The sequence below is a fragment of the Klebsiella sp. P1954 genome, from assembly GCF_018199955.1.
Classification (GTDB): domain Bacteria; phylum Pseudomonadota; class Gammaproteobacteria; order Enterobacterales; family Enterobacteriaceae; genus Klebsiella; species Klebsiella pneumoniae.
The window spans coordinates 1-87,045 of record NZ_CP073375.1; the positions used below are offsets into that span (position 1 = coordinate 1).

General features: G+C 53.9%; 89 protein-coding genes and 7 pseudogenes. 69 read left to right on the forward strand and 27 right to left on the reverse strand.

Annotation, left to right across the window (positions count from 1 at the left end; genetic code table 11):
• On the forward strand, positions 1–1,494 hold the full coding sequence (locus tag KB890_RS26640) for an IS91-like element ISCR2 family transposase (RefSeq protein ID WP_001120888.1): 1,494 nt from the start codon (positions 1–3) through the stop codon (positions 1,492–1,494).
• Positions 1,495–1,729: 235 nt separating this feature from the next.
• Here the strand turns inward: KB890_RS26640 and glmM are convergent.
• Positions 1,730–1,972: pseudogene (glmM, locus tag KB890_RS26645) on the reverse strand (phosphoglucosamine mutase); the annotation flags it as partial.
• 86 nt (positions 1,973–2,058) lie between these two features.
• Positions 2,059–2,874: a sulfonamide-resistant dihydropteroate synthase Sul2 gene (sul2, locus tag KB890_RS26650; protein WP_001043260.1), complete on the reverse strand. Its 816-nt coding sequence runs from the start codon at positions 2,872–2,874 to the stop codon at positions 2,059–2,061.
• A gap of 329 nt (positions 2,875–3,203) precedes the next feature.
• On the opposite strand from sul2, the pseudogene KB890_RS27640 reads away from it, so the two are divergent.
• Positions 3,204–3,308 (forward strand): annotated as a pseudogene (locus tag KB890_RS27640) (Arm DNA-binding domain-containing protein); the annotation flags it as partial.
• Positions 3,309–3,561: 253 nt separating this feature from the next.
• Here KB890_RS27640 and KB890_RS26660 read toward each other — a convergent pair.
• The 4 genes and pseudogenes from KB890_RS26660 to dfrA14 all read right to left on the reverse strand — a co-directional run bounded on the left by KB890_RS26660 (position 3,562) and on the right by dfrA14 (position 7,837).
• The gene (locus KB890_RS26660) at positions 3,562–4,566 is read right to left on the reverse strand and encodes an IS110-like element IS5075 family transposase (protein ID WP_000427619.1); all 1,005 of its coding nucleotides are present in this window, start codon (positions 4,564–4,566) and stop codon (positions 3,562–3,564) included.
• 78 nt (positions 4,567–4,644) lie between these two features.
• Positions 4,645–6,360 (reverse strand): annotated as a pseudogene (locus KB890_RS26665) (Tn3 family transposase); the annotation flags it as partial.
• Between the two features lie 52 nt (positions 6,361–6,412).
• The gene (locus tag KB890_RS26670; RefSeq protein ID WP_001067855.1) at positions 6,413–7,117 is read right to left on the reverse strand and encodes an IS6-like element IS26 family transposase; all 705 of its coding nucleotides are present in this window, start codon (positions 7,115–7,117) and stop codon (positions 6,413–6,415) included.
• Positions 7,118–7,363: 246 nt separating this feature from the next.
• On the reverse strand, positions 7,364–7,837 hold the full coding sequence (dfrA14, locus tag KB890_RS26675) for a trimethoprim-resistant dihydrofolate reductase DfrA14 (RefSeq protein WP_004201280.1): 474 nt from the start codon (positions 7,835–7,837) through the stop codon (positions 7,364–7,366).
• A gap of 155 nt (positions 7,838–7,992) precedes the next feature.
• Here dfrA14 and intI1 point away from each other — a divergent pair, with 155 nt between their 5' ends.
• Both intI1 and KB890_RS26685 read left to right on the forward strand, forming a co-directional pair.
• Positions 7,993–9,006, forward strand: a complete 1,014-nt coding sequence (gene intI1 / locus KB890_RS26680; protein WP_000845048.1) for a class 1 integron integrase IntI1 — start codon at positions 7,993–7,995, stop codon at positions 9,004–9,006.
• 392 nt (positions 9,007–9,398) lie between these two features.
• Positions 9,399–9,923 (forward strand): recombinase family protein, encoded by a 525-nt coding sequence (locus KB890_RS26685; RefSeq protein WP_094818827.1) that lies wholly within the window; start codon positions 9,399–9,401, stop codon positions 9,921–9,923.
• Between the two features lie 33 nt (positions 9,924–9,956).
• Here the strand turns inward: KB890_RS26685 and KB890_RS26690 are convergent, their stop codons facing one another.
• Complete coding sequence (locus KB890_RS26690; protein ID WP_001067855.1) at positions 9,957–10,661, reverse strand: IS6-like element IS26 family transposase; 705 nt, start codon at positions 10,659–10,661, stop codon at positions 9,957–9,959.
• Between the two features lie 163 nt (positions 10,662–10,824).
• Between KB890_RS26690 and KB890_RS26695 the strand changes: the two genes are divergently transcribed.
• The gene (locus tag KB890_RS26695) at positions 10,825–11,241 is read left to right on the forward strand and encodes a hypothetical protein (RefSeq protein ID WP_223174629.1); all 417 of its coding nucleotides are present in this window, start codon (positions 10,825–10,827) and stop codon (positions 11,239–11,241) included.
• A gap of 149 nt (positions 11,242–11,390) precedes the next feature.
• Entirely contained in the window at positions 11,391–12,032 is a 642-nt protein-coding gene (locus KB890_RS26700) for a type A-2 chloramphenicol O-acetyltransferase CatII (protein WP_001011939.1), read from the forward strand.
• Positions 12,033–12,175: 143 nt separating this feature from the next.
• Here the strand turns inward: KB890_RS26700 and KB890_RS26705 are convergent, their stop codons facing one another.
• Both KB890_RS26705 and tetR(A) read right to left on the reverse strand, forming a co-directional pair.
• Entirely contained in the window at positions 12,176–12,880 is a 705-nt protein-coding gene (locus KB890_RS26705; protein WP_001067855.1) for an IS6-like element IS26 family transposase, read from the reverse strand.
• Between the two features lie 177 nt (positions 12,881–13,057).
• Positions 13,058–13,708: a tetracycline resistance transcriptional repressor TetR(A) gene (gene tetR(A), locus KB890_RS26710; protein WP_000164043.1), complete on the reverse strand. Its 651-nt coding sequence runs from the start codon at positions 13,706–13,708 to the stop codon at positions 13,058–13,060.
• 105 nt (positions 13,709–13,813) lie between these two features.
• Here tetR(A) and tet(A) point away from each other — a divergent pair, with 105 nt between their 5' ends.
• A complete protein-coding gene (gene tet(A), locus KB890_RS26715; protein ID WP_000804064.1) occupies positions 13,814–15,013 on the forward strand; it encodes a tetracycline efflux MFS transporter Tet(A) in 1,200 nt (399 codons plus the stop codon).
• Positions 15,014–15,044: 31 nt separating this feature from the next.
• Here tet(A) and KB890_RS26720 read toward each other — a convergent pair whose 3' ends face one another.
• Positions 15,045–15,929 carry a DMT family transporter gene (locus KB890_RS26720; protein ID WP_000058717.1) on the reverse strand — a complete coding sequence of 295 codons (885 nt, stop codon included), beginning with the start codon at positions 15,927–15,929 and terminating at the stop codon, positions 15,045–15,047.
• Positions 15,930–16,066: 137 nt separating this feature from the next.
• Positions 16,067–16,459, reverse strand: a complete 393-nt coding sequence (locus KB890_RS26725; RefSeq protein WP_001351729.1) for a cysteine hydrolase family protein — start codon at positions 16,457–16,459, stop codon at positions 16,067–16,069.
• A 3-nt stretch (positions 16,460–16,462) separates the two neighbouring features.
• On the opposite strand from KB890_RS26725, the pseudogene KB890_RS26730 reads away from it, so the two are divergent.
• From KB890_RS26730 to KB890_RS26740, 3 genes and pseudogenes are all read left to right on the forward strand, one after another.
• Positions 16,463–18,214 (forward strand): annotated as a pseudogene (locus tag KB890_RS26730) (Tn3-like element TnAs1 family transposase); the annotation flags it as partial.
• Positions 18,215–18,277: 63 nt separating this feature from the next.
• Positions 18,278–19,324, forward strand: a pseudogene (locus KB890_RS26735) (penicillin-binding transpeptidase domain-containing protein); the annotation flags it as partial.
• Positions 19,325–19,388: 64 nt separating this feature from the next.
• A complete protein-coding gene (locus KB890_RS26740; protein WP_012477595.1) occupies positions 19,389–20,246 on the forward strand; it encodes a class A beta-lactamase LAP-2 in 858 nt (285 codons plus the stop codon).
• 48 nt (positions 20,247–20,294) lie between these two features.
• On the opposite strand, the pseudogene KB890_RS26745 reads toward KB890_RS26740, so the two are convergent.
• Positions 20,295–21,448, reverse strand: a pseudogene (locus KB890_RS26745) (IS3 family transposase).
• A gap of 394 nt (positions 21,449–21,842) precedes the next feature.
• Here KB890_RS26745 and KB890_RS26750 point away from each other — a divergent pair.
• Positions 21,843–22,499: a quinolone resistance pentapeptide repeat protein QnrS1 gene (locus KB890_RS26750; protein ID WP_001516695.1), complete on the forward strand. Its 657-nt coding sequence runs from the start codon at positions 21,843–21,845 to the stop codon at positions 22,497–22,499.
• Positions 22,500–22,817: 318 nt separating this feature from the next.
• On the opposite strand, the pseudogene KB890_RS26755 reads toward KB890_RS26750, so the two are convergent.
• The 4 genes and pseudogenes from KB890_RS26755 to KB890_RS26770 all read right to left on the reverse strand — a co-directional run.
• A pseudogene (locus tag KB890_RS26755) lies at positions 22,818–23,246 on the reverse strand (recombinase family protein); the annotation flags it as partial.
• A 32-nt stretch (positions 23,247–23,278) separates the two neighbouring features.
• Entirely contained in the window at positions 23,279–24,670 is a 1,392-nt protein-coding gene (locus KB890_RS26760; protein WP_001493761.1) for an ISKra4-like element ISKpn19 family transposase, read from the reverse strand.
• Between the two features lie 36 nt (positions 24,671–24,706).
• Entirely contained in the window at positions 24,707–25,279 is a 573-nt protein-coding gene (locus tag KB890_RS26765) for a recombinase family protein (protein WP_001493762.1), read from the reverse strand.
• Positions 25,280–25,415: 136 nt separating this feature from the next.
• Positions 25,416–26,006, reverse strand: a complete 591-nt coding sequence (locus KB890_RS26770; protein ID WP_012477564.1) for a plasmid pRiA4b ORF-3 family protein — start codon at positions 26,004–26,006, stop codon at positions 25,416–25,418.
• Positions 26,007–26,155: 149 nt separating this feature from the next.
• Between KB890_RS26770 and KB890_RS26775 the strand changes: the two genes are divergently transcribed.
• Positions 26,156–26,632, forward strand: coding sequence for a DUF4113 domain-containing protein (locus KB890_RS26775; RefSeq protein WP_194164765.1), 477 nt, complete (start codon positions 26,156–26,158; stop codon positions 26,630–26,632).
• Between the two features lie 146 nt (positions 26,633–26,778).
• Here the strand turns inward: KB890_RS26775 and KB890_RS26780 are convergent, their stop codons facing one another.
• Entirely contained in the window at positions 26,779–27,060 is a 282-nt protein-coding gene (locus KB890_RS26780) for a helix-turn-helix domain-containing protein (RefSeq protein WP_000780222.1), read from the reverse strand.
• Entirely contained in the window at positions 27,041–27,370 is a 330-nt protein-coding gene (locus KB890_RS26785) for a type II toxin-antitoxin system RelE/ParE family toxin (protein WP_000493286.1), read from the reverse strand. The genes KB890_RS26780 and KB890_RS26785 overlap by 20 nt, the downstream gene beginning before the upstream one ends.
• A gap of 235 nt (positions 27,371–27,605) precedes the next feature.
• On the opposite strand from KB890_RS26785, the gene KB890_RS26790 reads away from it, so the two are divergent.
• Positions 27,606–28,247 carry a hypothetical protein gene (locus KB890_RS26790; protein ID WP_032440552.1) on the forward strand — a complete coding sequence of 214 codons (642 nt, stop codon included), beginning with the start codon at positions 27,606–27,608 and terminating at the stop codon, positions 28,245–28,247.
• Between the two features lie 139 nt (positions 28,248–28,386).
• Here the strand turns inward: KB890_RS26790 and KB890_RS26795 are convergent, their stop codons facing one another.
• From KB890_RS26795 to KB890_RS26805, 3 genes are all read right to left on the reverse strand, one after another.
• Positions 28,387–28,671: a hypothetical protein gene (locus tag KB890_RS26795; RefSeq protein WP_015344981.1), complete on the reverse strand. Its 285-nt coding sequence runs from the start codon at positions 28,669–28,671 to the stop codon at positions 28,387–28,389.
• A gap of 71 nt (positions 28,672–28,742) precedes the next feature.
• Positions 28,743–28,952: a DUF7706 family protein gene (locus tag KB890_RS26800; protein WP_032440553.1), complete on the reverse strand. Its 210-nt coding sequence runs from the start codon at positions 28,950–28,952 to the stop codon at positions 28,743–28,745.
• Entirely contained in the window at positions 28,945–30,003 is a 1,059-nt protein-coding gene (locus KB890_RS26805) for a FitA-like ribbon-helix-helix domain-containing protein (RefSeq protein WP_032440554.1), read from the reverse strand. Before KB890_RS26805 ends, KB890_RS26800 begins: the two co-directional genes overlap by 8 nt.
• Positions 30,004–30,787: 784 nt before the next feature.
• Between KB890_RS26805 and KB890_RS26810 the strand changes: the two genes are divergently transcribed.
• From KB890_RS26810 to KB890_RS26905, 20 genes are all read left to right on the forward strand, one after another.
• Positions 30,788–31,036, forward strand: coding sequence for a helix-turn-helix domain-containing protein (locus KB890_RS26810; protein ID WP_032440555.1), 249 nt, complete (start codon positions 30,788–30,790; stop codon positions 31,034–31,036).
• Positions 31,037–31,120: 84 nt separating this feature from the next.
• Entirely contained in the window at positions 31,121–31,606 is a 486-nt protein-coding gene (locus KB890_RS26815) for a hypothetical protein (protein WP_032440556.1), read from the forward strand.
• A gap of 66 nt (positions 31,607–31,672) precedes the next feature.
• The gene (locus tag KB890_RS26820; RefSeq protein ID WP_032440557.1) at positions 31,673–32,413 is read left to right on the forward strand and encodes a tyrosine-type recombinase/integrase; all 741 of its coding nucleotides are present in this window, start codon (positions 31,673–31,675) and stop codon (positions 32,411–32,413) included.
• 240 nt (positions 32,414–32,653) lie between these two features.
• The gene (locus tag KB890_RS26825; RefSeq protein WP_032440558.1) at positions 32,654–33,628 is read left to right on the forward strand and encodes a plasmid segregation protein ParM; all 975 of its coding nucleotides are present in this window, start codon (positions 32,654–32,656) and stop codon (positions 33,626–33,628) included.
• Positions 33,629–33,630: 2 nt separating this feature from the next.
• Positions 33,631–34,074, forward strand: coding sequence for a plasmid partitioning/stability family protein (locus tag KB890_RS26830; RefSeq protein ID WP_032440559.1), 444 nt, complete (start codon positions 33,631–33,633; stop codon positions 34,072–34,074).
• Between the two features lie 180 nt (positions 34,075–34,254).
• A complete protein-coding gene (locus KB890_RS27645; protein WP_223178614.1) occupies positions 34,255–34,761 on the forward strand; it encodes a hypothetical protein in 507 nt (168 codons plus the stop codon).
• Positions 34,754–35,251 (forward strand): helix-turn-helix domain-containing protein, encoded by a 498-nt coding sequence (locus tag KB890_RS26840; RefSeq protein ID WP_032440560.1) that lies wholly within the window; start codon positions 34,754–34,756, stop codon positions 35,249–35,251. Before KB890_RS27645 ends, KB890_RS26840 begins: the two co-directional genes overlap by 8 nt.
• 117 nt (positions 35,252–35,368) lie before the next feature.
• Positions 35,369–35,818, forward strand: coding sequence for a JAB domain-containing protein (locus KB890_RS26845; protein ID WP_032440561.1), 450 nt, complete (start codon positions 35,369–35,371; stop codon positions 35,816–35,818).
• A 44-nt stretch (positions 35,819–35,862) separates the two neighbouring features.
• Positions 35,863–36,129, forward strand: coding sequence for a helix-turn-helix domain-containing protein (locus KB890_RS26850; RefSeq protein ID WP_023285835.1), 267 nt, complete (start codon positions 35,863–35,865; stop codon positions 36,127–36,129).
• A gap of 642 nt (positions 36,130–36,771) precedes the next feature.
• The gene (locus KB890_RS26855) at positions 36,772–36,951 is read left to right on the forward strand and encodes a hypothetical protein (RefSeq protein WP_023285836.1); all 180 of its coding nucleotides are present in this window, start codon (positions 36,772–36,774) and stop codon (positions 36,949–36,951) included.
• 72 nt (positions 36,952–37,023) lie between these two features.
• Positions 37,024–37,884 (forward strand): DUF4942 domain-containing protein, encoded by an 861-nt coding sequence (locus tag KB890_RS26860; protein WP_032440562.1) that lies wholly within the window; start codon positions 37,024–37,026, stop codon positions 37,882–37,884.
• Positions 37,885–38,073: 189 nt separating this feature from the next.
• Positions 38,074–38,412, forward strand: coding sequence for a hypothetical protein (locus KB890_RS26865; RefSeq protein ID WP_004187354.1), 339 nt, complete (start codon positions 38,074–38,076; stop codon positions 38,410–38,412).
• A 97-nt stretch (positions 38,413–38,509) separates the two neighbouring features.
• Positions 38,510–38,740, forward strand: coding sequence for an Hha/YmoA family nucleoid-associated regulatory protein (locus tag KB890_RS26870; RefSeq protein WP_040213052.1), 231 nt, complete (start codon positions 38,510–38,512; stop codon positions 38,738–38,740).
• Positions 38,741–39,038: 298 nt separating this feature from the next.
• Positions 39,039–39,275 carry a hypothetical protein gene (locus tag KB890_RS26875; RefSeq protein WP_086556679.1) on the forward strand — a complete coding sequence of 79 codons (237 nt, stop codon included), beginning with the start codon at positions 39,039–39,041 and terminating at the stop codon, positions 39,273–39,275.
• A gap of 84 nt (positions 39,276–39,359) precedes the next feature.
• Positions 39,360–39,770 (forward strand): DUF1380 family protein, encoded by a 411-nt coding sequence (locus tag KB890_RS26880; protein WP_004187342.1) that lies wholly within the window; start codon positions 39,360–39,362, stop codon positions 39,768–39,770.
• Positions 39,771–39,831: 61 nt separating this feature from the next.
• Entirely contained in the window at positions 39,832–40,137 is a 306-nt protein-coding gene (locus tag KB890_RS26885) for a hypothetical protein (protein ID WP_023285840.1), read from the forward strand.
• A 199-nt stretch (positions 40,138–40,336) separates the two neighbouring features.
• On the forward strand, positions 40,337–40,777 hold the full coding sequence (locus KB890_RS26890; RefSeq protein WP_032440565.1) for an antirestriction protein: 441 nt from the start codon (positions 40,337–40,339) through the stop codon (positions 40,775–40,777).
• A 43-nt stretch (positions 40,778–40,820) separates the two neighbouring features.
• A complete protein-coding gene (locus KB890_RS26895; RefSeq protein ID WP_032440566.1) occupies positions 40,821–41,105 on the forward strand; it encodes a hypothetical protein in 285 nt (94 codons plus the stop codon).
• A 156-nt stretch (positions 41,106–41,261) separates the two neighbouring features.
• Positions 41,262–41,495, forward strand: a complete 234-nt coding sequence (locus tag KB890_RS26900; RefSeq protein ID WP_032440567.1) for a hypothetical protein — start codon at positions 41,262–41,264, stop codon at positions 41,493–41,495.
• A 53-nt stretch (positions 41,496–41,548) separates the two neighbouring features.
• On the forward strand, positions 41,549–41,869 hold the full coding sequence (locus KB890_RS26905) for a DUF5983 family protein (protein ID WP_032440568.1): 321 nt from the start codon (positions 41,549–41,551) through the stop codon (positions 41,867–41,869).
• A gap of 291 nt (positions 41,870–42,160) precedes the next feature.
• Here KB890_RS26905 and KB890_RS26910 read toward each other — a convergent pair whose 3' ends face one another.
• On the reverse strand, positions 42,161–42,580 hold the full coding sequence (locus KB890_RS26910) for a CBS domain-containing protein (RefSeq protein ID WP_058674280.1): 420 nt from the start codon (positions 42,578–42,580) through the stop codon (positions 42,161–42,163).
• A gap of 289 nt (positions 42,581–42,869) precedes the next feature.
• Here KB890_RS26910 and mobA point away from each other — a divergent pair, with 289 nt between their 5' ends.
• Together mobA and traI are read left to right on the forward strand one after the other, a co-directional pair.
• Positions 42,870–43,181 carry a plasmid mobilization protein MobA gene (gene mobA, locus KB890_RS26915; RefSeq protein WP_016162079.1) on the forward strand — a complete coding sequence of 104 codons (312 nt, stop codon included), beginning with the start codon at positions 42,870–42,872 and terminating at the stop codon, positions 43,179–43,181.
• A gap of 2 nt (positions 43,182–43,183) precedes the next feature.
• Positions 43,184–45,112: a TraI/MobA(P) family conjugative relaxase gene (gene traI, locus KB890_RS26920; RefSeq protein WP_032440569.1), complete on the forward strand. Its 1,929-nt coding sequence runs from the start codon at positions 43,184–43,186 to the stop codon at positions 45,110–45,112.
• A 280-nt stretch (positions 45,113–45,392) separates the two neighbouring features.
• On the opposite strand, the gene KB890_RS26925 is transcribed toward traI, so the two are convergent.
• The 4 genes from KB890_RS26925 to KB890_RS26940 are packed head-to-tail and all read right to left on the reverse strand — an operon-like array spanning position 45,393 to position 49,402.
• Positions 45,393–47,087, reverse strand: a complete 1,695-nt coding sequence (locus tag KB890_RS26925) for an ATP-binding response regulator (protein WP_032440570.1) — start codon at positions 47,085–47,087, stop codon at positions 45,393–45,395.
• Positions 47,084–47,578: a putative pterin-binding protein gene (locus tag KB890_RS26930; protein ID WP_032440571.1), complete on the reverse strand. Its 495-nt coding sequence runs from the start codon at positions 47,576–47,578 to the stop codon at positions 47,084–47,086. Before KB890_RS26930 ends, KB890_RS26925 begins: the two co-directional genes overlap by 4 nt.
• Positions 47,571–48,500, reverse strand: a complete 930-nt coding sequence (locus KB890_RS26935) for a glycosyltransferase family 9 protein (protein WP_032440581.1) — start codon at positions 48,498–48,500, stop codon at positions 47,571–47,573. Before KB890_RS26935 ends, KB890_RS26930 begins: the two co-directional genes overlap by 8 nt.
• A gap of 59 nt (positions 48,501–48,559) precedes the next feature.
• Positions 48,560–49,402, reverse strand: coding sequence for a helix-turn-helix domain-containing protein (locus KB890_RS26940; protein WP_032440572.1), 843 nt, complete (start codon positions 49,400–49,402; stop codon positions 48,560–48,562).
• A gap of 609 nt (positions 49,403–50,011) precedes the next feature.
• Here KB890_RS26940 and KB890_RS26945 point away from each other — a divergent pair.
• The 30 genes from KB890_RS26945 to KB890_RS27090 all read left to right on the forward strand — a co-directional run bounded on the left by KB890_RS26945 (position 50,012) and on the right by KB890_RS27090 (position 82,812).
• Complete coding sequence (locus KB890_RS26945; protein WP_032440573.1) at positions 50,012–50,239, forward strand: hypothetical protein; 228 nt, start codon at positions 50,012–50,014, stop codon at positions 50,237–50,239.
• A gap of 731 nt (positions 50,240–50,970) precedes the next feature.
• Positions 50,971–51,450 carry a lytic transglycosylase domain-containing protein gene (locus tag KB890_RS26950; RefSeq protein WP_032440574.1) on the forward strand — a complete coding sequence of 160 codons (480 nt, stop codon included), beginning with the start codon at positions 50,971–50,973 and terminating at the stop codon, positions 51,448–51,450.
• Positions 51,451–51,472: 22 nt separating this feature from the next.
• Positions 51,473–51,940 (forward strand): DotD/TraH family lipoprotein, encoded by a 468-nt coding sequence (locus tag KB890_RS26955; RefSeq protein ID WP_032440575.1) that lies wholly within the window; start codon positions 51,473–51,475, stop codon positions 51,938–51,940.
• Complete coding sequence (locus KB890_RS26960) at positions 51,937–52,755, forward strand: type IV secretory system conjugative DNA transfer family protein (RefSeq protein WP_032440576.1); 819 nt, start codon at positions 51,937–51,939, stop codon at positions 52,753–52,755. The genes KB890_RS26955 and KB890_RS26960 overlap by 4 nt, the downstream gene beginning before the upstream one ends.
• Entirely contained in the window at positions 52,733–53,920 is a 1,188-nt protein-coding gene (traJ, locus tag KB890_RS26965) for a plasmid transfer ATPase TraJ (RefSeq protein ID WP_077255878.1), read from the forward strand. Before KB890_RS26960 ends, traJ begins: the two co-directional genes overlap by 23 nt.
• Positions 53,917–54,183 (forward strand): IcmT/TraK family protein, encoded by a 267-nt coding sequence (icmT, locus tag KB890_RS26970; protein ID WP_032440577.1) that lies wholly within the window; start codon positions 53,917–53,919, stop codon positions 54,181–54,183. Before traJ ends, icmT begins: the two co-directional genes overlap by 4 nt.
• 17 nt (positions 54,184–54,200) lie before the next feature.
• The gene (locus tag KB890_RS26975) at positions 54,201–57,614 is read left to right on the forward strand and encodes an LPD7 domain-containing protein (protein ID WP_052145516.1); all 3,414 of its coding nucleotides are present in this window, start codon (positions 54,201–54,203) and stop codon (positions 57,612–57,614) included.
• Between the two features lie 33 nt (positions 57,615–57,647).
• Complete coding sequence (locus KB890_RS26980; protein WP_032440584.1) at positions 57,648–58,001, forward strand: hypothetical protein; 354 nt, start codon at positions 57,648–57,650, stop codon at positions 57,999–58,001.
• A gap of 71 nt (positions 58,002–58,072) precedes the next feature.
• Complete coding sequence (locus KB890_RS26985) at positions 58,073–58,741, forward strand: DotI/IcmL/TraM family protein (RefSeq protein ID WP_032440585.1); 669 nt, start codon at positions 58,073–58,075, stop codon at positions 58,739–58,741.
• 10 nt (positions 58,742–58,751) lie between these two features.
• Positions 58,752–59,855, forward strand: a complete 1,104-nt coding sequence (locus KB890_RS26990) for a DotH/IcmK family type IV secretion protein (protein ID WP_077264204.1) — start codon at positions 58,752–58,754, stop codon at positions 59,853–59,855.
• A gap of 3 nt (positions 59,856–59,858) precedes the next feature.
• Positions 59,859–61,199 (forward strand): conjugal transfer protein TraO, encoded by a 1,341-nt coding sequence (gene traO, locus KB890_RS26995; protein ID WP_032440586.1) that lies wholly within the window; start codon positions 59,859–59,861, stop codon positions 61,197–61,199.
• 6 nt (positions 61,200–61,205) lie between these two features.
• Positions 61,206–61,925, forward strand: a complete 720-nt coding sequence (traP, locus tag KB890_RS27000) for a conjugal transfer protein TraP (protein ID WP_050597333.1) — start codon at positions 61,206–61,208, stop codon at positions 61,923–61,925.
• 9 nt (positions 61,926–61,934) lie between these two features.
• On the forward strand, positions 61,935–62,468 hold the full coding sequence (gene traQ, locus KB890_RS27005) for a conjugal transfer protein TraQ (protein ID WP_032440587.1): 534 nt from the start codon (positions 61,935–61,937) through the stop codon (positions 62,466–62,468).
• Positions 62,469–62,523: 55 nt separating this feature from the next.
• Positions 62,524–62,925: a DUF6750 family protein gene (locus KB890_RS27010; protein WP_032440588.1), complete on the forward strand. Its 402-nt coding sequence runs from the start codon at positions 62,524–62,526 to the stop codon at positions 62,923–62,925.
• A 43-nt stretch (positions 62,926–62,968) separates the two neighbouring features.
• The gene (locus KB890_RS27015) at positions 62,969–63,532 is read left to right on the forward strand and encodes a hypothetical protein (RefSeq protein ID WP_045325070.1); all 564 of its coding nucleotides are present in this window, start codon (positions 62,969–62,971) and stop codon (positions 63,530–63,532) included.
• A 9-nt stretch (positions 63,533–63,541) separates the two neighbouring features.
• Complete coding sequence (locus KB890_RS27020; protein WP_032440589.1) at positions 63,542–66,589, forward strand: conjugal transfer protein; 3,048 nt, start codon at positions 63,542–63,544, stop codon at positions 66,587–66,589.
• Between the two features lie 9 nt (positions 66,590–66,598).
• Positions 66,599–67,795, forward strand: coding sequence for a conjugal transfer protein TraW (traW, locus tag KB890_RS27025; RefSeq protein WP_032440590.1), 1,197 nt, complete (start codon positions 66,599–66,601; stop codon positions 67,793–67,795).
• Positions 67,792–68,373, forward strand: coding sequence for a conjugal transfer protein TraX (traX, locus tag KB890_RS27030; protein ID WP_050597335.1), 582 nt, complete (start codon positions 67,792–67,794; stop codon positions 68,371–68,373). The genes traW and traX overlap by 4 nt, the downstream gene beginning before the upstream one ends.
• 41 nt (positions 68,374–68,414) lie before the next feature.
• Complete coding sequence (locus KB890_RS27035) at positions 68,415–70,559, forward strand: DotA/TraY family protein (RefSeq protein ID WP_032440591.1); 2,145 nt, start codon at positions 68,415–68,417, stop codon at positions 70,557–70,559.
• Between the two features lie 65 nt (positions 70,560–70,624).
• Positions 70,625–71,248, forward strand: a complete 624-nt coding sequence (gene excA / locus KB890_RS27040) for a plasmid IncI1-type surface exclusion protein ExcA (RefSeq protein ID WP_032440592.1) — start codon at positions 70,625–70,627, stop codon at positions 71,246–71,248.
• Between the two features lie 101 nt (positions 71,249–71,349).
• Positions 71,350–72,768 carry a secretion/conjugation apparatus DotM-related subunit gene (locus KB890_RS27045; RefSeq protein WP_063666705.1) on the forward strand — a complete coding sequence of 473 codons (1,419 nt, stop codon included), beginning with the start codon at positions 71,350–71,352 and terminating at the stop codon, positions 72,766–72,768.
• Positions 72,716–73,870, forward strand: a complete 1,155-nt coding sequence (locus tag KB890_RS27050) for a thioredoxin fold domain-containing protein (protein ID WP_157769471.1) — start codon at positions 72,716–72,718, stop codon at positions 73,868–73,870. Before KB890_RS27045 ends, KB890_RS27050 begins: the two co-directional genes overlap by 53 nt.
• Before the next feature lies 1 nt (position 73,871).
• On the forward strand, positions 73,872–76,064 hold the full coding sequence (gene trbC / locus KB890_RS27055; RefSeq protein WP_032440593.1) for an F-type conjugative transfer protein TrbC: 2,193 nt from the start codon (positions 73,872–73,874) through the stop codon (positions 76,062–76,064).
• Between the two features lie 45 nt (positions 76,065–76,109).
• On the forward strand, positions 76,110–76,643 hold the full coding sequence (locus KB890_RS27060; protein ID WP_032440594.1) for a phospholipase D family nuclease: 534 nt from the start codon (positions 76,110–76,112) through the stop codon (positions 76,641–76,643).
• Positions 76,644–76,654: 11 nt separating this feature from the next.
• On the forward strand, positions 76,655–76,906 hold the full coding sequence (locus tag KB890_RS27065; protein WP_113394424.1) for a hypothetical protein: 252 nt from the start codon (positions 76,655–76,657) through the stop codon (positions 76,904–76,906).
• Positions 76,907–77,411: 505 nt separating this feature from the next.
• Positions 77,412–78,107, forward strand: coding sequence for a RepA family replication protein (locus tag KB890_RS27070; RefSeq protein ID WP_254910806.1), 696 nt, complete (start codon positions 77,412–77,414; stop codon positions 78,105–78,107).
• Positions 78,108–79,013: 906 nt separating this feature from the next.
• Positions 79,014–79,628 carry a DUF2913 family protein gene (locus tag KB890_RS27075; RefSeq protein ID WP_032440595.1) on the forward strand — a complete coding sequence of 205 codons (615 nt, stop codon included), beginning with the start codon at positions 79,014–79,016 and terminating at the stop codon, positions 79,626–79,628.
• A 414-nt stretch (positions 79,629–80,042) separates the two neighbouring features.
• Positions 80,043–81,530 carry a group II intron reverse transcriptase/maturase gene (gene ltrA / locus KB890_RS27080; RefSeq protein ID WP_004178082.1) on the forward strand — a complete coding sequence of 496 codons (1,488 nt, stop codon included), beginning with the start codon at positions 80,043–80,045 and terminating at the stop codon, positions 81,528–81,530.
• Between the two features lie 77 nt (positions 81,531–81,607).
• Positions 81,608–82,033 carry a translesion error-prone DNA polymerase V autoproteolytic subunit gene (gene umuD / locus KB890_RS27085; protein ID WP_045325066.1) on the forward strand — a complete coding sequence of 142 codons (426 nt, stop codon included), beginning with the start codon at positions 81,608–81,610 and terminating at the stop codon, positions 82,031–82,033.
• Entirely contained in the window at positions 82,033–82,812 is a 780-nt protein-coding gene (locus KB890_RS27090) for a Y-family DNA polymerase (protein ID WP_108970993.1), read from the forward strand. Before umuD ends, KB890_RS27090 begins: the two co-directional genes overlap by 1 nt.
• A 147-nt stretch (positions 82,813–82,959) precedes the next feature.
• Here KB890_RS27090 and KB890_RS27095 read toward each other — a convergent pair whose 3' ends face one another.
• Positions 82,960–84,516, reverse strand: a complete 1,557-nt coding sequence (locus KB890_RS27095) for a methyl-accepting chemotaxis protein (protein ID WP_053897648.1) — start codon at positions 84,514–84,516, stop codon at positions 82,960–82,962.
• 24 nt (positions 84,517–84,540) lie between these two features.
• On the opposite strand from KB890_RS27095, the gene KB890_RS27100 reads away from it, so the two are divergent.
• The 4 genes from KB890_RS27100 (at position 84,541) to KB890_RS27115 (ending at position 86,835) form a co-directional block, all read left to right on the forward strand.
• Positions 84,541–85,245, forward strand: a complete 705-nt coding sequence (locus KB890_RS27100) for an IS6-like element IS26 family transposase (protein WP_001067855.1) — start codon at positions 84,541–84,543, stop codon at positions 85,243–85,245.
• A gap of 5 nt (positions 85,246–85,250) precedes the next feature.
• A complete protein-coding gene (locus KB890_RS27105) occupies positions 85,251–85,391 on the forward strand; it encodes a hypothetical protein (RefSeq protein WP_001044210.1) in 141 nt (46 codons plus the stop codon).
• A 485-nt stretch (positions 85,392–85,876) separates the two neighbouring features.
• Positions 85,877–86,614 (forward strand): recombinase family protein, encoded by a 738-nt coding sequence (locus tag KB890_RS27110; protein ID WP_001446887.1) that lies wholly within the window; start codon positions 85,877–85,879, stop codon positions 86,612–86,614.
• Positions 86,611–86,835 (forward strand): hypothetical protein, encoded by a 225-nt coding sequence (locus KB890_RS27115; protein WP_000743213.1) that lies wholly within the window; start codon positions 86,611–86,613, stop codon positions 86,833–86,835. The genes KB890_RS27110 and KB890_RS27115 overlap by 4 nt, the downstream gene beginning before the upstream one ends.
• The last annotated feature ends 210 nt before the right edge of the window (positions 86,836–87,045 follow it).

Consider the following 87,045-nt stretch of genomic DNA (forward strand, 5'->3'; position numbering starts at 1 on the left):
ATGCCTCATGTGGCGGCCAGGACGGCCAGCCGGGATCGGGATACTGGTCGTTACCAGAGCCACCGACCCGAGCAAACCCTTCTCTATCAGATCGTTGACGAGTATTACCCGGCATTCGCTGCGCTTATGGCAGAGCAGGGAAAGGAATTGCCGGGCTATGTGCAACGGGAATTTGAAGAATTTCTCCAATGCGGGCGGCTGGAGCATGGCTTTCTACGGGTTCGCTGCGAGTCTTGCCACGCCGAGCACCTGGTCGCTTTCAGCTGTAAGCGTCGCGGTTTCTGCCCGAGCTGTGGGGCGCGGCGGATGGCCGAAAGTGCCGCCTTGCTGGTTGATGAAGTACTGCCTGAACAACCCATGCGTCAGTGGGTGTTGAGCTTCCCGTTTCAGCTGCGTTTCCTGTTTGCCAGCCGGCCCGAGATCATGGGGTGGGTGCTGGGCATCGTTTACCGCGTCATTGCCACGCACCTGGTCAAGAAAGCGGGCCATACCCACCAAGTGGCCAAGACGGGCGCGGTCACCCTGATCCAGCGTTTTGGATCGGCGCTCAATCTGAATGTTCACTTCCACATGCTGTTTCTCGACGGTGTGTATGTCGAGCAATCCCACGGCTCAGCGCGTTTCCGCTGGGTCAAGGCGCCGACCAGCCCAGAGCTCACCCAGCTGACGCACACCATCGCCCACCGGGTGGGTCGCTATCTGGAACGGCAAGGCCTGCTGGAACGGGATGTCGAAAACAGCTATCTGGCCTCGGATGCGGTGGATGACGACCCGATGACACCCCTGCTGGGGCACTCGATCACTTACCGTATCGCTGTCGGTTCACAGGCGGGGCGAAAGGTGTTCACTTTGCAAACTCTGCCGACCAGTGGTGATCCGTTCGGTGACGGGATTGGCAAGGTAGCCGGGTCCAGCCTGCACGCCGGCGTGGCGGCCAGGGCCGATGAACGCAAGAAGCTCGAACGGCTGTGCCGGTACATCAGCCGCCCGGCGGTATCCGAGAAGCGGCTGTCGTTAACACGAGGCGGCAACGTGCGCTACCAGCTCAAGACGCCGTACCGGGACGGCACCACGCACGTCATTTTCGAACCATTGGATTTCATTGCAAGGCTGGCCGCCCTGGTACCGAAGCCCAGAGTCAACCTAACCCGCTTCCACGGGGTGTTCGCACCCAACAGTCGGCACCGGGCGTTGGTCACGCCGGCAAAACGGGGCAGGGGCAACAAGGTCAGGGTGGCTGATGAACCGGCAACACCAGCACAACGGCGAGCGTCGATGACATGGGCGCAACGGCTCAAGCGTGTTTTCAATATCGACATCGAGACCTGCAGCGGCTGCGGCGGCGCCATGAAAGTCATCGCCTGCATTGAAGACCCTATAGTGATCAAGCAGATCCTTGATCACCTGAAGCACAAAGCCGAAACCAGCGGGACCAGGGCGTTACCCGAAAGCCGGGCGCCACCGGCTGAGCTGCTCCTGGGTCTGTTTGACTGACGAGCCTGAAGGCCAACGATACCAATCAAAATGCTGCGTTCACAGCGCCGCGGCAGGGATCCGCCGTGCTGGTTGTCGGAAAAGGAGCCGCTAGTGGGAAAGAGGAGGGTAAATTTTCAGCGTTGCTGGCTCCCCGTCAGACGGATTGGGTTGCATCGCAGGGGTGTCGAAAGAGTCAACTGCGGTCCAAAGCTGTTGGACTTGGGTGAAAAGGGCGTTTATTCTTCCTATACGTTGTCGGCAGCGGGCCAAAAAGGAATACGTCCATGCCCATCGAGGTGAAACCGGCTGTGAGCGCGGGTTCAAGCATATAGCCCGACAGGCGCGTATCCTTGCCGATCACGACACGATGGCGGTGGTCACCGCGACGAAAGACACGGCCAGCCGCCATGCCGACGCGCAAGGCGGTTTCCGCCGTCATCGCGCCTTCGTTGGCTTTGCCACGAATACCGTCTGTGCCGAAATATTTGCGCACCATAAGGTCGATTATCCTGTCGTCGGGTCGCCCTCAAAGGGGACATGCCTGCTGAACCGCGAATATAGAGAAATATCCCGAATGTGCAGTTAACGAATTCTTGCGGTTTCTTTCAGCGCCGCCAATACCGCCAGCCCGTCGCGCAAGGGGCGCGGCTCGTGTGTGCGGATGAAGTCAGCTCCACCTGCGGCGGCGGCAAGCTCTGCAGCGAGTGTCGCGGCCCCGACATCCCCCGGACCACGGCCTGTGAGCGCGCGCAGAAAGGATTTGCGCGAAACAGACAGAAGCACCGGCAAATCGAAGCGCAGCCGCAATTCATCGAACCGCGCCAGCACCGAGAGCGAGGTTTCGGGAGCAGCCCCCAGAAAAAACCCCATGCCGGGATCAAGGACAAGGCGGTTGCGTTTGATACCGGCACCCGTCAGCGCCGCGATGCGCGCGTCAAAGAACGCCGCAATGTGATCCATGATGTCGCCAGCGGGTGCCTCGCGCCGATCTGCCTGCCCGTCTTGCACCGAATGCATAACGACGAGTTTGGCAGATGATTTCGCCAATTGCGGATAGAACGCAGCGTCTGGAAAACCGCGAATATCATTGAGATAGGCCACACCACGCGACAAGGCATAGGCTTGCGTCGCGGGTTGATAACTGTCGAGCGAGACGGGAATGCCATCTGCCTTGAGCGCGTCCAGCACCGGCGCGATACGCGCGATTTCTGTGTCGGACGAAACAGGCGCGGCGTCGGGATTGCTGGATGCCGGACCGAGGTCGATCACATCTGCCCCCTCGGCCATCAGCTTACGCGCCTGCGCAATGGCTGCGTCTGGCGCCAGATACCGGCCTCCATCGGAGAAACTGTCCGAGGTTATGTTGACGATGCCGAAAATGATGAGCGATTTATTCATGGGGGCTTCTATAATAATAATAATCGAGCATGAGTCTCATACGGATGCTCGGGTCGAAAGGGAATCCCCAGGCGAGTAACCTGTTTGCGGTGCTCCATTAGCTGCAGGAGCAGAATAGCATACATCTGGAAGCAAAGCCAGGAAAGCGGCCTATGGAGCTGTGCGGCAGCGCTCAGTAGGCAATTTTTCAAAATATTGTTAAGCCTTTTCTGAGCATGGTATTTTTCATGGTATTACCAATTAGCAGGAAAATAAGCCATTGAATATAAAAGATAAAAATGTCTTGTTTACAATAGAGTGGGTATCGGAGACGAAGAAGGACAAGGTACATGCTGACCGATACCAAGCTGCGCAATCTCAAGCCCAGGGACAAACTCTACAAAGTGAATGACCGGGAAGGTCTCTATGTGGGGGTCGCCTCAGAAAACGGAATCTATGGTCACTCCCGTTTTTGCAACACCGATTTTGACGACAAGTTGGCTTGCTTGAATCTATCCGGCGTCTGAATGGGATTTTATTCCCGCGCCTCGATGAGTTCCGCGCCTGATGAACCTCCAGAAAATATACGGCTTCAATGAGCCTTTCCGTTTTACAGGTTCCTCAACAGGCCGGTGGGCCGTTAGTATCATCAATATCAGTATTCGCAAAACCAGATGAATGATTGTTTAAACTGGTGTATTTCTGCCTTTATGCTTCGTAAGTTTGCTGTCGCGCCGTCAGTGCCCAGGCTATTCTGGCCAGCTTGTTTGCCAGAGCACAGGTGACGACAAAGTTGCTTTTCCGACACAACAACTCCCTGACCCAGTCGGCCAACTTGCCAGACTGGTGTTCCAGTTTTTGTATGAATACCCTGGCACACTGAACCAACAAAGTTCGGATCTTTTTGTTGCCCCGCTTGCTAATCCCTAACAATGTCGTCCGACCTCCCGTGCTGTACTGTCGGGGTACCAGCCCTGTTGCCGCCGCAAAGTCACGGCTGCTGGCGTACTGCTTCCCGTCGCCAATCTCAGTTGAAATAGTACTGGCAGTCAGCGTTCCAACGCAGGGAATACTCAGCAAGCGCTGTCCAACCTCATCTTCGTCCAACTTTCGTTTCAACTGAGATTCCAGATCTTTAATCTGCTCAACAAGATAGTGATAATGCTGTTGTAATTTCAGCAGTAACTGGCTGAGATAAAGAGGCAAACTACTGTCCTCAAGAAGGGTACTCAGTCGACTAATAACGGCAGCACCTCGCGGAACGCTGATACCAAATTCCAGCAGAAAAGCATGCATCTGATTAGTTGTTTTCACCTTATCCTGAACCAGGGATTCACGGACACGATGCAGAGCTCGCATTGCCTGCTGAGATTCGGTTCTGGGCTGCACGAAACGCATAGATGGACGTGATGCTGCTTCACAGATAGCTTCAGCATCAACGAAGTCATTTTTGTTGCTTTTAACGAATGGGCGGACAAATTGCGGTGATATCAGCTTTGGAAAATGCCCTAACTCTTCCAGCTTGCGTGCCATAAAGTGAGAACCGCCACAGGCTTCCATCGCGATGGTTGTTGCCGGGCATGTCGCCAGAAATTCGATTAGCTTTGGTCGGGTGAATTTTTTACGGTAAACGGCCTTCCCACGATGATCCTGACAATGAATATGGAAAGAGTTCTTACCCAGATCGATACCAATAAGCGCAATGTTTTCCATGATGGTTCTCCGAATGAAAGCCTGTCCTCAGCATAGTACTGGGAAGGAGGGAGTGACCATCTCATTAAATAAAGCACGCTAAGCCGGTTGCAGCGGTCGTAGCGGCCTGAACTTGCCCGCGCCGATCTTGGCGCTGCTGCGCCAGAGGTAATCGCCGGTGAGGTTGATGTGCTCCCAACCGAGCGGCGACAGGTACTGCAACAGCGCGTCATCAACGGCATGGCCGTTGCCACGCAGCGCGTGCGCAGCCCGTTCCAGATAGACCGTGTTCCACAACACGACGGCAGCCGTTACCAGATTGAGGCCGCTAGCCCGGTAGCGCTGCTGCTCGAAACTGCGGTCGCGGATTTCACCCAGGCGGTTGAAAAACACTGCCCTGGCCAGCGCATTGCGCGCCTCGCCCTTGTTCAGGCCGGCATGCACGCGGCGGCGCAGTTCCACGCTTTGCAGCCAGTCCAGGATGAACAGCGTGCGCTCGATGCGGCCCAGCTCGCGGAGCGCCACGGCCAGGCCGTTCTGGCGTGGGTAGCTGCCGAGCTTTCGGAGCATCAGGGAGGCCGTCACCGTGCCCTGCTTGATCGAGGTGGCCAGCCGCAGGATTTCGTCCCAATGGGCGCGGACGTGCTTGATGTTGAGCGTGCCGCCGATCATGGGTTTCAGCGCGTCATAGGCGGCGTCGCCCTTCGGGATGTAGAGCTTGGTGTCGCCCAGGTCGCGGATGCGCGGCGCGAAGCGGAAGCCCAGGAGGTGCATCAGGGCGAAGACGTGATCGGTGAAGCCCGCCGTGTCGGTGTAATGCTCCTCGATCCGCAAGTCGGACTCGTGGTACAGCAGGCCGTCGAGCACGTAGGTCGAATCGCGCACGCCGACGTTCACGACCTTGGTGTGAAATGGCGCGTACTGGTCAGAAATGTGGGTGTAGAACGTCCGCCCTGGGCTGCTCCCGTATTTCGGGTTGATGTGGCCGGTGCTCTCGGCCTTGCTGCCGGTGCGGAAGTTCTGGCCGTCCGACGATGAGGTGGTGCCGTCGCCCCAGTGCTCGGCGAAGGGATGGCGGAACTGTGCGTTGACCAGATCGGCCAGCGCCGCCCCGTAGGTTTCGTCGCGGATGTGCCAGGCTTGCAGCCAAGCCAGCTTGGCGTAGGTCGTGCCGGGGCAAGACTCCGCCATCTTGGTCAGGCCCAGGTTGATCGCGTCGGCGAGGATCGTGGTCAGCAACAGGTTCTTGTCTTTGGCCGGGTCGCCCGATTTCAGATGCGCGAAATGCCGAGTGAAGCCCGTCCATTCGTCCACCTCCAGCAGCAGTTCGGTGATCTTGACGTGCGGCAGGATCATTGCCGTCTGGTCGATCAGCGCTTGGGCGGTGTCGGGTACCGCCGCGTCGAGCGGCGTGATCTTCAAGCCTGACTCGGTGATGATGGCGTCCGGCAGCTCGTTGGCCGTCGCCATACGGTTGACGGTGGCAAGCTGTGTTTCCAGCAGCGTCAGCCGGTCGTTCAGGTACCGGTTGCAGTCGGTGGCCACGGCCAGCGGCAATTCGCTGGCCTGCTTGAGGCTGGCGAATTTCGCGGGCGGCACCAGGTAGTCCTCGAAGTCCTTGAACTGGCGCGACCCCTGCACCCAGATGTCGCCGGAACGCAACGCGTTCTTCATCTCCGACAGCGCGCACAGTTCGTAGTAGCGCCGGTCGATGCCGGTGTCGGTCATGACCAGCTTCTGCCAGCGCGGCTTGATGAACTCGGTCGGCGCGTCGGCGGGCACCTTGCGGGCGTTGTCGCTGTTCATGCCGCGCAGGGCACTGTTGCAAAGTTAGCGATGAGGCAGCCTTTTGTCTTATTCAAAGGCCTTACATTTCAAAAACTCTGCTTACCAGGCGCATTTCGCCCAGGGGATCACCATAATAAAATGCTGAGGCCTGGCCTTTGCGTAGTGCACGCATCACCTCAATACCTTTGATGGTGGCGTAAGCCGTCTTCATGGATTTAAATCCCAGCGTGGCGCCGATTATCCGTTTCAGTTTGCCATGATCGCATTCAATCACGTTGTTCCGGTACTTAATCTGTCGGTGTTCAACGTCAGACGGGCACCGGCCTTCGCGTTTGAGCAGAGCAAGCGCGCGACCATAGGCGGGCGCTTTATCCGTGTTGATGAATCGCGGGATCTGCCACTTCTTCACGTTGTTGAGGATTTTACCCAGAAACCGGTATGCAGCTTTGCTGTTACGACGGGAGGAGAGATAAAAATCGACAGTGCGGCCCCGGCTGTCGACGGCCCGGTACAGATACGCCCAGCGGCCATTGACCTTCACGTAGGTTTCATCCATGTGCCACGGGCAAAGATCGGAAGGGTTACGCCAGTACCAGCGCAGCCGTTTTTCCATTTCAGGCGCATAACGCTGAACCCAGCGGTAAATCGTGGAGTGATCGACATTCACTCCGCGTTCAGCCAGCATCTCCTGCAGCTCACGGTAACTGATGCCGTATTTGCAGTACCAGCGTACGGCCCACAGAATGATGTCACGCTGAAAATGCCGGCCTTTGAATGGGTTCATGTGCAGCTCCATCAGCAAAAGGGGATGATAAGTTTATCACCACCGACTATTTGCAACAGTGCCGTCCTGCGAATATGTGAGTTTTGACCTAATGAGCCACAAAAACTCATTTTCGCCCACGATAATTTTTCTACTTCCTTTCTTTGGAATGCTCATTTCAATATTCACATAACGTCGCTATCAATCGCGGAAAAGGCGTAGTGCGCGAAGCGAACGAAGCTTTTTGCCGTCGATTGCATAGCTTTGTTAACCCTTTTTCCAAATTTGATAGCAATAGTTAATGTTTGAAGTAAAGTGTTGCTCAAAAACAACTTCGAAGGTATTTGGAATACTCGGGAAGAAAACATCCCCCTCTGGCTCGATGTCGATCGTCGATAAGTGGAGCGTAGAGGCCATGGGTAATGTTTCTCGGTAAATTTCTCCGCCACCAGACACTATAACGTGACCGGTGAATTCAGCTAGCCTGTCCATGGCCTCTTCGATTGACTGAAATACAACTACATTGTCATCATTTGATGTCCAACCTGAGCGGGTAACGACCGCGTATTTCCTATTGGGGAGTGCGCCCATAGATTCAAACGTCTTGCGACCCACCAGAAGCCACTGATTGTAGGTCAATGCTTTAAAAAGTAGCTGCTCCCCTTTCGCGGACCAGGGTATGTCTGGACCGCAACCAATCACGCCGTTTTTCGCTTTCGCAGCCATCAATGATACTTTCAAGGTTCTCATCCTGGGTTAACTTTGTTTTAGGGCGACTGCCCTGCTGCGTAACATCGTTGCTGCTCCATAACATCAAACATCGACCCACGGCGTAACGCGCTTGCTGCTTGGATGCCCGAGGCATAGACTGTACAAAAAAACAGTCATAACAAGCCATGAAAACCGCCACTGCGCCGTTACCACCGCTGCGTTCGGTCAAGGTTCTGGACCAGTTGCGTGAGCGCATACGCTACTTGCATTACAGTTTACGAACCGAACAGGCTTATGTCCACTGGGTTCGTGCCTTCATCCGTTTCCACGGTGTGCGTCACCCGGCAACCTTGGGCAGCAGCGAAGTCGAGGCATTTCTGTCCTGGCTGGCGAACGAGCGCAAGGTTTCGGTCTCCACGCATCGTCAGGCATTGGCGGCCTTGCTGTTCTTCTACGGCAAGGTGCTGTGCACGGATCTGCCCTGGCTTCAGGAGATCGGAAGACCTCGGCCGTCGCGGCGCTTGCCGGTGGTGCTGACCCCGGATGAAGTGGTTCGCATCCTCGGTTTTCTGGAAGGCGAGCATCGTTTGTTCGCCCAGCTTCTGTATGGAACGGGCATGCGGATCAGTGAGGGTTTGCAACTGCGGGTCAAGGATCTGGATTTCGATCACGGCACGATCATCGTGCGGGAGGGCAAGGGCTCCAAGGATCGGGCCTTGATGTTACCCGAGAGCTTGGCACCCAGCCTGCGCGAGCAGCTGTCGCGTGCACGGGCATGGTGGCTGAAGGACCAGGCCGAGGGCCGCAGCGGCGTTGCGCTTCCCGACGCCCTTGAGCGGAAGTATCCGCGCGCCGGGCATTCCTGGCCGTGGTTCTGGGTTTTTGCGCAGCACACGCATTCGACCGATCCACGGAGCGGTGTCGTGCGTCGCCATCACATGTATGACCAGACCTTTCAGCGCGCCTTCAAACGTGCCGTAGAACAAGCAGGCATCACGAAGCCCGCCACACCGCACACCCTCCGCCACTCGTTCGCGACGGCCTTGCTCCGCAGCGGTTACGACATTCGAACCGTGCAGGATCTGCTCGGCCATTCCGACGTCTCTACGACGATGATTTACACGCATGTGCTGAAAGTTGGCGGTGCCGGAGTGCGCTCACCGCTTGATGCGCTGCCGCCCCTCACTAGTGAGAGGTAGGGCAGCGCAAGTCAATCCTGGCGGATTCACTACCCCTGCGCGAAGGCCATCGGTGCCGCATCGAACGGCCGGTTGCGGAAAGTCCTCCCTGCGTCCGCTGATGGCCGGCAGCAGCCCGTCGTTGCCTGATGGATCCAACCCCTCCGCTGCTATAGTGCAGTCGGCTTCTGACGTTCAGTGCAGCCGTCTTCTGAAAACGACAAACAGCCAGAAAGGCTGTTACAGGCGATTTGATCTGCAACCTATTGGTTAAATTAATGTATCAAAAACGATGGTTTTTGTGACAGTCTTGAAAAGTCCTGACTTCTCCCGAAAAATGACTCCCCTCATGTAACAAAACTCGTTACTGTATCAACATAACAATAACCCCATAACTAATTAGCGAGAAAAGAATGAAAATCGGCTATGCACGTAAATCTACGCATCTTCAGGATGTGGCGCACCAGGTTGACGAACTAACAAAAGCTGGATGTGAGCAAATCTATCAGGATCAGACCTCACGTAGCGGCCCAAAGCGCGACAAAAAAGGTGCGCCGGAACTGGAGAACTGCCTGAAAGCATTGCGCGAGGGAGATACCCTAGTAGTTTGGGCACTAGATCGGCTCGGCGGTTCATTGGGTCAAGTCATTACTTTACTCGACGACCTGAAGAAACGCGGAATAACTTTCATAGCCATCAAGGACAGAATAGACACAAATGCGCCAGTTATAGGGGAAATCTATACTCATCTGATGGCGATATTCTCTAGCTTTGAACGCAACCGCAATATTGAAAGAACGCGCTCAGGCCTTGCAGCTGCACGCGCAAGGGGCCGTGTGGGAGGGAGAAAACCGTCACTTTCTGAAGAAGATGTTAAACAAATTAGAATCTTACTTGCTGATCCTGAAATGACAGTTGGGGCACTGTTGCAAAGTTAGCGATGAGGCAGCCTTTTGTCTTATTCAAAGGCCTTACATTTCAAAAACTCTGCTTACCAGGCGCATTTCGCCCAGGGGATCACCATAATAAAATGCTGAGGCCTGGCCTTTGCGTAGTGCACGCATCACCTCAATACCTTTGATGGTGGCGTAAGCCGTCTTCATGGATTTAAATCCCAGCGTGGCGCCGATTATCCGTTTCAGTTTGCCATGATCGCATTCAATCACGTTGTTCCGGTACTTAATCTGTCGGTGTTCAACGTCAGACGGGCACCGGCCTTCGCGTTTGAGCAGAGCAAGCGCGCGACCATAGGCGGGCGCTTTATCCGTGTTGATGAATCGCGGGATCTGCCACTTCTTCACGTTGTTGAGGATTTTACCCAGAAACCGGTATGCAGCTTTGCTGTTACGACGGGAGGAGAGATAAAAATCGACAGTGCGGCCCCGGCTGTCGACGGCCCGGTACAGATACGCCCAGCGGCCATTGACCTTCACGTAGGTTTCATCCATGTGCCACGGGCAAAGATCGGAAGGGTTACGCCAGTACCAGCGCAGCCGTTTTTCCATTTCAGGCGCATAACGCTGAACCCAGCGGTAAATCGTGGAGTGATCGACATTCACTCCGCGTTCAGCCAGCATCTCCTGCAGCTCACGGTAACTGATGCCGTATTTGCAGTACCAGCGTACGGCCCACAGAATGATGTCACGCTGAAAATGCCGGCCTTTGAATGGGTTCATGTGCAGCTCCATCAGCAAAAGGGGATGATAAGTTTATCACCACCGACTATTTGCAACAGTGCCCTGTTTAGAGTACTATATGCGCCTGCAACAGTGGGCCACCGAAAATATTAAAAAACTGCTTTATCTCGCGGGGGATGACGCGGTGATTAATTACGGGAAAATGCGGCTGGAATTTTTGCAGAAAGCACTGGCGCAGGATACCTCCGGTGACTTCTGCTTTCGTGTGCTGCATCCGGAAGTGTCTGGCCCGCCGGATATGAAAAAGGCTTCCGCCGGGTACCGTGACTTTATTATCGGTAACAGAGCGTTGCTGGATCTGGTGAATTCAGCCGGTGAAGGGGCTCCGGTTGCGCATTATTCCGCTGATGAAATTCAGTCATTATTTTCGGCACAAATACAGGGGTCGGTGGATAAATACGGCGATAGTTTCCTGACGGATGATCCGTATGTGCTGGCGGAAGACAAGCTGCAAACCTGTCAGATGGAAATTGATTTAATGGCGGATGTGCTGAGAGCACCGCCCCGTGAATCCGCAGAACTGATCCGCTATGTATTTGCGGATGAGTGGCCGGAATAAATAAAACCGGGCTTAATACAGATTAAGCCCGTATCGGGTATTATTACTGAATACCAGACAGCTTACGGAGGACGGAATGTTACCCATTGAGACAACCAGACTGCCTTCTGATTATTAATATTTTTCACTATTAATCAGAAGGAATAACCATGAATTTTACCCGGATTGACCTGAATACCTGGAATCGCAGGGAACATTTTGCCCTTTATCGTCAGCAGATTAAATGCGGATTCAGCCTGACCACCAAACTCGATATTACCGCTTTGCGTACTGCACTGGCGAAAACCGGTTATAAGTTTTATCCGCTGATGATTTACCTGATCTCCCGGGCTGTTAATCAGTTTCCGGAGTTCCGGATGGCAATGAAAGATAATGAACTGATTTACTGGGAACAGTCAGACCCGGTCTTTACTGTCTTTCATAAAGAAACCGAAACATTCTCCGCACTGTCCTGCCGTTATTTTCCGGATCTCAGTGAGTTTATGGCGGGTTATAACGCGGTAACAGCAGAATATCAGCATGATACCAGGTTGTTTCCGCAGGGAAATTTACCGGAGAATCACCTGAATATATCATCGTTACCCTGGGTGAGTTTTGACGGATTTAATCTGAATATCACCGGAAATGATGATTATTTTTCCCCGGTTTTTACAATGGCAAAGTTTCAGCAGGAAGGTGACCGCGTACTATTACCTGTTTCTGTACAGGTTCATCATGCAGTCTGTGATGGTTTTCATGCAGCAAGGTTTATCAATACACTTCAGCTGATGTGTGATAACATACTGAAATAAATTAATTAATTCTGTATTTAAGCCACCGTATCCGGCAGGATTGGTGGCTTTTTTTTATATTTTAACCGTAATCTGTAATTTCGTTTCAGAAGGCACTGTTGCAAAGTTAGCGATGAGGCAGCCTTTTGTCTTATTCAAAGGCCTTACATTTCAAAAACTCTGCTTACCAGGCGCATTTCGCCCAGGGGATCACCATAATAAAATGCTGAGGCCTGGCCTTTGCGTAGTGCACGCATCACCTCAATACCTTTGATGGTGGCGTAAGCCGTCTTCATGGATTTAAATCCCAGCGTGGCGCCGATTATCCGTTTCAGTTTGCCATGATCGCATTCAATCACGTTGTTCCGGTACTTAATCTGTCGGTGTTCAACGTCAGACGGGCACCGGCCTTCGCGTTTGAGCAGAGCAAGCGCGCGACCATAGGCGGGCGCTTTATCCGTGTTGATGAATCGCGGGATCTGCCACTTCTTCACGTTGTTGAGGATTTTACCCAGAAACCGGTATGCAGCTTTGCTGTTACGACGGGAGGAGAGATAAAAATCGACAGTGCGGCCCCGGCTGTCGACGGCCCGGTACAGATACGCCCAGCGGCCATTGACCTTCACGTAGGTTTCATCCATGTGCCACGGGCAAAGATCGGAAGGGTTACGCCAGTACCAGCGCAGCCGTTTTTCCATTTCAGGCGCATAACGCTGAACCCAGCGGTAAATCGTGGAGTGATCGACATTCACTCCGCGTTCAGCCAGCATCTCCTGCAGCTCACGGTAACTGATGCCGTATTTGCAGTACCAGCGTACGGCCCACAGAATGATGTCACGCTGAAAATGCCGGCCTTTGAATGGGTTCATGTGCAGCTCCATCAGCAAAAGGGGATGATAAGTTTATCACCACCGACTATTTGCAACAGTGCCTGAAAAAGCCCGTAGCGGGCTGCTACGGGCGTCTGACGCGGTGGAAAGGGGGAGGGGATGTTGTCTACATGGCTCTGCTGTAGTGAGTGGGTTGCGCTCCGGCAGCGGTCCTGATCAATCGTCACCCTTTCTCGGTCCTTCAACGTTCCTGACAACGAGCCTCCTTTTCGCCAATCCATCGACAATCACCGCGAGTCCCTGCTCGAACGCTGCGTCCGGACCGGCTTCGTCGAAGGCGTCTATCGCGGCCCGCAACAGCGGCGAGAGCGGAGCCTGTTCAACGGTGCCGCCGCGCTCGCCGGCATCGCTGTCGCCGGCCTGCTCCTCAAGCACGGCCCCAACAGTGAAGTAGCTGATTGTCATCAGCGCATTGACGGCGTCCCCGGCCGAAAAACCCGCCTCGCAGAGGAAGCGAAGCTGCGCGTCGGCCGTTTCCATCTGCGGTGCGCCCGGTCGCGTGCCGGCATGGATGCGCGCGCCATCGCGGTAGGCGAGCAGCGCCTGCCTGAAGCTGCGGGCATTCCCGATCAGAAATGAGCGCCAGTCGTCGTCGGCTCTCGGCACCGAATGCGTATGATTCTCCGCCAGCATGGCTTCGGCCAGTGCGTCGAGCAGCGCCCGCTTGTTCCTGAAGTGCCAGTAAAGCGCCGGCTGCTGAACCCCCAACCGTTCCGCCAGTTTGCGTGTCGTCAGACCGTCTACGCCGACCTCGTTCAACAGGTCCAGGGCGGCACGGATCACTGTATTCGGCTGCAACTTTGTCATGCTTGACACTTTATCACTGATAAACATAATATGTCCACCAACTTATCAGTGATAAAGAATCCGCGCGTTCAATCGGACCAGCGGAGGCTGGTCCGGAGGCCAGACGTGAAACCCAACAGACCCCTGATCGTAATTCTGAGCACTGTCGCGCTCGACGCTGTCGGCATCGGCCTGATTATGCCGGTGCTGCCGGGCCTCCTGCGCGATCTGGTTCACTCGAACGACGTCACCGCCCACTATGGCATTCTGCTGGCGCTGTATGCGTTGATGCAATTTGCCTGCGCACCTGTGCTGGGCGCGCTGTCGGATCGTTTCGGGCGGCGGCCGGTCTTGCTCGTCTCGCTGGCCGGCGCTGCTGTCGACTACGCCATCATGGCGACGGCGCCTTTCCTTTGGGTTCTCTATATCGGGCGGATCGTGGCCGGCATCACCGGGGCGACTGGGGCGGTAGCCGGCGCTTATATTGCCGATATCACTGATGGCGATGAGCGCGCGCGGCACTTCGGCTTCATGAGCGCCTGTTTCGGGTTCGGGATGGTCGCGGGACCTGTGCTCGGTGGGCTGATGGGCGGTTTCTCCCCCCACGCTCCGTTCTTCGCCGCGGCAGCCTTGAACGGCCTCAATTTCCTGACGGGCTGTTTCCTTTTGCCGGAGTCGCACAAAGGCGAACGCCGGCCGTTACGCCGGGAGGCTCTCAACCCGCTCGCTTCGTTCCGGTGGGCCCGGGGCATGACCGTCGTCGCCGCCCTGATGGCGGTCTTCTTCATCATGCAACTTGTCGGACAGGTGCCGGCCGCGCTTTGGGTCATTTTCGGCGAGGATCGCTTTCACTGGGACGCGACCACGATCGGCATTTCGCTTGCCGCATTTGGCATTCTGCATTCACTCGCCCAGGCAATGATCACCGGCCCTGTAGCCGCCCGGCTCGGCGAAAGGCGGGCACTCATGCTCGGAATGATTGCCGACGGCACAGGCTACATCCTGCTTGCCTTCGCGACACGGGGATGGATGGCGTTCCCGATCATGGTCCTGCTTGCTTCGGGTGGCATCGGAATGCCGGCGCTGCAAGCAATGTTGTCCAGGCAGGTGGATGAGGAACGTCAGGGGCAGCTGCAAGGCTCACTGGCGGCGCTCACCAGCCTGACCTCGATCGTCGGACCCCTCCTCTTCACGGCGATCTATGCGGCTTCTATAACAACGTGGAACGGGTGGGCATGGATTGCAGGCGCTGCCCTCTACTTGCTCTGCCTGCCGGCGCTGCGTCGCGGGCTTTGGAGCGGCGCAGGGCAACGAGCCGATCGCTGATCGTGGAAACGATAGGCCTATGCCATGCGGGTCAAGGCGACTTCCGGCAAGCTATACGCGCCCTAGGAGTGCGGTTGGAACGTTGGCCCAGCCAGATACTCCCGATCACGAGCAGGACGCCGATGATTTGAAGCGCACTCAGCGTCTGATCCAAGAACAACCATCCTAGCAACACGGCGGTCCCCGGGCTGAGAAAGCCCAGTAAGGAAACAACTGTAGGTTCGAGTCGCGAGATCCCCCGGAACCAAAGGAAGTAGGTTAAACCCGCTCCGATCAGGCCGAGCCACGCCAGGCCGAGAACATTGGTTCCTGTAGGCATCGGGATTGGCGGATCAAACACTAAAGCTACTGGAACGAGCAGAAGTCCTCCGGCCGCCAGTTGCCAGGCGGTAAAGGTGAGCAGAGGCACGGGAGGTTGCCACTTGCGGGTCAGCACGGTTCCGAACGCCATGGAAACCGCCCCCGCCAGGCCCGCTGCGACGCCGACAGGATCTAGCGCTGCGTTTGGTGTCAACACCAACAGCGCCACGCCCGCAGTTCCGCAAATAGCCCCCAGGACCGCCATCAATCGTATCGGGCTACCTAGCAGAGCGGCAGAGATGAACACGACCATCAGCGGCTGCACAGCGCCTACCGTCGCCGCGACCCCGCCCGGCAGGCGGTAGACCGAAATAAACAACAAGCTCCAGAATAGCGAAATATTAAGTGCGCCGAGGATGAAGATGCGCATCCACCAGATTCCCGTTGGAATCTGTCGGACGATCATCACGAGCAATAAACCCGCCGGCAACGCCCGCAGCATCGCGACCGTCATCGGTGAGAAGTTCGGCAGGTATTGGGTGGTGACAATGTAGGTGCTGCCCCAAATGGCAGGTGCTATCGCTGTGAACAATAAATCGGGCGTGCGTAATGACATGCGATTACAAGACCTCCGCTACGGCGATGGGTTTTTGAGAGTTGCAGGCGCCGCGATGACCGCACCCTGACTTGGACTGGCCCTGCCTCGCACCAATCCACCTGCGGCTATGGCCGCGATCATGCGAGGCCCGAAAATTACACGACCTGTACACGTCCGCCGAACCCGGAACGCAACAGAGCTTCGTGGGCATCCCGATCCGGGTCGTAGCAGCAGTCCTGGACCAAACGCACGTCGTAGTCCGCATCACTAGCCCAGGCGACGCTTGAAAGAACAACGCCGGTGGTGCTTATCCCGGCCATGACAAGCGTGCTTACGCCGCGCGTCCGAAGGTCGGCGTCGAGCGCCGTGCCATAAAAGACGCTGGCTCGCGGACATGCATAGAAAAGGTCGCCCCGTTCGATCGCAAGCCCTTCGACGGGCAGACCGGTGCGAAATCGTCCGCTCGGGAGATACGGTGAGATTTGGCGATTCGTCGCCGGCGGCGCATGTTCATACTCTTCGCCGAGCGAAAAGTTGGGGAACAGCACGGGCCGGCCGCGCAAGGCGTGCTGGCAGCCGTGCAGACCCTGCGTGAGATGAACGCCGACAACCTGCGCAAGGTGCCGGCCGATGCACCCACGGCCTTCATCAAGCCGCGCTGGAAGCCGCTGGTGATCACCCCGGAAGGCCTCGACCGGAAATTCTACGAAATCTGCGCCCTGTCCGAGCTGAAGAACGCCCTGCGCTCCGGCGACATCTGGGTCAAGGGCTCGCGGCAGTTCCGCGACTTCGACGACTACCTGCTGCCGGCCGAGAAGTTCGCCGCACTCAAGCGCGAGCAGGCCCTGCCCCTGGCGATCAACCCGAACAGCGACCAGTACCTGGAAGAGCGTTTGCAGCTGCTGGACGAGCAGTTGGCCACCGTCACCCGCCTGGCCAAGGACAACGAGCTGCCCGATGCCATCCTCACCGAGTCAGGGCTGAAAATCACCCCGCTGGATGCGGCGGTGCCGGATCGGGCGCAGGCGCTGATCGACCAAACCAGCCAGTTACTGCCGCGCATCAAGATCACCGAACTGCTGATGGACGTGGACGACTGGACGGGCTTCAGCCGCCACTTCACCCACTTGAAGGACGGGGCCGAGGCCAAAGACAGGACGTTGCTGCTGTCCGCAATCCTCGGTGATGCGATCAACCTCGGGCTGACCAAGATGGCCGAGTCGAGCCCCGGCCTGACCTACGCCAAGCTGTCCTGGCTGCAAGCCTGGCACATCCGCGACGAAACCTATTCGGCGGCCTTGGCCGAGCTGGTCAACCACCAGTATCGCCACGCCTTTGCCGCCCACTGGGGCGACGGCACGACCTCATCCTCCGATGGCCAGCGCTTCCGCGCGGGTGGCCGGGGCGAGAGCACCGGGCACGTCAACCCGAAGTACGGTAGCGAGCCGGGACGGCTGTTCTATACCCATATCTCCGACCAGTACGCGCCGTTCAGCACCCGCGTGGTGAATGTCGGCGTCCGCGATTCCACCTATGTGCTCGACGGCCTGCTGTACCACGAGTCCGACCTGCGGATCGAGGAGCACTACACCGACACGGCCGGCTTCACCGATCACGTCTTTGCCCTGATGCACCTGCTAGGCTTCCGCTTCGCGCCGCGCATCCGCGACCTCGGCGAAACCAAGCTGTACGTGCCGCAGGGCGTGCAAGCCTACCCGACGTTGCGCCCGCTGATCGGCGGCACCCTGAACATCAAGCACGTGCGTGCCCACTGGGACGACATCCTGCGCCTGGCCAGCTCGATCAAGCAGGGCACCGTCACCGCCTCGCTGATGCTGCGCAAGCTCGGCAGCTACCCGCGCCAGAACGGACTGGCCGTGGCCCTGCGCGAGCTGGGCCGGATCGAGCGCACGCTGTTCATCCTGGACTGGCTGCAAAGTGTTGAACTGCGCCGCCGCGTGCATGCCGGCCTGAACAAAGGTGAGGCGCGCAACTCGCTGGCCAGGGCGGTGTTCTTCAACCGCCTTGGGGAAATCAGGGATCGGAGCTTCGAGCAGCAGCGCTACCGGGCCAGCGGCCTCAACCTGGTGACGGCGGCTATCGTGCTGTGGAACACGGTGTACCTGGAACGCGCCACCCAGGGGTTGGTCGAGGCCGGCAAGCCGGTGGACGGCGAGCTGCTGCAATTCCTGTCGCCGCTGGGCTGGGAGCACATCAACCTAACCGGCGATTACGTCTGGCGGCAGAGCCGCAGACTGGAAGACGGGAAGTTTCGGCCCTTACGGATGCCCGGAAAACCTTAGCGTACGATTTTTTCCGAATTCTGCGGGCTCCCCCAGTATGACGCTCCGGAAACTGCACCGGCGATCAGGCTGAGTATTGACAGTGTGCTTCAGTATATTGTTTACAGCCGGTTAAGGGAGGGGGTCGAGCAACATCACGCCCAGTCAGGCGCTGCGGTGCTTGTCAGCGTAAACACCGGCGAAATTCTGGCTATGGCATCCTATCCGTCGTTTAATCCCAACCGTTTTTCCGGTGCCACTTCCGCTGAAATGCGTAACGTGGCGATTAATGACAGCTTTGAGCCGGGTTCAACGGTTAAACCCTTCGTCATTCTTGAAGGCCTGCGCCGCCATATTATCAGCAGCAGCACGCTTCTTGACACAAGGCCGTTCAGGGTTGACGGCCATCTTATCCGGGACGTGGGATACTGGCCGGCGCTGACGCCGACCGGCATACTTCAGAAATCCAGTGATACCGGAGTTTCACATATTGCCCTGGCGATGCCTTCGGATGCGCTGGTAAAAACGTATTCATCCTTCGGGCTGGGAAAACCGACAGGGCTGGGCCTTCCCGGTGAAAGTACTGGTTACTTTCCGTTCAGTCGCCATCGATGGGCTGATATTGAGCGCGCCACCTTCGCTTTTGGCTACGGCCTCCGGGTAACCCCGCTCCAGTTAGCCAGAGCCTATGCCACTCTCGGGGCCTGTGGCGTTTATCATCCGTTATCCGTTACACGGTTATCCGCGCCGGTGTACGGTGAGCAGGTGGCGGACCCGAAGCTTGCCGATGCTGTAATCAGAATGATGGAAAGTGATGTGTTACCCGGCGGAAGTGGCGTAAGGGCAGCTGTACCGGGCTACCGTCTGGCAATAAAAACCGGAACCGCAGAGAAGTTAGGTGCCGGTGGAAAATATGACGGGGGGCATATTACCTATACGGCAGGCGTCGCGCCGGCGAGCCGTCCTGAAGTGGCACTGGTTGTGGTTATTAACAATCCCAAAGCGGGACAGCATTTTGGTGGCTCAGTGGCGGCGCCTGTCTTCGGCCAGATTATCGGTCCGGTGCTTACCCGGCTGAAGATTGCACCGGATGCTTTACGTGCTCCGGTGGTACACCGACAGTCCGGCTGAACAGAGCCTGTTTACTCATTATTTATCTATTATTACTTAACTTAATTTTAAAAAGGATATTAATATGAAAAAGATCCGCCTTATTATAATCTCTTTACTGGCTGGAATGTGTACTCCAGCATTATCTACACCAGTCAATGTTACTGATACAATACAAAGCACAGAAGACCATATCAAAGGTCGGGTTGGTTTTACTGAAATAGACTTTTTATCCGGGAAGGTTCTGAGTAGTCATCGCCGTGAAGAACGTTTTCCTATGATGAGCACATTCAAAGTTTTGTTATGTGGAGCAATATTAGTACGTGTTGATAAAGGGCTTGAACAACTTGAACGCCGAATTACCTATAATAAGCATGACCTGGACGACTATTCTCCACTAACCAGTCAGCACATTGCAGATGGAATGACGGTTTCTGAGTTATGCAATGCTGCCATTACCACCAGTGATAACACTGCTGCAAATTTATTGCTATCAACTATTGGCGGGCCGGAGGGATTAACTCATTTTCTGCGTAGCACTGGTGATAGTTATACAAGGCTTGATCGACACGAACCCAGCCTTAATGAGGCGAAGCCTGGCGATGAGCGTGATACCACCACTCCGGCAGCGATGGCTCAAACGCTACAAAAATTGTTAAACGAAAGTGTACTTACAGAAAAATCTCGAAAAAAATTAATAAGCTGGATGCAGGAAGATAAAGTCGGCGGGCCTCTGTTCCGCTCTGTACTGCCAGCTGGCTGGATGATAGCGGATAAAACAGGAGCAGGTGATCACGGATCTCGGGGCATCGTTGCACTGTTGGGCCCCGGAGGCAAGCCATCTCGTATAGTAGTCCTGTATATTACAAATACTCATTCATCTATGAATGAACTCAACGAGCATATTGCAGGGATCGGAGATTCAGTAATTAAGAACTGGTAATATATTTACAGTGGATTTGACCCTATATATCCAGACGTTTTTGCTCTCTTACGGTTGCGATAACTTCCTGCGTATATATTCCCGTGGTGAGCGATATCCCAGTGCACTATGCGGATGATGTTCGTTGTAATGACTGAACGCCACCGCCAGATTCATCACCGCTGCCTCGCTGTCCGGTTTCGGCATGATGCTGATGTAGTCCCGTTTTATCGTCATCACGAAGCTTTCTGCTATGCCATTGCTTTCCGGGCTTCGCACTGCTGTCGTACAAGGCTCCAGTCCCAGCAACCGGGCGAACGCCGGCACTGTTGGCAACTGCCTTCCGAAGCGTTTTTCCACCGCACCCAGCATGACATCCTGCACCGTTTCTTTGTCATAGCCTCCGGTGCTCGCTGCCCAGTCAATGATCTCCCTGTCGCAGCAGTCCTGCGCGAAGGTCACCCGCAGCTTTTCGCCATTATCACAGCGGAACTCAAAGCCATCTGAGCACCAGCGCCGGTTACTTTCCGCTACTGCTACGCGCCCCTTATGGGCCCGCTTACGGCAAGGATCAGCGGGTTTACGTTCAAGAAGCAGATTATGCGTTCTCATAATGCGATACACCCGCTTTGCATTAACCACAGGCAGGCCGTCCCGCTCCGACTCCCGTCGCAGCAGCGCCCACACACGGCGATAACCATACGTCGGCAGGTCAGCCACCGCCATGTTTATCCGGGACAATACGGTGGTATCGTCAGAACGGGGCTGCCGTCTGCGATCCTGTCAGTCAGATGGCCGGTGAACCCGAATGCTCAACTGCGCACGCGACACGCCAAGACTTCTGCAAACGTCGCTTATTCGTCGTTCCCAGGCAACGAGGGCGCATGCGCAATCCATTTTTTTGCCCGGCCGAACTCCACGGCCTCTTTGAGTATCTCGGCTTCCATCGTCTTTTTGCCCAGAAGGCGCTGGAGTTCGCGAATTTGCTTATTGGCGGCAGCGAGTTCGGAGGCCGGCACCACTTCCTCGCCCGATGCAACAGCCGTCAGTGAACCGTCTTAATATTGCTTGCGCCATTTGAATATCTGGTTTGCATTGATGCCATGCAGGCGCGCGACATGAGACACGGTCATACCGGGCTCCATAGTCTGCTGAATAATGGCAATTTTTTCCTGCGGTGTACGACGCCGACGCCGCTCAGGTCCTGATAACACTTCAACCATCTTATCGTTCTGACTGGTATTAAACATAGTTCCAAGACTACCTCTTATTTTAAGAGAGTCGAAGTGTCTGGTGATCTATGGGGCCAGTCTAGCCCTCTTCCAAGTGTAGGGAGATATAGTCAAAGTTTGCTTCTCCGCCGATGAGTCCGCCCTGCGTCGGATAGTCCGATTTTTTACCGGCGAAGCACGGCTCTCCTAACCCTATCTAAAGCGAATAACTTTTTTCAACAGGGCCGCGTGCCAATGCAAGAGCGATAGGCGCTCTACGCGCCAATTTGACCACTTAAAACAGGTAAATTGAGGGGTTGTAATGTGTTGATGTAACAGGCTTTTATTTTAATGTCTTGGCATATGTATAATGGTAGTCTAGCCCTCCTTTCAACAAGGAGTACTCATGGAAACCTACAATCATACATATCGGCACCACAACTTTTCACATAAAGACTTAAGTGATCTCACCTTCACCGCTTGCACATTCATTCGCAGCGACTTTCGACGTGCTAACTTGCGTGATACGACATTCGTCAACTGCAAGTTCATTGAACAGGGTGATATCGAAGGCTGCCACTTTGATGTCGCAGATCTTCGTGATGCAAGTTTCCAACAATGCCAACTTGCGATGGCAAACTTCAGTAATGCCAATTGCTACGGTATAGAGTTCCGTGCGTGTGATTTAAAAGGTGCCAACTTTTCCCGAACAAACTTTGCCCATCAAGTGAGTAATCGTATGTACTTTTGCTCAGCATTTATTTCTGGATGTAATCTTTCCTATGCCAATATGGAGAGGGTTTGTTTAGAAAAATGTGAGTTGTTTGAAAATCGCTGGATAGGAACGAACCTAGCGGGTGCATCACTGAAAGAGTCAGACTTAAGTCGAGGTGTTTTTTCCGAAGATGTCTGGGGGCAATTTAGCCTACAGGGTGCCAATTTATGCCACGCCGAACTCGACGGTTTAGATCCCCGCAAAGTCGATACATCAGGTATCAAAATTGCAGCCTGGCAGCAAGAACTGATTCTCGAAGCACTGGGTATTGTTGTTTATCCTGACTAATTGCTTTGATGTGTGATTTTAAACGCTCAAATTTATAAAACGAATAATATTGTCAACCTTGCAATAATAGACATAGGGACAACCATGTATAAATTTTTACCCTCAGGCGTCTTCACAATAGAGCCATATAGCAGTGGGTCACTTAGTGGGCTTAATTTTTCCATTAAAGATAATATTAATATTGCTCAGTATAAAACATCATATGGTAGCCCATCTTGGCAAGTAAACATAAGGCTGCCATTTATAAGGCACTGTTGCAAAAATGTGGAGGTGATAGGGGTACTACGCCGGAACCCCAGATTTTTCCGTCCGTTCAAATTATCCACGGTTGAGCAGCTTGATCCCGTCCGCCCGCAGTTGACCAACAGGGGAAATATGCCTGTACAAAGTTTGCCGGGTTATCCCAAGTTCCTGGCATAGCGTACTGACCTTTGTTTCTGATTGTCCCATTGATGCCATTGCCAGTCGCAGTTTGACTGGCGTCATTTTATAAGGTCGGCCGCCGTTCCGCCCACGGGCTCTTGCTGATGCCAGACCTGCAGTCGTTCTTTCAGCAATCAGTTCGCGCTCAAACTCCGCCAGTGCGGCAAAGATACCGAAGACAAGCTTGCCAGCGGCCGTTGTTGTGTCGATAGTCGCCCCGTGACCGGTCAGCACTTTCAGACCGGTCCCCCTCGCGGTCAGGTCGTGCACTGTATTAATGAGATGACGAAGATCACGACCGAGGCGGTCCAGCTTCCATACGACCGAGAGCATAAAAAATATTGGGGCAGCGTGAGCTATGCTGCCATCGCTGGTCCCTTCCCGTCACTTTGAAAACCCGGATACCAGCAGACAAATTTATCCTGCAGTTCGTTATTCAAAACGGCGGTCCGGGTCTGTAACAAATAATGAGCCCCTTTTCTGCTCCACTGCATCTGCTGCTTTTTGGCCATTCGTCTGGCGATCACTTCATTGATCGTGGATTCCACAAACGCGGTTGATACCGGCTCTCCGTACCGACGCATTTCGCCGTAGTTTGGGATCATCATCTTATTATTCCGGATGTAGGTATACATTTCATCCAGATGTTTTTGCAGGGATTTCAGGCTAGGATAGCTGAGTTCAGGGTCATCGCAATACATAACGCAATTATCAATATGTTCCAGCGCAGCGACAACATTGCCATGCCAGAGATATCGTTTAATGCTTTCCAGCAGTGCCAGAACTTTACTCCCCGCCTCTGGATCTGATACCAGCAGTCCCCGGGCATATTGCATGAGCACCTTCAGCCTCATGGTGATATGAAACCAGTCCAGCACATGCGTTGACTCAGGGTACATACCGAACTGGAGGTCCCTGAGATTATCCGCGCCGTCGGACAGAAAAAATATCTGCTGGTTGGCCTGCATTCCCTGCGCTGAAAGGTGGGTCATGAGCCTGCGTTCCGGATGACAGTCATCCTTCTGAACAAAACCGAAGCGGCGGGTGTCAGCAGGCGCACCAACGGAAAAAGACTTCCCGGCAATAATTTCAAAATTACGCTTTTTGTCATCCCGATCGCGAACATAACCACCATCTATACCCACCACAAGCGGTTTTCCTGGCCTGGGCAGGTTCCCCCAGTCGCGGGGGCAGCCGGAAAGAAAACCTGAATGAGCTTCAGCCTCAGCGTCAAGACGCTGCGCCACCTGGCATAAATGATTCCTCACCGTTGAGGCATTCAGGCTGTGGCCCACCGGCAGAATATCTTTCAGCAGACGAGTCGTCATTTCATAGGAGATCATCGAGGCCCAGCGGGTTTCAATATATTTCAGTGCCGGGTGAGAATAATCGCCGGCCCAGTCGCTGAGCAAACTGACTGTCTTTGTATCACTCTCTTCACAACGGCACCGGTACACCCGAAGCCCGGATACCGGAATAACGCCAAACAGCGTCCGGTACCGTATTTTCTGTTTGCCTTTGATTCTGCGCGCAGCAAGGCAGTGAGGGCACCGGATATGGTGTTGAGTATATTCGTCTGCCTGCAGCTGGACCACCGACTGCTGGACCGTATTCAGCAACAGCTTGGATTCTGACACCGATAATCCGATGTCGTTCCGGGTCTCCCCTGATTTCTGGATTGTCATCAGTTCCTCCGTTCGACTGGAGCCTGATTCATCGGTGATGACTATCTGGAGCGTCAGTTGCATCATTGCCTCCTGCTGTGGTGGATGACTATCTCCCGGCTACTGGTTGTTCATCTGGTGACGAAGCTTATAATATGTGGAAACGCCAAGGCCCGCATGGTCGCAGGCGATCCTGAGCCTGACCCCTCTGCTTCTGAGTGCGTCAATTTCCTGGATCTTTTTGATATCGGCGCCGGGGCGCCCTGTTTTTTCACCCCGTGCTTTTTTCGCGGCGATGCCGTCGGCCTGCCTTTCCTTCAGTAAGGCTCGTTCAAACTGGCTGAATGCCGACATCATGTGCAGCTGCAGTTCCTGCATCGGATTGTTTGTGCCGGCGCTGAACGTCAGCTGCTCTTTCAGAAAAATAAGGGTAACGCCCTGGTCACGAAGCCGGGTGGTGACAGCGCACATATCCGACATATTCCGGCAAAGGCGATCGATGGAATGAACCAGAAGCGTATCACCAGGGCGTAATTGCCCCAGGAGTTCCTGTAACCCCGGGCGGTTTGTGTCCTTCGCGCTGGCATGCTCAACACAAATTTTATCAGGCTGAAAACCCGCCTTTGACAATGCCTCTTCCTGACGGGCCGTATTCTGATCGGCCGAGCTTACCCTGATGTAGGCATATTGCACGCAAAACCTCCGGAAGGTCTTTAAACATCATAGAGATTTAAAGAATAATCCATAAACACTGATTTAGGGAGGTTTATAGACATTTTTTCGGGGATCTGAGAGGCATGCTGAAAACGTATACCTTTATAGACATCAGTCAGCGACGACGGCCCAGCCAGATAACTTCAGGCTCCAGTACCGGAGATGCAAGGTCGAGCCTGCTCAGTTGCCGGTTGATTTTGTGGCGGTTGAACCTGACAGCATCCAGGTCGTCAGCAAAAGGGCGGATCTCGCCGACCGTTGTTTCATCATCCGCATTAACGATAGCTTCAAGAAACGCCAGGGTTTTATCGAACTCATCCGCAGCTGTGGCTCCGGGCATACCATGGCCGCTTATACAAAACGGCGCTTTCAGCGTAGAGTTTTCATAAATGGCCTCAACACGAATGTCATGAAGCCAGTGCTCAAAGAAATTGTATTCATAGGTAAAGCGATCGCCAGCATCAAAAGCAAAATCATCAATCACGACCCGGAACGGATTATCGACAAAACCGATGCCTCCTTCGTAGGAGATACCGTAATCTTTGCCATAAATGTGAAATTGATGGAGATGGTCGTCCCCCCAGCCCTGCACTATCTGGAAAATGAAGTGAAGCGCGGCCAGTGACGTGTCGGCAGCAATTCTCAGCCGACGCCAGACCATCGGACTGACTCCATGAACTGCTATTTTGATGACGTAGATCTTCATAGTCAGCAGGTATTGTTATGAAATGATGGTGGTTATTTTAACCCCTGTAGATGGCATCATTCGATGGCTGCCCCGAGGTTTTTCATGCTCTCCAAATTGTCGTCTCCAGGTCATTTGGTGAGCGTGTAACCAGCTTTCAGGAAATGCAGATGGCCATCACCGGCTTTGCTGCGCGGGCAGGAGAAAAGCTGCGTCAGGAAAAGCAGCACTGTCGTGCGATCAGTGTCTTTATCCGAACCAGCCCGTTTTCACCCCGGGATGCGCCCTGTGCCAGCCAGGCGACGGAGACGCTACTGGTAGCCACTCAGGACAGCCGGGACATCATTGCCGCTGCCCAGCGTGCGCTTGCGCGCATCTGGCGTGATGGCTACCGGTACGCAAAGGCTGGTATCATGCTGGCCGATTTTTCCGGCCGCGAGGCACAACTTAATCTGTTTGATGAATGTGCTCCCCGTCCTGACAGCGAAGCCCTGATGAATGCCGTCGATCGGATTAACCGCGCCGGTAAGGGCCGCATTTTTTTTGCCGGCCAGGGGATCAATGTGGGGTTCGCGATGCGCAGGGAAATGCTGAGTCCGGAATACACGACAGACTGGAACGCCTTGCCGCGTGCTTTCATGAGATAAGCGATATCTGGATTTTATAGATGTAAAATCATATGGTTACATTATTAACGTATGGTTCTTCCCCATTGGGCTTCAGACCTCCTGTACCGCGTTTTCCTGTTGAGACAACACCTACCCGGCGAAAACTAAAACCGGGTAGGATGTCATCAGTACAGGGCAATGACAGGTTTTTTGATGCCGCAGGCGTGAGCGTAGCGGGTCAGAGTGTCGATGCTGGCTTTGGTGATGTTGTTTTCCAGGCGGGAAATAACCGGAGGTGTAACCCCCATGCGTTCAGCAACCTGCGCTTTTGTCAGGTTGTCATGTTTACGCCATTCCGCAAGTAGCTCTCTGAGCTTCTCCTTGCGTTCTTCTTCCTGCCATGCAGCGCGATATTCGTCGTCCTGCATCCACTCGTTATGCAGTTCTTTATGGCTTACCAGTTTCATTAAGTACCTCCGCTAACCGCTTTTTGGCGAGATCGATTTCTTTCGCTGGCGTTTTCTGTGACTTCTTGATGAAAACCCGGAGCATGATGATGGTATTGCCTTTGTGGTATACCCAGATGCCCCTGGCTATGTCCGTCCCCATCGTGCGGATCTCAAAAAGTCCATCGCCCAGGGGCTTCGTGTCCGGCTCCCGCAGTAATCGGGCATCATACTCCAGTTTGCCGATGAGACGGTCAAACTTCACCCTGATTTTTACGGGTAATGCTGTGGCTTCTTCCCTGGCTTCCGGGTGATAAACAACGCTAAACATGTGACCTCCCATTTCCATTAATATTAACCTATAGGCTAATGTTAGGCAAGGTGAAAATTAACCTGTAAGCTAATTTTTAGGGAGGGGTATGCGACCAGCTATGACACGGACCCAGCATTGACAAAAGGCTCTAAAATTGTATTTTTTAACTTTTACGTTCCTTTTTACATCAGTGCCTTAACATTTTTTCTATGTACTGAACGAAGGGATAATTTTGAGACAAGGATACAATTATATGAAAGTGAATTATCTGGCACCGTTATTATGTATTGGCGTGTTGGCGCTGACCGGTTGTAACGATCCAAAGAAACCCTCCGAAAGTAATTTCAAAGAAGCCGCACAGCAGTATCTGGATACTGTATACCCGGCATGTTATATCAAAGCTAATTTCCCTTACAAAACAGATGGTTTCAACATTAACAACATGCCAGAAATATTGCATGCAATGGCAGAAAAAGGGTTGTTAACTGAAACAGAATTATCGCGTAAACATATTGATGCCACATGGGGGATTAAAGAACGAGATATAGTCGTTAACAGTTATGACCTGACGGAAGAAGGGAAAAAATACTACAAGCAAGATGCGGCTAAAAATATGCGAGGTGAGAATCTTGGTGGATTCTGCTTTGGAAAAGCAACAGTAACAGACGTCAGTAATTTCACTGAACCATCTGATGCAATGGGGCAGAAAATTTCCCGAGTGACTTTTACATATAAAGTTAGTGATATACCTGACTGGGCAAAATCACCTGAGATTCTGAATGCCGACCGTCAGATAAAAAAAGACGTAAACTCAGAACATGATGGTGTGAAAGTGACCAATGTTTTCCTCCTGACTAATAACGGATGGATACATCAAAAGTTATTTGGTAAATGATTAACCCTAAGTGATAGGGCGTGTTTTGAGATAGTTAGCGAAGATGAGGCACTTGCGGTTATCTGGCCGTGAGTGCCTGGACGGTACGTTCACCTCTGAAAAAACAGGCCTGCCGCTCTGACGAGGCCTGTTTTAATTCTCAGATATAAACTGTCCAGAAAATGGCGATGGCAGTAAAGAAAATCGCCATTTTAAACGATGCTCTGGTTTTCCTTTCCTCCGCAGAAATCATCGCGTGGAGTGCTTCTTTTTTATCATGTATGGTTAAACTGCCAGGCAGTTCAGGCCACCTTTTCTGTAACTGCATGGTTTCCAGTTTCTTCAGTGAGGACTGATTATAAACCCCGTACGCCCACAGCAGTAATGCCAGTCCCGGCGGCGTGAGCTTAATGAATAAATTAAAAATATCAGTTTCTTGGGTCATCTGATTTCCTTTGTCTTCGTCAGGCAGTACAGGACTCTATAATAGAGGGATTCTGACGACGGACAACCATCCTACCGTGGTGCATAACCCTCTTCCGCCAGTGCTTTCATGAGCTGATTGATACCATCCATCATCAGGTATGCCTCAATATCAGACGTTGCCAGCCGGCGGCAGTCACTGAATCCCTGCCGCTTGACCAGCTGTGCGAGCGCCTGTGCTTCCCTGTGCGTCAGCTGCAGATTCACCTCAACGGGTTTTTCATGGCGTATTTCATCATTCATCGTCAGACTCCTGTTCTGTCGTACCGGTGTGGGTGGCGAGCCTGTAACGGGAACGTTGTTCGTCCATCCCGAAAGAGTAGCGCGTCAGCATCTCCAGGTCGTCCTTATCCATCAGACGTTGCTTCTCCTTCAGGTGCGCCATGACCCTATTGATAATCTCCCGATCGTCCGGCCAGAAATACCCGCCGTTGCGTTCCGGATTGCGCTTACCCAGCATTTCTTCGTGCCAGATATCCTCCCACCAGATGTTTTCCCGGCCGCAGCGTTTTGTGATCAGCAGCGGGTGACAGTCGTTCTCTTCAAATTCATACTTCAGCCGTCCCCGGGCGATATCGTAACTTTTCACGAACACATCGTTAATGGTATAGAAAATATACAGCTGCTCGAGCATGGCGAAAAAATCGCACAGATCGTGAAAACCGGTATTGCCGACGTGTTCGCTCAGGTGGAGGTTAGTCCAGAAGATCTCCGCCTGCAGGCTGTTGCGGAACTCACGCAGGATGAGAATACTCCCCTCCGGGGAGTCTTCGCGGATGAGGCTGATCTTATAGACCGGATTGCCGGCGGCGTCTGGCGTCAGCAGGGCGCGCGCATCGTCATACGCGCTGCCGTGGCCGTTAAGGCGTCGCTGCGAACCGAACGCGAACGGGCGTCCCTCGCCGAATTTCAGCCAGCGTGCGGAACAGCCCAGGTAAGTGGCCAGACGGTCGGCCTGCTCAAAATCCGGGACGTCGTGGCCGGAAAACCAGTTCATCACCGCCAGTGGGTTGGCCTCACCGAGGCGCTCCGCCAGGGCGGCCGCGTCCATCGGCGGCTGGTAATTGGGGCCGGGGCGGGAGGCCGCTTCGTTGACCAGGGGTAACAGGTGCCTGAGGCGGGCGCTCAGCTCCCGGCGGTAACGATCGGCGCCGGTAAGAGCTGCTTCACGCTGCACGGACTGTGCGATCACAAAACGGGCGTGCGCCTCGGTGCTGCGCTCCTGGCGGGCGGCTTCCTGCTCAAACTGCCTGTAGATTTCATCTGGGATGTTGCGGACGTTCAGACGCTGCATGGCGTTCTCCTGGCTGACTGATTTTCAGTCACTATGCCTGTCAGAATGCAATGAGTCAATATGTGATCGTTTGGTGTTTTTTGGTGTCTTCATATGGTGATCATTTTGATGTCATCTTTATCAGGGAGTGTCGTTTTGCGGTCCGTTGCGGTTTAGCGGTATTCTCCGCAGCGCCGCCACTTATCCACCGTTTCTGTGGATAACGCTATATGTAGTGGCTCCGTCAGCTGAGAACGGCACAAGATATGGTGTCCGCGCCGGCAGCCGCGCGGCCGCTCCCCTGCCTTCCTTCCCCTGTTGATTTCGCTTTTCACGGTATTTACGTTTTTTCCGCAATTGTGGCACCGGCCAAAAGGTATTTTCCGGTGGTTGCGGGCGTAAAAGTCACAGGGTGAAAAAATAAGGGGGCAAATTATCAGCCGGCCTGATGTGTGAAGCCCGGCAGGGTTATACAGGGCAGGTGAAAAGGGACAGGGAGAAGCATCATGAAGACGCCAGGCATGCTGTTTGTGCTGCAGCTGTGCGCCGGGTTCCTGACGGGCCGTGATATCAGACAGGAAGTGCGCGTGAAAAAGACGACGAGTCCATTTTGCCCTTCAGTGCCTGTTTAACCGCCTCAAATGCTTCCTGATGTTTGATATCCATCGCGTCTCCTGTTGTGTTTACGGCGGATTTAGTGTTTTAATATGCATTAAAATGTTCAAATATGAACATTTTCAGACTGTAAACACAGGCGGAATATAACAAACTAATCCACCCGTACAGAGCATGGGAGTGCGGCGAATTGACCGGATTTGACTTGATCCTTTGGCGACGGGGCCTGAACTGGACCCAGGAACGCGCCGCGGCAGAGCTCGGCATCAGCCGTACCAGCCTGGTAAAATATGAGGACGGTGAGGCTGTGCCCCGGACGATACAACTTGCCACCGCTGCACTCACGCTGAAAGCGGAATGGCCAACAATGAAGACCATGAGCAAAGACAGGCTGCTGCGGCAGCTGAAGAACGAAGTGCTGAGGCTCAGTAATGAATGAGTCCATCCCTGTTATCGGCTCTTTTATCCCGTATCCGGGATCCCGGCTGCCGGCAGAAATGGTTCATCCTCAACAGGAGATTATATGAAACTAAAAGGATACGTCACCGCTCTGCCGGTGCTGCTGCTGACAGGGTGCGCTGTGCTACCCGGACAACCCACCGATTATGGGCGCTTCTGTAACGTATCAGGCATCGCCAGCCACGGTGAAACCTACCGTGTCAGTGACAGCCAGGATTTCTGGTTAACCCCGAACGGCCGCTATCTCAGCCAGGCTGAGTACAGCAGCCCGGCAGATACGCTTCAGAAACTGACGGGTGTGGTCAGTGGTGAAGATCCTGACCAGGCGCGGAAGAAGGCTGTCAGGGTACGGGTGTTCCGAGTCGAAAGTGAGAGCGCGAGTAAAGGTGCGTGCCTGCCCGTGCGTTATGACGACAACAACGCACGGCGGAAAATGGATTCGCTGACTAACGGCCGGCGTATGAAGGTGTACAGTGAAGATGCTGGTCAGTCCGGCCAGCAGATTTACGATAACAGTCGCGGTGCCGGCTTCAGTTACAGGTTACTATGAGCCGGTTTCGGCAAAAAACACTTTAAAATTCAGCCTCCTGCCGGCTGATTACCGGATTTTAAAAAATTGAACACTTTTCCCCTGCAAATTCCTCAGAATTCACGTAGCGACGCCATCGAGACCGGGCGCGTGGCATACGTCTACTTCGATTATGCCGATGCACTGGCGCTGCGGGAGATGGCCAGCCAGGCTGATTTACCCAAATACCTGCTGGCCCCGGAGGTGTCGTTATTTCTGCGATATGTGCCTGACCTGCGCCAGCAGGTCCTTTTCGACACCCTCTGGAACACGGGCGCACGCATTAATGAGGCGCTGGCGCTGACCGGCGCCAGCTTTCAGCTTGACGGTTCCCGGCCGTTTGTCCGGCTGAAGACGCTTAAACAGCGTCAGCGCGGGCGTGGGAGACCCGGGAAGGATGAGGCGGTGTTCCGTATTGTTCCTCTGACCGATCCTCAATATGTCAGAAAGGTGCGTGAGTTTCTGACCACCCTGCGTATTGGCAAACAGCAGCTGCTCTGGCCGGTGCAGAGTGATAACACGCCGCGTAACTGGATCAGGAAAGCGCTGGACCTCGCAAAACGTGACTCTGTCACTTTTAGTATCCCCGTCACCTGCCACACGTTCCGGCACAGCTTCTGTATGCACCTGATCCAGCATGGGGTTCCTCTGAAAGTTGTGCAGGCCTACGCCGGGCATTCCCGGCTGGAAACCACTGAAACCTACACGCGCGTGTTTGCGCTCGATGTCGGGCGTCAGTATGGCGTCCGATTCAGCCTTCCTGACAGTCATTTAACACTTCCGGAATAATCCTCATTCCATCCTTATATTTCCATATAAATCTAAATTAATCCTTAATGTTTCTTTATCAGGCCGTTTGCAGGACGGTCTGGCCCTCGTTTGTTGGTTTTTGTTCGTTATTTTTCTGTATTTTTCTACATTAGTGCGTCTTTTTGTCTTTACACGCAAACCCGGATACGTAATAATCCATTTGAATGTTGTATTTTTCCTGATGGATACGGTTTTTTTCTAAATAATGTGAGGTTTGAAATGCGTATTTTTGTTGACGACGGTTCCACCAATATCAAACTGGCATGGGTGGCAGACGGTGAAGTGAAAACGTTGATCAGTCCGAACAGCTTTAAACCAGAATGGTCCATGACGCTGCTGACTGATTCAACGGGGCCGGCTTCCGCCAACTATGAAATTGACGGGGAAAAGTACAGCTTTGACCAGCTGAGCCCTGATGCCGTGCGCACCACGGAAACCCGCTATCAGTACAGTGATGTGAATGTAGTCGCTATCCACCACGCGCTGATGCAGTCCGGCATTGAACCGCAACCGGTTGACATTGTTGTGACGCTGCCGCTGGGCGAGTATCTGGATGAGAACGATCAGCCTGATATGGCCAAAATCGAGCGGAAAAAAGCGAACGTGAAACGCGCGGTGACCGTTCAGGGGCATGAGAGCTTTACCGTGCGTAAAGTCAGTGTGCTGCCAGAGTCGGTCCCTGCAGGCTTCAGTGTGCTGAAGGATCTGGACGATCTGGACTCCCTGCTGATTGTCGATATCGGTGGAACGACGCTGGATATCGCGCACGTTCGCAGCAAAATGTCCGGGTTCACCAAGACGCATTGCGATCCTAAAACCGGCGTATCCATCATCACCGAGGCCGTAAAACACGCACTGGATACCAGCGTGAGTACCCGTACCAGTTCATATTTTGCCGACCGTCTGATCCAGGCGCGAAATGACGATAGTTTTCTTTCCCGTTATCTTCAGAACGCTGACCAGCGGGCCCAGGTAATGAAGGTGCTGCACGAGCGTGAAAAAGCCCTGACGCACCGCGTCACCGATTCAGTTGGCCGCTTTGCCGGCTTCACACACGTCATGGTTGTCGGGGGCGGCGCCAGCCTGGTCGCCAGCGCAGTGAAGCAGGCCACGGGGGTGAGTGACGATCGCTTCTTCGTCAGCGATAACCCGCAGTTCGATCTGGTATTGGGCATGGTGGCAATGAAGGGCTGAGTATGACTGATAACCGTAAGTGCTCGTTTTATATCTATCCGGATCGCAATGCGGCGGACCGGGTAGCCGACGGATTTCTTGAGAAACTGCCTCAGAAAGAGCGCGGCCGCGCGATGCGCGCCATGATGCTCTGTGGTGCCGCGCTGATGAAACAGGACGAACGCCTGCCGTTCCTGATCGCTGAATTTCTGACGGAAGGCACCTCGATGCAGGATATTCAGCGGATCATCAGCAGTACGCTGCCGCAGCAGGATACAGGAGAGATGGCGCGTCTGTTTGAGGCGTTTCTGCAGGCCACCGGCGGCGCCAGTAATACGTTACCGCCGACAGGCGGATCAAGGCCGGAAAACAGCCCTGCCGTGACTCCCGAACCGGCGGCACCGGAGGATAAGAATCTGGAAGAAACCCGTAAGAACGTCCAGCATCTGTTCCCGGATGATGACTAAGGTGAACTTCCGCGCCATCGCTGACAGCTCTAATGTGGAAAATGTGGTGCTGATCAGCGGTGTGCCTGCAGCAGCGGCAGACACTCTGCCGCCGGCAATTTAACTTGATTATATGGCTCATTCGCCGTATTGTTAAGGCTCATTTTTCGGTAGCGCCCCGCCTGGCGAAGGAGTAAAACCATGCAATCATTCCCCCTGTTCGTTTCCCGTGCTGTACCGGTGATCATCAGTGACCATTGCCTGCGGCAGCAGCGCAGCTCCCTGCACCACACGTCATGCCAGATTAACCTGAGTTCAGGAAGTCACCTGCGCTCATGGCCTTTCTGCACGCTATCCAGGCGGGAAATAAGCGACCGGCAACCGGCTAAGCCCCGCGGTTACTGGTTCAGTCACTGTGGCCGGGATGTCATGTTTACGGGGCATATCGATGAGGCAGATCCTATGAAACAGGTCTACTACAACGAAGGCTGGAGCGGTTCGAGCAAGTATACGTTTGAAGTTTATCAGCAGGAGAACGGGAGTTACCGGGCGCTGGTCCGCAAATGGAATGGCAAAATCAATAAGGTGCAGCAGGAAACACAGTACCTGTCTGACACGCGAGAGGGACTGAAACTCCAGGACTATCCCCGCACGCGCCAGGTGAAAATATTTCTGAATTCTGACTTCTGGGAGAAGGGTGATGATTAAGATGGTTAGCGTCGTTCCGCAGCCGGAAACGGTGAAGATGCTCCGGGGAAAAATGGGCATGACTGAAACCGCATTAGGGGCCGTCATGGGGTATGAACTGCGCGCCTGGCAGCGTAAGGAAGCCATCAGCGACGACCTCAGTCAGTACAACAAGACCAGTCTTCGGCCGGGCGAATATAACATGCTGATGCTGATCGCCGGCGTGCATCCTGATTACCGCCTGAACAGGACATTCAGCCCGGATGATATGGTTAAAGAGCCTGCCACGGCCGAAGACGTTCGCCGCCTGCGTCTGGCGCTGGGGCTGAAACACGCAGAAATTGCAGCGCTGTTTGGCTATAAGCCGGCGTCATGGCAGACCAAAGAGAAGGCCGCACAGCGTGGCGTGAAGCTCAAGACCGGGGAATTCAACTTCCTGTTACTGCTGGCCGGTGAGCATCCGTCACTGCAGCTGGTTGAAAAAGTGAAACAAGATCAGCTGCCGACCTGATAAAAGCCCGTTAATTCTGGTTTTTTTATAAAATACTGTATTTACATATAGGACAAAATGTCCTAATATATATTTGTGGCCGGGCAAGGTGCTCAGGTCCCCTACCGAGGGAAATATATGAAATTTTCAGCAGAAGAACTCAACATTATCCGCCAGGCGGATGCCATTATTGCCAGCAAAATTACCACCACGGATTTTATTACCGGTGCAGACGCCGCGCGTTCCTTGCTGCGGTTTCGTCTTGCTGCAGAACCACGCGAATCATTCTGCGCGTTCTTTCTCAACAGTCAGAATGGCGTGATCGCCTTTGAAGAACTGTTTCAGGGAACTATCAACAGTGTCACCGTTCATCCGCGTATCGTCCTGCAACGCGCCCTGCATCATAATGCCGCCGCCGTGGTACTGGCGCATAACCATCCTTCCGCTTTCACTGAACCCAGTCAGGCTGACAAGCTGATCACCGAGCGTCTGGCGCAGGTGCTGGGGATGGTTGACGTCAAAGTCCTCGATCACCTGATTGTGGGCGGCTGCGATATTTTCTCTTTTGCTGAACATGGTCTGATTTGACAACCGCGGCCGCACAGTGGTGCGGCCGGCTCTGGAGGCTTGCTATGGGCAATAAATATACCGTGCCACTGAACGTGGGCGCAATCCGCGAAAGCTGTTTCCGTCCCGCTGACAAATGGACCCCGCCGACGGGGGATGAACTCCGCTATTTGCTGGAAAATGTGCTCAACCTGAGTCAGGAGGGGCTTGCGCGACATGTTGGCGTTAACGGCAGAACGGTGCGCCGCTGGGTGAACGGAGAAAGCGACATCGCGTATTCCGTCTGGTGCATCCTTTGCATCGATGCCGGCTTACCGCCGATCTGGAAATAGCAGCGCAAAACACCGGCGCGAAAATGTGCTTCCTGAAGAGAAGCTGAAGGGCTTGTGCAACTGCGAACCGCAGTACCGAACATCGGTACTGGAATCCAGTGAGGGGCTGAGCCGCTATCTGGCCGGGGCTGAAAACTGAGAAGGTGGCCGCCTCCTGCAGGGGCTGTACGGGCATTAAACCTGTATTGCTCTGAAACGCGCTGTACGCCTCTCTGAGTGCTTCTTTAAAAAAGCTGCAACCTTCTCGCATTAATCGCTTTGACGTGTCCAGGCGCGCATTCAGCCCCATTCTGATTTGATTTCGGCCTGGTATTTGCCAGTGAGCCTACTTTAGATATCCGCAGAGCGTTTCCTTCCTGTTCATTTCAGGTCAGTTGCCGTCATTCCCTGGTGGCTCCACCGTTCCCTCAGCGGGTTCAGGCTATCGCGGGTGTCTGATGCCTGGACCTCTGCACCATGCCGGCAAAGTGCCGCCATCTGGATCTAAAAGCAATATTTACAGGGACAGGCGTCAAGGGAAAAACAAAGAAAAGTAATCATATAATGCTTGCTTTATATGGCTCATTAGACGTATAATAATCACATCGAAAGGCAATGAGGCTTTTCGCGGTAGCGCCCCGACTGGCGCAGGAGTAAAAAATTATGAGTAAAGCACTGACCCCTTCCCAGCTTAAAGCTGAACTGGACACGCAGAAAGATGCGCTGCTGAAGGCGTGCCTGTATGCCCTCAACGAAATCCCTAACCGCCGTTTAAGTGGTCCATATTCATCCACGTATGCGCTGGCCGCGCAGGTCAGTAAACTGCTCCAGAGCTGCAAATAATCATTGAAGGGCTGGCATTACCAGCCCTGTTCAACCCTTACGGTAGCGCCCCGCATGGCGCAGGAGTCTGAAATGTCATCTAAAAATACTCTCCCGTCAGTCGATCTGATGTACTGCCAGCATGGCGGTGAAGTGATCCCGTCCATTGCTATTGAGCGCATCATCTCGTTGCGGGATGAAGGTATCCGCGTCTATCTCGACGGCATAGACAAGCTGCGAAAAGCGCGCGATCTGATGCAGCAGGCCGGAGGCTGCCAGTACCTCTATGACTACGACAAAGCCGTAGAGAGCGCCATCAAATGGAGCGACACCACGCCAGATCAGGCCGAAACGGCTATTTCCCGCGTTATCGACGGAAAAATCTGGGATCGGCTGATGACGGAAACCGGTATGTATACGCTGATGAGCAACAAGCAACGTCAGGAATGGGATCGGCAGGTGGCAGGCAAAGAAATGCCGCCGATAACGCTGGATAACGTTATGAGTACGTTCCGGCACCTGAACGCAAGCAAGGCTGATACCTTCACGCAAGGGCTGATTGATATCTTTAAATCCCTGTCGTGGGATTATAAAACCAATAACCCCTGCATGTTTGGCAAGCGTATCATCATCGCGCCGTTGCTCGATGTCTGGCGCAGTGGCTGGGTGCGCTTCAGCTCAGACGGGCACACCAAAATTGACGATCTGGCGCGGCCGTTCTACGTGCTGGACGGGCGTAACGTGCCTGATTACCGCGTTTCTGACGGTGCCAGACTGGATGCCTTTTTCAGTGAAAACCAGTTCAACGGTAAGGTGTTCGAGTGTGATTACTTCAGCGTGCGATATTACAAAAAGGGCAGCGCCCACATTACGTTTAAACGCCCGGAGCTGGTTGAGAAGATCAATAATCTGGTTGCCAGTCACTATCCCGGAATGTTACCCCCTCGCGTGTAATGCAGACGGCAGGCCGCATTTGCGGCCTGAAATATAAACAGGGAAAGGAAGTATTCCCCGGCCTGAGAAAATCATGCCGGGCATGTATTTATTGCTTGAATAATATGGCTCATTAGACGTATAATGATCACATCGAAAGGCAATGAGGCTTTTCGCGGTACCGCCCCGACTGGCGCAGGAGTAATAAACATGGCTATTCAATCCCTTCAGTTCCGTAACGGCTCCGTTTCTCTTGGTGATGTTTTTGTTTCCAGCTGGGGTTATGAGCAGACAAATACCTGTTTTTATCAGGTGATCGCCCTGCGCGGTAAGAAAACCGCTGTACTGCGCCGCATCGCTGCGCAGCAGGTGAAAGCAGACAGTGCAATGTCTGGCGAGTTAAAGCCGGTATTGAACGACTTTAAAGGCGAACCCGTGACCCGTCGCATCTGTGAAAACCATGAGCATCCGTCTGTCAGCATTGACGAGTACGAACAGGCTTATAAGACCGATCCTAACGAAAGCCATTTTTACAGCACCTGGGGCTGACCGCCTGCCACGCCCCGCAAGGGGCGTATAGTCGAAGACTTATTCAACCAAAACGTGAATACTATGCGAAATAACAAGGCGCTCAGGACGCAGATACATGGCGGAAACAGTTTATCAGGCGCGGAGGCGTTTTTACCTTCTCCGTTTTCGGCGCAGTCGTAACCCGGACACACTGGAAAAAATGTACGAATCCATGCGGGATCGTGGACAGGTGCCGGAGGAGGACACCGCGGCTTTTGAGGCTGCCGCCGACCATCGCCGCGCAGAGCTGGCATCGGGATGCATCTGGGATAAGATCCCGCCGCATGTCTGGCAGTATGTAAAATAATCACAGCGCCCCCACGAGGGGCGTTTTTTTGCTTGCGCATATGTCTCATTAGACGTATAATGTTTTTACTGATTCAAATCAGTACCTTCCTAAATAGCCTTACAGGTGCATTATGACCTCTTCTGAAATCCTCCATAACCTCCCTCAGATTATCACGGCCGTGGCCGCCCTCATTACTGCCATTACCGGGCTGATTAAAGTCATGAAGGATAAGGGTAAGGACTGAACCGCCGCAGGGGGCGACAGCCCCCTGCATCCCTAACCGGCAGCGCCCCGACTGGCGCAGGAGTAAAAAAAAGTGACAACGCTGCATATTCAAGACATTCCCACTGATGGCGCGCCGCCTGTTTGTGCAGGCCGCTCAATCTCAGATGATGACCTTTGCGCCTCATGCCAGCATCTCGACTATCGCCCTGGGCACCTCAGCGCCTGCCTGCTGTCAGGTTGCGGGCGTGACGACTGGCCTTCAGAACTGGATGCAAACGGCTACAGCGTTGCCTGTAGCGGCTATGAGCGTGAAAAATCGCTTGATTAACATGGCTCATTAGACGTACAATAATTACATCGAAAGGCATCCGGTCTTTCGCGGCAGCGCCCCGTCTGGCGCAGGAGTTTTACAATGCACGGTAACGTAAATGAAATTTGCGCAAGGCTTCTCGACAGTTTTGATCCACAGCAGCGGATCAGCCTGCTGATCTGGACTGCTGAAGATGTCCATGACTGCACCAGTGATATGAACCTCACTGACGATGAGGCCGAAGCCGTTCTGGCAGAAATCGCGGAATGCAGTTCACACAGCCGTTATGGCGTCGGAAAAGATACCGTCTGGAGCCTGGCAAAGCAGGTGCGCGAAGATGCCGCCCGCGATCGAAAAATAGAGGTCAATGCCGAGGCGCTGCAAAAAGTCGTGGCGCTGGCGGCGCAGTTTATCCGGCTGGAAGAAATCCAGTCTGGTGAAGGAGCTGCACGCCGACTTTATCCGCAGGAGTCTGAGGCGCTGGAGTGCATCACGAAGGTGATTAACGGCTAATTCACGCAGTAACGCAGCGAACTTTCACAGTAGCGCCCCGACTGGCGCAGGAGGAAAAAACATGTCCCAGAATGAAGCCTATTACGACACGCTGGCCCTGATTGAAAAGGGGCAATGGTGTTTCGGCAGTATGGACGAAGAAAACGAAGAGCGGGCAATCAAGGCCGCTAAGGCGCTGGCGCTGTTTGCGCGCCTGAATGAGCAGGACTGCGACGGACACCCGGTTTCCGAAATCATCGTTGATTTTATCGCTAACCTGATGCACCTGGGGGAAGCGATAAATTTTCGTGTGCTCGATGAGGAAAGCGCGGTGATCCCGTTGGTCAGGATCGCAGCCGTACACTTTAACGCTGAAACAACGTCATAGTAATCATGTGAATCAGAAGGGGGCAGGCGTGATCCTGCCCCCAAAAATGGACAGGGGAAAGAGTTCTCCCGCCTGAAAATATTCAGGCAGGCGGGAATATTTTGCTTGATTAATATGGCTCATTAGACGTATAATAATCACATCGAAAGGCAATGAGGCTTTTCGCGGTAGCGCCCCGACTGGCGCAGGAGTACAGAAAATGTCTACTGAACTGAATCAACCCGCCATCACTGCACGCATTATCCCCAATAACCGCCGCATGGCCTTTCTGCCACGCCTGTTCGGCGCCTGGTATCTCACAGGTGAGGCCGGTGTCTACAACCACGCACGTTCTCTCTGCGCCGATTATCAAGGCGGTTCCTGGGAGTTCGCCGAACTGTCTTGCGGTAGCGGCTTCATGTACCCACTGAGCGCAGAGCGCTTCACGGTATCGGTTAGCGGTAACTGGTTCGAAGGGGAACTGTCCGCAGAAGCTACCGGTATCGTGCTGACCCTGTTCACCCTGAACCACATGATCTGGCACGCACATGATGCCGGCTATGAGCACATCTGCGACATGCTGATCACCCAGCAGGAAAAGCTCAAATTATATGCCGACCAGCACGCCGAAGCCGGTTTGATTTACCGCGCGATTGACTGAAGCGGCGGCCCCCGCGAGGGGGCCAATACTGACAGGGGGAAAAATGTTAACACTAACTGATATTCGCGCCAGCAATACGGTGCTGGTTACGGAATTTGACGGCGTGCGTGCTGTGCATTTCTGTCTGCATGAAAAATTAAGCGGTAGCGACAACGATCTGTGGTTTCCGCTTGCCAATGGGGCCGACCTGTTCGAGGCACTGGAAAGCATTATGTGCATCAATTTTGCCGCTGCTAACGTTGTCTCGCTGGAGTTCCTGCGGCAGAACGGGAAGTGCAAAGACTACCGGATCACCTACAACAAGGCCAAATTCAAGCCATTATGTTAGATATCTGACATCATTAAATGTTCATATTTGAACAAAATTAAATTAAAAAATACGTCTGATAAGTTGATAAAATGGCTCATTAGACGTATAATTATTACATCGAAAGGCAGTTGAGCCTTTCGCGGTAGCGCCCCGACTGGCGACGAGGTAAAAAAAATGGAACTCAATGATACTGCAAAATTACCTGACTCTGATGCACGGAAAATTAACGCCGTAGCGTCTCAGGCATACCCTCTTGGCCTCCTGCCTAATCTGAAAATTAACTTCTACTCTATTGACGCCATTCAACTTGAACTGCGTGACAACAGTGGTGATCTTATCTGGCGAGATTTCACGTTCTCCCGCGATTTTATCAACGGTTTTATGCCTTATATCAGACCAATAAATTAGCACTGAATATCGACGGGAGCGGGGGAGAAACTCCCCCGGAAGGAGATTAAGAAATGGTATTAACCGGTATTGAAACAGTAAAGGTAGCGGTGATCTGTACAGGCCACGTCAGCCATCAAGATTCAGAGATTATCCCTGAGTTTCTCTGGAACAACTGGAAAGAATCCGGAGAGTTCTGGATAAGCAGTACTGCTCACGGTTGGTTATTTCGGTTGTGTGCTCTGCCCGATGAATGGGAGGAGCGTCTGAAAAATTTTGGAGTAAGTGATGGCTGCATATCAAATCTTAGAGTGCTGGAATGTGAAGGATATGACTGGGTTCATTTCCAGGCTGATGCACCCATCGTGGAGGAGCTTCAGCACTGGGACTGGTAAAAATCTGGAACACTAAAGGGGGTTTAAAAAGCAGAGAAAAAAAGGGAGCCGGATTGCGAGAACAATCCGGCAGGTTGACAAAAGAAAATGTGAGGTTTGCTTATGTCATTATCCATTCTACAGCTTGCCGAGGATCTTGCAAAGGGTAAGCGAATGAGAGTACCACCGATGAACGGACCGGAGTGGCGACACTTCTGTTTCTGGCTTGAATATTACATGGGATACAGTATGTAAAGTAACGAACGGCGCTCATGGAAGCGCCGTTTTTTTTAACTTTCAGCAGGGGGAATTTCACGCCTGGACTGGCGTTTTATCATCAGTAGATGAAGAGACCCGCTTTCTCTGACGTGTTCTTTTTCCTTCAGTAATCTCTTTTAAATCTTTAAGCGTCACGTCATGAAAACCAAAGTTTTTAAGGTGCTCAAGGATTTCGCTGAGTGTGTATCCCTTGTTTTTAATCAGCGTCTCAATATCACTTTTCAGGGAATCAAGTACATCTCGTTTCTGTAATCTTTCTTGCGTCACATCTGGGAGTTCAGCCAGCTGACCTCGAATAGATTCGATGTCTGTTGTGCTGTACAGCTTCGATTTTTTGGCAACCATTCTGGAATCCTCCACCGGAAAATTTTTCATTGTATCTACCGAAAAAATCATTACAAGCAGAGCAGAATTTTCTGCGTAAAAATTTGGATAACCAGCTCCGGAAATCATAATCCCTTAGCGTTAGAGGAAGCGTAGCCTATCCCGTTCTCTGTGAAACACAGGCGATGATGTGCCTTGCATGAATATCAATATACCTGAACTAGCGCAGCGTACTCCCTTTGTCATCTGGCATACAGGTTGCAAATTTGCTAAACTCATTCGCGAAGTTCAAAAGCGGGACAGGATATGTTTTGTATTACCGCCACCACGGTGGCAGCAATCCAAAACTCCTGGTCAGGGCGAAGCCCCGACACCCCAGACTGTGCTAACTGTTGGACTGAAAGGAAGATTTAGCGTCATGAGTAAGAGTGAGCGACGTAACAGAACAGCCACTCTTCCGCCGGTAAGGTGCCTTCCGGAAGAGCGGGATGAGATACGTCAAAAGGCGGAGGATGCGGGTCTCAGCATAGGTGCATTTATGCTTAGGGCTGCGTTAGGAAGGAAGATTGCTCCGCAGACAGATCACAAGCTCATTAACGAACTCTCACGTCTTGGCGGTTTACAGAAGCATCTCTTTAAAGAAGGGAACGGGGTCGGCAGTAAGGAGTACGCAGAGATACTGCAGGCCATCAAGGCAGCCATTTTCAGGATAGAGCAAAAGAACGACTAAATATGAACGCCATCATTCCACCCAAACGTCGCGACAGAAAGTCCAGCTTTGTTCAGCTGGTCGCGTATGTTTCCGTGCGTGATGATGTTCCGTTAAAAGACGAGCTGAAAGAAGACGAGCGTTTCCAGCGTCCGTCGCGTTCCCGCCAGGCCATTTTTGATCGCCTTGTTGACTACATGAACCGTAGTGAAGGAACGATCATTGAACAGATTTCTGATATGACTCCTGAAGGTGATATACGCTGTTCTGTTGACGGTGTTATCTGCCAGCATAACCTGATGTCAGTTGAAACAGCTGCAATGGAGATGAACAGCATTGCCATGCAGAACACGCATGTTAAGGACGCGGTTTATCACTATATCCTGAGCTGGCAGGAAGATGAAAATCCATCTGACGATCAGGTTTTTGACAGTGTTAAACACTCACTCAAACGCCTGGGTATGGAAGAGCACCAGTACGTAGCGGCGATTCACCGTGACACGGATAATCTGCATGTTCATATTGCTGCTAACCGCGTTCACCCGGTTTCTTATCGCGCGGCTAATGTCTGGAATGACGCGGATAAACTTCAGCGTACCTGCCGGGAACTGGAACTGAAGCACGGATTTAAAGTGGATAACGGAAGCTGGGTTCGTGATGCTGACAACAACATTGTGCGGGCCAGAAAAGGGTATCGCAATGCACCACGTTCAGCGCGACAGCTTGAACACTTCTCTGATAAAGAGTCCCTTCATCATTTTGCAGTCCAGCATGTTCGTAAGCCTGTTAATGCCATGTTCCGTGAGAAGAACGCGTCATGGGAAAAACTGCATCAGGTCATGAATGATGCTGGTTTAATGTTAGAGACTTCCGGCAAAGGGCTGATCGTGCGTGATGTGTGTGGCGACGAGAAACTGGCCGTTAAATCATCGCGGGTTCACCCTGGTATGACGCTTTCCCGTCTTGAGCCTGCGCTGGGAACCTTTGTTCCCTCACCACGTTCTGCGGAAATGGTTAAGCAAAGTGTTCAGACGTCTTACAGTGACAAACTGCATGTCCGCGATCGTGGTGCCCGTGCGGAGCGCCGGCAGGCACGCGCTGACGCCCGTATCGATTTGCGCGAACGCTACGAGAAGTACCGCAACGCCTGGAAAAAACCTGACCTTCATGCCGCTGAACGATTCCGGGCTGTGTCCGCTGCATTTAAAGAACAGAAGACCCATATCCGGGATAACGAGAAAGACGCGCATATGCGTAAGCTCATGTACCACATCGTGGAGTTTGAACGTGAGAAGTCGATGGCAGCGCTGCGTATTGCACTGAAGGCAGAACGCCAGAAGTTGTATGACGAGGGCATGATGCGGCCGCTGACCTACCGTGCCTGGACCGAACAACAGGCGCTTCACGGCGATCAGGCTGCGCTCAGTCAGTTGCGTGGCTGGTCTTACCGACAGAATCGTAAAAACCGGACACCGCAGGCCTCTGACAATATTATTTACTGTGCACCTGCAGATGACACCTCGTTGCTCAAAGCAGATGGTTACGAGGCCCGCCTGCATCGTGACGGCGCGGTTGTCTATTCCCGCCAGGGGCAGGATGCCATCATTGATCGGGGAGACCGCGTTGAAGTCATTAATCCGTATGATGACGGTGACCTCAACACGCGCATTGCCGTTGACATGGTGGCCTGGAAATCAGGCGAGCGTGTCGAATTCAGCCGGGATGGCAGTTTCGCTTATGCTGCCGGCGATGCGGTGGCTGCACACAACCTGCATCATCGTGACAGTATCATCGTGCCGAGTGACCGGGAACAATACGACTATACGCGGGAGAAGTTTAACCAGCTGAAAGGCCGGTATACGGACAGTGAACGGGAAGCACTTCGTCAGCAATATGACGATCGTTATTACGACGATGTTCGCCACAATGACGACAGTAGTTATAAGCCATAAAAACCGCTTCGGTGCAGCATTAAAACGACAGAGCATCTGAGGGGATGTCAGGGTATTTGACTTTGCTGTCGCAGGCGGATCTGAAGGGAATTTCCCCCTGTCCCCACAAGCGTACGCTGATGGCCAGACAGGGAGTGCCAGGAAAAGTTATAATTGTCGCTGAAAGTAATGACCATCCGCCATTCTTTATGGGGGCGGGTAGGATCGTTGCCTTACACTAAACTGCCCCCCCAGGAAAATCATTTACGGATACAATGCTGGCCTTGATTTTGTGTCCGAACTATTTATCTGAATATATTTTCTCGATACTTTTTCGTATATCATTAAGCCTGACTGGTTTTGTAAGAAGCTCAACCCCATCAACTGGACTCTCGCTGGAGTAAGCGCTGATGAAAATAAATGGCGTTTGTGTGTTGGGACCTGAGCCTGTTTTTACTGCCATATAAAGCTCGTCGCCATTCATGATTGGCATTTGCAGGTCACTAAGCACAAGATCGTATGGTTTACGTCGCAACTTCTCCAGCGCCCTTTCCGGAGATGAGGTATATTCTACTTGAAATATACCCTGTAAAATTGATGCGAGCGACTCACAAACCAACTCATCATCATCAATTATCAATATGCTGAGGTCGTTAGCCGTAAAACCTTCATTTCGAATAACATCGGAAATAGCCAATTCTTCTTTAGTCGATTTTTTTACAGGCAGCGTTATTCTGAATAGACTTCCAAGCCCTAACTCACTTTTGACACTTATACGTCCATTCATTGTTTTGACAACCCCCATAACAATGGCAAGCCCCATACCAAATCCGGGGACTTTTACTCCATCAGCTACTCGTATGAAAGGGAGGAATATCGATTTTAGTTTATCCTTTGGGATGCCTCTTCCTGTATCTTCAACCTCTATGACAAGTGTTCTATCACCTTCTAAAAAAGCATTTATAGTTATGTGACCTTTGTCGGTGTACTTTATGGCATTAGTTACTAAGTTTTCTGTGATCTGTGCAATCCTGAAAGGGTCGCTTATTATATGACTATCGCTAATATTGCCTATTCTAATATCAATAGAATGTTTATTGGAAATTGATTCACATTCGCTAACTGTATCTTTTATAAGTTTGGCAAGATTGAATGATATGTTGTTTACCACTATATTTCCATTGTCAACCTTAGCGAACTCTGCCAGGTCTTTCATCTGGTTTTCCATCCTCTTCGCGGCATTCTCCAGTCTTTCAATATGTTTTGAATCCAATTCTGAGTTTTTTAAGGATATTATTTCAATTGAAGATGTGATTGCCTGTAGAGACGTTTTTAATTCATGGCCTAATGCACCCAAAAAAGCATTTTTATTATTAAATGCAGCTTTTTCAGCTTCTAATAATTTATTGGTTTTATATAGCTGAAAAGCTACTATGATAAACATAGCAAAGATTAAAACTGTTACGATTGCCAGCAAAATAATAAGGCTTTGCCTTTTTTCTTTAAAATCCTCAAGGGCTTTTGTTCTTTGATTGACCTCCGCATGGTCTGCTATATTGTTCAATGATTTTGAGTCTGGCTCGATTTTATTGACTAACTCAATAACTTTTTCAATGTTTGGGTTAGGGGTGTTTATATACGAGTCTACCGCTTTTATTTTGTAATAAATAGAATCAATAATCTGCTTGTACCCCTCTTGATTATATAAAGGCTCTGTCGACTCACTCCTTGCTCTAATAACATGAATGCGGGAATAAAGGATATCTAGCTTTAATCGGATTTTATCCATATCTTTGTCTTCGCTCTTAACAAGAGAGTAAAACTCAGACAATTGGATTGAAAACTTTGCAATAGCCCATGCATAGTTTTCCTGAGTGCCGCTTATGGCATAAAAAGACTTGTCAGACAACATAGAATCGTATCTAACTATTGTCGATACAACAAAAGTTAATGTAACTGCCATTCCAGACAAAAGAATAAGGAATTTCTTTTTCATTTTAGCACCGTAATTTTGTTAACCTGCCAAATGAATCTTGATAAATACAATGGGTTGTTTATCTCACTAGCGTGCTCATCGAGTGGGTATATAACGAAGTAAGGACCAAAATTTCTTACTTTAAGTTTTTTACCATTCATTTTGTAAGCAAAAATGATGTTGTAATTTTCAACATCTGAGACAGGGATATCTATTGAGTAATCATTTAGTGCGATCATTCTTAATGTTCTCCCTTGAGCACCGACTAACTTTAATATGTCTTTAACTCTAACACCCTCAAAATCTACTTTAGTTTTTGGTTTCGTCCACGGTGTCGTTGTCTTTATGTGTGCCATTGGCATTTTAATAAAGTCATTGAATGTGAGTGTGTATCCAATGTCATTGTTTTTATGGCTAATCATTCCGTCAATATTTATATCTTCAGTCGCAGCCATTGTTTGAGAGGTCACAAACAAAATCGTGGCGAAAAATGAAAGTTGAAACTTATGCATAAAATTCCTCAAATTCTTTATTTAATACTTCCAGCATATAATCATCTTCGCTGCAATGAACACCTGCGGTATGGTTATTTCCGATATAAATTGATTCACATTTAGTATAGTAAAGACTACGCAACTCAGGTTTGACGGTGGTAAATATACACCTTGTGGGTATATTAAAGCCTGCTCCTAAATGAAGCGCAGAAGAATCGCAGGTATACAAAAAACATGCATGTTTTATGATTCCTGCGAAAGATAACGTATCACTGGATATGTTGCTTATATTAAAGAAATTAGGGTGATCTACGTCATTGAAACCTAATACTTTAACGCCGAACTCGTGGCTCAATTCTTCAACAATTTCAACATGAAATCGTGAGGGGATGCTTCTTATCTTTGTACTCGCGTTAGGACAAAACAGTATATACTCCCCCAGATCAAAATCTGGTACATCTGTGTTTAAAAGCCAGGAGTTATTTTTGATGTTATCATTAATGCTTTTGGGGTTGATTCCAAGATTAGTTAGAAAAAAATCATGCATCTCGATGCTATCAAAATCTTCCCAATAAAGCTGATTTCCCATATCTATATTAACGTCTGTATGGTTGATTTTAGAGATGTCGAAAGGTAAGTATAATAACTTATCAATAATGCCTGATGCCATGTGATAAATTTGTTCGACATAGTCCTGGCAATGCTCCGGCCTAATCAATGTTATATGAATATCCGGATTTATAGATTTAATTGCATGTAGAGCAGAGATTCCAATGATTGAATCTCCAAGGGTTACCCCTAATCCATTAATTATGGTGACTTTTTTTATTTTTTTATAATCAACCTTAACCTTGTTTAATGCATTGTTATATACTGTTTTATATGCCAATGGTGCAAGATCACCAACAGGCTTTTTTTTATTCACTCCATAGGGAGACACGATGTATCTCCCATTCAACAGAAGACTACCTGTATATTCTAATAAGCATCTGTTCATGGCTATTTGTTTGGAAAAAACTTATCTACATTTGATTTTATAACGAAAGATTTTATAGGCTTTTCATAGGGGCCAATAATATCAAGTTCGTTAATAGCTCTTGAGATCTCGCTATCAACTGCCCCGGATAACTGTCCTGTTAAAACCATAACCATCGCATGCTTATTTCCTGATGATCTGATTTTTTTAATTGTATTGAAAACGGTTTTATTATCTACAATCCAATCTAATATGTATGCATCGAACGGGGTTTGTTCGATAGCATCATCTAATTCATCTATACTATAGAATTCCTTTATTGTGTATCTATCCCCTTCAAGAAGAGATGATAGGCTCTGAACGATATTTTTATCGTCATCAAGCACAGCAATTCTATGCTTTTCTTTGTCTATTTTTTTGGGAATAATTTCGATTAAATCAATATTCATTTTTGATTCAAATAGCACATCATCACGGATACTGCTTGTTTTAACAACATGCCACACATCATTTATTTTTAATGCAGAGTAATTTGTCGGTTCCGATGGGTTTTCAGAAATATAGATCTTACAGGGCTCATTCAATTCCCCATCGCTCCAAACTGCCTCATGAACTTCAACATCCTTATTAGATTGTTCCTGATAGTAAAGTCGAAAAAAATCATCCAGCCTCATACCAACGGAATGCACAACTTCAAGCAGCTGCTGAACTCGCCATTCACTTCCTCCTGCCAATTTTTTAGTGGCCGCAGTAGAAGACATCTCAAGGACATGCCCCACATGCATTGAATGTTTCTTCTCCGGTACGCCACCACTCGTTAGAACTTTTGCAACCAGATCTCCGACCCAGTTTGTGTTGTTATTCATCACTTTTCACCTCTTGTTTGGAGCGTCACGCATAAAGTAACTACAGGTATAAGGCAGAGGCATTTTATCAGTAAAAACAATCTTTTCCGATAACTTTACTCCTAAAGGTTTTAACCTGAGGTTGTGAATTAGCTGTTTATCTCAACCACAGGTTGACATGTACAGATGGTTCTATAACATATGCGTTAGAGTTACACATATGCACAACCTGGGGTTGGTTTGTTGCTGTGGCTATAAAACAGCGCCTGGGAAGGGGTGAGCTCGAAGTTCAAAAAGGGATGTAAGTCAGTAGCTATTACGCCGTGGCTTGCCCATCACTTTTTTGTATACGCAACAATGTTGGTTTTTTTAAATTGCTCTTTAACAATGTGTAAAATCGAATTGATACAGAGTTCCTATTTAGACCCCTACGCAAAAATGCGACGTATCAAGCGGGACGATCTGTCGCTTGAGAAGGTTACCTCTGCGAAAGCAGACGTGGAACGGGCAACACTGATACGGTAAACGAAGTATCTAGCGTAATTATAAAGTATTGATTAAAGCCCACTGAAGAGTGGGCTTTGCTTAATCACTTTTATATGCCTTCCGGCAAAAGCAAGAGGAGAAATAATGGCAATTAATGCGCCGCCTGAAAAAAGAAAAAACCGTACATCAGATAATGTCATTTACATTGGTGCTGAACGTAAAGATAGAATAGATCAAATGACTATTGAGATTTCTTACAGTACCAAGAAGAAAGTCTCTACAGCTCGTTTTTTCCAATTTTTAATTGATCATTATGGAGAAAATGCAAAGAATGAATTTATTGAAGCGATAATAAAGTCGGATGATTCCTGACCTTATCTAAGTTTCCGTCTAGCACCTTTCCTGACGTATCTATGTATATTACTTTGTTTTCTATCAAGTTAAGTGTTTCTGTCTAATACCCCCGTTTCATCGGAGCCATCATTATGAAACATCTACTTCCAGGGCTGCTTATCCCCGCAGTTCTGGCTGGCTGTGTCTCACACTCAGCCAGCACTGACGCCCCTGCCAGCATATACATCGATGGTCTAATCGCAGACAGCGCTCAGACTATCAGCCAGGCCCAGACAGGCCTTCACCAGACAGGACCGAATCCGGCCCGACCGGTATCCCCTACTGCACTGATTAAACCGTTACCACCTTCAACGCCTGTCAGACCAGGAGTGATCGAACCTTACCGAAGCCCGTCCCTTCCGGTATCGCAAAACGTTCAGCTGCCGGCACTGAGCCATGTTTCCTACAACGGGCGCCCGGGACCTTTATCATTCCCGCAACGCGCTGGTTACGCCCGGAACATTACCGTTCAGGATGCCGCACAACGCATCATTCCTGTCGGCTGGTCAGTCAACTGGTCCCCGGGTCTGGAAAAAGTGCGCCGGCAACGGGTGAACCTGTCTCTTAACGATCAGTGGCCGCGCGTACTCAATAATCTGGTCTCGGCGAAGTCGCTCTACGCGACGGTTGAATGGGGACAGTCACGAATCACGATAACCTCATACAGCCCCCGACCTCGTCTCTTCAGCCATCAGTAACGGGAGGGGTCCATGAAACTGCCGGCAATTTTTCTTTGCTCCCTGCTTTTTCTGCCCCAGGCGCAGGCCTACTGTTTTAACTATGCCGCATCGAAGTACAACCAGAACCCGCTCGTCGTTGAATCCATCGCAATCTGGGAAAGCAGCCTCCGCCCTGACGCTGTCGGCCGTAACTACGATAAAGCCGGCAGGCTGCTCAGCTCTGATTATTGCCTCATGCAAATCAATACGGCGAACGTCCGGGCGCTGGTATCGATGGGTGTCATTTCTTCTGCTGACGATCTGTTAAAAGACCCGTGCTTATGTGTTCAGGCCGGCGCCTGGGTGCTTGCAAAACACCTGAAAAAATGTGGTAACACCTGGCGTTGTCTCGGCTCCTATAACGCCGGTTTCTCAGATGACCCGAAACAGGAAATAAAACGTCAGAACTACGCCGCAGAAATCCGCTCCATCTACGAACGCCTGTACGCCAGGCAGCACCGTGCCAGTTAAACCGCACAGACTGAGGTTCCCCATGATAGAAAAGCTTCTGGCCACGGTAGTGGCTTCGTTCATGCTGGCCGGCTGCCAGCAACCGAAATCCGTCATTACGGCGCCGTACGTTCCGCCGGAAAAAACGTCGCAGAACGTCTCGGTAGTGCGAGCTCAGCAATACCAGCTCTGGGACGAGAAGGTCATCAATATCCGCACACCGCTACCGGCAGACACGATATACGCTAACAGCACGCGCCTCTCACTCGACTGGGACGGCGATGCGATCGAACTGCTGGCCCAGTTGGCCAGACAGCGCGGTCTTCAGTTTAACTACAGCGGCGTCCACCTGCCGTTACCGCTGAACATTCATGTCCGCGATATGACGTTCCAGAATCTGCTGCGCCTTGTCGAATCGCAAATCAGCTGGCGTGCCACGCTGCACCAGTATCCGGGCCTGCTGCAGGTCGAGTTTATGCCGGTGAAAGCAACGCCGGGGGGCCGCCGATGAAACATACCGCTATCGTGCTGCTCTGTCTGTGTGTCGCCGGATATGCGATGGCAGACGACAGCGAGCCGTCAATCCCACAGGGTATGGAACACTACCTGGACATCAGCAATGACAGTGAGAGTGACATCACTGACGCCCGGGCCGCCATCATCCGATCAGCAGGTCACACCATCGGATTCCGGGGCGGGAAAGCGCAACGTGCATTTGAGCTGGTTAACGCGCTGAAGGCCCGGGAAAGCGCGCTGAATGCCCTGTATGACTTCAGAACGCTCGTCAGTCAGGAAGGCTGGTTACCGCCTGTCATCGACGAAGCGCAGGATGTGGCGCATATCACCGACGATCAGATCCGCACCGCAAGCCGCGTGTACCAAATCATTCTGCCGGAACGCTTTGTCAGTAACCCGCCGTCCTGGCGCCGCTGGTTACTGGCAGGGTTGAGCACGACATCCCCCTCTGGCCAGGAAGGTGGCGTCATCCCCAAAAACAGTGATGAACAGAAAATCTGGCAGGAAGCGGTGGAGAAAGGCTGGCAGGACGGACGTGACGGTGCCGATCACACGCTGGAGGCCAACTTTAACCGCCTGACCCGGGATTACCGGGGCATGTTGCTCTACTCACGCCTGTTGCGGGAAGGCTATATCTCTCGCCCGGAAATTACCGAGCAACAACAGAGCGTCAGCGGCGGCCATAAAAAACTGGTCACAGGCGATCGCGTCCGCAATCTGCGCAGGCATGCCGAGTTCAATCCAAATAAAGGTCACTGGAAACCGGTCATCAACACGGAGTCACACCATGAATCCCACCAAACCTTCTGATCCCTCCACCCCCGATCTTGAAATGTTTGATTTCGGTGGTGCGGTTAATGTGCAAAGTTACAAAGCCTTTCTGGTATGGGCAGCCAAAAATGCCGTCAGCGACATTCACGTTCAGGGCAGCAACCCCATCGTCATCGAACGCTATGGCCGGATGGTACCGGTGACGCCCTTCTCGTTACCGGACAATATCCTCTCGGACATTATTGACGGATTATTTGACCCGGAACTTCGCGCTAAGGTCCGGGGAGGAACCCCCCAGGACCGGGCCATACAGCTCGATGGCGATCAGAATAAACGCTATGGCCTCGATCGCGGTGAACGCCTGCGCTTTCGCTGCAATGTTGTGCAGGCAACCGCAGCCAACATGCTGACCACCTGTGCCATGACACAGCGCGTTATCCCGACAGCCATTCCTGAGCTGGAAGCGATGGGGATCGAGCCGGACCTGTTTGAAGCACTGCTGCCCCATAAAGGCCTTGGTCTGGTCTGCGGTGAAACCGGGTCAGGGAAAAGCACCCTGCTGGCCGCCATTTACCGTTACTGTGCGAACCTCTTCCCTGACCGCAAAATCACCACCGCTGAGGATCCGGTGGAGTACATTATCGGCCGTAAAGGCGATGTGCTGCCGGCGACACAGCTGGAGCTCGGCCGGGATGTTGCCACCTTTGCTGAAGCCATCAGGGCGGCGCTTCGCCGGGCACCGTCCATTATCGGCGTCGGGGAAATGCGCGACACCGAGACCATTCTGGCCGCCGTGCTGAGCGCACTGTTAGGTCACCTGTGCCTGAGCACCCTCCACACGGATTCCGTTGGCGAAACGATCCCCCGTCTGTTAGCCGGTATCCCGATTGAAATCCGGGAGGCGACGGCACGCGATGTGATGGGCACGATGCAGTACATCATCGTCCAGCGTCTGCTCAGAACCACAGACGGCAAACGTCAGGCGGTACGCGAATACCTGGTATTCGACCAGCCTCTGCGAAACGAAATGGCTCAGGTGCCTTATACCGAATGGGGCCACCTGCTGAACCGGAAAGTGCGGGAGAAGAAAGGCCGCATCGCTGATAAAGCCTTCACGCTGCTCCGGGAGGGCATCATTGACCGCGATGAAATGCTCTCCGTTGTATCGCCTGCAGAACTTCGGGAAATGGAGGCCTGCGTATGAGAAGCGTGGAAAACCGCTGGCGTGAATCCAGCCGGCCGCTGACCGTTTACGGTGTCCCGGTCGGGATGTTCCTGATCTATCTCGTCTGGTGCAAGTTCCCGACCTTCATGACGTTGTGGATCTGCACGGGCGTACTGACGTTCTTCGGCGTTATCGCGCATTTCGGCTGGTCGTGGCCGGTGTTGCTGCAACGTCTTCTACACATGGTGCGGGGAAGCCGGAAGGCCGGTCGTCCCTGGTGGTATCGCCGCTTCTATGAATAATTCAGCAGGTATCGTGTATGGCTCAGCATGCTCAGGTCGCAGACCGACGTTTGTGGCTCGCAGTACCCCATGAAGAAAAAGACGAAGCCGTCGCCGCAGGCGGCCTCGCCAGTGACGGCAGACCCAATATCAGCTGGTCACCGGACGATAAGCTCTGGTATGCACGGGAAGGCACCGCCTTAGCCGGCATCCGGTTATGGCTCCCTGATACTTCCGCGCGGGCAACGGGCGACGCCGACCCCCGGGTGGAGTTTGCTGACAGGTTAAAGGAAGCCGGTTTCATCCTGGAAGGCCTCCCCGTCATGGACGGGAAATGGCACCGGGCCAGAGTCGAAGAGGATAAAAAGGGTAAATCTCACCGAGAAGGGGGCGGTGCCTATAAAGGGTTCACTGACGGCCACCCCGCCGGCATCTTTGTGAATTACCACCGCTCGTCGGAAAAAGAAGTTTCCCGGTGGCGGGCTCAGGGGGGAGAAACGGACCCGCTGACACGGCTGCACATTCGCGCTGCAACTCGCCAGGCGCAGGACGATAGCGAACGTGCCCGGCAGCAGGCCTATGCGGAAAAAGCCCGTGCGGCCAGCCAGCTTTATGACCAGCTGGCCCCGGCGACAGACTCACATCCTTATCTGATGCGTAAAGGCGTTTCCGCCGATCCGGCATTACGTGTCACCCGCAACAACCGACTGGTAGTACCGTTTTATAACCAGGACGGTGAATTTCAGTCCCTGCAGTACATCGCCGAAGACGGGGAAAAGAAACTCTATTCTGAAGCGCCCAAAGCCGGCAATTTTTTTATCACCGGCGGCATGCCGGTGAATGGCCAGCCCATTTTGTATGCCGAAGGGTATGCGACTGCCAGAAGCCTCACTGCAGCGACAGGCTTCCCGGTCGTGATGGCCATCGATGCCGGCAATATGAGAACGATAGCGGAAGGATTCGGACAGCGGTTCCCCGACAGCCCGCACTTCTTCATGGCCGATATGGACCTGAAGAAAAACGATAACAAAGACGATCTTTACCTTGCCATTCAGTCCTCCCGTTTTGTCCCCAGCGATCCGGGTTTCTATATGGATGAAGAAAAACTGAAGGAAATGAAGGGATTGTTTATGGCGTTACAGGCCGCCGATCGTGTGCCTGACGGACATGTTGTGATACCGCCATTTACTGAGCAGGAAATGAAAGCAGGGCTGTCTGATTTCAACGATCTCCATTCAGCTCGCGGGCTAGATTCACTGAAAACCGTACTGGCGGAGACACCCGGCCTTGCTGCACATCTGTATCACCCGGAGACGCAAACAATGACAGTTCCAGTTGAAAAGCAGGCACCTGCGCAGCCCTTCCCTGAGCCGGTCCCCGCGTATGACAACGTATCACAGGAAGGGCCTGACAATACCAGCGCAGATATGGAGAGTTATGAAGCCATGATGGCTGTGGAAGCAGCAGCGGCGCCGGAAGCAACAACGGCGCCGGAAGCAGCAGCGGCGCCGGAAGCAACAACGGCGCCGGAAGCAGCAGCGGCACCGGAAGCAACAGCGGCACCGGAAGCAACAGCGGCACCGGAAGCAACAGCGGCACCGGAAGCAGCAGCGGCGCCGGAAGCAACAACGGCGCCGGAAGCAGCAGCGGCACCGGAAGCAACAGCGGCACCGGAAGCAGCATCGGCGCCGGAAGCAGCAGCGGCGCCCACCTTCGCCAGCCTTCTGAAAGTGACCTCAGCGCCTGCGGAACCAGAGGTATCTGCAGATCCGGCGGCAGATGACAATCTGGCACCGGTAAAAGCAAAAACCACGGCAGAAAACGCGACGACCGCTGCGAATGAGCCGGATGAAACTGAAAATGCCATCGTATGGGGGCCCCGCGCGCCGGGCGAAGGTAACTTCACCCCGGAGACAGCGCCCGCATCAACCTTAATTGATACCAATGCCCTGCTTCAGCGCATCACGCATGAAATGCAGAACAACACGGTGCTGTACAAGCTCGATGGCCAGCCGGCATTTCGCGATCATGGCAACCGGATGACAATGGAAACCCCGGATGCCAGTAAGCAGGATGACATGGTGATGGCCGCACTGCTCACGGCAATGCAGCATTATGGTCGCAGGATCCAGATCACCGGCAGCGAGACCTTTCAGACGAAAGTTATCGGGCTGATTGCATCACACGGGCTGGATGTTCAGATGCGCGATCCGGTACAGCAGGCCATGTTAAACGAGGCCCTGAAACAACAGGCCGCTGACAGGCCGGATGTCCGCGACAGTATCAATGCCACGCCCGTGATGCCTGCGGATGCGTCCGTTCAGACCAGTCCCGGCAAAAACGCGCCCGGTCCAGCACCGGCAGGAGAACAACCCTCCCCGGTCCCGCCCGGTGGTACGGCCGAACCGCCGGTTAAGGCCTCTGAACCGGCGGGGCAACCACCTTTAGCGACGAAAGCCGAGGACTTTAAAGACGGCGTGAAGGGGCGCCTGCTGGAGCATGGCCGGGCGCATTACCAGTTCAATGAACGGAACAGCATGAACTATTACGTTCATCTCGAAACCCGCGAGGGAGTCCGGGAGGTCTGGGGAAAAGAGCTGGAACAGGCCATCAATCAGAGTCGCGTCAGTGAAGGTCAGGTCGTCAGTCTGAAGTTTGAAGGGAATAAACCTGTCACCGTCAATCAGCCCGTCATGAAGGACGGAAAAATCCAGGGATACGAACAGATCACGGCGCACAGAAATTCATGGAGCATGACGCCGCTGGTTAATCCCCGCGTTCGCCCGCCGGCGACACCCACTACCGGGGAAACCCTCTCCGCGTATGACCTCCATGAGTACAGCAAAATACAGGCCCGTCTGTTGCGCACCGTGCAGGCAGAGAACGTGCCACCGATCGCCGGGCAGAAAAATAACCTGCTGTGGATACGGCCCGACGGGCGGGGAACGGGCGATGCCGGCGACCCGGCCACGGTAAAACTTCCGGCTAAAGATGGCCAGTCCACGACCCCGGTCGTCAGCGCCTGGCGGGATGACGGACAGCTGGCACTGCACCTGGTCAAAGGGCATGGCCCTTACCTGCAGGGCATTGCGCAGATTAACGGACAGTACCAGCACGTCCTGGCTTCCATGACGGGAAATCAGAGCAATGCCAGTCTGATTATCAACGCGATAACCCCTGATGGCCTCAAAACCGTGGGATACGGACAGGCCTTAAACAAGGTGGAAGGTAAGCCCGTTGCGCGGGATGCCATGGCCTTTCGTTTCGCGGGGGAGACCGACACGGACAAAAAGCTGATTGGTAAGCTGGAAAATCCGGAAACCTTACCCCGGACTATCCACGCCAGACTCGGATTTGATGAACCTTTCCGTCCCGACACCGACTACCCAAAGTCGCAGCCCCGGGCAGAACATCATCACAAGGCCGCACCGGGAGCCGGACGCCCGGGGTAACACGCAGCACCCGACCCTCATGAGGAATCCATTATGCCAGTACAAAAAACACTGGGCGCCCTGGTTGTCTGCGCCCTCTTCCTGACGCCCCTCTCGCTGCAGGCCGCCACCTGCCGGGCTGCCACCGCGGCCGAGACAGGCAGTGACACGGGATACCAGACAGCAAAAAAAGCGGCCGAAGCCTGGTATGAACGGGAATCAGATGTCTCTGACTCCCTGCAGAGTTGCCTGGATAAAATCAGGACCCTGTCCATTACCATGCCGAATTTCAGCAGCTTATCTTCCATTCTGAACGGTTACGCGGATGAAATTTGCAGCTCAGTGGTCAGTGAAGTGAATAGTCACATCCCGTCCAGTATTGACCCCTGGGATGAGTTAACCAACTAATCCCCGACCGTCCCCTTTTCTTACGGAAAAACGCCATGAATACACCCGCGACAGGGGGCACAGACTCGTCTGTGCCTCAGACAACGCGTTCCCTTTCAGCGCAGGAACAACAGGTCTACGACGAAGCCATTCGCCTGCAGAATGAGCAGGCGCTGGGGGCGACCTTCGCCCGTAAGCTGCTGACATCAAACCTCATTCTGGGCACCGCGTTCCTGCTCATCACTTCCCTCAGCGGTGTGACGCTGTGGAAAGTGTATCACCCGGATAATCACTACTTCGCCACGGAAAGCGGCCGTGTCACACCGATTTATCCGCTGAACAAACCGGCCTGGTCGATGGAAGACATTGCTGGCTTCGGCGCCGACACCATCCAGCGGGCTTTCACGATGGACTTCGTTCACTACCGTCAGCAGATGACATCGGTGATGACGCGCTTTACCAATCAGGGATACGCCGATTATTACAAGGCGCTGACGAGCTCGAACGTGCTGAAGATGGTGCGCGATCAACGCATGAACCTGTCCACCACCGTCTCGCCGGGGGTCGTACACAGCCAGGGCATTATTAACGGGATCTATACCGTCAGGGTTCAGTATCCCGTCTCCCTGAAGCTCGATGGCCAGGAGCGCAGCCTGCCTGCAGCGAATTACATCATCGAGCTGACTATCCAGCAAACCGATCCACGGGAAAAGCCCCTCGGCCTGGAGGTCAGGCAGACCATCATGACTTCCAGTCATTAACGGAGAACGCATGAAACCGTATTTTGCACTCTCTTTACTCGCCGTGATGTGCTGCAACGTCGGGGCGGTGGAGACTCAACAGACCGTGGTACCTCACTCTGCCGATCCGATACTGGTCACTGACGGCCCCCAACAGGATGCCGCGCTGATGAATAAAGCCGGATTACCGCCGCAGCCCGCTGAACAGCCACCGGCGCCGCCGGTGCAAGCGCCAGAAACCACTCAGGCCGCACCGCCATCTGCATCAACAGTCGCCGCGCCACAGGCCAGTTCGCAGACGGACCCGGCACCGGCGGCGACGCCAGGCAGTGACGAACTCCCGCCGCCTTCGCCGCTGTACAGTGCCGCGCAGAAGCAGGTTGCGCCCCTGACACCGGATGAAGTCCGACAACTGCGGGGGCAGAAAGAGAATATCAACCGGGCGCTGGCTTCCCCGGCGATGACGGTGGTACCCCGCATCAGTGCGCAGACGGTGAATCTGTCACCGGGTTCCAGTCTGCCTCTGGTCCGCACAGCGGTAAACCATCCCAGCAACCTGAGTTTTACCGATGCTACGGGCGCCCCCTGGCCTGTGGCAGGCAAGCCGACGAACCCGATGACGAAGGACTTTGATGTGTATTACATCCCGGACTCACCCATCGTCACCATTGTGGCCAAACGGCCCTATGCGAGCGGCAGCATTACCGTCCTGCTGAAAGGCCTGTCCGTACCGATTTCGGTGGAAGTCACCAGCGGTGACACCGACAGCCAGTCCCGGGTGTGGACCGTCGATAACCGTCTGGATCTGCGCATTCCGCAGCGGGGACCGTCCGCCCGCCCGATGGCCGCGCCGGAATCGAAAATCGGCCTTTACGACAACACGCTTCAGGCCTTCCTGGATGGTACGCCCCCGAGGGAGGCACACCGCCTGAAAGCGACCGGGCAGGTGCCTGATACCACCGTCTGGCAGCTGGGCGACGACCTCTTTATCCGGACGCGCGCTGAGATAGTCGATGAGTTTGATCAGACGCTGTCCTCCGCTGACGGGATGCACCTCTTTAAGCTCCCGGTCACGCCCTATGTGACGTTCTCCGTGATGGGGCGTTCTCAGGCACTGAACATTACTCTGGAGTGAAGCATGGCCAACGAAAATGACGCAAGTCGCGATAAGACATTACTGGTCGGGCTGGCTGCCCTCGTCTGTGCCGGCGTTGCCGGAGGGGGCTACCTGCTCTGGAACCACTTTTTTGCCCCGCCGCCGACACCTTCCCGTATCAATGTGACCAACGTTGCCAGTGCCGGGAAACACCAGAGTGCAGAAACTGAGCAGTACCGTCAGCTCCTGCACGAATACAACCGGGAGGGCGCCAGTGCCGCACGGGCGGATAATTCCAGTTTCATCGCCAGTATCCCGGTAGGCGGGAGCACCCCGGTGCATACCGTGGAAGCCCCCCCGAAAGAGAAAAAGCGGAAGCCCGCTCACGAGGAAAAACAGCAGGAGAAGAAAAAGGACGAGGGCCTCAGTAAGTCAGACCAGGCAGCCCTGAATAAACTCCTCGCATCAATGGACACGTCGGCACAGTCGCCGGATCTGCAGCAGGTCTCTCTGGCCGTGGCAACCGAGCCGGGCGCTGCCGCCGAAGGCAGTCAGGCCAAATCGGCTTACGCTGACTGGACATCGTCCATCATGCCCCGGACAACCGGTGGGGGATTATCCGGCGGGGGGGAAAGCACGGCCCCGGTCATCGAGCTGATCCCGGCTTATACACGTGTGCCCGGCTCAGTGGATTTTGGTATTGATTCCGACAACAACCATTCGCCGGCGGTCGTCAGGCTCTATACCGGCCCCTATGAGGGTGCGGTGTTGAAAGCCTCTCAGGCACAACTCGGCGGGGACGGCGTGGTGATCCACATGACAACCATGTACTGGAACCGCAAAAACTACCGTGTTGACGCCTATGCGCTGAAAGACGACACGCTCATGGCCAATGTGGCCACTGACGTGAATCACCACTATATGTCCCGCATCCTGTTGCCGTCGATTGCTGCCGGTATCGGTAAAGCCGGTGACCTCTATGCGGATGCCAATACCGAGATCCTGACCAACGGCTACAGCACGGTGACCAGCCATGCCGGGATGCCGGATGGCGAGGCGGTGGCCGGCGTGGTAGCCGGTGGAGCCGCATCCAATGCTGCTGACGTACTGAAGTCGGACGCTGCCAAAATTTCACCGACTCAGGTCACGGTGGATGCCGGCCAGGCCGTTTATGTCGAGTTTATGGCTGCTGTCACCACGGCTGATGAAATCAAGCCTCGCGGTCAGAACACCACCGGCAATACGGCCACCCCGCTGGCAAACCCGCAGGACAGCCATACCGGCAACGCACTTTCGCCGGTCAGCCCTACGCTCGCACAGCTACGGGAACAAACGCAGTCACGCATCCGGACCCAGTCACAGCCTGAAAAAACGTCGGAGTAAAACAACATGAATGAATTTAATCATCCCGCCACAGACAAGGATGATCAGCCAGATATATCGGCCATCGTGCAGCATGAGAAACCGAGTCTGAAATATCTTCTTCTGGAGAAACAGTATGTTCTGGGACTGAACGGTCCCTGGCTTATCGGCATTCTCATCGCCGCCACCCTGGCCATCTGGTATCTCTTTGGCACCACCACCCCGTCATCACAGGATGAGCTGAATGCGGCGGCCGGCTTTGAAAACGTTCCTCCGGCTGCCTCACAACCAGACAACCGGTCATTGTCCTCAACACTGTCACCGCCGGCCAGCGATAACGTGAAAGAGGAAGTGGCCACGATGGTGAACGGCGTCAAAACCTACGCGGAAGCCAACCGTACAGCCATCCAGCGGCTGTCCGACACCGTGAAAACCTTGCAGCAGCAGGCGGCCACCACGCAGCAGCTGCAGAGCCAGTATCGGGAGGAGATCAACATCCTGAAGTCACGGGTGGCGACACTGGAGGTGGAGAAGGTCAACACCGCAACGTCCGCCCCCCATCGCCAGCGCCTGCTGACGTCAGGCATGAAGGTCAGTTCAGTCCAGGACGGTGCGGCGTGGATTTTCTGGAAAAACAAAACCTGGGCCGTCCGTGAGGGCGATACCCTCGCTGACGGTAAAGTCAGCATCATCCGGATCGATTCGGCAAACCGCCAGGTATTCACGACTGAAGGCGTGATCCGTTAAGGGGGATACATGGTTGATGCCCTGACGGCACTGGTCAACCTGGCCAGTGCGATCCACACCAGTGGTAACCGGTTCATCTTCGCCCTGGCTGTTGTGCTTGGCATTTATGGGGTGATGTTCGCACTGACCAAAGAGGCCCGACTGGCCCGCCAAGTGCCGGGCCACAACGGTACGGGAAAAATCATCGGCGTCGTCATTCTCGGCGGCATGCTGGTAGGGCTGTCCCAGATAATCAATGCCGGGGCCGCCCAGCTCGGCTGGTCTGATGTCACCTTTGATGAGGTCTCGTATGTTTCCACCGACACCTTTGGTCAGGGTGCCGATGCGGCCAATGCCCTGTTGACGCTTCTCCAGACGCTGGGTATAGCCTATGCACTGTCCGGCACACAGCGCATTAAACGTTCACTGAAAGACGGCCACACCGGTCTGTCAGCCGGTGAAGATGTGGGAACCGGCGCCGTGAAATTCATTACCGGGGTGTTTCTTATCTGCGCCCCGACACTGCTCGATGCTATCCAGACCAGCCTCGGTCTGTCTCTCTAGTCTGTCCTCCGCTCTCGCGGAACATTTAAACCAAAACTACCTGTAAGGAGACGTTATGTCTGCAATCTTCGATCGTGTCTTAAAAGCTTCCATCACTGCACATGAGCTGCGCCATTCCATGAAACGTAAATTCACTGCCGGTATGGCAAGCCTGGTGGCGTTAACCCCGCTCAGCGCGCTGGCTGACGGTACCCTGACCGACATGGTTGATGAGGGTGCGAGCGGGATGAGCGATGTGGAAAAAGACGCGCTGGTTTTCGCCGAAGGGGTCGGTGTACTGATCGTGTTTGCGACCATCATTGCCATGAAGAACAAGGAGAAAAGTCCGCACATCACCACCAAAGGCATCATTATCGGCTGGGTTGTCGGGATCTTCCTCATCGGGCTGGGTGAAATCGTTCGCCGTTCGCAGAGCCAGGTGGGCCTGACCGAAGTCACCGTCGGTTCCGGTAGCTAATCATCACAACGGGCAGCCTTCGTGCTGCCCTCCGGAGGTCTCAGTGACACAAAAAGGTGTTGATGATGTCGCCTGGCTGGATGTCAGCGGTGATGACACGCCGCCCTCACCGGTTCAGGTAAATGCTGAATGTTGCTCACGGTGCCGGTGGCCCGCCCGGCGGCTTTTCCGGCTCCGTGAAGCAGAGAACGACGCGGTTTGTGCAGTCTGCTGGATAAGCCACAACCTGGACACGGCCTCAGCACACCAGGGCGACCTGTGCTGGTTACCGGGGCTTCATGCCGCCGACGTCGTGAACCTGCAACGGATCGCCTGTATCGCGACCATCGCCGGCAACAGTCACGCGAAAAAACAGGGGCAGCGGGTACTTCTATGGATGCGCCGCCACAAACGGGAAACCGAACGCGCCTGGGATACGTCCCGCCCGGCTGAATTTGCGGCAGTGATGTCACGCTTACACCCGGACGACCGGCGGGCATTCCGTCAGCGACTGGCAGGCTGTCATCTGGTCCTGCCGGCCACCGTGTTCAGCGATCTCACATTGCTGCTGCCTGCCGGCATGGACGCGGACACCCTGCTGAACACTCTCACACTCCCCAGGCTGTAGGAGCTATACATGTCATTAATGAATGCGGTTGAAGATTTCATCACCTCGGTCAGCCGGCACACGGTTTCGAATGCCATGCCGGACTACTGCGACCTGCGGACCATCGTCAATCTGACGGAGTCAGATCGCAACTTCTATCCGGATATGCAGGTCCCCTTTATCGCCGTTACCGACGCCGGCCATTATGCCTCTACCTTTGAGGTACAGGGTGGCTTCTGTGAAATGGACGAGGACGCCCCCGCCAGTCAGAAATTCAGTTTTGACGGGTTTATCAATAAAGTGGCTACGGCAATGGCCACGGATTTTAAATCGACGGGCCACAAAATCTCGATGGTGATGGAGAATGACCCCAACCAGGGCAAGGCGGAACTGAAGCGCCTGCTGGCACACCAGTACCGCTCCATTGCCCGCACCGGTGTGGGCATGGCGGACATTCTGGATGAAAAGATCGCCAAAATTTCCCCGTGGGTCAGCCGTGAACGCGTCTGGCTGACCTGCTGGACGGGGCGAGAAACCCTTTCGCCTCAGGAGCTGAAAGGCGACATGCGTCGGATCAGCGGACTCGTCAGTAAAGCGCCCGGCACGCAGTTTGGCCAGGTCCCCGCGTTCTCCGAACTGACAGGGCTGAAAATTCGCCATGACGCCTTTCTCAACACGATAAAAACCGCCCTTTTTGACGGGGGGGATGGTCAGCTTATCGACCTGATGGATGTCCATCAGCTCGGTCGGGAAATTCGCCGCCAGGTGGACAGAAAGGGCACCGATGAAACTTACCGGCCGGTACTGGCGTCCGATCGCGTCAGGCCTCACGGAAAACGTAACCGGGAAGACGCTTCACCGCTCTTCGCCCCCTGGCTGAACTACCAGCTCATGGGCGTGGATGCCGACGCCGAAAACAACTTCATTAACATTAACGGCATGTGGCACGCCACGCTCTCCGTGTCGATGGGCCCGCAGCAGCTATTAACCTTCGCCCAGCTGAAAGCCCGCATCCCCCGCTCCGTGCCGTACCGTATTCGCATGGACGTCATGCCGGGAGGACTGAAGAGTCTGTCGTGGAAAGGCACCCTGCTCACGTATACCGCTTATATCCCGCCACTGCGCCCCATCTGGGAAGCGGTGGAAGAACTGAAGAAGCGCGACAGTCACGATCCGGTCTGTGTGATGACGATAGTGGCTTCAACCTGGGGAGAAACGAAGGAAGAGGCAACGCTGAACCTCACCCTGCTGACCAAAGCGTTTCAGGGCTGGGGCGTCTGTGAGGTGACCAGTACGTTTGGTAATCCCTACCGTGCCTGGGCGTCAACGTTACTGGCGGCCCGGACCGGTGGTGGTCCACACAACCTGTATCCACCGCTGAAAGATGCGCTCAGCCTGCTGCCGTTAAGCCGGCCCGCGTCAGCCTGGTCCGATGATGCCTCGATTGTTTTCCCGACCCCTGACGGCAAAATCATTCCGGTGGGGCTGGCGTCAGCTAAGCAGAATAAGCACACCGAGGTGATTGTCGGTGAACCCGGTTCGGGTAAGTCGCTCATCATGAACATGCTCAGCAATGCTATTGTGTGCAACGCCCAGCAAAAACTGCCCTTTATCGCGGTTGTCGATAAGGGCTACAGCGCCCAGGGACAAATCCAGCTTATCCGGGACAGCCTGCCCCCGGAACGCAAGGATGAAGCCATCGGCTGGGCACTGCGCAATCACAGCGATCACTGCCGCAATATGTTTGACATCCAGCTGGGTGCCCGTTACCCCATCGCCCCGGAACTAACCTGGATGAAAAGCATGCTGACCGCGATGTGTATTGACTCCAACACCGGTCTGCCGCCTAACTCCCGCGATATCGACGTCCTGCTGGAGCGGGTGATTACGATGGCCTATCGCGATAAGGATGAAACCAGCCCCAATAAGTTTTCAGACGGCGCATCGCCGGAGATCACCCGGGCGTTAAAAGCGTCCGGCCTCTGGACCCGGTATGACGAGGAATGGTGGGACGACTGTCCCTGGTATGACGTCCGCGACATGCTGTTCAGCGCCGGCTACGTGAAAGAGGCCCAGCTGGCACAGTTCCTCGCCGTACCGGAACTCTCCGACATGAGCGAGTACATCAACAGCCCGGAGATCAAAGCGAGCTTCGGCAACGTCTGTCGTGATAACTCCCAGGAGCTGCTGACAGAGTATGTCGCCCGCGTGATCGGCCAGGCTTGTAACACTTATAAAATGCTGGCCGGCCGGACCCGGTTCATTATTAACCCGGCCACCCGCATTATTGCCATCGACCTGAATAATGTCGTCGGGGATAAAAGTGCCGAAGGGCAGTTGCGTACTGGCATCATGTACCTCTTCGCCGGCCAGGTGAGCGGCGGAGACTTCATCCTGCCGCAGTACCGTAAAGAGCTGATGGCCGCGGTACCGGAGATGTACCGGCCGATGCACATGGAAAAACTGGATCAGCTTGACCAGGAAGTGAAGTCGAAATACTACGACGAACTCCACAACGCTTCGGACGTGCCGTTCATCTTCCCGATGCTGGAAACGCAGGACCGTGAACAGCGTAAATTTGGTATCCGTACCGTGTTGTGCTCACAGTACCTGACCGACTTCCCTGACACGATCCTGAAATCGGCCAACTCGGTGTATCTCATGCACTGCCGCCCCGAAGATGAGCGGGCGCTTGTCGATCACTTCCAGGTACCGGAAGTCACCATCCGGAAGTTCATGCAAATACCGAAAGGCCCGGCCGCTGATGGCAGCGGGACGAGCTTTCTTGCCGTATTCCGCACGAAAGCCGGTCGCATCGCCCACATTCTGAAAAACACCGCGGGCCCGAAAGAACTCTGGGCGCTGAGTTCATCGCCGGGCGACACCGCCCTTCGGGATTATCTGTATGAGGAACTGGATGGCGCCACCGCGCGCGACATTCTGGCGGAAAACTTTGAGCACGGTTCGGCTCAGCGTGTCATTGAATTCCGTCGCAAGAAGGCCGGCGAACAGGACGCCGGGAACGTCACCCGCCATCTCGCCCGGGAAATTATCGAAAAACGCGGTTACCGCCTCTGAGGTGAATCCATGAAACGAAAACTTTTAGCCGCCGCATTGTCCATCGCATGCGGACAGGCTCTTGCTGCCTACCCGGTTAGCGTTGTTTCCAGTGTGCCGATCACAAGCCAGGTTGTGCCCCATCTGACAACGATGCAAACCACGCTGGCAGAAATCCTGACCACCAACACGGAAATCGGCAGCGCCATTACCCAGGCGAGCGATAAAAACACGGCGACCCTGACAGAAGGCTTCCAGGCACAACGTCAGGCGGACAATTTCGGCCGTGAAACCGAACGTCTGGAAAAGGCACGCGCCAGCTTTAGCGTGCCGGACAGCATCTGCAGCGAATCGGCGTCCGGCGTGGCGCATCAGGTTCATAATACTGCCCGGGCCACCGCGTCCTCTCTGGCGTCAGGAAGCGGGATCAGCAACTCGGCCATTCAGAAAGCCGTGGCTTCCGCGCCGGTTCTCCCCGCGCAGGATGATTACCGCAGCGCCGCCATTCACGCGAATTACTGCACCAGTGCCGAATACGCGGTGTATGGCGGCACCGCGCTGTGCCAGTCGGTGTCCTCCGACATGCCTGGCGGTGACATCCAGGTCCAGTCGCTCTATGACGGTGCCGGCGCCGCGGGTAAAGAGCCGGAACTCACCTTCAGTGATGACCAGATCGATGCCGGGATGGCGTACATGCGGAACAGCGCGAAACACAGTCCCGGGCGCACGCTCGGCAAGGGAGAAATCAAGAATGAAACCGGCTGGCAGTACCAGGGCCTGCTGACGCAGTACAAGGCGATTCAGAGTGCCGCCCAGCAACCGCAGTTATCGATGATTGCGGACAGTAAACCCAACAGCAGCACGACCACCGCGCTGAAAGAAGCGCTGGAAAATGCATCCGCCAGGTCGTATTTCGATGACACCGCGTCAGATCTGGCCAAAAGTAACTACCAGATGTCAGCCCGCGAGTTTGAAAGTTTCGAAGTCGGCCGCCGGTATGCCAATACCGATTACCAGGAAGACCTGCAGGCAATGGATGGCGATAACCTGATGCGCGAACTGATCCGGGTACAGTCACTGTCAAATTATCTGCAGCTCGGCATTAAGAACCAGCTCAGGGAAAGCAACATTATCGCCGGCCAGCAACTCGCCCTGGCGGCTGACCGGGAATATCGCCCGCAGCTGCAGGCACTGATGCAGGAAATCAGCGGAGGCGTCGCCAAATGACACACAATGCCCATGATGACCAGACCGAAGCGGCCGGACAGGCGCCGCGTTCAACGGCAGTAAAAAGGGCCCGCAAGGCCCTTTCCTTGTCGGTCTCGATTTTTACGCCCATTAACGACATGCGCCGTATGGGGTCGGACGTCAGCCAGTCCGTGAAGACCAGTATCTCCCGGCTGAAGGCCTTCCGGCGTCAGGCGCGCGAGGAAAAACGCGAGAAGCTGACATTTGAACAGGCTGTCCAGGCCAGTGGCTACAGTCTGCCGCAGCTGCTGTGGAAGTATCGTTTTCTCAAGCGACTGTGGTGGGTGGTCGCCGGACTGTTCCTGGTCCTGACGCCCGTACTGATGAGTATGATATTGCTGACGGCGTCCACCCTGCCCCCGATGACGTTCTGGCGGGCGATTATTTTTGTGGTGATCTTCGCTGCGCTGGCCAGTCTGGCGGCACTGAAAGTGGTGATATGTCAGTACCGCCTCTGGCAGCTGCAGCAACGCCGCGTCAGTGACGAAGAAGGCGGACGCTTCAGCGATTTCCTCCACCACGCACACTGGATCAAAGACGCCCTGAACCCTGTCTGAACGGGTCCCTCTGTTCTTACTCATTTACGCGCAGGCTTTCTATGAAACTATTTAAGCAGCCCCTGCAGGGTCTGTTGCTGCTGCTCATCTCGTTGCCGGCCCTGGCCGATGACGTGACGTACAGCACCATTCGTGACGCTGCTGAAAATTCAAGTGACCTCTCCCGCCAGGCGTTGGTTACCATCTTTGGCGACGTGGTGACGTCGCCCTTTACTTCAACGGATACCACCGTCATCGGTTCCCTGTTCGGCATCCTGAACGGCGTTATCTGTGCCATTGCTCTGTTCTGGTTTCTGACTGTCACCCTCAAAAGCATTGTCAAAGCGGGTAATGCCGGCAAAGTCTTCGGCAGTACGCGCACCGCGATGGCGCCCCTCATGTCCTTTGTCGGGTTCATCACTCTGGTACCGACAACGAGCGGCTGGTCGCTTTCGCAGCTGGTCATGCTCTGGGCGGCCTCCATCATGGGGGTGGGCGGCGCCAACCTGCTGACAAACAAAGCTGTGGATATGATGGATGACGGGTATTCACTGGTCACGCAACCCGTCGCCAGCTCGACGCGGGATGCAGCCCAGCAGATTTTTGAGATGAACCTGTGCAAGTATGCCATCAACGAACAGCTCAGCGGCTTCTACGACGATGCCGGCTCGGCGAGCACGTCAGAGATGAGCACCTCCGGCAGTGACGGCAGTTATGAAACCAGCAACGGCAGCGCCTATTGTGGGACCGCGAAAATCCCCACGACCACGCGCAGCAGCAGCTGGTCGGTCTTGTTTGATTCCGATGTGGATACTGACGCCATCGTCAGCGCACAGAAGTCCGCACTGGATACCATGCAGACGACCCTCGACAGCGCCGCACAGACGTTTGTCAGTACCTATATCAGCAAACGTGATGATGACTCCGGTACGCTGACCGATGCCGAAACCACCATCCAGAATGCAGCAACCGCCTATGAGAACACCATTAACTCCGCGCTCAATCAGATTGACTATGAAGACACCCTGCAGAGCAGTCTGACCAGCAACATGAAAACCTACGGCTGGATCGCCCTGGGTGCCTGGTATCAGACGTTTGCGACCGCGAACGCCAAGACCTCCGACGTAGGTAAATCAGCACCGACCGTCAGCGGGCCGACAGGACTGGGGGAAATGGGCAACACCGACCTCTACCAGCAGGTGTTCGCTGCCTACAACGCCCAGCTGCAGAACAGCAGCTACACTGCAGCACTCGGCACCCAGACCAGCAAGAAAGACATCGAAACGGGGCGGGCAAAAGATCCGAAATCGGTGTTCGTCGGGCTGTTTAACAGCCCGATGCAAAAATTGACCAACTATATTGCGACGAAAAATATCGGACAAACCGATAACAGCAGTGAACAGGTTAATCCATTGCTTAAGATGAAAGCCATCGGGGACTACACCCTAGACACGGTCGGCACGGCCCTGACGGCCTATGTGACCATTCAGGGGTCGATTGCATGGAGCGGTAATAATATCGTGGGACGAATCACGAACGGACTGACCGGCTGGAAAGCTACAGTCGCGGCGGTGGTGCAGGCGCTGTCCCCTCCGTTCTACTTCCTGCTGCTGATCCTGTTCTCGGCGGGCTTCAGCCTGTCTGTGTTGCTGCCGGCGATCCCGTTCATCTACTGGATGACCGGCGTTCTGAACTGGTCCGTCAGCGTGCTGGTTGGCTGTGCCGCCGGCCCGATGTGGTCCGCCACGCACCTGGGCACCGAAGAGGATCGGGGAAGCCGCGCGGCCTACGGCTATGTCTTTCTTATCGACATGATGCTGCGCCCCAGCCTGATGGTGCTGGCCTTCTTTTTTGCCTCTGTAGCTATCGTGGCGGCCGGTACGATCCTGAACCTGCTGTTTGCCTCGGCACTGGCCAACGCACAGATTGACTCCTGGACCGGCCTGTTTACCGCCGTCGGTTGGCTGCTTATCTATGCCAGGATTTGCACCACCGTGGCCACCAAGGTGTTCTCGATGCTGGTCGTCATTCCGGATTACGTCATCGGCTTCCTGGGCGGGCGTGAAGGGGCCTCACTGTTCAGCGGCCTGAGCGATTCGGTCTCGAATATCTTTGCCGGCGTCGGGCGTACGGTTAACCCTGGCCGTATCCCGGGAATGGATGCTAAAGAGCGTACTCCCGGGGACAAAGATGGATTTAAGGGGTGAGAAACTTACTCAGGATCAACAGGTTATGATATAATTTAACCATGAATTAACAATGAGGACTGCTTATGGCAAGCCAGCGGGAACGTACCGGCATGGAGACCTTCGTGTCACTGTTAAAATTCTGGGCCGCGATGATTTATCTCCCGATATGCCTGTTTTTTGCCTTCTTCCACACGATTTCTTCAGAAGATGGTGATGGGGAAATAGCGCTAATATTTTGGGCTCTTTTTGTCGCACCGTTCATCATTCGGCAGTTTACCCTGCAAAAACGCCGCCGCGCCCTGAACAGCGTGGTGGAGGCCGTCAGTGGTGAGGAGTTTATGCCGCAGAAAGGGAACGTCATCATCTCGGGCAACCGGACCTATCTGGGTGTGGATGCCATCCGGGGAACCCTGCTCTACGTCAGTATGCGCCGCAAGGGAGAATACGATGTGATGGGGATGGACATGTCCAGCTGGACGCGGGTGGCGTATAAGGGCGATGTCATCACCCTCAAAACCAAAAACCCGGAACTCCCCAGCGTCAGCGTCGATGCACCGGGCGGTGAGAAATATTCTGCCGCGCTGTATGACGTCATCTGTGCGATGGAGCACCGGCAGTATGCCGACCTGCAGTTCCCTCAGAAGGCCCATGAGCGTGCCCGTACCGCCCGCAAAGAGACCGGTCTGACGGTGTTCAGCTACACCTGATACCCCGTCGCGTTAACGTCCCCTCTGCCATACCGCCCCCGGTTCCCGGGGGCTTTCAGTTTCTGCATCTCTGATCCGCTTATCGTGTTAATGAGGTCCCTATGTCTCAGAACCGTCAGGCCACTTCCGGCCATGATGACGCCTACGGCTTTCTGCTGATCCCTGCCGCCCTCGTGATTATCTGCTGGCTGTGGTTCAGTAAATTTGTATGGGTATCGTGCCTGCTGCTCTACTGGCTCTGGGGGATGGTCGATTTTCAGCGTATCCATCCCTGGGTCGCGGAAAAAATCAACCTGCTGGCCCGTACCGGCAATCACGCCCAGTCTATCTCCTGGCATGACTGGTTCGCCGTGATGAATGAAACGTCCGGCATCCTGCTGATTTTTCTTCTCCCCATCGCCATCAGTGCGCTGGTCGGCATCAAAAACCATCCGTCCCGGCCCATGAAGAGCAAGCGTATCGTCAATATCCACACGCTGCCGCAGATCATGAGCAAATGGTCGCCGGCCATTGTGCCGGTGCTGGCAGAAAGCCGGTCGCCGGACCTGTTAATGAACGATGACGGCCCGGAACGCCGCTGGGCGGAAAAACCGGAAGAGTTCGCCGCCAGGCATGGTCTTATCGCCTCGCGCATACTGGACCGGGAAAAAGCCCGTGACGTTTTTATCTCTCAGCTGGGTACACGGTTGTCTGCCTCTCCGGACACATTGCAGGATTATGAGAAAGCCCTGTTTGCCGTGTTCGGCCTGCAGGTGTTGATGAATGACCGTAAGGCTGCCAAAAAACTGCTGGATGATCTGAACCGCAGCTGCCTCCCGCGCAACCGTAAAGAACGTAAGCGCACGAAAAATCTGTACCGTCCTGATTTTTCCCGAGCAGAAAAAGCCTTTCTGACGGTCTGGCAGGCGGAGGGGATGAAAGAAATCCATGCCACACACCAGTACGTCAGAACGGCTCTCAGCGGCCTGCTGGGCCACGATATTCGCCTACCGCCGTCACAGTATCTCTGGCTGAAGCCCATCGATCGCACGCTCTGGTATGCCCTGCACGGTGCCGATACCGCCAGCGTGTTTGTGGAGGGGGCAGGCGTCATTGCTCAGACGCGTTTTGAAATCGTGGTACGAAAAGAGAAGCTGCCATTGCAGATCGATTATGTCGAATCCGCCATCGACGGGCTGCAGTACGAGCTGGAAGGGCTGGGTCTGGTGCATGAGCGACGCGTGAAAAAAACCGAACGCCGGAAGAAAGCACCTGACTGGTTACCCCCGACGCTCAGCCAGGACAGCTTTACTGACCTCCAGGGCGATGAACCGGAACCTGCAGAAGCAGAACAGCCTGAAGATAATGCTGCTGCAGCGGAGGCGCATCCCGACCAGGACGCCGGGAGACACACCGGGCCGTCCACTCCCCCCCTCACTGATACCGCCTCAGCTGCCGTATCGACCGTTACCACACCTCACGTATCACATGACGCCGCAGCCTGTGAGGCGACGGACGACGATGAACCTGCTTTTATATAAGGCCCCAACGATGATGACTCCGACATTTAATGCCCGTATCTCCGGTAATCACCTGATTGCTTCACTGAATGACGACACACCGATTTTTTCCCTCAATGTGAGTGAGGACCCGAGTTTCTGGATCGAAGGGGGCACGCTGATGGTCAGCCTGAATACCGACAGTAGCCATCCGGTATACCGGGCGCTGGACTACAAAGAGGCAGAACAACTGCTGTCTGTCATTACACGGGTACTCAGCGATCGTAAGCCGAAAATAAAGTGGAAGAAAACCCTCCTGCCCGCGGCTGCGCTGCTGGTTAGCTGTTTTGCCGTCTGGCGTTTTGCGCCTGCAACACCCTCAGCGGGCATGCCGCCGTTCGGACAGGAAGAGCCCCGGAATGCCTCGGAGGAAACAGCCGCAGCGCGCTTCCAGGGACTACCGGAGCTGCGCAACCCTGCGCCGGGTAATCCCTATTTTGGCAACCACACAACACCGAATGCCGACAATGGCCAGCCGATGCCGACAGCTTCCCCTGTCCGGCCCTCAGCAACCCGGCCGGTTTCCGTGGCCAGTCAGGAAACGCTGAGCCCACACATTATGCAGAACCTGCAGAAAGCAGCAGGCCGCGGCTATTTCACCGTCCCCCTGTCTTCCGGACACGAACGGACACTGTACGTTTTTGCCGATCCGGAGTGCCCTAACTGCAAAAACTGGGAGCCGGTCGTCGAAGCATTAGGTAATGAATACAACGTGGTGGTCTTCCCCGTCTCTGCGATTGGTAAAGAGAAATCTGTCCGGAAAATCCAGTCTGTCCTGTATCTGGAGACGGCGCACCGCGCTGCGGCCTGGAAGAAACTGTTTTCGGTTGACGAGGGCATGCTCACCATTGGCAAAAAGAAAACCGGTGACGATCAAAAAGAAGCCCCGGTACAACCCGATTATAAACGCTGGAAAATCGCCGGCGAGGCGCTGGCCATTAACGATGTCGCGTTCAGGCAATACCGTATCCCCGGCACGCCCTGGGTCATTGCCGACGACGGCCGCCATGTACCGCAGTCAACGATGAAAGATCCGGCCACCCTGCGCGCCTTCATGACAGAGCACAGCAACGCGGAGAACTGATATGCAACAGAAGCAGAAACCGGTCGATGCCGCCCGGCTGCAGCGTCAGGTACATCAGAGCATGGTCGAAGAGATGGCGTATCGCACCGGCCCCCTGCTGCTCGCCATTATCGCCATATTTGGTGCGGCAATAGTCTGGCCTGTCCTTCTGTGGGCGGCCATTCCGGTCATGCTGGTCTGGGTCCCGATGTTCATGCTGAATGAATTCCGAATGCCGGCGAGGATGCCAATGGACATGGACAGGCTGGATCCGTCAACGGAAACCATGCGACCCGGCAAACTGCTGGGCTTTCTGCCCGTCACTAAGCTTAACCGGCATATGGAAAAGGCGGCGGGCGTGTTCTATACCGGATACGAACGCACGCTCGATGGCGGCCGTGAGATATGGCTGCGCATGGATGACCTGACGCGCCATCTCATTCTTATGGCCACCACCGGTGCCGGCAAAACCGAGATGTTGCTTGGTTTTGTGTTAAATGCACTGTGTTGGGCGAAAGGGCTGATCTTCTCTGACGGTAAGGCCCAGAATGACGTCTGGTTTGCTGTCGCCTCCCTGTCCCGCCGCTTTGGCCGTGAAGACGATCTGCGGTTGCTGAACTACATCACCGGCGGCCAGAGCCGCTCTCAGCGCCTGCTGGAGAATGACAAATCACGCCAGCAGTCCAATAACACGAACCCGTTTGCGCTGGCCCAGGAAACCTACATCACGCAGCTGATGGATTCCATGATGCCGGAAGCCGGCAACGACCGTACCTGGCAGGAGAAAGCCAAGGGGATGAACCAGGTCCTGACAAAGGCCCTGATTTACAAAAGCCGCAAGGAACAAAAGGTGATGTCGCAGCGGCTGATCCAGGAGTACCTCTCCCTGGATAAGTTCGCGGAGCTCTATCTGCAGGCTGAAGCTGAGGAATGGCACGAAGAAATTCGAACCGGGCTGCGTAATTATCTCTCAACCAGCGTGCCGGGCTTTGATATGAGCCTGATCACCAAGCCATCAGAGTGGTCGCAGGAGGCGCGTAACCAGCATGGTTATCTGACGAGCCAGTACAACCGTATGCTGTCACTCTTCAGCGATACCTATGGCCACGTGTTTTCATCCGGCGCCGGCGATATTGACCTGCGGGATGTGGTCCACAATGACCGTATTCTCGTCATCCTTATCCCGGCACTGGAGCTCTCCGCGTCAGAAGCGCTCACGTTGGGGCGGCTGACAACCTCCCAGCTGGCGATGATCCTGAGCCAGGACCTGGGCGAAAGGATGGAGGGGAAAGCGGAAGACATACTGGTTATCAAAAAATTCAGGGACCGCTTTCCCTTTTTATGGCTGGCAGATGAGGTCGGTTCGTACTACTCCGATACCATCGGTCAGCTGGCCACCCAGGTCCGCTCCCTCGGCTATGCGCTCGTTCTGGCAGGTCAGGACCTGCAGAAGCTCAAAACGGCCGTGGGGGATAAGCTCTGGACGCTGCTCGGCAACATGTTCACCCGCATCTTCGGGACCATCATCGATCCAACTGAAACCGCAGAGTTCGCCGCGAAATCAGCCGGGATGGAATACCAGGCCATTCAGGACAGTATGGAATACCGCGCCGGCGCGATCGGGGGGAGCTATGCCGATACCGGGCGCGTTACGGTCCAGGAGAAACCGAAACTGCCCTTTGATGAACTGCAGGCTTTAAACCAGGGGGAGCAGGCCACGGTCTTCAAAGGGGCCGTCATCCGGAACAACGCCCTGTACATCGCGGATGACGACAAAATCACCGACAAGGACGTCCGCATCAACCGGTTTGTTGAGGTGGAATGGCCAACGTATGACAGCCTGTCTCACCTGCTGCCGGCAAAAGTCCGCCGTGACCGCCCTCGTCCGGCCAGTATCAACCGCATTATGGCCATCGTGAAAAATGACAAGATCAGGCACGCCCCTGACAGCATGATCATTCAGGATGGCGTGCTGTATGCCATTGCAGATGAGGCCATGTATTTCGACGAAGTCGCACCCACGCCCCCCAATACAGTCCAGCGCGCGACGCAGCTGCTCAGCCTCGCCGCCGCTGTACTGACCGAGACCAGAGGCCGTTACCGCGTCGAATACCCGGAGCCGGAAAAACTGTCCGTCAAAAAGGATGAGCTGGAAAAATACCAGCACATTCACCAGTCGGCCGTCACTCAACAGGCTGACGGTTTCTCTTACTGATCTTCGGCCGCCTGCCCGGGTGGCCACGTTCTCAAAGGTATATCCATGTTTAAAAAAATACTGGTAGCAGCCGTGATGGCCACCACACTCTCTTCGTCCCTGTCAGCTATCGCCGCCCCTTCCGTGCAGGTCGGTTTCAGTCCGGAAGGGACCGCACAGGAACTGGTACTGAAGACCATTAACAATGCACAAAGCTCTGTGCGTATGTTGGGATATAACCTTACGGCTGCGGATATTGCGAAAGCACTGGCGTCCGCCAGTCGGCGTGGTGTGGACGTTAAAGTCATCCTGGATAAGAGAGAAAACCAGAACAAATATTCGAAAGCCGCACTCAATATACTGGTGAATGCCGGCGTGAAAGTCCGTCTGACGGATGCCTATAAAATCCACCATGACAAAGTCATCATCATCGACCAGAACACGGTTGAAACCGGCTCGTTCAACTTCACCAAAGCAGCGGAATATACGAATTCAGAAAATGCACTGGTTCTGAATGATATGCCACAGGTGGCCAGCGTCTATCTGGAACACTGGAAGTCCCGCTGGGACACAGGACGTGACTGGAAATCGACGTATTAACAAAGGCAGTTATGTCTGAAAACACACAAAGAAAAAATCCCTGCCGTCATAACGATGTGCAAATCAGGACGCGCGAGTTTGCGCTCATGCTGGGAGTACCAGAGCATGAACTCGGTGTCGCCGCATCCACCACTAATATATTTCGCGGAATACCATTACCGGCGCCGGTAAGTCAGTTAAAGGGAAAGACAAGGCAGTTCTGGCTGTCTGACTGTCTGGATTTTGCCGAACAGTTAAAAGGAACATCCGCAGAAAATAAATAAGCTTAGGCCGTCTGATTATTCAGGCGGCCTTTTTTTATGGCTTGATAGTGTTACAACACACAGTGCTGCTATCGGCAGCGTGGTACACTGACTTGCCTATAGAAACAGGGACTTCAATACGATCTTGAATGCGTTCAGGACTTAGCACTGCAGATTTTTTTGTGAGAAATCATATATATGCGATTATGTCATATATTGCATATATGCGTGGTTTTATTGTGAGCGATCATTCACGGATCTCCTTTTATAAATTGATCCTTGCTACGCAACATGGTAGTTTACAACGGTTTGTAGGAATTACTTGGGTGGGACGTTCCCGGAATAGCGTCCAAAGGGAAGGGGTGATGAATTTACGGCCCCTGAATGCAAAAACCCCCTGAAATCTGCTATCAACTTGGCGGTGGATTCAGAAATCAGGGGGTCCAAAAGCAGGCGCTGGCCTGTGAAGGATTATAGCAAATGCAGATTCTAACACAACCCCCACTCGCCATAAGTTCGGGCGGGTGTGACTGAAACAAGTCTCCATCTTAAAACCCGGCCTACGGGCATACCCAATCAGACCCCTTGCTATAACGTGGCTTCGCGCCGCCGCCGCCGGTTCCTGAACCGGTTGATCCGGTCACTGGCCACGCCTGCGGGGCGTCTGAAAATCACAGCAGAACTGCGCCGCCGCATCCGGTATAACAAGTATTGGGTCAATGAGGCAAACCGGTTCGGACTGGAAACGCTGTGTGAACTGTTGCTGGCCATCCTTGACGATCTTGATTTTAGAGACTGGCAAACCAGACACAACCTGGAAACGCTGGCCGAACGTGCCGGCTTGGCCACGCGCAGTCAATCCGGCCATGTGTCGATCTCCCGTGCCAGCCGGGGCTGTGACCGCTTGGTCTGGCTCAACGCTATCATTACAGAAAAAGCCCCCTTCAATCCTTATGACGCCCGCTGTGCCTGTAAGCACATCGAGGTCACAGAAGATTTCTTTGCCATTCTCGGCGTTCCGCTCAAGCAGGTTTACCGGGAGCGCGCACGGCTGCTGAACGTCGATCAGAATGAAGTCATCCACTCTGGTGATCAGCGGTTAATTGCGATCAAGGTTGAAAACTGGATGCGTAAGGCCGCTGCCGGGTTAGCCAGGATGAAATCAAAGCGTGACGCCGCACGCCAGCTAAAACAAGCCTACTACGCTCTTACACCCGCCTGATTGTTCACGCGAACAACCGCCTTAACTGGCGGGAACTCTGCACGTCTGCAATAAAACCCAGTACAAAAAAACACCATCCAACGGAAACTATTGCCAGCTACCAGGTGAATTTCCCTGCCGGCAGTAACCGGTTTGGCCACATTTGTGTTGCGATGGCCGATAACTGCTGTATACCTTGTGGGTAAGTTACAGTGAAGTGCAAACGGTTCGGTGCAATTACTCTTTTGGTTTATCTTTTAATTACTTACGTAATATAAAAGATAAAACCAAATAAAAAGACATTACTGTTATTCCCTTTGAAAAGTGAATAACCAGAACCAATCGGCGCAAGCGCCTCATAAGTAGCACCCCACGCTCACGCGCGGGGCAAGTGGCTCAGAGCTGAGATCTGCCAGCAGGAAGCGAACCCACCACTGAAAAGCGCCGCCGCCCCCGGCCACAGGCCGGGGAACACCATCGCTTTTAATGATGGATGTTGTAACTAGATTCCTGGACCGCTGTAAGTTCGACTGCGGTAAGCCAGGAATACACGCTCGTAAGCGGCCCTGACGGCCCGCTAACGCGGAGATACGCCCCGACTGCGGCTTCGCCTTGTCGTGACCACTCCGACCGCGCACAGAAGCCTCTATGCCGTATTTAGCGGGTATGGCTTAACAGGGCGAGGGATGGGATAGGTAGAACCTTTCAAAACGGTAACCGGCTTCGCCGGGCGACGGCGCCACTAACCGACTGAGCCCTGCTTAAATTCATCTGGCGCCTCCATGCCGCAAAGCGGCATTCAGAAGACTGGCTGCGCACTGCTCGCCAGTCCGGGCCTGATGTTCAATCCGGGGTCAACGGTTCCGGATAAGACCCGCTTCCGGTTAAGATATATTCATTCCCCTGAACAAAGGAAAAAAGCCCGCGGTGAATCAGTCAGGAAAATCGGCCCATCTGGCGTGGTGTGCCCTGGTGGCGCTGGCCTTAGCCAGGCAGAACGGTGACGTGGTGTCACCGGCACAGGAAAATCTCTTTCTCACCCGCTGGCTGGCGACCGCGCTGAGACAACGTCGTTTTTCGCGCGATGTCGCTTCCGACATTGAGTGGCTGCTTAAACAGGGCCGTCAGCTGGGCGTCAATGCGCAGCTGGCCAGTAAGCTGAATTACCTGTGGCATTCCTGTACCGGCGAGTTGTCTGAGCAAAATGATCTGTTCCGGCTGAACCATGCGCTGGAGGCAGCGAAGGCTATGAACTGGAATTACCGTGTGTTAAGCGACCGGGAATGGTCCGGCCGGAATGCCGTAACCCTGAATGCCGGCGTGAACGGCATTTATCTTTCACGCTCCAGTCTCGATGCCGCATTTGACGACGACGGCCGACAGATAAATCCTTTGTTGGTGCGTCTGACAGGGAATGTACCGGGACTGGTGACGCTGTTTATCCGCAGTGACTGGCAGGTGCAGCCTGAAGGTGATGCCTCCCTGACTTATCTGCACCGATTGTTGGCCCGATCGGCTAAGCCGCGCGACAGCGCACCTTAGCCCCACCTTCCCCCTTCGCTAAAACTGTATATACTGTTTATATGTACAGTGTGCGCCGGGAGACCGGTTAGAGATCAAGGGGTGAAAGTCCCCGACCATTGAAGGACCAGCAATCCACAAGGTCCCCGAGTCATGCGTTGCATACCGCGAGGTATGGGGCGAAGCGTTGACAGGGGTGTTGACAGGCCAGCCATTGAGCCACGAAATGTATATTAAATTACCGGGTGCCGACGTTGTACTGTTAACGGAAGGCAACATCATAGGGTGCGATACTGCGAGTGCCACATGGACCCGGCGGGGTCTGAGACCCTGGCATGTCAATACGATCTCTACGCGGGAACCGGGAGATCTCCCCTCTGACCATCTGCCAGTGTCGGAGATGGCCCGCACCGGGAAGACGAGGAGTCATAGCCGGTGATGTACGGAGAGGAGAAGTCGGACTCGCTCATAGTAGCGGCGAAGCAGGCGAACAACCCGAAAGGAGCGGAGTCAGTGGAGCGAAGGAGCGGGGCCAAGGGGAACGCGGAACAGCCACACATGCGCCGGACACAGAGCCGGGAAAGCATGTCACAGAGGCTGTCACGCGTGCGGGAAGCTGCGAAGCAGCGGAAGAAAGAACGGTTTACAGCATTGTTCCACCTGCTGACAGTCGAAGCACTGGAAGCCGCATTCCTCTCCCTGAGCAGGAAAGCGGCCGCCGGAGTGGATGGCATCAGGTGGATGGACTACGCCGGAAACATGAAGAACAACATAACAGATCTGCACCGGAGGCTACATCAGGGCAGCTACAGGGCGCAGCCCGGCAGGCGTCACTACATCCCAAAAGCGGATGGAAAACAACGCCCGCTCGGCATCGCCTCGCTGGAGGACAAGATCGTCCAGTATGCGCTGGTGAAAATCCTGAACGCAGTCTATGAAAACGACTTTATGGGGTTCTCATACGGGTTCAGACCCGGGCGAAGCCAGCACGATGCACTGGACGCACTGGCCACAGGGCTGGTACGCACTAACGTAAACTGGGTACTGGATGCCGACATCAGTCAGTTCTTCGACAGGGTGAGCCACGAATGGCTGATCAGGTTCACAGAGCATCGGATCGGCGACCGGAGGGTAATCAGGCTCATACGTAAGTGGCTCACAGCCGGGACGTCGGAGGAGGGTCAATGGCGAGCAACGGAGGAAGGCACCCCACAGGGTGCGGTCATCTCACCGCTGCTGGCAAACATATACCTCCACTACGTCTTCGATCTGTGGGCGCATCAGTGGCGACGTCGCTATGCCACAGGCAATGTGGTAATGGTCAGATACGCCGATGACATCGTCATCGGGTTCGACAAACGATACGATGCCCGGCGCTTCCGTATAGCCATGCAGCGCAGACTGAGGGAGTTCGGACTCACGGTTCACCCGGAGAAAACCCGTCTGATGGAGTTCGGCCGCTTCGCTGCCGAAAACCGTGCCATCAGGGGAAAAGGCAAACCAGAAACGTTCAACTTCCTCGGGTTCACGCACATCAGCGGGAAAGATCGCAACGGCAGGTTCATGCTGATACGAAAGACCCGCCGGGATCGGATGACGGCAACTCTGAAAGCCATCAAAGACGGTCTGCGAAGGCGCTGGCATTACTCAATCCCCGAACAGGGAAAATGGCTCAGGAGAGTGGTTCAGGGATACCTGAACTATCACTCGGTACCGGGCAACTTCCCCACCATGCAGAAGTTCAGGACACACGTAACAAACCTCTGGCGCCGGGCGCTCAGGCGCAGGAGCCAGAAGGATGATACGACCTGGACGAAAGCAAACAAACTGGCAGCCGCATGGCTACCAAGGGTTCGGGTTCTTCATCCATGGCCTGTGGAGCGGTTCACCGCCAGACACCCGAGGCAGGAGCCCGGTGCGTAAATCGCGCACGCCGGGATCTGTGCGGGGGGTATCCGGTAACGGGTATCCCTACCGCGACAAAGAGGAGGGTGTATGACATGCTTACTATCATTGAGCCCCGACCCGACACGCTGCTGCCGGGCCGGCCGATCTATACAGAACGCATTCCTGCAGGTTTTCCATCTCCTGCAGCTGGATATGAAAAGCAGGATCTGAACCTGCATGAATATTGCGTCAGACATCCCTCTGCAACCTATTTTCTGCGTGTGGAAGGCAACAGCATGGAAGACGCCCGGATTCACGATGGCGACGTACTGGTTGTCGATCGCGCCCTGGAGCCTGAGCACGGCAGTATTGTGATTGCCGCCGTGGACAATGAATTTACCGTGAAGCGACTGCTGCTGCACCCCCGCCCCTGCCTGATGCCAATGAATCCTGCCTACAGCCCGCTCTATTTCGATCCTGACAGTGACACCGTGCAGCTGTGGGGCGTTGTCAGCCATTCTGTGATGAGACATCTGTAGTGTTTGCCCTCATTGATGTAAACGGCATGTATGCCGCCTGTGAGAGTGCCTTCCGGCCTGACCTGGCCAGCCGTGCGGTATGTTGCCTCAGCAACAACGACGGGGCGATCGTGGCCCGGAACCGGCTTGCAAAACTGGCAGGACTGAAAATGGGGGAACCCTATTTCAAAGCGAGGCCGCTTATTGAAGCGCATAACGTGGCCGTATTCAGTTCAAACTACACCCTGTATGCCTCCATGTCAGCGCGTTTTGCGGCGGTAGTGGAATCGCTGTCTTCCCGTGTGGAGCAGTATTCAATTGACGAACTCTTTGTGGACTGTCGTGGGATGGAAACGGCAATGAACCTGGAGGCATTCGGGCATCAGCTGCGGCGTGAAGTGCAACGTCATACGACGCTGACCTGTGGAGTGGGCGTCAGTTTTACCAAAACGCTGGCAAAACTGTGTAATCACGCCGCCAAGACCTGGCCAGCCACCAGGGGCGTGGTTGCCCTGACTGACGAGCGCAGACTGCATAAACTGATGGCCATTCTGCCTGCGGCCGAAGTCTGGGGAGTGGGAAGGCGCATATCAGCGCGGCTTGAAACGATGGGGATCAGAACGGCGCTGGATCTGATGCGGGCTGATACCCGGTTTATCCGGAGTAATTTCAGTGTGACGCTGGAAAGAACGGTGCGGGAGTTACGTGGCGAAATCTGCTTTGGCCTCGATGAAAACCCGGCAACCAAACAGCAAATTGGGGGAACCGCAGAATTCGGAAAAAATCGTACGCTAAGCTAACGGTGTTCTCGTGACAGCTCTTTGACTAGGCTTTCTAAGGCCATTCTGATAGCCCTGACTTCCTGAAAAGCCATGGCTAAAATTTGTGCGGCTAAAAGGGATAACCGATGGTAAAGTAAGTTATCCCTGTCGAGATACTGAAAAGCGTTATCCTCGTTTTTCCCAAAACTGTTTTGCCAGTTCGCTCAGAGCGCTAGTTAACTGAGCGACAGATTTCGCACTTTGCAAATTATTCTGCCCGGTCTGTACATTGGTATCAGCAGCATCGCGTATATTGATAATACTGCGGTTTATGTCTTCACTTACTGCTCCCTGCTGCTCGACCGCAGTCGCTATTTGCGCGTTCATGTCGGTAATTTCGTTAACGCGTTGGCCAATTCCATCAAGAGCTGTAGCTGCTTCCTCTGCGTGAGCTACACTCGTGTGCGCTTGCCGACTACTTTGCTCCATGACTGTAACAGCGGATTGCGCTCGCTCTTGTAGAGCGCTGATCATGCTTTGAATATCCGTTGTCGATTGCTGTGTGCGAGCAGCAAGACTGCGAACCTCATCGGCGACAACAGCAAAACCACGCCCCTGCTCACCAGCACGCGCGGCCTCAATTGCTGCGTTGAGTGCCAACAAATTCGTTTGCTCGGCGATCCCTCGTATAACGTCAAGAACTTTTGATATCTCGTTACTTTGACCTTCAAGCTCATGAATAACCTGAGTGGCTTGCCTAATTTCACCTTCAAGGGCAGTGATTGACTGGCTTGTGTGGGCTACCAGACGCTGGCCAGATGCCGTCTCAGTGTCTGCTCTTCCGGCCGCATCTGCAGCATGCTGTGCATTGCTCGCAACCTCTTGAATGCTTGCCACCATTTGGTTTACTGCCGTTGCTATTTGATCTGTCTCTGCCTGCTGCTCAACTGTAAGTACATTGCTTGACTCAATATCCTTTAGTAGGCCTCGGGTGTGTTCGCTAAGCCGATTTGATGCATCACCTATGCGACCTACTATGGCGCCTGTTTCAGCTTGCATCATTCGTAAAGCAAACTCTATTTGGCCAAACTCATCGGTGCGCCCAGTGTAGAGGGATTGACTTAATGGGTTATTGGAAATATTCCTGGCTCTTTCAACCAGTCTTCCAAGAGGAGAGAGAATAGCCAAAACACTAACAGAGCTTAAGCTTCCTGACATTAAAGTGGCTAACAATAAGCTGCTTATTGATGTATCAGTAAGCATGCCGGCAGCCATTGCGCTTGATATAATACTACCCCATATGAGCAAGAGTATTTTCACGGAAAAGCTAGCAGCCAATTTCGGCCTCGCGGCCTTCCCGCTTCTCAATTGAGCATATAATTTTTCCGCAGCCAAAACCTGCTCAGGTTCAGGCTTGGTCCTTACAGACTGGTATTCAACAATCGAACCATTCTTAGCTATTGGCGTTACATAAGCACTTACCCAATAGTGGTCGCCATTTTTACAGCGATTTTTTACTAGCCCCATCCATGAGCGGCCAGATTTTAATGTACTCCACATATGCTCAAATGCAGCAGGCGGCATATCTGGGTGTCTTACGATGTTGTGAGGCTGGCCTAATAGTTCTTCCTCAGTGAAACCACTGATTTTAATGAAGTCAGGATTAACGTACGTGATATGGCTTTGAGGGGAGGTAGTCGAAAGGGCACTGTTGCAAATAGTCGGTGGTGATAAACTTATCATCCCCTTTTGCTGATGGAGCTGCACATGAACCCATTCAAAGGCCGGCATTTTCAGCGTGACATCATTCTGTGGGCCGTACGCTGGTACTGCAAATACGGCATCAGTTACCGTGAGCTGCAGGAGATGCTGGCTGAACGCGGAGTGAATGTCGATCACTCCACGATTTACCGCTGGGTTCAGCGTTATGCGCCTGAAATGGAAAAACGGCTGCGCTGGTACTGGCGTAACCCTTCCGATCTTTGCCCGTGGCACATGGATGAAACCTACGTGAAGGTCAATGGCCGCTGGGCGTATCTGTACCGGGCCGTCGACAGCCGGGGCCGCACTGTCGATTTTTATCTCTCCTCCCGTCGTAACAGCAAAGCTGCATACCGGTTTCTGGGTAAAATCCTCAACAACGTGAAGAAGTGGCAGATCCCGCGATTCATCAACACGGATAAAGCGCCCGCCTATGGTCGCGCGCTTGCTCTGCTCAAACGCGAAGGCCGGTGCCCGTCTGACGTTGAACACCGACAGATTAAGTACCGGAACAACGTGATTGAATGCGATCATGGCAAACTGAAACGGATAATCGGCGCCACGCTGGGATTTAAATCCATGAAGACGGCTTACGCCACCATCAAAGGTATTGAGGTGATGCGTGCACTACGCAAAGGCCAGGCCTCAGCATTTTATTATGGTGATCCCCTGGGCGAAATGCGCCTGGTAAGCAGAGTTTTTGAAATGTAAGGCCTTTGAATAAGACAAAAGGCTGCCTCATCGCTAACTTTGCAACAGTGCCGCGCGACGAGCAGCAGCACCAGGAGCAGAAGCACGTCGAGAAAAAGCAACAGCAGATCGAGCAGCGCCCACGGCGGGCCGCTCGCATCGGATAAGTCGAAAAATCCGGCTAAAGTGGCCGAGCTGCACATCAGGCCGCGCGGTTTTCCTCCCTGATCGCCGGCGCGGTTTCTTCCTCCCTGAACCGCATGCAGACTTGCCGCCTCGGACACCCCGAGGCGGTTTTTTTTCGCCTCGCTCGAGCATCGCCGCATCCGACGATGCCGAGACGACCAGGCCGCGCACGTCGAGCTGCAGCATCGCCATTGCCGACGATGGCACCAGGTCGCCGGCGGTGGCCACCGACCTCGAGCTCGCATCGCCACATCCGACGATGCGCGCCGGCGTCGACCATCGCCAGGTCTGACGATGGCGGCCGCCCTGCCCTGGATCTCGCATCGCCATTTCTGGCGATGAGATCCACGGAGCGGCCATTTAGACCCGCCAATAACGACCCGGCCAAGATAAATCGCATGACGGCCTTTTTGGCCGGGGGTAGCATGACCGGACACTTTGCGTATGCCCAAAGGAGCCCGCAAGTATGCGCAGGACGAAGCCAGTAGCCGCGCCGATGGTGGCGCGGGTCTATCTGCGCGTCAGCACCGACGCGCAGGACTTGGAACGCCAAGAGGCGATCACTACGGCCGCGAAGGCCGCCGGCTACTACGTCGCCGGCATCTACCGTGAGAAGGCATCCGGCGCACGCGCCGACCGGCCTGAGCTGCTGCGCATGATCGGCGACCTACAGCCCGGCGAGGTGGTCATTGCCGAGAAGATCGACCGCATCAGCCGCCTACCTTTGCCCGAGGCCGAGCGCCTGGTGGCCTCGATACAGGCCAAAGGCGCAAGCCTGGCCGTCCCTGGCGTGGTCGATCTATCCGACCTGGCGGCCGAGGCCCAGGGCGTCGCCAAGATCGTGCTGGAAGCCGTGCAGATCATGCTTTTTCGCCTGGCCTTGCAGATGGCCCGCGACGACTACGAGGACAGGCGCGAACGCCAGCGCCAAGGCATTGAGTTGGCCCGCCAGGCCGGGCGGTACAAGGGCCGCCGTGCTGATCCGAAGCGCCGCGCCCAAGTTGTCGCGCTGCGCAAGTCCGGCTACAGCATCAACAAGACCGCCGAGCTGGCCGGGTACAGTGCGGCCCAGGTGAAACGGATATGGGCCGAGGTCAGCCAGGCCGAAGCGAAGCAGCACGGCGCGTTCGTGGAGGACGCATTGACGGAAGCCGATGCCCTGGCCGCTGTCGGCCAGGATGAGCGCCAGGAGGAAAGGGCATGAAGAAGCCGAACCAAGACGACGAGCCGTTTTTCATCACCGAGGAGATTGCGGCCGAAATGATCGCCGGCGGCTATGAGTTCGAGCTGCCGCCCATTCCTTGCACCATCCGCCTACGCGACGTGCTGGAGCGCATGACCGATGCTGAGCTAGCATTGCAGCCGGGCGAGATCGCCGACCAGGAGCGTGAACGCTGCCGGCGCAAGCCGTGTTCAACCTCATGATCTGGTCATGGTATTTTTCATGGCACTGAGCCTGATAGTTCTTGCAAATTGTTGTCACTAAAGGGTTTTGTGTGCTTGTTTACAATCGAGTGGGAGTGACGGGCACTGGCTGGCAATGTCTAGCAACGGCAGGCATTTCGGCTGAGGGTAAAAGAACTTTCCGCTAAGCGATAGACTGTATGTAAACACAGTATTGCAAGGACGCGGAAC

What these genes read in the sequence shown, in the direction of transcription:
- KB890_RS26640 (WP_001120888.1), top strand. Translation starts at nt 1, where the DNA reads ATGCCTCATGTGGCGGCCAGGACGGCCAGCCGGGATCGGGATACTGGT.
- sul2 (WP_001043260.1), bottom strand. Translation starts at nt 2,874, where the DNA reads ATGAATAAATCGCTCATCATTTTCGGCATCGTCAACATAACCTCGGAC.
- KB890_RS26660 (WP_000427619.1), bottom strand. Translation starts at nt 4,566, where the DNA reads ATGGAAAACATTGCGCTTATTGGTATCGATCTGGGTAAGAACTCTTTC.
- KB890_RS26670 (WP_001067855.1), bottom strand. Translation starts at nt 7,117, where the DNA reads ATGAACCCATTCAAAGGCCGGCATTTTCAGCGTGACATCATTCTGTGG.
- intI1 (WP_000845048.1), top strand. Translation starts at nt 7,993, where the DNA reads ATGAAAACCGCCACTGCGCCGTTACCACCGCTGCGTTCGGTCAAGGTT.
- KB890_RS26685 (WP_094818827.1), top strand. Translation starts at nt 9,399, where the DNA reads ATGAAAATCGGCTATGCACGTAAATCTACGCATCTTCAGGATGTGGCG.
- KB890_RS26690 (WP_001067855.1), bottom strand. Translation starts at nt 10,661, where the DNA reads ATGAACCCATTCAAAGGCCGGCATTTTCAGCGTGACATCATTCTGTGG.
- KB890_RS26695 (WP_223174629.1), top strand. Translation starts at nt 10,825, where the DNA reads ATGCGGCTGGAATTTTTGCAGAAAGCACTGGCGCAGGATACCTCCGGT.
- KB890_RS26700 (WP_001011939.1), top strand. Translation starts at nt 11,391, where the DNA reads ATGAATTTTACCCGGATTGACCTGAATACCTGGAATCGCAGGGAACAT.
- KB890_RS26705 (WP_001067855.1), bottom strand. Translation starts at nt 12,880, where the DNA reads ATGAACCCATTCAAAGGCCGGCATTTTCAGCGTGACATCATTCTGTGG.
- KB890_RS26720 (WP_000058717.1), bottom strand. Translation starts at nt 15,929, where the DNA reads ATGTCATTACGCACGCCCGATTTATTGTTCACAGCGATAGCACCTGCC.
- KB890_RS26740 (WP_012477595.1), top strand. Translation starts at nt 19,389, where the DNA reads ATGAAAAAGATCCGCCTTATTATAATCTCTTTACTGGCTGGAATGTGT.
- KB890_RS26750 (WP_001516695.1), top strand. Translation starts at nt 21,843, where the DNA reads ATGGAAACCTACAATCATACATATCGGCACCACAACTTTTCACATAAA.
- KB890_RS26760 (WP_001493761.1), bottom strand. Translation starts at nt 24,670, where the DNA reads ATGCAACTGACGCTCCAGATAGTCATCACCGATGAATCAGGCTCCAGT.
- KB890_RS26770 (WP_012477564.1), bottom strand. Translation starts at nt 26,006, where the DNA reads ATGAAGATCTACGTCATCAAAATAGCAGTTCATGGAGTCAGTCCGATG.
- KB890_RS26775 (WP_194164765.1), top strand. Translation starts at nt 26,156, where the DNA reads ATGGCCATCACCGGCTTTGCTGCGCGGGCAGGAGAAAAGCTGCGTCAG.
- KB890_RS26780 (WP_000780222.1), bottom strand. Translation starts at nt 27,060, where the DNA reads ATGAAACTGGTAAGCCATAAAGAACTGCATAACGAGTGGATGCAGGAC.
- KB890_RS26785 (WP_000493286.1), bottom strand. Translation starts at nt 27,370, where the DNA reads ATGTTTAGCGTTGTTTATCACCCGGAAGCCAGGGAAGAAGCCACAGCA.
- KB890_RS26790 (WP_032440552.1), top strand. Translation starts at nt 27,606, where the DNA reads ATGAAAGTGAATTATCTGGCACCGTTATTATGTATTGGCGTGTTGGCG.
- KB890_RS26795 (WP_015344981.1), bottom strand. Translation starts at nt 28,671, where the DNA reads ATGACCCAAGAAACTGATATTTTTAATTTATTCATTAAGCTCACGCCG.
- KB890_RS26800 (WP_032440553.1), bottom strand. Translation starts at nt 28,952, where the DNA reads ATGAATGATGAAATACGCCATGAAAAACCCGTTGAGGTGAATCTGCAG.
- KB890_RS26805 (WP_032440554.1), bottom strand. Translation starts at nt 30,003, where the DNA reads ATGCAGCGTCTGAACGTCCGCAACATCCCAGATGAAATCTACAGGCAG.
- KB890_RS26815 (WP_032440556.1), top strand. Translation starts at nt 31,121, where the DNA reads ATGAAACTAAAAGGATACGTCACCGCTCTGCCGGTGCTGCTGCTGACA.
- KB890_RS26825 (WP_032440558.1), top strand. Translation starts at nt 32,654, where the DNA reads ATGCGTATTTTTGTTGACGACGGTTCCACCAATATCAAACTGGCATGG.
- KB890_RS26830 (WP_032440559.1), top strand. Translation starts at nt 33,631, where the DNA reads ATGACTGATAACCGTAAGTGCTCGTTTTATATCTATCCGGATCGCAAT.
- KB890_RS27645 (WP_223178614.1), top strand. Translation starts at nt 34,255, where the DNA reads ATGCAATCATTCCCCCTGTTCGTTTCCCGTGCTGTACCGGTGATCATC.
- KB890_RS26840 (WP_032440560.1), top strand. Translation starts at nt 34,754, where the DNA reads ATGATTAAGATGGTTAGCGTCGTTCCGCAGCCGGAAACGGTGAAGATG.
- KB890_RS26845 (WP_032440561.1), top strand. Translation starts at nt 35,369, where the DNA reads ATGAAATTTTCAGCAGAAGAACTCAACATTATCCGCCAGGCGGATGCC.
- KB890_RS26850 (WP_023285835.1), top strand. Translation starts at nt 35,863, where the DNA reads ATGGGCAATAAATATACCGTGCCACTGAACGTGGGCGCAATCCGCGAA.
- KB890_RS26855 (WP_023285836.1), top strand. Translation starts at nt 36,772, where the DNA reads ATGAGTAAAGCACTGACCCCTTCCCAGCTTAAAGCTGAACTGGACACG.
- KB890_RS26860 (WP_032440562.1), top strand. Translation starts at nt 37,024, where the DNA reads ATGTCATCTAAAAATACTCTCCCGTCAGTCGATCTGATGTACTGCCAG.
- KB890_RS26865 (WP_004187354.1), top strand. Translation starts at nt 38,074, where the DNA reads ATGGCTATTCAATCCCTTCAGTTCCGTAACGGCTCCGTTTCTCTTGGT.
- KB890_RS26870 (WP_040213052.1), top strand. Translation starts at nt 38,510, where the DNA reads ATGGCGGAAACAGTTTATCAGGCGCGGAGGCGTTTTTACCTTCTCCGT.
- KB890_RS26880 (WP_004187342.1), top strand. Translation starts at nt 39,360, where the DNA reads ATGCACGGTAACGTAAATGAAATTTGCGCAAGGCTTCTCGACAGTTTT.
- KB890_RS26885 (WP_023285840.1), top strand. Translation starts at nt 39,832, where the DNA reads ATGTCCCAGAATGAAGCCTATTACGACACGCTGGCCCTGATTGAAAAG.
- KB890_RS26890 (WP_032440565.1), top strand. Translation starts at nt 40,337, where the DNA reads ATGTCTACTGAACTGAATCAACCCGCCATCACTGCACGCATTATCCCC.
- KB890_RS26895 (WP_032440566.1), top strand. Translation starts at nt 40,821, where the DNA reads ATGTTAACACTAACTGATATTCGCGCCAGCAATACGGTGCTGGTTACG.
- KB890_RS26900 (WP_032440567.1), top strand. Translation starts at nt 41,262, where the DNA reads ATGGAACTCAATGATACTGCAAAATTACCTGACTCTGATGCACGGAAA.
- KB890_RS26905 (WP_032440568.1), top strand. Translation starts at nt 41,549, where the DNA reads ATGGTATTAACCGGTATTGAAACAGTAAAGGTAGCGGTGATCTGTACA.
- KB890_RS26910 (WP_058674280.1), bottom strand. Translation starts at nt 42,580, where the DNA reads ATGATTTCCGGAGCTGGTTATCCAAATTTTTACGCAGAAAATTCTGCT.
- mobA (WP_016162079.1), top strand. Translation starts at nt 42,870, where the DNA reads ATGAGTAAGAGTGAGCGACGTAACAGAACAGCCACTCTTCCGCCGGTA.
- traI (WP_032440569.1), top strand. Translation starts at nt 43,184, where the DNA reads ATGAACGCCATCATTCCACCCAAACGTCGCGACAGAAAGTCCAGCTTT.
- KB890_RS26925 (WP_032440570.1), bottom strand. Translation starts at nt 47,087, where the DNA reads ATGAAAAAGAAATTCCTTATTCTTTTGTCTGGAATGGCAGTTACATTA.
- KB890_RS26930 (WP_032440571.1), bottom strand. Translation starts at nt 47,578, where the DNA reads ATGCATAAGTTTCAACTTTCATTTTTCGCCACGATTTTGTTTGTGACC.
- KB890_RS26940 (WP_032440572.1), bottom strand. Translation starts at nt 49,402, where the DNA reads ATGAATAACAACACAAACTGGGTCGGAGATCTGGTTGCAAAAGTTCTA.
- KB890_RS26945 (WP_032440573.1), top strand. Translation starts at nt 50,012, where the DNA reads ATGGCAATTAATGCGCCGCCTGAAAAAAGAAAAAACCGTACATCAGAT.
- KB890_RS26950 (WP_032440574.1), top strand. Translation starts at nt 50,971, where the DNA reads ATGAAACTGCCGGCAATTTTTCTTTGCTCCCTGCTTTTTCTGCCCCAG.
- KB890_RS26955 (WP_032440575.1), top strand. Translation starts at nt 51,473, where the DNA reads ATGATAGAAAAGCTTCTGGCCACGGTAGTGGCTTCGTTCATGCTGGCC.
- KB890_RS26960 (WP_032440576.1), top strand. Translation starts at nt 51,937, where the DNA reads ATGAAACATACCGCTATCGTGCTGCTCTGTCTGTGTGTCGCCGGATAT.
- traJ (WP_077255878.1), top strand. Translation starts at nt 52,733, where the DNA reads ATGAATCCCACCAAACCTTCTGATCCCTCCACCCCCGATCTTGAAATG.
- icmT (WP_032440577.1), top strand. Translation starts at nt 53,917, where the DNA reads ATGAGAAGCGTGGAAAACCGCTGGCGTGAATCCAGCCGGCCGCTGACC.
- KB890_RS26975 (WP_052145516.1), top strand. Translation starts at nt 54,201, where the DNA reads ATGGCTCAGCATGCTCAGGTCGCAGACCGACGTTTGTGGCTCGCAGTA.
- KB890_RS26980 (WP_032440584.1), top strand. Translation starts at nt 57,648, where the DNA reads ATGCCAGTACAAAAAACACTGGGCGCCCTGGTTGTCTGCGCCCTCTTC.
- KB890_RS26990 (WP_077264204.1), top strand. Translation starts at nt 58,752, where the DNA reads ATGAAACCGTATTTTGCACTCTCTTTACTCGCCGTGATGTGCTGCAAC.
- traO (WP_032440586.1), top strand. Translation starts at nt 59,859, where the DNA reads ATGGCCAACGAAAATGACGCAAGTCGCGATAAGACATTACTGGTCGGG.
- traP (WP_050597333.1), top strand. Translation starts at nt 61,206, where the DNA reads ATGAATGAATTTAATCATCCCGCCACAGACAAGGATGATCAGCCAGAT.
- traQ (WP_032440587.1), top strand. Translation starts at nt 61,935, where the DNA reads ATGGTTGATGCCCTGACGGCACTGGTCAACCTGGCCAGTGCGATCCAC.
- KB890_RS27010 (WP_032440588.1), top strand. Translation starts at nt 62,524, where the DNA reads ATGTCTGCAATCTTCGATCGTGTCTTAAAAGCTTCCATCACTGCACAT.
- KB890_RS27020 (WP_032440589.1), top strand. Translation starts at nt 63,542, where the DNA reads ATGTCATTAATGAATGCGGTTGAAGATTTCATCACCTCGGTCAGCCGG.
- traW (WP_032440590.1), top strand. Translation starts at nt 66,599, where the DNA reads ATGAAACGAAAACTTTTAGCCGCCGCATTGTCCATCGCATGCGGACAG.
- traX (WP_050597335.1), top strand. Translation starts at nt 67,792, where the DNA reads ATGACACACAATGCCCATGATGACCAGACCGAAGCGGCCGGACAGGCG.
- KB890_RS27035 (WP_032440591.1), top strand. Translation starts at nt 68,415, where the DNA reads ATGAAACTATTTAAGCAGCCCCTGCAGGGTCTGTTGCTGCTGCTCATC.
- excA (WP_032440592.1), top strand. Translation starts at nt 70,625, where the DNA reads ATGGCAAGCCAGCGGGAACGTACCGGCATGGAGACCTTCGTGTCACTG.
- KB890_RS27045 (WP_063666705.1), top strand. Translation starts at nt 71,350, where the DNA reads ATGTCTCAGAACCGTCAGGCCACTTCCGGCCATGATGACGCCTACGGC.
- KB890_RS27050 (WP_157769471.1), top strand. Translation starts at nt 72,716, where the DNA reads ATGACGCCGCAGCCTGTGAGGCGACGGACGACGATGAACCTGCTTTTA.
- trbC (WP_032440593.1), top strand. Translation starts at nt 73,872, where the DNA reads ATGCAACAGAAGCAGAAACCGGTCGATGCCGCCCGGCTGCAGCGTCAG.
- KB890_RS27060 (WP_032440594.1), top strand. Translation starts at nt 76,110, where the DNA reads ATGTTTAAAAAAATACTGGTAGCAGCCGTGATGGCCACCACACTCTCT.
- KB890_RS27065 (WP_113394424.1), top strand. Translation starts at nt 76,655, where the DNA reads ATGTCTGAAAACACACAAAGAAAAAATCCCTGCCGTCATAACGATGTG.
- umuD (WP_045325066.1), top strand. Translation starts at nt 81,608, where the DNA reads ATGCTTACTATCATTGAGCCCCGACCCGACACGCTGCTGCCGGGCCGG.
- KB890_RS27095 (WP_053897648.1), bottom strand. Translation starts at nt 84,516, where the DNA reads ATGATAAGTTTATCACCACCGACTATTTGCAACAGTGCCCTTTCGACT.
- KB890_RS27100 (WP_001067855.1), top strand. Translation starts at nt 84,541, where the DNA reads ATGAACCCATTCAAAGGCCGGCATTTTCAGCGTGACATCATTCTGTGG.
- KB890_RS27110 (WP_001446887.1), top strand. Translation starts at nt 85,877, where the DNA reads ATGCGCAGGACGAAGCCAGTAGCCGCGCCGATGGTGGCGCGGGTCTAT.
- KB890_RS27115 (WP_000743213.1), top strand. Translation starts at nt 86,611, where the DNA reads ATGAAGAAGCCGAACCAAGACGACGAGCCGTTTTTCATCACCGAGGAG.